General features: G+C 36.1%; 121 protein-coding genes and 1 tRNA gene (1 of these 122 running past the window's edge). 69 read left to right on the forward strand and 53 right to left on the reverse strand.

Annotated features, from left to right (window positions below; translation table 11 throughout):
• Positions 1–147 precede the first annotated feature (147 nt).
• From NAT51_RS08060 to NAT51_RS08240, 37 genes are all read left to right on the forward strand, one after another.
• The gene (locus tag NAT51_RS08060; protein ID WP_250597633.1) at positions 148–708 is read left to right on the forward strand and encodes an ASCH domain-containing protein; all 561 of its coding nucleotides are present in this window, start codon (positions 148–150) and stop codon (positions 706–708) included.
• Between the two features lie 249 nt (positions 709–957).
• Positions 958–2,343, forward strand: a complete 1,386-nt coding sequence (locus NAT51_RS08065) for a serine hydrolase (protein WP_250597635.1) — start codon at positions 958–960, stop codon at positions 2,341–2,343.
• Between the two features lie 216 nt (positions 2,344–2,559).
• Positions 2,560–2,979, forward strand: a complete 420-nt coding sequence (locus tag NAT51_RS08070; protein WP_250597642.1) for a hypothetical protein — start codon at positions 2,560–2,562, stop codon at positions 2,977–2,979.
• A 137-nt stretch (positions 2,980–3,116) separates the two neighbouring features.
• Positions 3,117–4,055 (forward strand): hypothetical protein, encoded by a 939-nt coding sequence (locus NAT51_RS08075; RefSeq protein WP_250597644.1) that lies wholly within the window; start codon positions 3,117–3,119, stop codon positions 4,053–4,055.
• Positions 4,056–4,207: 152 nt separating this feature from the next.
• Complete coding sequence (locus NAT51_RS08080) at positions 4,208–5,035, forward strand: hypothetical protein (protein ID WP_250597646.1); 828 nt, start codon at positions 4,208–4,210, stop codon at positions 5,033–5,035.
• A gap of 59 nt (positions 5,036–5,094) precedes the next feature.
• Positions 5,095–5,535 (forward strand): hypothetical protein, encoded by a 441-nt coding sequence (locus NAT51_RS08085; RefSeq protein WP_250597648.1) that lies wholly within the window; start codon positions 5,095–5,097, stop codon positions 5,533–5,535.
• A gap of 647 nt (positions 5,536–6,182) precedes the next feature.
• Positions 6,183–6,671, forward strand: coding sequence for a nuclear transport factor 2 family protein (locus tag NAT51_RS08090; RefSeq protein ID WP_250597650.1), 489 nt, complete (start codon positions 6,183–6,185; stop codon positions 6,669–6,671).
• A gap of 157 nt (positions 6,672–6,828) precedes the next feature.
• Positions 6,829–7,221: a hypothetical protein gene (locus NAT51_RS08095; RefSeq protein ID WP_250597652.1), complete on the forward strand. Its 393-nt coding sequence runs from the start codon at positions 6,829–6,831 to the stop codon at positions 7,219–7,221.
• A 172-nt stretch (positions 7,222–7,393) separates the two neighbouring features.
• Positions 7,394–7,846 carry a hypothetical protein gene (locus NAT51_RS08100; RefSeq protein ID WP_250597654.1) on the forward strand — a complete coding sequence of 151 codons (453 nt, stop codon included), beginning with the start codon at positions 7,394–7,396 and terminating at the stop codon, positions 7,844–7,846.
• 141 nt (positions 7,847–7,987) lie between these two features.
• Positions 7,988–9,016, forward strand: a complete 1,029-nt coding sequence (locus tag NAT51_RS08105; RefSeq protein WP_250597656.1) for an alpha/beta hydrolase — start codon at positions 7,988–7,990, stop codon at positions 9,014–9,016.
• 178 nt (positions 9,017–9,194) lie between these two features.
• Positions 9,195–10,025, forward strand: a complete 831-nt coding sequence (locus NAT51_RS08110; RefSeq protein ID WP_250597658.1) for a hypothetical protein — start codon at positions 9,195–9,197, stop codon at positions 10,023–10,025.
• Between the two features lie 98 nt (positions 10,026–10,123).
• Positions 10,124–10,552 (forward strand): hypothetical protein, encoded by a 429-nt coding sequence (locus NAT51_RS08115; RefSeq protein WP_250597660.1) that lies wholly within the window; start codon positions 10,124–10,126, stop codon positions 10,550–10,552.
• 17 nt (positions 10,553–10,569) lie between these two features.
• Positions 10,570–11,028, forward strand: a complete 459-nt coding sequence (locus tag NAT51_RS08120) for a hypothetical protein (RefSeq protein WP_250597667.1) — start codon at positions 10,570–10,572, stop codon at positions 11,026–11,028.
• A 93-nt stretch (positions 11,029–11,121) separates the two neighbouring features.
• Positions 11,122–11,859, forward strand: coding sequence for a hypothetical protein (locus NAT51_RS08125; protein WP_250597668.1), 738 nt, complete (start codon positions 11,122–11,124; stop codon positions 11,857–11,859).
• Between the two features lie 180 nt (positions 11,860–12,039).
• Positions 12,040–12,558, forward strand: a complete 519-nt coding sequence (locus tag NAT51_RS08130) for a hypothetical protein (protein ID WP_250597669.1) — start codon at positions 12,040–12,042, stop codon at positions 12,556–12,558.
• Positions 12,559–12,584: 26 nt separating this feature from the next.
• A complete protein-coding gene (locus tag NAT51_RS08135) occupies positions 12,585–12,947 on the forward strand; it encodes a hypothetical protein (RefSeq protein ID WP_250597671.1) in 363 nt (120 codons plus the stop codon).
• 423 nt (positions 12,948–13,370) lie between these two features.
• Positions 13,371–13,568, forward strand: a complete 198-nt coding sequence (locus NAT51_RS08140) for a hypothetical protein (protein WP_250597673.1) — start codon at positions 13,371–13,373, stop codon at positions 13,566–13,568.
• A gap of 5 nt (positions 13,569–13,573) precedes the next feature.
• Positions 13,574–14,023 (forward strand): hypothetical protein, encoded by a 450-nt coding sequence (locus NAT51_RS08145; RefSeq protein WP_250597675.1) that lies wholly within the window; start codon positions 13,574–13,576, stop codon positions 14,021–14,023.
• A 12-nt stretch (positions 14,024–14,035) separates the two neighbouring features.
• Positions 14,036–15,589, forward strand: coding sequence for a rhomboid family intramembrane serine protease (locus NAT51_RS08150; protein WP_250597677.1), 1,554 nt, complete (start codon positions 14,036–14,038; stop codon positions 15,587–15,589).
• Between the two features lie 147 nt (positions 15,590–15,736).
• Positions 15,737–16,477, forward strand: a complete 741-nt coding sequence (locus tag NAT51_RS08155; RefSeq protein ID WP_250597679.1) for a DUF6882 domain-containing protein — start codon at positions 15,737–15,739, stop codon at positions 16,475–16,477.
• Positions 16,478–16,629: 152 nt separating this feature from the next.
• Positions 16,630–17,052 carry a hypothetical protein gene (locus tag NAT51_RS08160; protein ID WP_250597681.1) on the forward strand — a complete coding sequence of 141 codons (423 nt, stop codon included), beginning with the start codon at positions 16,630–16,632 and terminating at the stop codon, positions 17,050–17,052.
• Positions 17,053–17,177: 125 nt separating this feature from the next.
• Positions 17,178–17,627, forward strand: a complete 450-nt coding sequence (locus NAT51_RS08165; protein ID WP_250597682.1) for an SRPBCC family protein — start codon at positions 17,178–17,180, stop codon at positions 17,625–17,627.
• Positions 17,628–17,632: 5 nt separating this feature from the next.
• Positions 17,633–18,232, forward strand: a complete 600-nt coding sequence (locus NAT51_RS08170) for a hypothetical protein (RefSeq protein ID WP_250597683.1) — start codon at positions 17,633–17,635, stop codon at positions 18,230–18,232.
• Positions 18,233–18,259: 27 nt separating this feature from the next.
• Complete coding sequence (locus NAT51_RS08175) at positions 18,260–18,949, forward strand: GNAT family N-acetyltransferase (protein ID WP_250597685.1); 690 nt, start codon at positions 18,260–18,262, stop codon at positions 18,947–18,949.
• 579 nt (positions 18,950–19,528) lie between these two features.
• Entirely contained in the window at positions 19,529–20,032 is a 504-nt protein-coding gene (locus tag NAT51_RS08180) for a hypothetical protein (RefSeq protein ID WP_250597687.1), read from the forward strand.
• A gap of 78 nt (positions 20,033–20,110) precedes the next feature.
• A complete protein-coding gene (locus NAT51_RS08185; protein ID WP_250597688.1) occupies positions 20,111–20,563 on the forward strand; it encodes a VOC family protein in 453 nt (150 codons plus the stop codon).
• Between the two features lie 64 nt (positions 20,564–20,627).
• Positions 20,628–21,236 carry a hypothetical protein gene (locus NAT51_RS08190; RefSeq protein ID WP_250597690.1) on the forward strand — a complete coding sequence of 203 codons (609 nt, stop codon included), beginning with the start codon at positions 20,628–20,630 and terminating at the stop codon, positions 21,234–21,236.
• Positions 21,237–21,279: 43 nt separating this feature from the next.
• A complete protein-coding gene (locus tag NAT51_RS08195) occupies positions 21,280–21,954 on the forward strand; it encodes a hypothetical protein (protein ID WP_250597692.1) in 675 nt (224 codons plus the stop codon).
• A 47-nt stretch (positions 21,955–22,001) separates the two neighbouring features.
• The gene (locus tag NAT51_RS08200) at positions 22,002–22,691 is read left to right on the forward strand and encodes a hypothetical protein (protein WP_250597694.1); all 690 of its coding nucleotides are present in this window, start codon (positions 22,002–22,004) and stop codon (positions 22,689–22,691) included.
• A gap of 34 nt (positions 22,692–22,725) precedes the next feature.
• Complete coding sequence (locus NAT51_RS08205; protein WP_250597696.1) at positions 22,726–23,133, forward strand: SIR2 family NAD-dependent protein deacylase; 408 nt, start codon at positions 22,726–22,728, stop codon at positions 23,131–23,133.
• Between the two features lie 22 nt (positions 23,134–23,155).
• A complete protein-coding gene (locus tag NAT51_RS08210) occupies positions 23,156–23,608 on the forward strand; it encodes a hypothetical protein (RefSeq protein WP_250597698.1) in 453 nt (150 codons plus the stop codon).
• A 33-nt stretch (positions 23,609–23,641) separates the two neighbouring features.
• Complete coding sequence (locus tag NAT51_RS08215; RefSeq protein ID WP_250597705.1) at positions 23,642–23,968, forward strand: hypothetical protein; 327 nt, start codon at positions 23,642–23,644, stop codon at positions 23,966–23,968.
• Between the two features lie 15 nt (positions 23,969–23,983).
• Entirely contained in the window at positions 23,984–24,295 is a 312-nt protein-coding gene (locus tag NAT51_RS08220; protein ID WP_250597707.1) for a hypothetical protein, read from the forward strand.
• Between the two features lie 24 nt (positions 24,296–24,319).
• Positions 24,320–24,700: a hypothetical protein gene (locus NAT51_RS08225; RefSeq protein WP_250597709.1), complete on the forward strand. Its 381-nt coding sequence runs from the start codon at positions 24,320–24,322 to the stop codon at positions 24,698–24,700.
• A gap of 12 nt (positions 24,701–24,712) precedes the next feature.
• Complete coding sequence (locus NAT51_RS08230; protein WP_250597711.1) at positions 24,713–25,630, forward strand: alpha/beta fold hydrolase; 918 nt, start codon at positions 24,713–24,715, stop codon at positions 25,628–25,630.
• Between the two features lie 116 nt (positions 25,631–25,746).
• A complete protein-coding gene (locus NAT51_RS08235) occupies positions 25,747–26,577 on the forward strand; it encodes a hypothetical protein (protein ID WP_250597713.1) in 831 nt (276 codons plus the stop codon).
• A gap of 287 nt (positions 26,578–26,864) precedes the next feature.
• Positions 26,865–27,842: a TolB family protein gene (locus tag NAT51_RS08240; protein WP_250597715.1), complete on the forward strand. Its 978-nt coding sequence runs from the start codon at positions 26,865–26,867 to the stop codon at positions 27,840–27,842.
• Positions 27,843–27,873: 31 nt separating this feature from the next.
• On the opposite strand, the gene NAT51_RS08245 is transcribed toward NAT51_RS08240, so the two are convergent.
• Positions 27,874–30,852 (reverse strand): PAS domain-containing hybrid sensor histidine kinase/response regulator, encoded by a 2,979-nt coding sequence (locus tag NAT51_RS08245; protein ID WP_250597717.1) that lies wholly within the window; start codon positions 30,850–30,852, stop codon positions 27,874–27,876.
• A 357-nt stretch (positions 30,853–31,209) separates the two neighbouring features.
• On the opposite strand from NAT51_RS08245, the gene NAT51_RS08250 reads away from it, so the two are divergent.
• The 5 genes from NAT51_RS08250 (at position 31,210) to NAT51_RS08270 (ending at position 34,313) form a co-directional block, all read left to right on the forward strand.
• On the forward strand, positions 31,210–31,812 hold the full coding sequence (locus NAT51_RS08250) for a GNAT family N-acetyltransferase (RefSeq protein WP_250597719.1): 603 nt from the start codon (positions 31,210–31,212) through the stop codon (positions 31,810–31,812).
• Positions 31,813–31,819: 7 nt separating this feature from the next.
• Positions 31,820–32,359 (forward strand): hypothetical protein, encoded by a 540-nt coding sequence (locus NAT51_RS08255; protein ID WP_250597721.1) that lies wholly within the window; start codon positions 31,820–31,822, stop codon positions 32,357–32,359.
• Positions 32,359–32,955, forward strand: coding sequence for a CHAP domain-containing protein (locus tag NAT51_RS08260; protein WP_250597723.1), 597 nt, complete (start codon positions 32,359–32,361; stop codon positions 32,953–32,955). The genes NAT51_RS08255 and NAT51_RS08260 overlap by 1 nt, the downstream gene beginning before the upstream one ends.
• A gap of 69 nt (positions 32,956–33,024) precedes the next feature.
• A complete protein-coding gene (locus NAT51_RS08265) occupies positions 33,025–33,678 on the forward strand; it encodes a hypothetical protein (RefSeq protein WP_250597725.1) in 654 nt (217 codons plus the stop codon).
• Positions 33,679–33,731: 53 nt separating this feature from the next.
• On the forward strand, positions 33,732–34,313 hold the full coding sequence (locus NAT51_RS08270; RefSeq protein WP_250597727.1) for an HAD family hydrolase: 582 nt from the start codon (positions 33,732–33,734) through the stop codon (positions 34,311–34,313).
• 67 nt (positions 34,314–34,380) lie between these two features.
• Here the strand turns inward: NAT51_RS08270 and NAT51_RS08275 are convergent, their stop codons facing one another.
• Positions 34,381–34,620: a hypothetical protein gene (locus tag NAT51_RS08275; RefSeq protein WP_250597729.1), complete on the reverse strand. Its 240-nt coding sequence runs from the start codon at positions 34,618–34,620 to the stop codon at positions 34,381–34,383.
• 90 nt (positions 34,621–34,710) lie between these two features.
• Between NAT51_RS08275 and NAT51_RS08280 the strand changes: the two genes are divergently transcribed.
• Genes NAT51_RS08280 through NAT51_RS08290 form a run of 3 tightly spaced genes read left to right on the forward strand, consistent with a single transcriptional unit; the run spans position 34,711 to position 36,542 of the window.
• Positions 34,711–35,349 carry a murein L,D-transpeptidase catalytic domain-containing protein gene (locus NAT51_RS08280; RefSeq protein WP_250597731.1) on the forward strand — a complete coding sequence of 213 codons (639 nt, stop codon included), beginning with the start codon at positions 34,711–34,713 and terminating at the stop codon, positions 35,347–35,349.
• A 24-nt stretch (positions 35,350–35,373) separates the two neighbouring features.
• Complete coding sequence (locus NAT51_RS08285; protein WP_250597733.1) at positions 35,374–36,060, forward strand: hypothetical protein; 687 nt, start codon at positions 35,374–35,376, stop codon at positions 36,058–36,060.
• Positions 36,061–36,095: 35 nt separating this feature from the next.
• Positions 36,096–36,542 (forward strand): DUF1569 domain-containing protein, encoded by a 447-nt coding sequence (locus NAT51_RS08290; RefSeq protein ID WP_250597734.1) that lies wholly within the window; start codon positions 36,096–36,098, stop codon positions 36,540–36,542.
• A gap of 48 nt (positions 36,543–36,590) precedes the next feature.
• On the opposite strand, the gene NAT51_RS08295 is transcribed toward NAT51_RS08290, so the two are convergent.
• On the reverse strand, positions 36,591–37,496 hold the full coding sequence (locus NAT51_RS08295) for a DUF6607 family protein (RefSeq protein WP_250597736.1): 906 nt from the start codon (positions 37,494–37,496) through the stop codon (positions 36,591–36,593).
• 109 nt (positions 37,497–37,605) lie between these two features.
• On the opposite strand from NAT51_RS08295, the gene NAT51_RS08300 reads away from it, so the two are divergent.
• The 4 genes from NAT51_RS08300 to NAT51_RS08315 all read left to right on the forward strand — a co-directional run bounded on the left by NAT51_RS08300 (position 37,606) and on the right by NAT51_RS08315 (position 42,108).
• Positions 37,606–39,723: a TonB-dependent receptor plug domain-containing protein gene (locus tag NAT51_RS08300; RefSeq protein WP_250597738.1), complete on the forward strand. Its 2,118-nt coding sequence runs from the start codon at positions 37,606–37,608 to the stop codon at positions 39,721–39,723.
• Between the two features lie 15 nt (positions 39,724–39,738).
• Positions 39,739–41,142 carry an HmuY family protein gene (locus NAT51_RS08305; protein ID WP_250597745.1) on the forward strand — a complete coding sequence of 468 codons (1,404 nt, stop codon included), beginning with the start codon at positions 39,739–39,741 and terminating at the stop codon, positions 41,140–41,142.
• Positions 41,143–41,151: 9 nt separating this feature from the next.
• Positions 41,152–41,616, forward strand: coding sequence for a DoxX family membrane protein (locus tag NAT51_RS08310; protein WP_250597747.1), 465 nt, complete (start codon positions 41,152–41,154; stop codon positions 41,614–41,616).
• A 219-nt stretch (positions 41,617–41,835) separates the two neighbouring features.
• The gene (locus tag NAT51_RS08315) at positions 41,836–42,108 is read left to right on the forward strand and encodes a DUF4242 domain-containing protein (RefSeq protein ID WP_250597750.1); all 273 of its coding nucleotides are present in this window, start codon (positions 41,836–41,838) and stop codon (positions 42,106–42,108) included.
• Positions 42,109–42,159: 51 nt separating this feature from the next.
• On the opposite strand, the gene NAT51_RS08320 is transcribed toward NAT51_RS08315, so the two are convergent.
• Positions 42,160–44,787, reverse strand: coding sequence for a valine--tRNA ligase (locus NAT51_RS08320; protein ID WP_250597752.1), 2,628 nt, complete (start codon positions 44,785–44,787; stop codon positions 42,160–42,162).
• A gap of 300 nt (positions 44,788–45,087) precedes the next feature.
• Between NAT51_RS08320 and NAT51_RS08325 the strand changes: the two genes are divergently transcribed.
• Positions 45,088–45,522 carry a DUF1573 domain-containing protein gene (locus NAT51_RS08325; protein ID WP_250597754.1) on the forward strand — a complete coding sequence of 145 codons (435 nt, stop codon included), beginning with the start codon at positions 45,088–45,090 and terminating at the stop codon, positions 45,520–45,522.
• 34 nt (positions 45,523–45,556) lie between these two features.
• Here the strand turns inward: NAT51_RS08325 and NAT51_RS08330 are convergent, their stop codons facing one another.
• From NAT51_RS08330 to NAT51_RS08345, 4 genes are all read right to left on the reverse strand, one after another.
• On the reverse strand, positions 45,557–46,894 hold the full coding sequence (locus NAT51_RS08330) for a retropepsin-like aspartic protease (RefSeq protein WP_250597756.1): 1,338 nt from the start codon (positions 46,892–46,894) through the stop codon (positions 45,557–45,559).
• A gap of 85 nt (positions 46,895–46,979) precedes the next feature.
• Complete coding sequence (locus tag NAT51_RS08335) at positions 46,980–47,675, reverse strand: LytR/AlgR family response regulator transcription factor (protein ID WP_250597758.1); 696 nt, start codon at positions 47,673–47,675, stop codon at positions 46,980–46,982.
• Entirely contained in the window at positions 47,672–48,742 is a 1,071-nt protein-coding gene (locus NAT51_RS08340; RefSeq protein WP_250597760.1) for a sensor histidine kinase, read from the reverse strand. The genes NAT51_RS08335 and NAT51_RS08340 overlap by 4 nt, the downstream gene beginning before the upstream one ends.
• A 70-nt stretch (positions 48,743–48,812) precedes the next feature.
• Complete coding sequence (locus NAT51_RS08345; RefSeq protein WP_250597762.1) at positions 48,813–49,196, reverse strand: DoxX family protein; 384 nt, start codon at positions 49,194–49,196, stop codon at positions 48,813–48,815.
• Between the two features lie 155 nt (positions 49,197–49,351).
• Between NAT51_RS08345 and NAT51_RS08350 the strand changes: the two genes are divergently transcribed.
• Positions 49,352–50,545 (forward strand): pyridoxal phosphate-dependent aminotransferase, encoded by a 1,194-nt coding sequence (locus tag NAT51_RS08350; protein ID WP_250597764.1) that lies wholly within the window; start codon positions 49,352–49,354, stop codon positions 50,543–50,545.
• Between the two features lie 138 nt (positions 50,546–50,683).
• On the opposite strand, the gene NAT51_RS08355 is transcribed toward NAT51_RS08350, so the two are convergent.
• Positions 50,684–56,440, reverse strand: a complete 5,757-nt coding sequence (locus NAT51_RS08355) for a T9SS type B sorting domain-containing protein (RefSeq protein ID WP_250597766.1) — start codon at positions 56,438–56,440, stop codon at positions 50,684–50,686.
• A gap of 300 nt (positions 56,441–56,740) precedes the next feature.
• Between NAT51_RS08355 and folE the strand changes: the two genes are divergently transcribed.
• Positions 56,741–57,412 carry a GTP cyclohydrolase I FolE gene (gene folE, locus NAT51_RS08360; protein WP_250597773.1) on the forward strand — a complete coding sequence of 224 codons (672 nt, stop codon included), beginning with the start codon at positions 56,741–56,743 and terminating at the stop codon, positions 57,410–57,412.
• A gap of 130 nt (positions 57,413–57,542) precedes the next feature.
• Positions 57,543–59,024: a cysteine--tRNA ligase gene (gene cysS, locus NAT51_RS08365; protein WP_250597775.1), complete on the forward strand. Its 1,482-nt coding sequence runs from the start codon at positions 57,543–57,545 to the stop codon at positions 59,022–59,024.
• Positions 59,025–59,432: 408 nt separating this feature from the next.
• Here the strand turns inward: cysS and NAT51_RS08370 are convergent, their stop codons facing one another.
• The 4 genes from NAT51_RS08370 to NAT51_RS08385 all read right to left on the reverse strand — a co-directional run bounded on the left by NAT51_RS08370 (position 59,433) and on the right by NAT51_RS08385 (position 64,031).
• A complete protein-coding gene (locus NAT51_RS08370; protein ID WP_250597783.1) occupies positions 59,433–60,032 on the reverse strand; it encodes a hypothetical protein in 600 nt (199 codons plus the stop codon).
• The gene (locus NAT51_RS08375; RefSeq protein ID WP_250597785.1) at positions 59,974–61,251 is read right to left on the reverse strand and encodes a hypothetical protein; all 1,278 of its coding nucleotides are present in this window, start codon (positions 61,249–61,251) and stop codon (positions 59,974–59,976) included. Before NAT51_RS08375 ends, NAT51_RS08370 begins: the two co-directional genes overlap by 59 nt.
• 89 nt (positions 61,252–61,340) lie before the next feature.
• Positions 61,341–61,646, reverse strand: a complete 306-nt coding sequence (locus NAT51_RS08380; RefSeq protein WP_250597787.1) for a hypothetical protein — start codon at positions 61,644–61,646, stop codon at positions 61,341–61,343.
• A 9-nt stretch (positions 61,647–61,655) separates the two neighbouring features.
• Positions 61,656–64,031: a hypothetical protein gene (locus NAT51_RS08385; RefSeq protein ID WP_250597788.1), complete on the reverse strand. Its 2,376-nt coding sequence runs from the start codon at positions 64,029–64,031 to the stop codon at positions 61,656–61,658.
• A 351-nt stretch (positions 64,032–64,382) separates the two neighbouring features.
• Here NAT51_RS08385 and NAT51_RS08390 point away from each other — a divergent pair, with 351 nt between their 5' ends.
• The 4 genes from NAT51_RS08390 (at position 64,383) to lgt (ending at position 67,047) form a co-directional block, all read left to right on the forward strand.
• Complete coding sequence (locus NAT51_RS08390; protein WP_250597790.1) at positions 64,383–64,916, forward strand: helix-turn-helix domain-containing protein; 534 nt, start codon at positions 64,383–64,385, stop codon at positions 64,914–64,916.
• Between the two features lie 110 nt (positions 64,917–65,026).
• Positions 65,027–65,434, forward strand: coding sequence for a hypothetical protein (locus NAT51_RS08395; protein WP_250597792.1), 408 nt, complete (start codon positions 65,027–65,029; stop codon positions 65,432–65,434).
• Between the two features lie 374 nt (positions 65,435–65,808).
• On the forward strand, positions 65,809–66,033 hold the full coding sequence (gene yidD, locus NAT51_RS08400; RefSeq protein WP_250597794.1) for a membrane protein insertion efficiency factor YidD: 225 nt from the start codon (positions 65,809–65,811) through the stop codon (positions 66,031–66,033).
• Between the two features lie 75 nt (positions 66,034–66,108).
• Entirely contained in the window at positions 66,109–67,047 is a 939-nt protein-coding gene (gene lgt / locus NAT51_RS08405) for a prolipoprotein diacylglyceryl transferase (RefSeq protein WP_250597804.1), read from the forward strand.
• A gap of 50 nt (positions 67,048–67,097) precedes the next feature.
• Here lgt and NAT51_RS08410 read toward each other — a convergent pair whose 3' ends face one another.
• The 7 genes from NAT51_RS08410 to rsfS form a co-directional block, all read right to left on the reverse strand.
• Entirely contained in the window at positions 67,098–67,976 is an 879-nt protein-coding gene (locus tag NAT51_RS08410) for a superoxide dismutase (RefSeq protein WP_250597806.1), read from the reverse strand.
• Positions 67,973–68,245, reverse strand: coding sequence for an acyl-CoA-binding protein (locus NAT51_RS08415; RefSeq protein ID WP_250597814.1), 273 nt, complete (start codon positions 68,243–68,245; stop codon positions 67,973–67,975). Before NAT51_RS08415 ends, NAT51_RS08410 begins: the two co-directional genes overlap by 4 nt.
• 3 nt (positions 68,246–68,248) lie before the next feature.
• A complete protein-coding gene (locus NAT51_RS08420; RefSeq protein ID WP_250597815.1) occupies positions 68,249–68,899 on the reverse strand; it encodes a phosphatidylserine decarboxylase family protein in 651 nt (216 codons plus the stop codon).
• Positions 68,889–69,692 carry a phosphatidate cytidylyltransferase gene (locus NAT51_RS08425; RefSeq protein ID WP_250597817.1) on the reverse strand — a complete coding sequence of 268 codons (804 nt, stop codon included), beginning with the start codon at positions 69,690–69,692 and terminating at the stop codon, positions 68,889–68,891. The genes NAT51_RS08420 and NAT51_RS08425 overlap by 11 nt, the downstream gene beginning before the upstream one ends.
• Before the next feature lies 1 nt (position 69,693).
• Positions 69,694–70,299 carry an LUD domain-containing protein gene (locus NAT51_RS08430; RefSeq protein WP_250597819.1) on the reverse strand — a complete coding sequence of 202 codons (606 nt, stop codon included), beginning with the start codon at positions 70,297–70,299 and terminating at the stop codon, positions 69,694–69,696.
• A gap of 117 nt (positions 70,300–70,416) precedes the next feature.
• On the reverse strand, positions 70,417–72,336 hold the full coding sequence (gene ftsH, locus NAT51_RS08435) for an ATP-dependent zinc metalloprotease FtsH (RefSeq protein WP_250597821.1): 1,920 nt from the start codon (positions 72,334–72,336) through the stop codon (positions 70,417–70,419).
• Between the two features lie 12 nt (positions 72,337–72,348).
• Positions 72,349–72,720 (reverse strand): ribosome silencing factor, encoded by a 372-nt coding sequence (gene rsfS / locus NAT51_RS08440; RefSeq protein WP_250597823.1) that lies wholly within the window; start codon positions 72,718–72,720, stop codon positions 72,349–72,351.
• 101 nt (positions 72,721–72,821) lie between these two features.
• On the opposite strand from rsfS, the gene NAT51_RS08445 reads away from it, so the two are divergent.
• A complete protein-coding gene (locus NAT51_RS08445) occupies positions 72,822–73,553 on the forward strand; it encodes a biotin--[acetyl-CoA-carboxylase] ligase (protein WP_250597825.1) in 732 nt (243 codons plus the stop codon).
• A 56-nt stretch (positions 73,554–73,609) separates the two neighbouring features.
• Here the strand turns inward: NAT51_RS08445 and NAT51_RS08450 are convergent, their stop codons facing one another.
• Both NAT51_RS08450 and pyrE read right to left on the reverse strand, forming a co-directional pair.
• Positions 73,610–74,002, reverse strand: coding sequence for an SRPBCC family protein (locus NAT51_RS08450; RefSeq protein ID WP_250597828.1), 393 nt, complete (start codon positions 74,000–74,002; stop codon positions 73,610–73,612).
• 82 nt (positions 74,003–74,084) lie between these two features.
• Positions 74,085–74,732: an orotate phosphoribosyltransferase gene (gene pyrE / locus NAT51_RS08455; RefSeq protein ID WP_250597830.1), complete on the reverse strand. Its 648-nt coding sequence runs from the start codon at positions 74,730–74,732 to the stop codon at positions 74,085–74,087.
• A 7-nt stretch (positions 74,733–74,739) separates the two neighbouring features.
• On the opposite strand from pyrE, the gene NAT51_RS08460 reads away from it, so the two are divergent.
• Positions 74,740–75,354 carry an NUDIX hydrolase gene (locus NAT51_RS08460; protein ID WP_250597832.1) on the forward strand — a complete coding sequence of 205 codons (615 nt, stop codon included), beginning with the start codon at positions 74,740–74,742 and terminating at the stop codon, positions 75,352–75,354.
• Here the strand turns inward: NAT51_RS08460 and NAT51_RS08465 are convergent.
• A complete protein-coding gene (locus NAT51_RS08465) occupies positions 75,351–77,069 on the reverse strand; it encodes a M14 family metallopeptidase (RefSeq protein WP_250597834.1) in 1,719 nt (572 codons plus the stop codon). The two genes, NAT51_RS08460 and NAT51_RS08465, sit on opposite strands and share 4 nt — an antisense overlap.
• A 77-nt stretch (positions 77,070–77,146) precedes the next feature.
• On the opposite strand from NAT51_RS08465, the gene NAT51_RS08470 reads away from it, so the two are divergent.
• A complete protein-coding gene (locus NAT51_RS08470; RefSeq protein ID WP_250597836.1) occupies positions 77,147–78,496 on the forward strand; it encodes a DEAD/DEAH box helicase in 1,350 nt (449 codons plus the stop codon).
• 70 nt (positions 78,497–78,566) lie between these two features.
• Here the strand turns inward: NAT51_RS08470 and coaD are convergent, their stop codons facing one another.
• The 3 genes from coaD to NAT51_RS08485 are packed head-to-tail and all read right to left on the reverse strand — an operon-like array spanning position 78,567 to position 81,207.
• Positions 78,567–79,022, reverse strand: a complete 456-nt coding sequence (gene coaD, locus NAT51_RS08475; RefSeq protein ID WP_250597838.1) for a pantetheine-phosphate adenylyltransferase — start codon at positions 79,020–79,022, stop codon at positions 78,567–78,569.
• A gap of 2 nt (positions 79,023–79,024) precedes the next feature.
• The gene (locus NAT51_RS08480; protein ID WP_250597840.1) at positions 79,025–80,221 is read right to left on the reverse strand and encodes a tetratricopeptide repeat protein; all 1,197 of its coding nucleotides are present in this window, start codon (positions 80,219–80,221) and stop codon (positions 79,025–79,027) included.
• A gap of 14 nt (positions 80,222–80,235) precedes the next feature.
• Positions 80,236–81,207: a D-alanine--D-alanine ligase gene (locus NAT51_RS08485; protein ID WP_250597842.1), complete on the reverse strand. Its 972-nt coding sequence runs from the start codon at positions 81,205–81,207 to the stop codon at positions 80,236–80,238.
• Positions 81,208–81,445: 238 nt separating this feature from the next.
• Between NAT51_RS08485 and NAT51_RS08490 the strand changes: the two genes are divergently transcribed.
• The 4 genes from NAT51_RS08490 to NAT51_RS08505 all read left to right on the forward strand — a co-directional run bounded on the left by NAT51_RS08490 (position 81,446) and on the right by NAT51_RS08505 (position 85,156).
• Complete coding sequence (locus tag NAT51_RS08490) at positions 81,446–82,057, forward strand: PASTA domain-containing protein (protein WP_250597845.1); 612 nt, start codon at positions 81,446–81,448, stop codon at positions 82,055–82,057.
• Positions 82,057–83,100 carry an RluA family pseudouridine synthase gene (locus tag NAT51_RS08495; protein WP_250597847.1) on the forward strand — a complete coding sequence of 348 codons (1,044 nt, stop codon included), beginning with the start codon at positions 82,057–82,059 and terminating at the stop codon, positions 83,098–83,100. The genes NAT51_RS08490 and NAT51_RS08495 overlap by 1 nt, the downstream gene beginning before the upstream one ends.
• 3 nt (positions 83,101–83,103) lie before the next feature.
• Positions 83,104–84,057 carry a DUF3667 domain-containing protein gene (locus tag NAT51_RS08500; protein WP_250597848.1) on the forward strand — a complete coding sequence of 318 codons (954 nt, stop codon included), beginning with the start codon at positions 83,104–83,106 and terminating at the stop codon, positions 84,055–84,057.
• Between the two features lie 61 nt (positions 84,058–84,118).
• Positions 84,119–85,156: a M28 family metallopeptidase gene (locus NAT51_RS08505; protein ID WP_394799692.1), complete on the forward strand. Its 1,038-nt coding sequence runs from the start codon at positions 84,119–84,121 to the stop codon at positions 85,154–85,156.
• Positions 85,157–85,202: 46 nt separating this feature from the next.
• Here the strand turns inward: NAT51_RS08505 and NAT51_RS08510 are convergent, their stop codons facing one another.
• From NAT51_RS08510 to NAT51_RS08585, 16 genes are all read right to left on the reverse strand, one after another.
• Entirely contained in the window at positions 85,203–85,340 is a 138-nt protein-coding gene (locus tag NAT51_RS08510; RefSeq protein ID WP_250597850.1) for a hypothetical protein, read from the reverse strand.
• Positions 85,341–85,557: 217 nt separating this feature from the next.
• A complete protein-coding gene (locus tag NAT51_RS08515) occupies positions 85,558–85,974 on the reverse strand; it encodes a hypothetical protein (protein ID WP_250597852.1) in 417 nt (138 codons plus the stop codon).
• Positions 85,975–86,055: 81 nt separating this feature from the next.
• Positions 86,056–86,817 (reverse strand): alpha/beta fold hydrolase, encoded by a 762-nt coding sequence (locus NAT51_RS08520; protein WP_250597854.1) that lies wholly within the window; start codon positions 86,815–86,817, stop codon positions 86,056–86,058.
• Between the two features lie 151 nt (positions 86,818–86,968).
• Entirely contained in the window at positions 86,969–87,817 is an 849-nt protein-coding gene (locus tag NAT51_RS08525) for a hypothetical protein (protein ID WP_250597856.1), read from the reverse strand.
• A gap of 488 nt (positions 87,818–88,305) precedes the next feature.
• The gene (locus NAT51_RS08530) at positions 88,306–89,205 is read right to left on the reverse strand and encodes a hypothetical protein (protein ID WP_250597863.1); all 900 of its coding nucleotides are present in this window, start codon (positions 89,203–89,205) and stop codon (positions 88,306–88,308) included.
• A gap of 118 nt (positions 89,206–89,323) precedes the next feature.
• Entirely contained in the window at positions 89,324–90,922 is a 1,599-nt protein-coding gene (locus NAT51_RS08535) for a hypothetical protein (protein ID WP_250597870.1), read from the reverse strand.
• Positions 90,923–90,965: 43 nt separating this feature from the next.
• Positions 90,966–91,589: a M949_RS01915 family surface polysaccharide biosynthesis protein gene (locus NAT51_RS08540; RefSeq protein ID WP_250597872.1), complete on the reverse strand. Its 624-nt coding sequence runs from the start codon at positions 91,587–91,589 to the stop codon at positions 90,966–90,968.
• Between the two features lie 56 nt (positions 91,590–91,645).
• Complete coding sequence (locus NAT51_RS08545) at positions 91,646–92,212, reverse strand: SanA/YdcF family protein (RefSeq protein WP_250597874.1); 567 nt, start codon at positions 92,210–92,212, stop codon at positions 91,646–91,648.
• A gap of 1 nt (position 92,213) precedes the next feature.
• On the reverse strand, positions 92,214–92,564 hold the full coding sequence (locus NAT51_RS08550; protein ID WP_250597876.1) for a hypothetical protein: 351 nt from the start codon (positions 92,562–92,564) through the stop codon (positions 92,214–92,216).
• 40 nt (positions 92,565–92,604) lie between these two features.
• On the reverse strand, positions 92,605–93,168 hold the full coding sequence (locus tag NAT51_RS08555) for a hypothetical protein (protein WP_250597878.1): 564 nt from the start codon (positions 93,166–93,168) through the stop codon (positions 92,605–92,607).
• A 10-nt stretch (positions 93,169–93,178) separates the two neighbouring features.
• Positions 93,179–93,640 (reverse strand): hypothetical protein, encoded by a 462-nt coding sequence (locus NAT51_RS08560; RefSeq protein ID WP_250597880.1) that lies wholly within the window; start codon positions 93,638–93,640, stop codon positions 93,179–93,181.
• 90 nt (positions 93,641–93,730) lie between these two features.
• Positions 93,731–94,279 carry a pyridoxamine 5'-phosphate oxidase family protein gene (locus NAT51_RS08565; protein ID WP_250597882.1) on the reverse strand — a complete coding sequence of 183 codons (549 nt, stop codon included), beginning with the start codon at positions 94,277–94,279 and terminating at the stop codon, positions 93,731–93,733.
• A 282-nt stretch (positions 94,280–94,561) separates the two neighbouring features.
• Positions 94,562–94,987, reverse strand: coding sequence for a VOC family protein (locus tag NAT51_RS08570; RefSeq protein ID WP_250597884.1), 426 nt, complete (start codon positions 94,985–94,987; stop codon positions 94,562–94,564).
• An 11-nt stretch (positions 94,988–94,998) separates the two neighbouring features.
• Positions 94,999–95,475, reverse strand: a complete 477-nt coding sequence (locus tag NAT51_RS08575; protein ID WP_250597886.1) for a VOC family protein — start codon at positions 95,473–95,475, stop codon at positions 94,999–95,001.
• A gap of 171 nt (positions 95,476–95,646) precedes the next feature.
• Positions 95,647–96,231 carry a hypothetical protein gene (locus tag NAT51_RS08580; protein WP_250597888.1) on the reverse strand — a complete coding sequence of 195 codons (585 nt, stop codon included), beginning with the start codon at positions 96,229–96,231 and terminating at the stop codon, positions 95,647–95,649.
• A 182-nt stretch (positions 96,232–96,413) separates the two neighbouring features.
• A complete protein-coding gene (locus NAT51_RS08585; RefSeq protein WP_250597890.1) occupies positions 96,414–96,758 on the reverse strand; it encodes a winged helix-turn-helix transcriptional regulator in 345 nt (114 codons plus the stop codon).
• A 118-nt stretch (positions 96,759–96,876) separates the two neighbouring features.
• On the opposite strand from NAT51_RS08585, the gene NAT51_RS08590 reads away from it, so the two are divergent.
• On the forward strand, positions 96,877–97,614 hold the full coding sequence (locus NAT51_RS08590) for an SDR family NAD(P)-dependent oxidoreductase (RefSeq protein WP_250597892.1): 738 nt from the start codon (positions 96,877–96,879) through the stop codon (positions 97,612–97,614).
• Between the two features lie 202 nt (positions 97,615–97,816).
• Here the strand turns inward: NAT51_RS08590 and NAT51_RS08595 are convergent.
• The 4 genes from NAT51_RS08595 to NAT51_RS08610 form a co-directional block, all read right to left on the reverse strand.
• Positions 97,817–97,892, reverse strand: a tRNA-His gene (locus tag NAT51_RS08595).
• A 107-nt stretch (positions 97,893–97,999) separates the two neighbouring features.
• The gene (gene bshB1, locus NAT51_RS08600) at positions 98,000–98,716 is read right to left on the reverse strand and encodes a bacillithiol biosynthesis deacetylase BshB1 (protein WP_250597894.1); all 717 of its coding nucleotides are present in this window, start codon (positions 98,714–98,716) and stop codon (positions 98,000–98,002) included.
• 37 nt (positions 98,717–98,753) lie between these two features.
• Positions 98,754–99,809 carry an isochorismate synthase gene (locus NAT51_RS08605; protein WP_250597896.1) on the reverse strand — a complete coding sequence of 352 codons (1,056 nt, stop codon included), beginning with the start codon at positions 99,807–99,809 and terminating at the stop codon, positions 98,754–98,756.
• Positions 99,806–100,234 (reverse strand): hotdog fold thioesterase, encoded by a 429-nt coding sequence (locus NAT51_RS08610; RefSeq protein WP_250597898.1) that lies wholly within the window; start codon positions 100,232–100,234, stop codon positions 99,806–99,808. The genes NAT51_RS08605 and NAT51_RS08610 overlap by 4 nt, the downstream gene beginning before the upstream one ends.
• A gap of 120 nt (positions 100,235–100,354) precedes the next feature.
• On the opposite strand from NAT51_RS08610, the gene NAT51_RS08615 reads away from it, so the two are divergent.
• Positions 100,355–101,917, forward strand: coding sequence for a right-handed parallel beta-helix repeat-containing protein (locus tag NAT51_RS08615; protein WP_250597900.1), 1,563 nt, complete (start codon positions 100,355–100,357; stop codon positions 101,915–101,917).
• 61 nt (positions 101,918–101,978) lie between these two features.
• Here NAT51_RS08615 and glyA read toward each other — a convergent pair whose 3' ends face one another.
• Entirely contained in the window at positions 101,979–103,253 is a 1,275-nt protein-coding gene (gene glyA, locus NAT51_RS08620; RefSeq protein WP_250597902.1) for a serine hydroxymethyltransferase, read from the reverse strand.
• A gap of 113 nt (positions 103,254–103,366) precedes the next feature.
• Here glyA and fahA point away from each other — a divergent pair, with 113 nt between their 5' ends.
• The 3 genes from fahA to NAT51_RS08635 all read left to right on the forward strand — a co-directional run bounded on the left by fahA (position 103,367) and on the right by NAT51_RS08635 (position 106,590).
• Entirely contained in the window at positions 103,367–104,650 is a 1,284-nt protein-coding gene (gene fahA / locus NAT51_RS08625; protein ID WP_250597910.1) for a fumarylacetoacetase, read from the forward strand.
• A gap of 67 nt (positions 104,651–104,717) precedes the next feature.
• Positions 104,718–105,236 (forward strand): hypothetical protein, encoded by a 519-nt coding sequence (locus NAT51_RS08630; RefSeq protein WP_250597912.1) that lies wholly within the window; start codon positions 104,718–104,720, stop codon positions 105,234–105,236.
• A gap of 166 nt (positions 105,237–105,402) precedes the next feature.
• Positions 105,403–106,590 carry a hypothetical protein gene (locus NAT51_RS08635; RefSeq protein WP_250597914.1) on the forward strand — a complete coding sequence of 396 codons (1,188 nt, stop codon included), beginning with the start codon at positions 105,403–105,405 and terminating at the stop codon, positions 106,588–106,590.
• A 56-nt stretch (positions 106,591–106,646) separates the two neighbouring features.
• Here NAT51_RS08635 and NAT51_RS08640 read toward each other — a convergent pair whose 3' ends face one another.
• The 6 genes from NAT51_RS08640 to NAT51_RS08665 all read right to left on the reverse strand — a co-directional run.
• Positions 106,647–107,348 carry a response regulator transcription factor gene (locus tag NAT51_RS08640; RefSeq protein ID WP_250597916.1) on the reverse strand — a complete coding sequence of 234 codons (702 nt, stop codon included), beginning with the start codon at positions 107,346–107,348 and terminating at the stop codon, positions 106,647–106,649.
• Positions 107,349–107,351: 3 nt separating this feature from the next.
• Positions 107,352–108,935: a sensor histidine kinase gene (locus tag NAT51_RS08645; RefSeq protein ID WP_250597918.1), complete on the reverse strand. Its 1,584-nt coding sequence runs from the start codon at positions 108,933–108,935 to the stop codon at positions 107,352–107,354.
• Positions 108,936–109,003: 68 nt separating this feature from the next.
• Positions 109,004–109,591, reverse strand: coding sequence for a dephospho-CoA kinase (gene coaE, locus NAT51_RS08650; protein WP_250597920.1), 588 nt, complete (start codon positions 109,589–109,591; stop codon positions 109,004–109,006).
• The gene (locus NAT51_RS08655; RefSeq protein ID WP_250597922.1) at positions 109,591–110,589 is read right to left on the reverse strand and encodes a glycosyltransferase; all 999 of its coding nucleotides are present in this window, start codon (positions 110,587–110,589) and stop codon (positions 109,591–109,593) included. The genes coaE and NAT51_RS08655 overlap by 1 nt, the downstream gene beginning before the upstream one ends.
• An 84-nt stretch (positions 110,590–110,673) precedes the next feature.
• Positions 110,674–112,839 (reverse strand): T9SS-dependent choice-of-anchor J family protein, encoded by a 2,166-nt coding sequence (locus tag NAT51_RS08660; RefSeq protein ID WP_250597931.1) that lies wholly within the window; start codon positions 112,837–112,839, stop codon positions 110,674–110,676.
• 131 nt (positions 112,840–112,970) lie between these two features.
• Positions 112,971–115,343: the 3' portion of a T9SS type A sorting domain-containing protein gene (locus tag NAT51_RS08665; RefSeq protein ID WP_250597939.1), read on the reverse strand. Its footprint extends 471 nt past the window's final position; only the last 2,373 of its 2,844 coding nucleotides appear in the window; its start codon lies off the right edge, out of view; the stop codon is at positions 112,971–112,973.

The following is a 115,343-nucleotide window of genomic DNA, read 5'->3' on the forward strand; positions in this document are numbered from 1 at the left end:
CATAACAGCCACTACAACGGATTTGGGCATTGGGCTTAATGGAAAATGGTTTTGTATTTGGGATGATTTGGCAAATCCGAAAAATGGTCTTAATTTAACCCCAAACCCGCTGTAGTGCCAGAACGTTAGCAGTAATCTTAAAAAAATATGCTAAAAAGTAAATTCATATTTTTACTATTATTCTCTTTTTCTTGTAATAAGCAAAAAGATAATAGTTTAGAATCAAATATTGATAATTCTAAAAACAATCAAAAAACGGATTTAATTTCTATCTATTGGAAAGAATTTCAATTAAAAAACCCCGAATATAAGAATATGAATGAACCTCAATCATTTTATTTTTGTGATAATAAAAAAGAAGCTGATGAATGTGCAGAATTAGTAATGAAAAAAATAAAACAAGCTACTTCACCTTCTGCTTGGTGGTTTGAAAAAAACAAAGAAGAGATTCCAAAAATTGGAGATATAGCAATAGTTACAAATTGGAATAAAGAACCAAAAGCAATTATTAGAACCAAAAAAGTAGAAATTGTAAAATTTAAAAATATAACACCCGAATATGCTTTTATAGAAGGTGAAGGAAATAAAACATTAGAATATTGGAAAAAGGTTCATTGGGCTTATTATACTAACGAGATGCATAAATTTAGTGAAAAACCAAATGAAGAAATGAAAATTGTATGCGAATATTTTGAAACTATTTGGTAAAAATAAAAAGGCTGCTGCTAACAGCGTTTATTTCATCCGTTCGCTACGCTCGGGTGGCGCAATAGCTTGATCTACTTAACCACTACTCAATTTTGCTTAGACAATTCGCATTTTATGCCCGGTAAGATTGAAAATCTTAAATTAGCAGAAACAAAACAATCATAAAATCCCCAACATCATAAAGCCGGCGGACGTTGGTGGCAATTATGCGGGACATCTCACCTACATTAATTAACCTAGAAATAAAAAATGAAATTAACCATTACAATCGGACTTCTTTTAATTGGACATCTTACATTTGGACAAGACCGAATTCAAAAAATTGACAGTTTACTCCATTCTCTTTATTCACAAGAGAAAATCAACGGAAATGTTCTAATTGCAGAAAAAGGGAAAGTTATTTATAGCCGTAGTTTTGGCCTTGCAAACGAAACAACAAAAGAAAAATTGAACGAAAATTCAATATTTAATTTAGCCTCGGTTTCTAAGCAATTTACCGCAATGGCTATTATGATACTTAAAGAAAAGGGGAAGTTGAATTTAGACGATGACATCAAAAAATACTTACCCGAACTTTCTTTTTATAAAGGTGTAACTATAAGAAACTTATTAAATCATACCGGTGGTCTACCAGACTATATGCAGCTTATGGATAGTTTGTTTGACAAATCTAAAATAGCCACTAACAAAGACATAATTACTATATTTAGTAAGCATCAACCAAAAATAGTATTTGAACCCAATACTAAATGGGAATATAGCAACACGGGCTATGCACTATTGGCTTCAATAATTGAGAAAGCATCCGGTTTGACATACGCTGACTATCTAAACAAAGCTATTTTCCAACCGTTGAAAATGAAAAATACTTTTGTATATACTGCCCGGCTCACACCCAGGCATATAAGCAATTTAGCTACGGGATATCTGCCTGATAGCTTGAATAAGTATGTAATTCCCGATAGTATAAATGAGACAAAATTTGTTTTCTATTACGATGGTATAGTGGGACAAGGCAGAGTTCATTCAACAACTTTAGACCTCTTAAAATGGGATCGAGCTTTGTATACTAATAAATTACTTTCAAAAGAAGGGATTAAAGAAATTTTTGAAGTTGCTACATTAGAAGATAAATCTAAAACCAAATATGGTTTTGGATGGGGAATTGAAGACAATCCTGATTTTGGAAAAATTACAAACCATAGTGGTGGTTGGCCAGGTTATGTAACTTTTATCGACAGACATATTACAAATGATAAAACAATAATAATACTTCAAAATCACAGCAACGTTTCAATTCCTTCTAAAGCAATTAGAAGTATTCTATATAATAAGCCATTGCCTGTGCAAAAAATCAGAAAAGAAATTAGTATTACAACTGAAGAACTTCAAAAGTTTGTTGGGACTTATGAAGTTGAAAAAGATTTTGAAATCAAAATTTCAGTAGATAAAGACCTACTATTTTCACAATTGACGGGACAAAATGTGTTCCCGATATTTGCAGAAAGTGACATGTTATTTTTCTACAAAGTAGTAGATGCACAAATTCAGTTTGAAAAGAACGAAAATGGAGAAATTTCACATTTGTTTTTATTACAGGATGGGAAAAAGACAGAAGCAAAACGGACGAAATAGAAATTGCGACCGACACACACTACAAGTAATTACTCCGTCAGTTCGTCCCGTTAAATGACGAGACTCGGGTGGGAAATCCGAATAATGGGCTTAAAACATTAGTTGGTTTCATTTCAACTTAATGTATTCCTTCACGAAAAACTTTATCTTTAACCAAAAATGAAACGTTCTCCGGTTCTGTTATGTGAAGCCGATGGACGTTGTGTAAATTAAATCATGATACTAAAAAATCTTATCCTGAAAATATGGCTTTGGATAATTTTCTTAATCAGTAAAGACGAATTACCGAAAAAATCTAAAATCATTAACCCAAAAATGGAATACGAAATAATGTCCGGAGCAATTTTTTGGGAAGATGAAGGGCTATCGGAACTTAGAAATCATCGTTTGTTAGATGCATTCAAATATGTGATCAATCATAGAATGAAATTAATTGTAGGCCCGGAAAATGACGTTGGATTTATGCGTTCTTACAGTTTTGACAAACAAATTTTTAAAATGGCAAAAAGATTTTATCCCGAATGGATTGGTTTAGATGAATCCAGATGTTCCTATAATCAGGAATCAGCGGATAGAATTATGAGAATTAAAAAAGTGTCCAGATGGAAGTTGGAAAAGTTTTTCAATGAAGAATAAAAAGGGTGCACAACAGTACCAACCCTATACTGAAAGCCGAATAAGTAAACTAAAATGAAACGTTTAGTGGTTTCACCACTATTGTATGGCTGCTTAACATTAAAAGCCATTTGTGCCTAACGAAAAAAAAACGATATATGAAATCAATTTTTATAGTATTAATTTCCTTAACCATTTTTTCCTGTAAAAATATCAACTCAACACCTATTGAAGAAGAAGAATATCATATGAGGTTACATAAGGAAATGGATAAAGTTGATGCAGAATATACTAAATTTCAGAAACAATTAGTGGCTTTTTATATAGAATCTGAAAAAAATCCTGATTTAACCCTATCAAAAGTCGATAGTTTATTATCGGTATACAAAAACGAAAAAGACAAATACAAATTGAAAATAAAAAGTACCATTGAAGACCAATTACATTATCTAAAAGCCGAACTTTATTATAAAAAAAGTGAATATGGGAAATCTATAAAAGAATTAGATTTTGATGATGACTTTGATTTTGTCATGGGTGACAGAGCGTGTGCTTATGCTGCAAATTATCTGAAATTAAAACAATATGACAAAGCGAAATCATTTGTTGACAGCATTAGAAAAGGTTATTACATATATGATTATGCATTAGCAAATTATAATGAAAGTGTTGGAAACAGAAACGAGGCTTTTAAAATTTACGGAGAAATTAAAAATGACAAATCAATTAAGCATTATGCTTATTACAAGCTTGCAGTAAATAGATTTCAAGAGCTTGAAAAAGATAATCCAAAACTTTTAAATGAAATATATTTCCCAACAGGAAATCCAAGTTTTGAAATTGCTGATTCTGATCACGAAACCCGATCAAAAATATTCAACCTGATGGAAAAACTTCCGGAAAGTAAAAATTGGGCTGGAACCAGTATTGTAGAATCGCCACAAGAGAATGATAAAAATTATTATTGGGTTAAAGTAAAAACCCAACAAAATAAAACATTCAATTATTACATTTATCAAGGAACTTTTGAAATAAAATTTTTAGACACAATAAATAATAAATTATTGACTTTAGAAGAATGGAGAAAAAGTAAATAAAAGGCTTCTAAAAGCGGTTTAATTTCTCTCAATCACATCTCCAGTCTGGGGTTTTAGGCATAATCGAACGATCTTTTCATATATTTGATTTTAGTCCTATTGGAATAAATCCTAAACTTCTTAATACTGGCAGGACCTTACTGGCAAACAAAATGAAACGATACATATTAATACTAACAGTACTATTTTTAACTTTCTGTGCCTGTAACAACCATAACGGACATAAAGAAAACGTTACCGTAATTCCTAATGATGTTTTTTTGAAAGAAACAAATGATGGCTCAAAAACCACTAAACAAATTCTGGACGAATTTTCGGAGAGTGTACTGGAATTAGTCCGGGTAGACACAACCGATTATTTTTATGGTGAAAATGTAATTGAAGACGATAGTGCTTTCCGACAAATTTTAGTTGGAAAATTTATTGATCAAACGAAAATAATTGCAACTGAAATAAATATTAAAGACAGTGTCATCAATTTCTATCTTTTGGACAATGAAAATTGGAAACTAATTGGCAGCGAGAAAACAAATATTCCCATTTACAGAATAGATTTTGAAGACCTTGACGGTGACAATAGAAGCGAAATTATTACTTCATCAAACAGAAATATGAATGGTAACACGTGGCAAGAAGTTTACTATTGCTCAAGCCAATCAAACACTATTCATTATGCCGGTTCCTATTCAACTGAATATGTAATTAAAAAGGATAAAAAACAGATCGAAGAGACTTATGAAGGCAGTTCGTATATGAACGCTTCAAAAACCCTTTATGAATGGAAACAAGAGAAGTTAGTTCCAATTAGACAAATCATCTTGGCACAAGACCAATCAGCTGCTGAAAGCGGGAATATCATATTTGAGTATTATGAAAATTCAACAAATGATATTGAAGGGCTTAAATTGAAATTCAAAGAACCATATGATGACAATAAAAAGCAGAAGGAGCTTTGGGACAATTTTTTCAACAAACAATAGCGTATTGTCTGCCCATAACTGTGGTTTAGGCAACCGTAAAAAAATAAGCACATCTAAAAATGAAGAAACAACTATACCTTTTTTTTATACTAATTCTATCCATTTCTTTTAGCAACTGTTCCCAAATTGCTGCCGGTTCTTATCCGTATGCAGAATTATACAAATTAGATTATCCTGAATCAAAAGTTATTAAAGCAATACAAGCTGTAAAAGCCAAAAATCTTGATTTACAAGTTACGGAAGATCTAACAGATACAGACAGCACTGATTATTGGCATAACGAATGGTTTATGGTAGAAAATCAATTGATAAAGACTTGGACACGTCCTTCAGAAAAAAATAAAACAACTTTTGCCCTTGTTTGTGTGGGAACGTTTGGAAACTGCCGTCAGGTAAACAATGAATTAAGTTCTTCCGAAGATTCAGAAATAAAAGAGCAATTTCAGGAATTGGTTTTAGACAGAGTTAAAATTGAATTGCAAAACAGTAATAGCCATTAACAACAAATTTGTATAATTGCCGGTTAGTCCGTAACGGAAACAGATTATTCAGAACGCATTTTATCTTAGCCTGAAAACCCGATTGTAAAAACCGCAACTGGGCAAATTTGCAGGATGTTATACTTAATAAGACAAACTAAACGATTAATTCATGATCAAAAAACTATTACTTTCTACATTTTATTCTGCAATTGTTTTTTGCGTAGTGTCTTATGCCTCAGTGATGGTTTCGCTGTTAAGTTCGGTCTTCAATCCTTCGAAACCTGTTGCCAATTTAGGCTTTCCATATAAGTATTATTACCAATTTTGGCTACGCGGTTCGGATTCGCCAAACTGTGGGTGGGATTTTAGTAACTTCATCCTTGACTGTTTAATTACCTGGACTTTGACGACGGCAATTTATTTGATTGTAAAAACGAAAAAAGTGAAGTGACACCTAACAGAAAGATAGTTGAAGTAATAGATGATAAAACTGTTACGATTTAACACAGTAACCAATTTAGTTTTAACTTTACATACTTCTTCACGAAAAACTTTATCTTTAGCTGACCCGAAACTGAAAGTCGAACGGATGAAATAAATTAATCTGTCCGCCTGCTTCGTCACTATCTCCAGGCCGTGGAACCTTTTGTAAAATCTAAAAAAGTATGAAAACAAATATCATAATTCTTATTTCCCTGATTTCTTTACTATCCAATAAATTAAACGCCCAGGTTTCAAAAGAATCTGAATTATTTGAGAAACTAAAAATTCAGGACAGTATATTTTTTGAAAGGTCATTTAATCAATGTGATTTTAAATACCTTGAAAATGCCATACATAAAGATCTTACTTTTTACCACGACAAAAGCGGAATTCAAAACAGAAAGCAATTTCTTGAAATAGCCAAGAAAAGTCTTTGTGGTGACAATATCAAAAAACCAATCAGAAAGGTTGACACCAAAAGTCTGGAAGTATTTCCAATGTATAAAAACAATGTCCTGTATGGAGTTGTCCAAACGGGTGTGCATAGTTTTTATATACGCGAAAAAAACAAAGAAGATCTATTTACGGGGAAAGCAAAATTCATCCATCTCTATTTATTGATTGATAGTAAATGGATATTGAAAGAGGTGATTAGTTTTGATCACCAATAAGTTAAAATATACTTCGCCTAACAGCGTGTTTTAGCGTTTTATGGAACCGTCTTTTTGTATATTTGGTTTTAGCTTTACCGTAATGGTTTGGAAATAAAAATCCCAACTTACAGTATCTTACAAAATGTTAACCACAACTTTAAAACGTACAACATCAATGCGGTTAAATGTCCAGAATAAAACCACTCTTGAAAAGTCAGGCATCGTTGTACTGGAAAATGACAACCGGTGCATGCTACTTAAGAAAACCGGCATTAACGGAAACAGACTGCCAAACTACAGGTCAATTCCAATAGCAACTTTAGACGAAAATGGTGAAATAACAGAGGGATTGACTTCTGATTGTCCGGTTATGAATCTTTGGTACAATAAAGATCATTTTTTATTAAGTTGCTGGAATTGGGTTCCAGGTCCGGGTCCCGGCGACTTTGAAAAAGAATTCACAGATCAGGACGAATTAGTGAAATTCATTATTTCATATTATTTTGGCAGCAATGAATACTTTGAAGCCAGAAAAAAATATGAAGAAGGACGAGAAAATGGAGGTTAATAGGGGGTTTGAGATGAGACAACTATAGTAAGAGATTGAAACAGCACTGATTTACTTCCCTCCTATTTTTCGGTTTCTCCTTTCAGGGTTTTAGATATATTTGTGAATCGCAAAAATTATAAGACCGGCTGACACAGAGTCTCCGGAACGACAACAGAAATTTACCAGACAAATGGCATCAGGATTTATTACTTTACCAAATGGAATTAAGTGGTCATCACGGTGGACCCACTACGATTATATCCTGGAGACAATTATGAATCAGTTAAATGACACCGGAGACGAGGGACACATGAAGAAATGGTTTAAATTCATACTTCCAAATGAAGAAGAAGGAGATATCGAATGTTGCTGGGGATTTCATAAAAAAGAATTTGATTATGAGTTAATTGTCCGTATCATAGACACCCGAAAGATGAATCCGAAATTTTATGACCTATTTTGGAGTACTATCGAAACCTTAAATCAAACCCTAAATCCAAATGATGAAGGAATTGGTTTCTTAATTAATGACTTATATACAGATTTCAAACAAAATCAGTTGGCCGAAAATGAAGAAATGAAAATTCTTGAACCAGAAGATGATGATATTTTTTCTTTTGGCGGTTTTAGAATTGGAAGATAGAAACTTCTGCCAACATTAATTTAGCTACAAATAACACTGCCATTCTTTGTAAGATTTATCTTTAATGGTTAGTTTTGGGCAAACTTCCACCAGACTTCACAAACCGGAGTTAGGTAAAACCACAACCATTAAAACATTACGATGAAAAAGCGTATACTGAAATTTACAAAATGGACAATTCTGATTTGTCTTATAGCCTTTATTGTTAAAGGATGTATCCCGACAAAGTTGGATATGCCGTCAATCAAACCACGCACTACTACCCAATACTGGAACTTACCTACAGGTTCCAAAATCGCTTATACCCACATTGCCGGAAAAGGAGAAAAGAAACCATATCCAATTATTTATTTGCACGGTGGCCCGGGAGGATATGTATATACCAAAAACATTGAAACATTGGGAAAACTCTCTTCATTGGGTTATGATGTATATTTATATGACCAGGTAGGCTGCGGACTTTCGGAAAGACTGGAAGATGTTAGCGAATACACGGCAGTACGCCATGTAAAAGATCTTGAAGCCATTATTAAATTATTAGGCTCCGAAAAAGTAATTCTTGTTGGCCAATCCTGGGGAGGATCATTAGCGACATTATATGCAGCAGACAATTCGAATAAAGTAGATCGAATCGTTTTTACCTGTCCCGGAGCGATAAAACCCGCAAATGAAGCGTTAGAAAAAATCAAAGCACCAGATAGCCTGAATTTAAAAGAACCTTACAATCCAAATGCAAAAATACTTCCGATCGTGCTCGATCCAAGGTATGTTTCAATAGGCGTCTGGTCACGTTTTTTTGGAAAAAAACTGGCTAGCGATGAAGAAGCTGATGCCTACCTGACCAAAATGGCCAATGCCTTTACAAAAGGTCTTGTTTCCAATCCTGCCAATGTATTAAAAGAAGAAGGTGGTGCAGGCAGTTACTGCAATTTAAATACCAGTGTGAGTTATGGCAGTTTAGAAGACCCGAGAACAAAGCTAAAAAACAGTAAAATCCCTGTTTTGGTCATGAAAGGGCAATACGACAATATCGACTGGGGTTACACGAAAGAGTATCTTGACTTGTTTAACAACAATCAGTTCAAGTTAATTCCAAATGCTGGACATCAGATTTTTGCCGAACAAGCCGAATTGTATACCAAAACAATTGGAGATTTTTTAACGAAATAGTCTTATCGGAAAACAACATTTTGCAGAGATTACACAGCCAGTCCCCTATGATCATGTCGCGTTTTGTGTTTATAGGGGAAGTCTTTTTGTATATTTGGTTTCAGTCTTAATGATTTGGGGACAGAAGCCTTATGAATCTCTTAGACATTTACATTATTTCAACAAAACACTGCCAAACATGGAAGATGAGGTTCTAAATTTTATTTTGAAGAATTTTACTGATAATAGAAAATTATTGATCCCTAAAATAAATGAATATTTAAGTAATCCCTCAAAAAGTATTGATTTAAAAAACGAAATAGAAAGCCTTGGTATTCCATACAGAGTCGATTCTTTCTCTTCAAATGAAAGGAGAACCCCAAAAACTGATAAGGGAAGAATTGGTGATATTTCGGATATCTATACTTTTTGTCTTAATGCTGACATCTATGCTTTTTATGATGAAACTAACTTTGACTGGGATTTTAAAAAATACCTGAACAGTGGTAAAGAATTGCATTTATGTACGATTTGGTATAATTGGTTTTTACCGGTGTATTATATGGAAACCACTTATGAATTTATTGATAAGAAAAATAAATTCAATCAATATGGAACGACTACACTTACTGATAAAAACGAAATTGATATTGTACAGAAAATTGACCATCTATTCTTAGGAAAAAATCATTCAAAGCTTGATTTGGAATTTTTAAATAAACAGTTCGGTGATGTTTCAACTGACTGTTCAGAAAAGAAAAAAGCTTCTGTTTTTGATTGCATTTTTTCGGATATAAAACTTCCTTCAAAACATATCCGAAAAAGCCTGTACAACCGAAAAAATAAAAAAACAGAATATCCTGAATTTGTGTTTACCGAATATTTAGATGATAACCGTAAAAGAATATTTCTGGAAGCTGAAGTTACAAAAAACAACAGACTCCTAAATCCGCTCAAAATAGTATTTGATACTGAAAACAATATAGTTGAAGCTGAAATCAGTGACAATTTTACTATAAAAAAGCACTGATATAAGAATGGCAGACAAGCATGTTACATCAAATAGCATATTTCAGAATAAAAAGAGCTTTATAAAGCCTGCAGTTATTAGTTAAAACTTATCACCCCATGATGAAAAAAAATCCCAGTACACAATTTAAGACAATACTATTAATCATCATTTACGGTATTATTAGTGGATTACTAATGAGTATTAATTTATATCTGGTAGACTTTTTAGGTTACCTCATTATATTCACCGGTTTATTCTTAGAGCTATTTCTTTTACTGTCTTTTCCAAAAACGTATAAATTAATTCTAAAATCAGAACTTACCGTTATTAATGGACTATTTGTAACATTCCCTGCAGCTTTAATCTGCATCATAATTTATAGGTTTTCAGAAATTTATGGTAAAAATATAGTCTACACTGATTTTGGGAAAAAAGAATTAATGGGTGAAACAATTTTATCTGCAATACTCATAACTTTAATTATGTCTTTCATTGTTATACCGATACAAAATTCTGCATTGATAAAACGTAAAAAAACAGAATAACCAAACTTTATGTATAAATGTTAATAGGCAATAAAGAAACCTTTGCGGTAGAATTTACCAAAAGTGAAGATGACCAAAGAATGGGTTATGGAAAATTATGGCTTCAGAATGCTTTTTTGGGTACAAAAGAAGACCTAATTTACCTAAACGGATATTTAGTTTCCTTACTCAATGAACTAATACAAGCACAAACAATAAGCTTTGATACCGGAAACAAAAGCAGTTTTGAGGTTTTCGAATTGATAAGATCCAAAAACTACCGATCTGATTATGCCATTGTTGGCTCAACATTTACAGATGATTTTGAGATCTATGCCTTTAAAAACGAAGAAAAAATAGTTGTTTTTTGGAGACTTTACAATCAGGAAATGATTTTTGAAGAGCTACAACAATATCCCCGCGAAATTCAGACTGCACAGATTAACCAACAAGAAATTGAAGGTGTAAAAGAAAAATTATTAAACGAAATAAAATAAGGAATCCCATGGGGGCTGGTTTATACTTCAGTATCTTTGCAGGCATCAGCAAAATACCCAATATTATAAAATTGTTATACCTGTAATCCTTTCATGAAACAATTAATTTTCATCATATCCGTTTTCTTTTCGCTTAATTTATTTGGCCAAAAGCAGGAAATTGAGAATTTAATCAATCAGATTGCTGCCGAAGAAGTTCCCGGAAATTTCAAGTATTATTTTTTGGTTTCCGAGAGTCTTGCTCCTCCAAAAGAACATGACTCCCTTCAGAATTATGAAATACGGGAGTTAAAAATGAAAGACAAAGACTTTTCCGAGAGTATCCTTTACAAAGAACAGAAAGACACAATTAACTGGAGAAATTACGATTTGAACAATGTTCATTATGTTTCTGACGGACATAACAGACCTTCAAAAGTCAAAAAAGTAAAGTTTGTAAAATACAATATTGACCCAAAAGAGTATGACAGTCTGATTAACAATAAAGCGCCTTATACCTTGATTTTGAAAAAGAAATGGTTTTGGAATAAACGCAAAATCTGGGACATTAAAGAATTTCGCAATATTCTGTATACAGCTTGGAATGAAGATGATATAAACCATCCGGAAGAAACTGTCTATTTCCAGTTTTCAAATCCCGTTTTTTCGGAAGACAAAAAGTTTGCCGTGATTTCCGTTGCCAAAGAAAAAGCCTGTACCGGAAATGGTTTTACAGCACTTTACATAAATGAAAACGGTATTTGGCGAAAATTACATGAATTTAACGGATACAAAACAGTAAGTTATTCAACGCATTTCAGTTGTGATGCTATAGGAATTGATTACGAGTAAAAAACCAGTAATACAGAAGTTTGCATATTGCATTTAAATTGCAGAAGCTTTAGTTTATTTACAGAATTCAGGAGAAAATACCTTTTAACAGATTTAGAAATTACATAAAAACCGAATGAAATTACTCAGTTAACATATATCCTAACAAATAAAAAATTAAATATACATACCCCAAATCAAATGAAGAAATTCTTATTTTTTATCTGCCTTGCCCTTACCCTATCCTGTTCCAAAGAAAGCGGAATTGATAATGAAACAACACCTAAAGATACCCCAATATATTTAACCACCTGGAAATTAGTAAGCATCAAGTATTTTTATTCCGGTATTGAAGTGTCGAATGATTGTGAACTCCAGAATAACCGGATTTTTACAAAGGATGAACCTCCTGTTCCCAAAGACACACGAATCAAAGAAAAAACTGCAACGCTGACAGAAGGAAAAATGGAAGGTCTGGAATGTCAAACAAAATCAATTAACAACATTAAGTGGTGGCAAGCCAATGATATGCTTGACTTGACTTATCCTGATAAATCAGTATACTATTATCGTTATGTGACAGCTTATGAAAACGGAAACGAATACATTAAAATACTGCTATACTGCTATAAAGATTCATCAGGAAAACCCCATTGTCTTACAGCAGATGAAGTTAAAGAGTATAAATACATACTGGAAAATAAAAGGGTTCTGGATTAAGAGTTAAAAGATTTTAAAACCAAAACATGAAAGAAACAATTCTTCTTTTTTTTCTACTCTTTGCTATTACAAAAAATTATAGTCAGAGTCTTCAAGGAAAATGGAAATCCCCTGATATTGAATGTACAGATTTTATTGAAATCCAACCAAGCGGAAAATATAAAATATACAATGATTGCTATGGTAATTCCCATAACCCAATTATCGAGAGCGGCAATTGGAAACTCAACAGCAATAAAACAAAACTTACATTACTGAATAGAAATTTCAGTAGCAATTATAACACATGGAACGGTCATAAGACGATTGTTTTAAAAATAACCATTTTCCACAATTATCTCGAAATTATATATTTAAATTCCAAAGAAAAATGGAAAAGAAATAATTAAAAATACTAATACACAATACATGAAACATATATTCATCCTACTGACTGCCGTTTTTTTTCCTGCGGACAGCATTCACAGGATACTAAAAGTGAACCGGATCAACCATTAAAAAAAGAAGCCAAACCGGAAAAAGAGGAAATCAAGACTTCGGGTTTACCGTCCATTGGAGAAAAGATACAGGGCGACTTTAACGGCGACGGTCAAATAGACATTGCAACCGTAGTCCTGATTAAAGAAGGACAGGGAAATCCTGTTGAAGACGGTACTCCTGACGAATACCAGATCCAGTTTTCAGGTAACATACTGAAACCGATAAATGCCGGTTGCTGCGAAATCCGTCTGGTTAATGAAACTGACCTCAACAATGACGGAACAGATGAAATATCCGTCTATCAGGCACCTTCAAATGGCTGTACTTATACCTTGACGACTTATTCCTTTACAAAAGGAATCTGGAAACAAACCGTTGAACCGTTCCTGATTCCAACCGGTTGTGATTTCATGACTGATGAAGATTTACAAAAACGGGTTATCAAAGAAAATGACGGCATTTACTATTATGAAACAGACCCGAATGATGAAAATGGCGGGTTATTAAAGAAAAGAGTAGCGGAAAAATAAGAACCATGAAACTGAATCATGATGAATTTACCGAAGCGGCATTTCTTTTTGAAAAAGAAAACAGGAGACTACACTCAGAATTTGAGAATGGTATTATTGAAAATTCCCGGTTAAAAACTATTCCTGCCAACGAATTAGAAGCAGATATCATCTACGGAATTAAAAAAGGCATCTACGAAACCGAAGCCGAAAGAGTCAATGCCTATTGGGCGCTTTCAAAAAGAAACAACAAAAAGCTAGTTCCGGATTTCAGAACGTGCCTACAAACAGAACTCGAAGCAGAAAATCCAATAGCAGTTTTTCAGATTCTTGTTGCATTGGATTTACTAAATGAACCTTCATTTGCACCGGAAAGAGATTCGCTTGATGTAAATGAAACCGAATTGAACATTAATGATGCTAAAAATTACCTTGGTAAACAATCACAGTCAATACCAGGCAACCCTAAAGTTTAAAATATCCAAACATTGAAAACATACATTACCAAACTCAAGCATATTGTGCCTACCTTTATGATAATTGCCCTATTAACAATTTCCGGGATTTTATTCTTGCGGTGGATTTTAGCCATTCGATTCGACATCCTGGACATTAAAGAAGAAATGTGGTGCTTTTGGTTACCAGTAACGCTGCCCTGGATACCCGTTTTAATTTGGCTACGTCCCAGATTACGAATACTGACCTTTAAAAAAGACACTGACAACAGACGGTTTTTTTTTCAGTTTTTAGCGGTTGGAACAATAGCAGTATCTCTCATGGTAGCGCAAAATTTTTTGACAACATCAACAGGAGAACTAAAAGAACTGCCATCAATCAAAGACATTGGGAAAAATGAGTTGGTACGCTATTATAAATTAAAAGATTTTCATGTAACTGATGATTTTGGAGGCACCTATACAAACTTCAGACAAAGCGGAAAATACAATCAGCACTTAAACTTTGACATCTACTTCGTTGTTCCCATTCTTGAAAATAGCTCCGTAAAAATCAATACCATACCCAGATATTGGTATGGAGTGAATTTCAAAAAAGAGATAAGCAACAATATCAGTAATGAAGAAAAGGAAAAAAAATACCATGCTTTCTATCAGGAATGTGCACAAAAAATGGACACATACGATTATTATACTTTAGATCATTTTGAAAGGACTCCTACATCCGAAGACCGGAAATATTACCTGGCTGCCGTCCAATCAAGATTTCAACAAACAGCCGGTGACAATTTCATTGTTTTAGAACCGGTTAAAGAAAAATATGAAGACAGAAACGGAAATAAATTTGCCTGGATTTTCTACACATTTGGTATAGGGTTGGGTATATTTTTGTTTTCATTAATATGGCCCGGTTATAGTGAATCCCAAAGGAAAAATTTTTTAGCGGGGAAAAAACCGAAAAGCGACGATCTTAGAGATGCGATCAATTTCCTGATTCCAAAAGGAGCCCATTTTGCGAGTTCAGTAGTTATCGATTTAAATTTACTTGTTTATATCATAATGATTTTTTCAGGTATTTCAATCTTTTCAGCTAATGGTACGGATTTACTTGAATGGGGAGCTAACAGAAGGCAGGAAACAACAAGCGGTGAATGGTGGCGCTTATTTACAAGTATGTTCTTACATGGAGGTATCATGCATTTGATTATGAATATTACCGCACTTGTATTGGCTTCCATTTTTATAGAACCAATACTTGGCAGAAAAAAATATTTCATTATTTATATAATAGCAGGACTTTGTGGCAGCTTAGCAAGTATCATGTGGTATCCCAATACAATTAGTGTTGGTGCATCAGGAGCCATATTCGGTTTATTTGGGGCTATACTCGGGCATTACTATAAAGACACTTCACCTGACAGAGAAGCCAACAAAGGTTTTATAACAATGACTTGGATTTATGTAGGCATAAATTTATTTTGGGGGCTATTTGGTTCAATTGATAATGCGGCACATATTGGAGGTCTTTTAGCCGGATTAGCAATCGGTATGTTACTAAATAATCCGGGCGAAAGCCATGAAAGCTAAATGTAAATGCTTGCTGTAAACACCAGGAGCAATTGTATCCCATAAAATTTATTATTTGGGAACTGAAACCATCAATAAATGATATATTTGAAAACAAGATCCCGAACCTCTTATAATACGGGACATTAACATAATTTAAACAAAAAAATGAGCCTATTTAAAAAACTGTTTGGAGGGGAAAAGCAAAAAACCGAACCTCAAACCGGTAATTACAATACCGTAAAAAAAACAGATTATACAAATTTTCAGGATTTACTGGAACAAAACGCCGGACTTTCATTTGAAAAGCAGCGCATTTTCAGTGACACAATTGGTCAGCATGCGTGGGATTTTGATATGGGAAAAGGAACTATTTCTTTCGGGGATAAAGATTTTCCAATACAAATCATAGGTTCTCTTGCTTTTAACAATAACTCGTGGATGTGGGGATGGGCTAATACCCAGAGCGGAATGCCTGAAAATTTACTCAAACACTCCTACGAACTCAAACAAATGGGGGAAGCAAAAAACATTCCGGAATTTGTTGACGGTCATTTCAATGTTGAGGAAGGCTTTGAACATAAAATAGGAATGATTGCTTGCGGATTATTTAAGTCAAAAAGCTATTATTGTGCAAATTACGGACAAGGCACTCTGGTTGTAACCATTGATGATGACAGAATACCGGCAATTGACAAGAACCGTCCCGAAACAATAACTACAAACTTTTCCATGTTAGTTGGCGGAATGGATCTGAACCATAAAAACACCTTTCAGAATTATTTAATCGACCGTGAGTTTGAACTGAACATCTCTGAAAACAAAATTGAAGGATTACGGAACAACAGCACTATAATGGCAGAATTTGACGAATTGGACCGGTTGGTATCAATGAGTGGAAAACTTTAGAAAAACGTTTTGAGATGAAGTACGGTTAAGCACCAAGCCAAAGTTTTCGGTTGTGCTTAGGGTTTACTCCTTTATCTTTGCAGACACCGGAAATATAAAATTACCTATTTCAGAAACTTTCCGTAGATAGTAAAACATTAACAAACATACTTATGAAAAAGATTTTATTCTTATTACTACTATTACCATTAATGTCAATGAATATTAAAGATGATAAATCAAAATTTGTCGGAAAATGGGTTGGTGAAGATAAAGGTGAAATAGGCTATTTCAGTTTTGACGGTGAGGGTTATGCTTCTTTTGAGATGCAGGGTCAAATTGTTGGAGGTAAAGAGTTTGCTTTTGAAGGCCATAGAGGACAAATGACCTATGAAGTAAATCAGCGCCCGGGTACAAAATTATATTGGGTAGATTTAATATTTACCAATTTGGAAAATGGAAAAAAAAGAAAATTTTTATGCTTGGCAAATTTTATAGATAACAACAAAATGCGATTTGCTATTAATTTTGAAGGCTCAAAAAGGCCAGCCAAATTTGATACTGAAAATTCAATTGTTCTCAAAAGGCAAAAATAAAACGGGGTTTTCCAAAGAGTAATAATTAACAGATTGTGTAACAAAAAATATACAATTGCTGTTACAGCATGAACAAAAGATTCTAAAGACAACTGAATTATTTTGTAAATTAGTCAGAAAAAATCATGGCTGATAATACTGTTTCCTTACACAGAGTATTCACGGCATCACCCGAAAAAGTGTACCGTGCCTTTTTAGATCCCGTTGCCATTGCATCCTGGCTTCCTCCGTATGGTTTTTTATGTGTGGTTCATACCATGGAACCCAAAACCGGCGGCAGTTTTAAAATGTCTTTTATTAATTTCAGTACCGGAAACAGCCATTCATTTGGCGGTAACTATATTGAATTAAAGCCCAATGAGTTCATTCAGTATACCGATACGTTTGATGATCCAAACCTTCCCGGTGAAATGACGACTTCGGTATGGTTAAAGAAAGTGTTATGCGGTACCGAGATCAAAATAGTGCAGGAAAACATCCCTTCTGTTATTCCTGCGGAAATGTGCTATCTTGGCTGGCAGGAATCGTTGGAGAAACTGAAAAAGCTGGTTGAACCTGAAATTCCGGATGCTTAAAATCAATGACCAATACACATCTCCAGGTATCTGACTTATCCGACAACGAAAATAAGCTTAGTTTTAAAAAGGTTTTCATATCCAAAAGTTCACTGTTGGATTATAGAAACAATCTTTTGTATGAAGTTTCCAAAAATGGGGAAATCATTGCAACAATTGAAATCAATTCCACATTAACGGCGACCATACATTATAATTCTGAAACCTATTATATAAAGCCATTGACAAAGTTCTTCAGGGTGAAGAAACTTGAACTGTTTTCGGCAGAAAACTTTAAGATAGGTGAAATTGATTACTGGCGATGGGCTTGGAACAAATCAAAGATTACATTATTCGGAACAGATGAAAATGAAACCTGGGAGTATGATAAAAACAGTCCTTCCTTTTTCAGCAGCAGGAAGAATATGTATTCAACCTTTTTAAGAAAGAACAACGACACCATTTCATACACTATTGAATCCGGAAAATTCTTTGGAAACAATACCAAAAATAATTGCTTACGGGAAATAAACGGAACTATAGCATTTACAGGATCCTGTAACCTGATCATGCTATTAGGAGTTTATCTTAATGAATTGCTTATTTTTGAGGAAGCAGAAAAGTAAACCGAAAGCACTGCCAATGTTAAAAAGATGGACATTGAAAAATTAGACAATCCAACCTGGTATTCTTTGAGTGAGACCCACAAAGAATATGCTATAGTTGATAACAATATGAAATTTTACTTGCCGGAGTATTGTCCGTTTGGAGGTTTTATTCATCCGGAGAATACCGAAATGCCAATTAACCGGTATTCATTATTAACGGACAATTTCTATATTGTTGGGGACAAACCTGAATTTACTGATGTTGTTGTAAACTTAAAAAAAGAATTGGTTTGCCATCAGATGGTACTGGACCAGCCCATTGCAATTCCCATTACGGAAACCATCACAAAACTTGTAACCCTGGAACACCGGTATGACTTATACCATCTCGTGAATTTAGTCCAACCCGGTTACTTCAGACGCTTTACTTCTGATCTTGGAGATTATTTCGGTATTTATCAAAATGGCATTCTGGTTGCGGTGAGCGGTGAGCGGATGAAGATGGACAGCTACACGGAAGTCAGTGCCGTTGTGACACATCCCGAACATACCGGTAAAGGTTATGCCAAACAACTTGTTGCCCACACGGCAAACAAAATTTTCGGTGAAGGTAAGATCCCTTATCTACATGTTGCCGAAACCAATACCGGTGCCATACAGCTTTATGAGAAATTAGGCTTTTGGACCAGACGTAAAATCAGTTTTTGGAATTTTGTGACTGATGACGGGAACTAAATCTGTAAAAAAACATTGTTACTTAAGATAAATCCTCCTGTACAACAAACAAAGTAGTTTCCACAAGAGACAAAGTCGTTTCCATAACAAATAAAATCGTTTCCACAAGAGACAAAATCGTTCCCACAAGAGACAAAGTCGTTTCCACAAGAGACAAAGTCGTTCACACAAGAGACAAAATCACTTACACATAAAACAAAATCACTCACCCATAAAACAAAGTCCATTACTCATAAAACTAAATCACTTACACATAAAACAAAGTCCCTTACTCATAAAACAAAATCACTTACACATAAAACAAAGTCCCTTACTCATAAAACAAAATCACCTACACATAAAACAAAGTCCCTTACTCATAAAACAAAATCCCTTACACATAAAACAAAGTCCCTTACTCATAAAACAAAATCCCTTACACATAAAACAAAGTCTTCAATTCATAGAACCAAATCTGTTACACACGGAACAAAAAGCTTGTTGGCAGGATGTTTATTGCTTTTGGATTTCAGTATATTTGTGAGTAATGACAGATAAACTATCTGCGCTATATCCAAATCCTTATAATTATCCTGTAGTATGAGAGAAGCACTGAAAAAAGAAATGCTGTATCTTTTGATTTTGATGGCAATCTCATTGCTACTTTTCCATTATATGTTTGACTTGGGTAATATTAAAACCGAAAACAAATCGGTTTTTAATGTTCACGATACTTACTTCGTCATTTTCAAGTTGGAACTGCTTATTGTATTTATTTTAATGTTCTTATATCTGATTTATTCGGTCAGAGTATTAATTCAGAAATTCAAAAACCGTGTAACCGTTGGGATATTTTCAATCATCAGTGTATTCTTAATTCTTATATTCCCTACTCTTTTAGCCTTTACAAAGTCATTATCAGTTGAACCGGGTATTACAATTTATCCTCCACTTTCGGTACCTCCACAAGAAAAAGTTGAAGTAATGGAAAATATATTCAACACTATTTACCCTGTTTTATATTGTATTTATGCTTTTATTACAGTTTTTGGTTTATTTGGAATCTACAAATTGGGAAAACATTCAAGGAAACAAGATACCTGAAATCTGACCATTCAACCAGAAAAGACTATCTTTATTTGAGACAAATCAGTCTGCACAAACAGTTTTAAAATAAGAACCATGGAAAAAAGCAAGTTATTAAGGATGGACAATATGGGGATAGCCGTTGAATCCCTTGATACTGCCATTGCCTTTTTTGAAGAACTGGGCATGACCTTACAAGGCCGTGCCATGGTTGAAGGCGAATGGGCCGGCCGCATCACCGGACTGCATGACCAATGTGTTGAAATTGCCATGATGGTTACCCCGGACGGAAACAGCCGCCTTGAGATTTGCAGATTCATCAAACCTGAAATAGTGGCCGATCACCGCAATGCACCCGTAAATGCTTTAGGGTATTTACGGACGATGTTTGCCGTTTCCGATATAGATGAAACACTTGGCAGGCTTTACAAACACGGTGCGCAGCTTGTGGGTGAAGTGGTACAGTATGAAAACGCGTACAGGCTTTGCTATCTTCGTGGTCCGGAGGGAATTTTGATTGGGCTGGCGGAACCGTTAGAAAGTAAATAAAGAGACAAAATGTAGGGAATGAAAACATATTATTTCATATCAACAAGCTGTAAAAAAGAAAACCATGACAATGCAATTCCAGGATACATTACTGTACAATGACGTTGTTTACGATACAGACGCCGAACTGCTTGAACCGTTTCTTGATGAAAAAGGAATCCGGTCAGAACACAGTGGTTCTTTTTCGGCTAATTGGCGGGGTTATGTTGCCCATTTTGAGATCAAAGATTTTGAGATTCATCTTACCAATCACAGAAACAGTGATTTCTTTGAAAAAGTCATCAGGGAATTAGGCACTACAAAACTGATCTATCTTAACCGGCTTGTTATCTTGTATAGCAATCTTATCGGCCATAACGGTTGGATTCAAAGTTATAATACCTATGAAAACTATCAGGTTTTAGAAATCAGAAATGGCAATTTAACCGATTTTAAGATTTTGGACCATACTGAATTTACCGACTTCAAAAAGAGTCAGTTTCTTAAATTCATTGAGACTGATGATTATCAAAAGACCAAACTTAAACGAATGGAACAAATAGATACCGAAAATTCTATTTTACGGGAACAAAAAGGCAAAGGCCCAGGCTGGCACAAATACAAATTCAGGGAAAATGAATTTCTTGAAGAAACGGAAGAGTATATTTTAAGCAAGACGAAAAGATTTTATTAACCAACTAATGGTATTTCCATATTATTCCGGCCAAATCCATAAAATGAAAAACCTATTTTCCCTATTAGCCACCTTACTCCTTGCTTCCTGTGAGCATAAATATGAAGATACTGCAAAGCAACAGGAATTGTTCAAAGCTTTTGAAAAAGAGCCGTTGGACACCTTAATTTGTGATTTCAAAGTTAACACCGGAAGCCAGGACTTATATATCCTGCAAGGCAAACTGACTTTATCTTCAAACGTTGAACAGCAACTTTCGGATCCTTCGACAAGTGACATTAAGATTTGCGGTAAATTCCCAAAAGATATGACAGATGTCACAAGTTTGAATTTTAATCCGGACCATGTTTTTAAAATCATAGGCAGGACAATTTCGGCAGAAACAGATGGCCCTTCCGTTAAAGTTCCTTTATTTTATGTGAGTGAATGGGACAAATTTAAATTCGACTATGACAAATGGGTAAAGAAAGGCGATTTAGGTTCTTATCCTTACCGGAAGAACATGGTTGATGACATTCTTGAGCATCTAAAATTCAAAGGAGAGTCTTTGGCAAACATCGAAAGTATTTTAGGGAAACCCGACTTTTACGATGCTTCTAAAATCAGTTACACCATTGAAACAGATTACGGTAGTGATATCGACCCAACTGAAACAACTGCCTTGGTTATTGAATTTAACAAGGATAATGTGGTAACGCGGGTTAAAAAAGAAGAATAGAAGAAAAAAGTAAATAACTGAATTAACACCAACATCAAAAAACAACCATGCGAATCTTACTCACATTACTCCTACTCACTACTTTACTTAACTGTTCCGGGAAACAAAAAGAAGATGCCGTTTCAACTCCCAAAACCATAAAGCACGATGACATCACAGCTATTGATGCTGAGTTCCCGTTGCGGTTAGACCGGGTAAACCTTCAGGATAATAAGCATACATTTCACCTGAATGATGGCATCGTTTCCAAGATTGATGAAACGATCAGGAAAAACGCTGAAGAAACCGGCCTTCATGACAATCCGGAAACTTACAGAAAAACGTATATCAACACAATACAGTTACAGGGTAAATCACACACGGTTTTTGTCGTTTTACTAAAGAGCTATCCGATAGGAGAAGAAGTCGGGGCCAAAGTTTTATTCTACGATAATCAAAAGAAAGAATTCGCAGACAAGGATTTCGAATTGAAACTGTTTGCTTTGTACAGCTATGACAATGGAAAATTAAAGCCTACGGATTTAAAAACTGGCTTGCAAATTACATATCCTGAAATTGATATTACCGACTTCAACAAAGACGGGATTCAGGATTTTAAATTTAAAAGACTTTACCATAACGGTACATTCAATGCGCTACACACAACAATCCTGGCGATTAAGAATAAAACGATTGATACTTTGTATTTTTGCGAAAAGGGATTTGGTGAACTGGCAGAAAAGAGAAACTGTTTGTGAAAGGTTTTAAACAATTCCATAATAATTTAAAAAAATGCCCATAGGTTTAGATTCTTCGATATTCTTAATTGTTTGCTGGTTTGCATTGGATTGCCTATTTCCATTACGCTATTTTTTAATACTTTGTTGCGGCGAAGATCTAAGACCACATGTTTTATGGTTTGATGAATATTACAATGAAAAATATTTCAAAAGAGATACAGTGCTGAGAATATCCAAAAACACTGGATTATTATTTGTCATGGGAACATCGGGTGCTACTAATCTTCCGCGGACAATTGCCGAAAATGTACTCGCAAAAAACGGAATGGTGGTAGAAGTAAACATCGAAGAGAGTTATTTCAGTCAGTTACTCCAAAACAAAAAGAATGGCATCATCATTAGACAGGAAACGAGTCCGTTCCTTACCGAACTCAAAAACCAATTAGAAAACTGTTGGTAACATTTAATTGTTGTTTTTAAATATGACAGAAAAAAGAAAAATCATCAAATCAATCATTTTCATTGTCTTTATGTCAATCTTCCAGCCGTTTTTTGACGTGATTTTACTGTTCGAATATGGAGGCTCTGCAAAATGCCTCGACAATTTTATTATTGAAGATACTTTTTATATTTCCTTATTATATATTGCCACACCATTACTGATGTTGTATTTGCTATTTCGGATTTTAAAATGGAATTCAATAGTGCATTACGCCTTAATCGGGCTTCTTTTTGTTGTACTCTCATTTAATTTGATAACCTTACCGTTATTCCTTGACAGAATAGTAGCCTGGACAACATATGCAGAAAATGAAATACTTGAAGGAGCTCTAGTTGCCAGTGTACCAACTTTGCTGATCCAGTTTTTTGTGATAACTAAAATGATGTATAAGATTAATCGCAAAGAAATAGCCGAGATAAAAAGCAGTAATTGAAATTAAAAAACAATGTTTAAAAAGATTAAAAGCATGAAAACCCTCGGCGAATTTGAAATACACGATACATTTCCCATTAATACAAAACCTATTATAACAGGAAGACTTATATCCGGCGGACCGATATCGAATAAAAAAGACATTCTTTTGAAAGATATCTATATTACGTTTAGCTACAATGATACAATTATAACTGCGAAAATAATCGAATTGACTAGTCCGTTCATGCGGTTACATATGGATATTATCATTGAAGTTGGAGACAATATTGCCTTGGTTCTTGAAACCAACAATGAAACTGAGGCTTTAGGTAATGTCACATTTTCACCCGTAATAGTAGGTACAATCATTCATCGGTAAAACTGAATTCAGGTTATGATTCCAAAAAAGAAAAAAGGATTCCGGAAAATTATTGTTGGAAACACCGAATACAACTGGAGATTTTCAGGTATTGTTGAAATCAGGCCAAAACAAAATGTATCCAACAAACTGGAAATAGACATGGGACATTTTGATCCTTGGTTATATGTAAATGATCTGGAAAACAAACCCGATGATTTTGAACCCAAAACTGTTACGCCCGGCTTTGTAAAAAAATGCATTGAAGCAGCGATAAGCTCAGGTTGGGATATCGGGACGAAGAATACACATCTGAAATTAAGCTATAAAAAAGGTGAATTTTTATAACCAATTGAAAAACAATTAGATTAAATGGATATCGATATTACACTTTACATTATTTTTGGTATCCCACTATTTATAGTTGGTTTTCAAATTGAAAAACTAAACCAAAAGAAAATATTTCCTATCTGGTTGTCAATTGCTGTATTGATCCTCCTTTTAGGAATTGCCATTGAAAACAATTCAAATAATGAAATGCGAAGTATCAGTTATTATGGATCACAAATGCTTTTGGTATTTCTGATTATCCAACGTATAACTAGAAACATATACTTCAAAATTTTTAAAAGGGAACCGGAATTCGGAAGGTCACCAAAACATAAAATCGACAATATTTATACTTTGCTAATTGCAATTGGAACAATGCTACTGCCTTTTCTTTTAGATGCTTATATTTTTCATAAATTCTAAATCAAAAACGAAATGAAATCCTTCTTCAAAAACAGTTTATTTCTAGTCTTGCTTCTTTTTATAAATGGCAAGACGAATGCCCAGGAAGAAAATATCAGTTATGTTACCACAGATGATAATGTGAAGCTTTACACTAAGAAATCAGGCAACGGACCACTATGCATTTTTATACACGGTGGGCCGGGAGCCTGGAGTAAATCATTTGAAGATATGTGCGGAAGGAATTTAGAACAGCACTTAACAATGGTCTATTATGATCAAAGAGGATGCGGACGTTCAGAAGGTTCCAAAGATGATAACTATTCATTGGCACGTATGCTTAAGGATATAGAAACCATCCGGATTCAAAACAATACCGAAGAAGTTTATTTACTCGCACATTCTTTCGGCGGAATATTGGCCACACAATATGCATTAACCTATCCAACACATACCAAAGGGGTTATTTTGGCCAATTGCACCCTGAATCTGAAATATTCCATAGCCAATCAGGTTCAATACATGAATGAACTCATGGGAATTAAAGACAGTACTGCCGATCCTACACTGCTATCAACCCTTATACAAACCAGAAATACATTTGAAAAGAAAGGAATGGTTCATAAGTTACTTTCCGACAACAAAGAAAATATTGATCTTTTACACGGTATTGACAGTAAAAACCCCGGTAATTATTCTTTTGCCCAAAAATCATTCGGTATTGAAGATTATCTGAAAGACCACACACTAATAACCAACACCATAAAGACTCCTGTTTTGGTTATTACGGGCAAAAAAGACCATGCCATAGGTGAAAAACATTATAGATCATTTCTTTTTCCTAACCAGACTGTCGTAAAAATCAATGGCGGACATATTGTGTATTATGAACAAAATGAAAAGTTCTGTAAATCGGTTTTTAACTTTATTTCCAAAACCAATTCCAACTGACATTTTTATACAAAGCCAAATTATTAAAACTAGTTTTTCATTTCGGTATATTTGCAAAAAAATATACCAAATTTAAACAGGAAGCTGAAAAAGCTACTTCCCTACTCAACCTTACAATGAAAAAAGCATTTTTAATTAAGTTTTTGATTTTATTCATTTCTATAACTGCTAATTCACAGGATTTCCTGGTTTTTAAAGTAAGATACAAACCACAAACAAAATATTACCAGATTCAATCGTATAATTTAAAAGCAAGCAATACCTTTTCAGGAACCGAAGATGTATTAAAAAGACTTAAAGAAAGAGAAGTACAAAATCCTACTGTCACAACTTCGTTTATGAAAAGCGAATCGAATATATTGACCGGAAAATTAAATTCAAAAAACGTTTTCCCAATAGCGTGTGAATACATCAATGGTCAAAGTTTAAAAGGGAAAGTAATTATACCAAAAGGGACAATAGTTTACGGAAAAGGAACTCTGGACAATATGCCTGTATTGGACTCAGTCGCATCTGAACAACTTGATGCTGACTTTAAAAAAAGTTTCCTTAAATCATTAAATGACTTGATTTCCCAAATCAATTTCCCGGTTAAAAAGATCAAAATAGGGGAAAGTTTCACTCAAGAAATTCCATTCTCATTTCCGGTTGCAAATAATAATCTGGAAATGATCATAAAAACAGAATACAAATTAATTGCTATCAAAAATAACCTGGGATACTTTGAAATTAAATCGGACTATACAATGAAAACCGAAATATCAGAAAAGGGTTTCAAAGGAAAAGGAACCGGAGAAGGAACTTTGGTTTATGATATCCAAAATAACTTTTTTCAAAAGTTTTATGTTAAGAGCGAAGTTGAAATGGATTTTTCAATGAATGATTTAAAACTAAATATAAAATCGGAAACTGAAAGCTCACATGAAATCAAAATCTCCAAAAACTAAGCTTTTTAAACAAGACAAAAAACAGTACAGATTTTTTTGCAAATTATGTTGATAAAAAATTTATCCGAAATCATCATAGAAGAGCACTTTTGTCAAAACGAAACAGTTGATTATAAGTTAATAAGAAAATACCTACCAAATAAGAATGAAGAATTGGCCTTCCTTTAAGAAATCAAATTGATACTATTAAAGGAAAAACAGCATCATAAATGCGGGCGATTTACTATCTTTATCGTTTATACAATTAATTATAACTGAATAAAGTCAATAAAATATCTTCATCATAAATGAAATACCTTCCAACTTTCATACTTCTGGTTTCTTTAACTGTTAGTTGCAATGTAGCCCACAAAAAAATTACGGATAAAAACAAAGGCAAAATAATGTTTACCAGTAAACGTGATGGTAATTTTGACGTTTACCTGATGAATGATGACAGCACAAATGTTGTTAACCTTACAAACGATCCTTCAACTGATTATGGATTAAACTGGTCACCTGACGGAAAACATATTCTCTTTTACAGCAACAGAAGCGGTAATGAAGAAATCTGGCGTATGAATCCGGACGGATCTAATCCCGTTAATTTGACGAATGCTCCTTCAAACGAACGCAGTGCCACCTATTCACCGGACGGAAAAAAAATTGTTTTCATATCTGACCGGGATGAGAAAACCAATGATCTATACCTGATGAATGCAGATGGCAGTGATGTCAAAAGAATTACAACAAATAAATCGTATTGCGAAAGTCCGGTATGGACCAAAGACGGCCAAAATATAGTGTTTACACTTGAAATAAAAGAAGTCTTCAAAGATGTCAAAAAAGATAATAAGGTCAAAAAAAACAAGAAGGGCAAAAAAGATAAAAAAGTAGCGAAAGAAAAAGATGAAGTGGTACTCAACGGTGAACTCTTTATGGTAAACATAAATGGAAATAACCTGAGAAGAATGACGTACAAATCAGGATTTGATTCGGGTGCGGCCATTTCACCCAACGGAAAAAAAATTGCCTTTTACAGCAAATCAGAAGCCGGCTTCATGGATATCTACATCATGACCATCAATGGTACCGAGATTCACAACCTGACTAATGATCAGGCTGAAGATTATTCTCCTTCCTGGTCGCCTGACGGTAACTGGATTTCATTTACATCAGGTAACAGTACCAACTATGACATTTGGAAAATTAATATCCATACAAAAGAAAGAATTCGTCTGACCAGCAATCCCAAACGGGACGAAACGCCTTATTTTAAGCCTTAAAGCAGTCTAAAAATAAACACTAAAACTTACTTCAATTACAAAGATCGTCCTGTTTCATCTGCTCAACAGCTTCGCGCAGTGTCTGGTCGGCCAATTTGAAAAGTCTTAAGATTTCCTCTTTTTCCTGGGTTTCTTTTGCTTTTCTTTCAAGTTCTTTAACCGTATCCATAATCGAAATAATACCCAGTATTTCAATGCTGGGTTTCATTTCATGCATCACATGGTAAACGCCCATAAAATCATTTTCCTCTATTTTTTGCGCGGCTTTGTCAAGCATTGAAGGTGTTTGTTCGATAAACATTTTCATGACTGTACTGACAAATTCATCGTCATCTTTGCTCAAATCGTAAAGAGAACTCAAATTGTATAAAGCAGCGACTGTCTTTGTTTTTTCTTTTTTTGTACTTGAAAAATAATGACTTTTCCCAACATGTCTGGCAATGGTTTCAATCATAATATCTTCTTCGAAAGGTTTGGTAATGTAATCATCCATTCCAACTTCACGGCATCTTTCAACCTCTGTTTTAAAGGCATTAGCAGTAAGTGCAATAATCGGTGTTGCCAATTTTAAATCATTACGGATTCTTTTAGTAGTTTCAATTCCGTCCATTTCCGGCATCTGAATATCCATCAATATGACATCAAACTCCTGTTTTCCCAGTATTTCAAGCGCCTTCACACCATTAACAGCTTCGGTAACACGACAATTATAATATCGTAGCGAGTTTTGGGCTACCATCCGGTTCAAATCGTTGTCTTCTACTAACAATACTGAAATATTGTCAATTGATATTTCTTTCTCCTGTATATTACTGATTTTAAGGTTTTCTTCATTTCCCTTTTGGAAACGGAGAAGAATCTGAATCGTTGTTCCTTCATTTTTATTGCTCTCAACCTCTATTTTCCCGTCCATTAACTGCACCAATTCTTTGGTTATGGCCATACCTAAACCGGTTCCTCCGAATTTACGTGTAATAGCCTTATCTTCCTGAGAAAATTTCCTGAAAATAGAATCGACAAAATCTTTCTCAATACCTATTCCAGTATCCTGGACAGTTATACATAATTCCTGATAATCTGTACTTTCTTCCAATACTTCACAATGCACACTGACTTTGCCTTCATTTGTAAATTTCAATGCATTACCAACAAGGTTAAAAAGAATTTGCTCTAATCGGAGTGCATCTCCTTTCAGGACAGGATAAACCGTTTCTGAAATCGTACTGCTGAAAGCCAATCCTTTTTCAACTGCTTTTGTTTCCAATACTTTGTGCACATTCATAATGGTATGCTCAAAAATAAAATCTTCATACTCAAGGGACATTTCCCCGGCTTCAATTTTGGAAATATCCAAAACGTTATTAATAATCGCCAACAAATGCTTTGATGCAATGGAACTGTTATGAATATAATTTTTTTGCATCTCGGTCAGTTCTTCTTTATCGAGTTCCCGTAAAAATCCAATGATTGCGTTCAAAGGCGTACGGATTTCATGACTCATATTGGCCAAAAAGGTTTCTTTAGCTTTTGATGCTTCCTGTGCCTTTATTTTTTCCTTCTGAAGATCGATTTCCATTTGTTTTTGTTCGGTCACATCCAAATGAATTCCTATAGATCCCACTAACCTGCCGGTGTCATCGAATTCGGGAGCTCCGCCTATTGTCCACCACCGAAGTTCGCCTTTCTTATTCTTTACCGGCATTTGATACACATCTGATCCTCCCTGCTTCCGCATTTCGATTTTAGATTGCATAATTTCCAGGTTTTCTTCCGATATAAAGAGCTGTGATGCTTTTTTTCCCAAAATCTCTTCCATATCATAACCCGAAATATCCAAAAAACTTTGATTCGCAAACTGAATGACTTCTTCGTTGTCAACAACCATCAATCCCAAATTCATGTTCGCAATAATATTACGGTATTTCTCTTCCTGTGATTTTAAGTTATCTTCAGCCTTTTTCCGTTCGGAAATATCCTGGATAAAAGAACAGAAAAACATTTCCCCGTTTTGTTTAATCGGGATGATGGATATTTCAATGGGAAATTCAACTCCTTGCTTATTTAAGCCCGTAATTTGGAATTGACGGTTTAAAACAGGACCTTCTCCCGTTTTCATATAATGGCTCATACCCCGCTTATGGGCCTCAACATATTGCGGCGGAATAATCGTATTGGAAAGGAATTTACCTATTACTTCATCGCTTTCCCAACCAAAAATAGTGCTTGCCGGCTTGTTCCAAAAGATTATTTTGTCTTCACAGTCAATCGTGATAATTGCATTGAGAGATGCATTCATAATCAAACGGCTTCGTTCCTCACTTTGCTCCAAAAGGGTACGGGTTTTTATCTTTTGCGTAATATTGACATACTTCCAAAGATGGCCTTTGTGCTCTTCTCCTATCACCACGGGAAGATATTCTCTTTGTAGAAATCCTTCGGTTACGGTTTCCAGTAATTCACTGGCGGTTCGTTTCTTTTCTTTAATAATCTCACGGGTTCTGTCAGTAAAAATATCCTGTTTTTTGAATATCGTTTTGCAATACTCTTCAATGGCAACACAATCTCTTCCGGTCATGTTTTCCGCGAGCTCATCAATACCGAACATTTCACAGAATTTCTGATTGGCAAACAGTACTTTCCTGTCTTCATCTTCCACTAAAATACCGGATTGGATACTGTCCAATAATATCCGTAACAATCCAACGGTACGGTCAGATTCATTTGCTGTAGTCTTATCGGCTTTATAATCTGAAATGCACTGAGCATTACTATTCCTTTTGTAGTCTTCATCAGAATTGCTAAAAGTATCTTTCCAAACTTCATGTTGCTGTTTAACAGAACTGACTTTCCCACGCTCCTGAAAAATCCTGTTCCCAGTGTGCTTATTTTTTTCAAAGGTCAGATAGGAATCATTAATCGCTTTCAAAAATGACTCGAATTCACTGTTTTCAGAAATTTCACGGGTAAGATGCACCTTAATTTGTTCCTGTAGTAGTTGATGAAAATCCATAATCAGTTTATTTTGTTAATAATTGGAATGGACAATATCCGGTTTCAGCCTGGTGCGGGGGAGTTTCAAATAACTATTCTTCAATTAATTAAGATAAGCTTTTTGAAAGTTTTTCATGCTTAAACCAAATCTATTACTAAAATAATAAAAAGAATCGGCAAAAAAAGCTTTTTATGAAAAGAAAGAAAAAACCTACTTATTTTTTTTCAATTTCTTTGGTTTAAAAATTGAAAAACTACTTATTTTGTAACAATTTTTCATCAATTTTACTAAATCAAAATCATCTGTTATTTTACTCCAATAAAAAATGAAAAATCTTTTCTTTGTACTTTTTCCTAACTACAACAAACAATAATAATGCCCCAACTAATCAAACATCCCCTAACCCTGGAAAGTAATTCCATAAAACTTCTTCCGCTTGAAAAGGAACATTTCGAATCACTTCTTGAAGCAGCATCCAACCCGGAAATCTGGGAACTGACTTCCGTGAACTATTCCATACCTGAGGTTTTTCATACTAACAGCAATACTGCTTTGGCAGACAGGGATAAAGGCTCTGCTTATCCTTTTGTGATTATTGATACAAAAACGAACGAAATTATCGGTACAACACGCTTTCTGGAGATTGTTCCGGCCGACAAAAAATTGGAAATCGGGGTTACCTGGATCAAAAAAGAATACTGGGGCTCAACCGTAAACCTCGAATGTAAATTCATTATGTTGCAGTATTGCTTTGAGGTTTTAAAAACTGTCCGCGTACAATTCCGGGCAAAATCAAATAATGCCCGCTCCAGAAAAGCCATGGAGAATATGGGAGCCCATTTTGAAGGTATTATGCGGAAAGATAAAATCGAAGCTAACGGAATTCCCAGAGATACTGCTTTTTACAGCATCATAGACTCCGAATGGGAACAGGTAAAAGAGAAAATCACCAATTTAATTGCATCAAAAAAATTATAACTTCTTCATGTCAAAATCAAGAATAAAATATTATCTGATTTGCTTCACGATAATGGGGATCTATTCAGTAATCATAAAACCGTTTATAGAAAAACCATATCTTGACAATGATATACGTTCTTTCGAAAATGGAACATGGATATATACCATTACACTTTGTGTGGTTTTATACCTCATGGCAGTCATATTCTTTTTAAAAACGAAGGAAATTACGGATCGCCTCTATGTGTTTTTAGCTCCTTTTGCGTTCTTCTTTTTTTCCTCCTTCTTTATCAAAGGAATGCTAGACAAAGGAATGCTGCTTTTCAACACAACAACCGGTAATCAATATGTAACTGAATCTTATTCTGTCGTAAAAACCAAAGAAATTGAATGTCCTTATCTACTTCATAACATAGAAACATTAATTGGCAATGAAGAAGAATTAGAAAAGATTGACGCAATCCGCAAAAGAAAAAAACAAAAATCTCTTTTTCTGTTGCAAAATCAAGATACCGTAAATGTTATTTACAAAACAGGATTCTTTAACGTGAAATACCTCGAATAATGAAACTTAAACATCTCTTTTTCCTCTCTGTTATCATTCTGTTAGTATTTGTTGCCACTTGGTCTGCCAAAAAAATCAACCTCAACCCAAATTATAATGTCGGACAAAAGCTGGACAGCCTCCACGGAGTTCATGTTTACTACAACGGCGGGGTCGATCATACCTCTGAAAGAAACCTGACTTCTGATAATTACAATCTCGGACTCAAATACCAATGTGTAGAATTCGTGAAAAGATACTACTACGAACATCTGAACCATAAAATGCCGGATGCTTACGGACACGCAAAAGATTTCTTTGATGCTGCTGTAACCGACGGACAGCTTAACAAAAAAAGAGATTTAACCCAGTACAGCAATCCAAGTCTTTCAAAACCTCTGGTAGGCGATCTGGTGATTTTCAGTCCAACAATCCTTAACCGCTTCGGTCATGTTGCAATTATCTCAAATGTAAAGGATGACCAAATCGAAATCATCCAGCAAAACCCGGGACCCTTCGGAACTTCACGGGAAACTTATACGCTGATAAGCGAAAACGGCAAGTGGAATATCAATAATGACAGAATTATGGGTTGGCTCCGGAAGGAAAATAAATAGTTCTATTAAACATTAGGATAGGGCTTCTTTATTTCCTTCATTTGTAACCGATTTAATACCAAAACTAAAATGAAACTCTTCTTATTTACTCTTTCAGCTGTCTTATTTTTCAGTTGTAGCCAAAAAGAAAACCATAACCCAACTTCTGACAATAAAGACACAATAGCCGTGGAGGCAATTACGGCAACTGAAGAAAGAGATACTTCAGTACCAACAATAGAAGAACACTATTTTGATTATACCAATACGGTATTAAAGGAAGATTTCAAACAATCCATACAACACCTCTTTTCCGATACCGGATCGAAAGATACTTTTACGCTCTCAATTCCGAAAGGAAACATCAACCGGACCGAAACTACTCTGAAAATAGTTGCGGCAAACGGTGAATTGATCCTGGAAAAGAAATTTACTACCAGAGAACTCATAAATGGTTATGACCTTCGTGAAATAACCAATGATACCCAAATGGAAGCCTACATAATCGACAAAGCAAAAAATATTCTCAATAACGATTCTTTTATCGATTTAAGCGAACCAATTGATAAAAATAGTTTTGTATTTAATACGGAAAAAGAAGATTTTGAAAACTTTGAGGCTTATACAGAATGCAAAAATGATAAACGTTCCATTTTTGTCATTGGTTTGGAAGAAGAAAACATAACTTATATGGTCTATTCCGCTAAACTTAAAAAAGTAGTGGATGTTTTATACTGCTGTTGAAAATTATCTAAAAGTAACGTTTAATTTTACACCCTCTTTAAATTAACTGTCTCTTGCCGGAAGAAAATAAAATACTGGTCATACTCGATCTGGACGAAACCTTGATTCACGCCACCCGTAATCCTCTCTATGAAAACTGGGATTTTGAGCTGTTCAATTATAAAATATTCATCCGGCCGCATCTCCACGTTTTTTTGTCTTTTCTGAAAGATAACTTTGACGTTGCCGTATGGTCTTCGGCTTCTGATGATTATGTAACCAAAGTAGTCGAAGAAATTTTTCCCGATGATTACGGATTGAAATTCGTCTGGGGAAGAACCAAATGTACCTATAAGCCGGATTATTCAAAAGCCGAAGAAATTGGCTATTTCGACTATTATTCGCACTTCGAATACATCAAAATTTTGAAAAAGGTGACCAAAAAGTTCCCTTATACCAAAGAACAAATCCTTATTATTGATGATACACCGCGTAAAGCGATGTACAACTTCGGTAATGCCATCTACCCTTCCGAATTCAACGGTGATAAAAACGATAACGAACTGGAATTACTCGTAAACTATCTTGAAACTTTCAAAGACATTTCAAATGTGAGAACAATTGAAAAACGAAACTGGAGAGATGTCTTAAAATAGCTGAAGATCATTCAAAACTAAAAGCTAAAGCAATCAAGATTATTTTCTCCTTTTCAAGATTTCTTTGTCAGTCAAGGAGACTATTACCTTCGTCGATTAGAAAACTCACACTGGCAACGAGAAAACTCCCTTTGGCAACGGGAAAACTCACTCTGGCATCGGAAAAACTCTTTTTGGCAAGGAGAAAACTCACTCTGGCAACGAGAAAACTCTCTTTGGCAACGGGAAAACTTCCTCTGTCAACAGGAAAACTCACTCTGGCAGCAAGAAAACTCCCTTTGGCAACGGGAAAACTAACTCCGGACAAATGAAAAATTATTTCGCACAAATGAAAAACATAAGCGATTTTCCGTAACTTGCATCTCGTCCCTTATAACTTTTACATTCCGCAAAATAAATGAAGAACTTAATCATTGCTGCCGCAACGGTACTGCTGCTTATTTTCAGTTCAAAACTATCCGATAAGAAAAATACAGAAGCTACAAAAGAAGATAAATCGGTAAATCCCTCCTATTCAAAAGAAGCTACCGATGAAAGAATCGCCACACATTCGGCTGAAATCAAATCATTCATCGCTAAGAATAAAGAATACAACGATCAGGTGACTTTCCTTGTCGACATGAAAATCCATTCGGGCCGAAACCGGTTTTTTATCTACGACCTGCAATCCGATAAAGTGACTGATAAAGGTCTTGTGGCGCATGGTTCCGGTTCCGAAACAAACACTGTGGGCAAACTCAAATTCAGCAACGTCAACAACTCATTGTGCACTGCTTTAGGGAAATATTCCATCGGCTACAGCTACAACGGAAAGTTCGGAAAAGCCTACAAGATGTACGGCTTGGACAAAACAAATGACAATGCCTACTTACGGAATATCGTGCTGCACAAATACAAAGATGTTCCGTATGAAGAACAAATTGATGAAATTTGCAACAGTTACGGTTGCCCAATGGTAAACGAAACTTTTTACAAACGCATCGAAAAAATAATTGACAACTCTGATAAAAAGATTCTTTTGTACATTTATTATTAGAATAAATTGTCTAATCCCAACCGAATGATTACAACTCAAACTAAACTATTCGCTGTTCTTTTATTTATATCGAATACGATCAGACTTTCTGCGCAGGAAATCCCCATACCCCAAAACTATTCTGTTGTCGAAAAGGTAAAAGGCGATCTTGATAAAGACAATATCCCCGAGCTGGTTGTTGCTTATAATACCAAACAGGAAACCGATTCCGATAATGATGTTACAAGAGAATTAATCATTTATAAACTCAAAAACAAACAATGGACGGTCTGGAAAAAATCAAAACAGGCACTCTATAGTAGCCGTGGAGGCGGCATGATGGGCGACCCTTTTGAAAACATTGAAATCAAAAACCAGGTTTTGAGTATCAGTCAAAACGGTGGCAGCAGCTGGAAATGGGGCCACACCGATAAATACCGTTTTCAGAACGGAGCATTCTTTTTAATTGGTTACACCAGTGATTCCGGTAAAGATTGTGAATATTGGACACATGTTGATTTCAATCTGTCTACCGGTAAATTGATCGTAAACAAAGAATATCACAAATGTAAAGATGATAATCTGGACAATTTAAATGTATACAAAACAGAAAACGAAACCTTTTTCAAAAAAGGATTAAAAATCACCCTTGAAAAAAGATCCGAAAAAGATGTGCTCATCATCACCCCAAAATACAAACATCAAATTTACATTGCACACACTAACGACTGACAATAGTTTTAGATTTATCAATAAAAACTTCCACCATGAAATCCATTTTTGAAACATCCACAAGGGACGAATTAAGATCCAGAATCAATTCTTTACAACAAGGAACTCCTGCTCAGTGGGGCAAAATGAATTTATACCAAATGCTGAAACACTGTACACTTTGTGAGGATATGTTTTTGGGCGAATTAAAAATCAAACGGGTTTTCATCGGCCGTATCATCGGACCAGGTTTTCTCAAAAAAGTATTAAAGGATGACGCTCCTTTCGGAAAAAATTCCCCAACCAGTCCGCTGTTAAAAGAAACAAAGGAAAATGGTGATATTCAATTACAGAAAGAAGAATGGCTCAACCGGATCGAAAAATATGCCACATTCAATAACAATACATTTGTACATCCTTTCTTCGGTCCCATGACAAAAGAACAAATGGGATTGTTTGCTTACAAACACGCAGATCATCACTTGAGACAATTTGGAGCATAATATTATTTAAATAATAAAAAAGCCGGTTCAAATGAACCGGCTTTTACTTTATGATTTCTTCACGAAATCATCTATGATCTTATCAGATTCTGCTTTGGTAGCAGTTGGTTTCAAATCAAATAAATGCATGAATAACGGTTGACCTTTAACAACTGTCTCTAAATTCAAATCTTTATTCAAATTAAACACCGACTGCCATTTATCTCTCACATTTTTCCACAATACATTATTCTTTTTCCAGTAGTTTTGGGCAGCAATACACTTTGAATTATCAACTTTACGGTAGTAATCCATTCCTTTTTCAAATGCTAAGGTTTTATCGGCACCTTTATCATCTCTTTGGATCTTTTCGTTATCCTGCTCGTGTAACCAACCGTATTTAGTTATTTCATGAATGTTTCTTCTCTTTAAAACATTGTAATCATTACGGATGGTGTGCTCTCTTCTTGGAAGTGGCGCATCTGCCGTATTTTTCCATGTCGAAGTTCCGTCAACGTGAACCCATGAAGCCGTTCCCTCATATCGCGGACTGTCATCTACCTGATATACTCTTTGTGTCCATTGCCCTTTTACCGCATTTGAAGGTAAGGTTACAAATTTCCAGGTCTTATCTTTATAAAACTCATAAAATTTTGTATTCTCGAATTCCCAATCCTGACGCCAGTGTTTTACAATTGTTGTGTCTCCAACGATCAATAAATGCTGCATTACAATTTTGTTCGGTTTGTCTTCAACCAATTCAACCCATTCCAATCCAAAATCCTTTTTTGAAGGTGATGGTTTGTAAGCTTCATCTTTGCTTACTTTAAATGTTTCTGTAAAATTGAATTCTACTTCGTAACAGCCACACATCGCTTTAATAGCATCAGTGTCTTTTTTCTTTTTATCCTGTGCCGATATAGTCAAAGAAGCCATTGACAATGCCAGAATTGTTATTGATTTGAAAGTTTTCATTTGAGATAGGGTTTAAAAATTCTGTTGCAAAAATATAAATTTTATTTAGAACAAATAAAAATAAGATATATATTTGCCAAATAAATTTTATTAAGACTTAATCTAAATAATGAAAGTTAAAACTACTTTTCTGTTTATAAGCTGCTTTGTCCCTATTTTACTGCTTGCTCAGAACAAGGTCAAAGACACCTCAAATACCAATAAGCTGAATGAAGTTGTGGTTACAGCCCAATTTGGACCGCAATCATTGAAAAAATCCGTTCACAATGTCCGTATTATATCAAAAGAAGATATTAAAAATCAGGCAGCTACTAACCTATCTGATGTTCTCAACCAATATCTGAATATAACCATTGCCCCAAGTTCAGGAACCGGACGCTCCACAGTATCCATGTTTGGTCTGGATGGACAGTACTTTAAAATTTTAGTTGACAATATACCGGTTGTAAGTGACAATAGCTTAGGAAATAATATCGATTTAACCCAAATTAATCTGGACGACATTGAGCGCATCGAGATTATTGAAGGTTCAATGGGTGTAACTCATGGTGCCAATGCAGTGAGTGGAATTTTAAATATCATCACCAAAAAAAATTCGGCAAAAAAGTGGGAAATCACTGCAATGGCACAAGAGGAAACTGTGGGAGGCGAATATGATTTCATGCAAAAAGGCAGGCATATACAGTCACTTAAGGTCTCCAATAAAATCAATAATTCCTGGTTTGCTTCATTAGGTTTTAACCGAAATGATTTTCAGGGTTTTCTGGATAACCGAAAAGGCGAAAACCACCAGGAATCTGATATGCTAAGAGGCTACACCTGGCTTCCGAAGCAGCAATATTTTTCAAATGCGGTAATCAACTATACCAAAAAAGATTTCCGTGCTTTTTACAAATTCGATTATCTGGATGAAACCATTGATTATTTCAACCCAACTATTTTAGTAATAGCTAATCCGCCTTTTGGCCAAAACAGATTTGCTAATGATACCCGTTATTTAAGCAATCGTTTCTACCATCATTTAAATGCTTCGGGAAAATTATTCACACTCAGTTACAATGTTTCGGTTTCACATCAGCAACAGGCCAGACATGCCGAAAATTTTCAGTATGATTTCCAAAATAACACCGAAATCAATCTGCAAAAAATAAAACAACAGGAAGCAAACGTCTTCTACTCTACCGGAACTTTGTCCAATTTCTTTAAAAATAATATAGCCGATTTACAATTAGGTTATGAATTAGCCAATACCAAAGGATTTGCCTTAGTTGATGGTGAAAATCAAACAAAAGTGGAAGTTGAAAAACGTTTTGAGAATTATGATTTTTTTGCTTCTGCAGAGATACATCCAACAGAAAAGTTTTCCATCCGACCGGGAATCCGTACTTCCATCCAATCAAAATTTGATTCCCAATATGCAACTTCATTAGGACTAAGATACTTATTTGACATCGGATTGGAAGCAAGAGCATCAATGGGCAAATCGTTCAGAGTACCGACTTTTGAAGAAATGTATTCGAAAATAAAGTTTTCTGGCCATCAATTTTACGGAAATGAAAATCTAGTCCCGGAAAATAGTACATCATACGAGCTAAATACCAAAAAAGATTTTATCATCAATAAAAATGTAAAATGGCAGACTAAGGCAGCTGCAGGCTTTTTGAATGTTGATGACCGGATAGAAATGGCTTTTGTTGGTTACGAAAATACTGCACCTGTTTACCAATACATCAATATTAGTTCATATAAAATGTGGAATGCATCAACAAACCATCAATTCCAATACAAAAACTTTACAGCAAATGCCGGTGCCATCATAGTGGGAATTTCTCAAAAAATTGATGATGGAGAAGCTGTTTCGGATGACCGTTTCTTGTACAACTTACAGTTGAATGCCAATTTTTCCTACGAACTGAAAAAAATCAATACACTATTTGCCCTGTACTACAAATACAACGGTAAACAGCAACAATTTCAACGCACTACCGAAAATAGCCAACCGGTATATAAATTATCTGAAATAGAAGGTTATTCCTTCATGGATGCATCCATCCGTAAAACCTTTCTCAAAAATCAACTGGAAGCCACAATTGGTGCCCGAAACCTTTTTGATGTTACCCGGATCAATCAGGGCATTTCATCAGGTGTTCATGCCACATCAAGCGCCATCTTACTTGGCTATGGCCGTTCCTATTTCCTAAAACTAGCGTATAACCTTAATTTTTAATTAATACACATATCTATGAAAAAAGCAATTTACTTTTTCTTAAGTGCTTTAGCTCTTGGAGCATTCAGTTGTTCTGAAGACTCAAATACATCAGATTCGTTAGGCGTTGCCTTCGTGAATCAGGAAGTTAATATCACACAATCCAGCAATCAGGTGAATGTGGTTTTCTCTGAAGCAACTAAAAAATCAGGAACTGTAACCCTTAGCATCGAAGCAAACGGTGTTACTTATGGAACCGATTTCAATACAAATCCGGTAGCCGTGAATAATACAATCACAGTTCCATTTGCAGCGGGTGCTACTTCTGCAACATTTACATTCAACAAATTAATTGATGCAACGGAAGGACAAACCAAAAATGCAAAATTCACCGTTACTGCCGTAACCGGTATTGATGCTGAATTCACATCTCCAACAAATACAACCCGACTTAATTTCAATGAAGTGCCGGTTTCAAGTAAAACAATTTCTCCAGCTGTTGGCGGAAATACTTTTCCAAACAATGTTTATGTTGATTTAAGCTCTGGCGTTACAACAAATGTTGCCAGAACTTCATGGGAATTAGGTTTTTACTCAGGAACTGATTACCGAGTGGTTTTGAATCCCGGTATCAACAAATTTGCCGTTAAGCAATTAGCAACTACAAACATTGATGAAGTACAAACTTCTGATGCAAATGTAACCACAGGTAACTATGATCCGGCTGGCGCACCATATATCGATCATCCATACGGAAACTTATCAGGTACTGCAATTGCAGCTATTTCAGCAACCGATGCTGATAACAAAGTTTACTTGGTAAATCTTGGACAAAATGTTTCTGCTACGCCAGCAACAGGAAGTAATGCCGCTTTAACTGGTACAGACAGAGGATGGAAAAAAATCAGAATTTTAAGAAACGGCAACGGTTATAAGTTGTTATATGCTAATATCGAAGCAACTACACACAATGAAATCAACATTACAAAAGATGAAGCTCATAATTTCAGCTTTGTAAGCCTTTTAAATGGTGCATTAGTAAATGCTGAACCATTAAAACAAAAATGGGATATCAATTTAGGTACTTTCATGAACTACACACAATACAACGGACAGGATGTATCGTACTACTATCCGGATTTTGTAACATCAAATACAATCAACGGAACACGTGTGTATGAAGTATTAACTTCTGAATTTACATATGATGCTTTTACAACAGCTAATGTGGATGCCAATAAATTTAATACAACAGCAGCTGCAGACAGAAGAGCAATTGGAGCTAACTGGAGAGCAACTTATCCTTCAGCTTCTTTAAAAACAGACCGTTTTTATGTAGTTAAAGATGCAGCTGGAAACATTTACAAATTGAAATTTACTGCAATGGTAAATGGTTCTTCAGAAAGAGGAAACATCACTTTCGAATACATTAAATTGTAAGATCAAATCATGAAAGCATTAAAAATTATCATCATCATTTTGAACCTATACATAGGTGGTTTTATGATCTACGGAAGTTTCGGAAAATTTAAAGAAACTCCAAAAGCAACTGAGATTGTTGAAAAAGTCCAAAAAGGTGAAGAAGTTGCACCGAATGTTGACGTTTTAAAAATCAAAAACTACATCTTCGGAATGAAACAATCAGGTTTTTTCTGGCAGTTTTTGGGGATTATGGAATTAGTAGCCGGATTATTACTGGTAAGCCAGGTGTCCTCAAGAATCGGAGCAATTATTGCGCTTCCTTTAACGGTAAATATCTTCTTGTTCCATTTGTTTCTGGAAGGACATGAAATAGGCGAATTAATTCAAACTTTATGTTTATTATTAGCCAACTTGTTTCTAATTGCTTCTTCCTTTAAAATCTGGAAGCCTCTCTTATTGGACAAATCAATCATTCAATTCAAAGAAGCATAATTTTCCCGACATAATATTAAAGGCCATCAAAATGATGGCCTTTTTTTTATATAACACTTTTTAAATCAATAAATTAGCAAGTTATTTCATAACTTTAACAATTATTCCTTTCCTCAAAATACCATTCCTTTCTATTTAACAAAGCATGGAGTCCAGAGACCATCAAAAAAAACGGGGCAAACCCAAAAGCCAGAATTGGGAAAGTAAAATTTTAAACCTATGCCAAAGTATGTGATCGAAAGAGAAATCCCCGGCGCGGGTGATTTAACGCAGGAACAGTTGAAATCAATTTCACAAGCGTCATGCGGGGTTTTAGACGAATTAGGCCCAAAAATACAATGGGTTCACAGTTATGTAACCGATAATAAAATTTATTGTATTTACAACGCACCGAACGAAGAAATGGTTCGTGAACACGCTAAAAAAGGCGGTTTTCCAGCCAATAGCGTGAGTAAGGTACACACTATCATTGATCCAATCACAGCAGAATAAAAAAATCCCATCAGCTCACGCGGATGGGATTCATTTTTAATCCATATTGCTTTATTTAAGGCTCATCAAACTTTGCTCAATAGTAGCAATTTTAGCCAAAGCATCAGCTTCTTTCTTACGCTCATTCGCAATTACCTGCTCAGGAGCACCGGCTACGAATTTTTCATTCGATAATTTTCCTTGAACCGATTTCAGGAAACCTTTTGTATAATTCAACTCTTCAGTCAATTTTGCAATTTCAGCTTCTATATCAATGCTTCCGGTAATAGGAATAAAATATTCATTTGATTTGATACGGTAAGACAAAGCTCCGTCTACTTTTTCAGAAACATATTCCAAAGAAGAAATATTACCTAATTTAGTAATGATAGCATCAAAGAACTTCGAAGCATTTTCATTATTCACTACTTTAAGCTCAATTAAATCCCTAAACGGAATGTTCTTGTCTTTTCTGATCGTTCTGATTCCCGAAATAACTTCTGTGGCAAACTCAAAATCAGCAATCAGTTTCTCATCATACGATTTCAATTCCGGCCATTCTGCAACGATTAATGCCTGTTCCGGAGTTCTTTCAGCAATGTGTTGCCAAATTTCCTCTGTTAAAAACGGCATGAATGGATGCAATAATTTCAGGTTGGCTTCCAACATTTCAATCGCTTTATTGAAAGTAGCACGGTCAATTGGCTGTTGGTATCCCGGCTTAATCATTTCCAGGAACCAAGAACAGAAATCATCCCAAACCAACTTATAAATAGCCATCAAAGCATCTGAAATACGGTATTTCCCAAAGTTATCTTCAATTTCAGCCAATGTTTTCTGCAATTTAGCCTCATACCATTCGATAGCTGATTTAGATGATTCCGGTTGCGCGATATCTGCTACCTCCCATCCTTTAATCAATCGGAAAGCGTTCCAGATCTTATTGGCAAATCCTTTACCTTGGTTACATAATTCTTCATCAAATAAGATATCATTTCCGGCCGAAGCACTCAATAACAATCCGCATCGAACACCATCTGCACCAAACTTTTCGATTAATCCCAGCGGATCAGGTGAATTTCCTAAAGATTTAGACATCTTACGTCCTTCCTTGTCACGTACCAAACCTGTCAGATATACATTTGAGAATGGCTTCGCATCGGCATATTCATAACCTGCAATGATCATACGGGCAACCCAGAAGAATAAAATATCCGGTCCGGTTACTAAATCGTTTGTTGGATAATAATATTTGAAATCCTCATTTTCAGGATCCATTACTCCTCCGAAAACAGCCATTGGCCATAACCATGATGAAAACCAGGTATCCAATGCATCAGCATCCTGACGTAAATCTGCCGTCTGTAAATTTGCATTACCTGTTCTCTGTTTCGCTAATTCCAAAGCATCTGCCGGTGTTTCAGCTACTACAAAATCTTCTTTCCCTTCTCCGTAATAATAAGCCGGAATTTGCTGACCCCACCATAACTGACGGGAAATATTCCAATCACGGATGTTTTCCATCCAGTGACGATAGGTATTATTAAAACGTGAAGGATATAATTTTACTTCATCTGATTCTAAAACTGCTTTAATGGCAGGTTTTACCAAATCTTCCATTTTTAGGAACCATTGATCTGATAAGCGTGGCTCAATAACAGCTTTGGTTCTTTCAGAAGTTCCAACGTTATTGATATGCGTTTCAATCTTTGCAATCAAACCAAGTGATTCCAATTCTTTTGAAATTTCCTCACGAACCACAAAACGGTCTTTCCCCTGGTAATGTAATCCGTAGGAATTCAAAGAAGCATCTTCATTGAAAATATCGATGATTTCCAGATTGTGCTTAGCACCCAATTCTTTATCGTTTACGTCATGTGCCGGTGTAACTTTCAAACATCCGGTACCGAATTCCCTATCAACATATTCGTCAAAAATGATCGGAATTACACGGTTGCAAATTGGAACAATTGCATTCTTTCCTTTCAAATGGAAATAACGCTCGTCTTCCGGATGAATACAGATCGCAGTATCTCCCAAAATAGTTTCCGGACGTGTGGTCGCAATGGTAACAAATTCATTCGAACCTTCAATCTGGTATTTTAAATGGTATAATTTCCCTTGTCTTTCTTCGTAAATAACTTCTTCGTCTGATAAAGTCGTTTTCGCTTCCGGATCCCAATTTACCATTCGGTAACCGCGGTAAATCATTCCTTTATTGTATAAATCAACAAATGAACGGATAACCGAAGCTGACATATCCGGATCCATAGTAAATTTAGTCCGGTCCCAATCACAAGAACAACCCAATTGTTTTAATTGTTCCAAAATCGTTCCACCGTATTTATCGGTCCATTCCCAGGCATGCTTTAAGAATTCTTCACGGGATAAATCATTTTTATTGATTCCTTCCGATTTTAACTTCGCAACTACTTTAGCTTCGGTAGCAATGGAAGCGTGATCAGTTCCCGGAACCCAGCAGGCATTAAACCCTTTAAGACGGGCACGGCGGATTAATACATCCTGAATTGTATTGTTCAGCATGTGTCCCATATGCAAAACTCCGGTTACATTGGGTGGAGGAATTACGATAGTATATGGTGTTCTATGATCAGGTTTTGAGTGAAAATAGTTATGCTCCATCCAGTAGTCATACCATTTTTTTTCTACTGACTTGGCTTCAAATTGTGCAGGTATCATGTTTGTTTAAAAAATTTAAATGTTAAAAGTCTGAAGTTGGGTAAACTTCATTAAAGGTTACAAAAAGCTAATTGTTTCCTCTCCGGCCCATCACCTCTCAACAATATTGTCTGGTGGCCGGTATAAGGAATTTTGAATCTAAAGACAGACTCGCTCCTGAAAAGTTATATAGAATTGACTTTGGTACACTTTTTGTAATTTACTATGCAAAAGTAAGGAAACTAAGCAAATATAAAAAGAAGTTATTTTTTTTGTAAGTTTACGGAAACAAATCTAACTTTACCTAATAAATGAATTGATATGAAAAATTTATTGTCATTAATAGCTGTTGTATTATTTGGTATTTCAGCGCAGGCACAAAGTGGTGCAAAAATTGAATTTAAAGACAAGGACAATACCATCGATTATGGTACTGTTACCAAAGAAACCGATAACGGCATCAGAGTTTTTGAATTCACCAATACAGGTGATGCTCCGTTGATTATCACCAATGTACAATCTACATGTGGCTGTACTGTACCCAGTACACCGAAAGAACCTATTTTACCGGGTAAAAAAGGAAAAATTGAAGTTAAATATAACATGAACCCAGGGCCGATAAGAAAAACCATCACCGTTGAATCTAATGCGGTGAATTATGAAGGCGGAAAAGTTCCTTTAAAGATAAAAGGAACTGTTGTAGCACCCGCAGACGTAAATGTTATGGAGAAAAAGAAAAGCATAATGAATCAATAAAAAAAAAGCCCTGAAATTTCAGGGCTTTTTTTATTTATAATATTTTCTTGAGCTGGAATTTACCTTTTACAGGCACTCCTTTCCGGTCTACTTCCAGTCTGATTATTTTACCTTCTTCCGAACGCATCATCTCAATAATATCCTGTAATTTATATTGGTAAGCCGAATTACCGTTAATATTGGTCAGAACATCTCCTTTTTTGAATCCTGCAAGATCAGCAGGTGAATTAGGTCTTACCTTAATAATTTCATATTTCGGTTTCAGTGAAAACTGGTACTTAAAACGTGTCGGCGCATTATAAGTCGACAAATCCACATTTATGACATTCGTGGTTGATACTAAATTTGCTTTCAGTTCGACTTGCTCTTTTACCCAATGTAAACCGCTGTGTCCAATTTCAATTCCACTCATGTTATAATTAAATGGTTCGTCAAAATTGACATTCTTTTTCAAATACATTTTCCCTCCGGAATAATCAAAGAGTATATGGAATCTTTTGAGGATTTCAGAACCTATGGATCCATTTCTGCCCGAAACCATATAAACGTGTCTGATCGATTCTTTATTCGGAAAGGAGATCGTCGAATTATCAATAACGTTTCCGGCCAAATCAATTTTTTCAACCCTTGCTCTTTTTCCAAAAATTTCACCACTGAAACCATTTCCAAGGTAATCTTCAAAATACACTTGCGGCGATACGATTCCTTTTTCTTCATTTTCAAATAACCAGATGGCATCACTTCCTCCGGAATCGACAAGCAGTTTCGTATTCACCTGTTTTCCGTTTAACAACACATCAGAATTGATGTACGGTTTTTTCATTTCAATTTCCATCGGTAAAACATCAAAAGATTTCAGCTTTTTTCTGGAATACGCTTCTGAACTTCTGTAAACATTTATTTTTTTCGTGCGGTAATTCAATTCTACAAAATGATTTTTAAAAAACTGATAACCAATGATACCATGAACGGGAATTCCTATTTGTGACGAAAAATTGATTTCCTGGTCAAGTATAATGAATACATCGTGATTGTCGTCGACAAAATCTTTGATTTTCAACGTATTGCTTTTAGAAAACAAAGCATCTATAGGCTCTCCGCTTCCCAATCCTCTCATCTTGATTTTTTTGGCATTATTGAATGTTATCGAATCCGTTTCTTCAAGACTGAATAAAATAGTATCATCCACGCCGGTATCCAATAAAAAACTCAAATCAATACCGTTTATGTTCACCGGAATAATCACCAGATTATTACTCAGTTTAAACGGGATACTGATTTTATCCTTATCAGAACTGAATTTGAATCCATCCTGACAGAATGACAAGTTAAACGCACACAAAAATGCGAAAATGAGATAGTAGTTTTTCATTAAAAATGATAAATTGAAATTGAACCTGCTCCTATAAAGTTACAAATTATGCAAGTAAGATTTTCTTTATGAAAAGTTAATATTTTCAATGCTCCTGCTCTTTATAGGTTCTTCCTACAGGGATTTTAACGCCATTTACGACAAGCTCATTTGCCGAATAAATTTCAACTTTATCCTGGGCAACAATATAGGATTTATGAATTCTTTTAAACTTTTTCTTATCCAGGATTTCTTCAATTTTACTAATTGGCATTTTAATCTTGACATCTTCATTTTTAGTATGGATTACAATGTATTCCCTGAAACTCTCAATGAAGTAAATATCGTCCGAGTACAATTTTATCTGACGCTTTCCAAAATGCACCAATATATAATCCCTCTCACTATGTTCAATCAACGCTTCTTCAGCTTTAAAAAAATGCTTGAATTTCAGTACTGCCTTCTCAAATCTTTGATAAGGTATTGGTTTCAGTAAATAATCAATAACATCCAGTTCAAATCCTTCCAAAGCATAATCATGATAAGCCGTTGTCACAATAACTTCAGGCGGATTTTCAAGCTTTCTTAAAAAATCGAACCCTTTCAAAACCGGTAAATGCAAATCAAGAAACATCAAATCAACAGCTTCCCTTTTCAGCACGGAATGGGCATGTATCGCATCAGAACATATTTCAACCAACTCAAGTTCCTGGTCCTTTTCTATAAATGCCGCAATGATATCAGCCGCAATAGGCTCATCTTCAACAATCAGGCATTTATATTTTTTATTTTGCTGCTTCATTTATTAAAATCTATGGTTAAAAAAACCGTATAAACATTTTCTATTTTTTCTGTGGTAAGTGTATACTTCTTTGGATACAATAATTCCAGTTGTCTGTTAATATTGTTCAAACCTATTTTTGTGGATTGAACCGTGTTATTCCGTTCATCAATTGAATTGGATATCATATAACTTAAAAGATTATCCTTGAGCATCAACTCAATTTTGATAAACGAATCGGCAATGCTTTCCGAAGCACCATACTTAAAAGCGTTTTCAACGAATTGCAACAATATCAAAGGGGAAATCTCTTTAAAAGGCCTGTCGACATCGTGAAAAAAAGTAAGATTAAGATTTTTATGCCTGATCTTCTGAATGTCAATAAAGTCTTCTATATTTTCAATTTCTTTACCGATTTGCACTGTTTCCTTAGCCGATTCAAAAATATTATACCGCATTATTTTAGACAGTTTCAGGATTATTTCGGGTGTATCATCAGATTTCCGTATGGCCAATCCGTAAATATTATTCAGTGTATTGAATAAAAAATGGGGATTAATCTGTGCCTTCAGGAATTTGAGCTCGGTTTGCAATTTTTCGGATTTAAGTTCGCTCAATTCATTTTTCATGACCAAATGCTGTCTGAATTTCTCAAACCCAAAAGCAAGTGATGTACCGAAACCAATATTCATAAGGGCATTGAATATTCCAAACAATGAAAAACTGTCAATATCTTCTTTTACTTTATACACTTCCTGATACACAAAATAATGGCAGGAAATACGGAATGTGATAACAAAAAAAGCCATGCAGAAAATAATTGAGACCACCTTGGCGGTAATTGACCTGAAAAACTTTGTTTCGGTATCAATTATAGCCAACAGAATATAAAAACAGGGGATTATCGATAGATCGAAAATAACAATTGACACAAGCGAGAACCAAATAACATCAAGCCAATTGGTTTGCAAATGCTGTGGCAGATAAGTACTTAAATAAGCATATTCAGAATTGACCTGATAGATAAAATACAATATCCAAAAAAGGATGTGTGAAGTAACTTTATTCTTCATTAAAATGAAAATCATGATTATATGCTTTAAAAGTAGAAAATTATCTACAAACAATCGTTTTTAAACTCGTCATCACCCAAAATAATCATTTTTCGCTCTTAATTAATCCGTCCGGGAACCAAAAGGAAAGAAACACGAAAATCAGAATAAAATTAAACTCAATCCCGTTACGGCCTCCCCCAACAACATACCAGCCTTCCTGACCGTGAATCATGATGATACCGGAAATTAAAATAATGATATTCAGGATTGCAATTGGCTTAAGAAACCGGTTGGCCAATAGTGCATAAATGGAAAACAAATGAATCAGCTTAATGGTAATGGCCAATGGCACACTGAAAATACCAAATCCTTTACTGGCCAGAAATTCGTTCCCAAAAGCCAAAACATCACCTGAAACAATGGATGGTACGCTATGCATAAACATCACAACTGCCAGGCCGAATCTAATTAAAAATGTGCTTTTCATCTTTTTTTTATACAAGTATAGAAAATCAATTGATTAGTTGATTCAAACGAGCTACAAACAACAACTTAGCATCTATTTTTTTAACAAATCAAACGGCTAAAATTATTTTTATTTGGATAAAATGTCGCAAATTTGCGGCACCAAACTTTTTAATTATGCCTAAAATATCAAATAAAGGACAACACATGCCCGAATCACCAATCAGAAAATTGGTTCCTTTTGCTGAAACAGCAAAGAAAAAAGGGCACAAAGTATACCATTTAAATATTGGTCAACCTGATATCAAAACTCCGGAAGTAGCACTGGAAGCTATCAAAAATAGTGACATCAAAGTTTTGGAGTACAGCCATTCAGCAGGTTTTGACAGCTACAGAACCAAACTGGCACAGAGCTATCAGAAAATAGGTTTACCTATCAATAAGGAAGATATCATTGTTACAACCGGAGGTAGTGAAGCCTTATTATTTGCTATGGGAAGTACAATGGATGCCGGTGATGAAGTAATTATCCCGGAACCTTTCTACGCTAACTATAACGGATTTGCAACTGCATCAGGCGTTAATGTTGTTCCGGTTATTTCAGGAATCGAAACCGGATTTGCCTTACCTCCTATTGCTGATTTTGAAAAACACATCACATCAAAAACAAAAGCTATCCTGATCTGTAATCCCGGAAATCCAACCGGATATTTATACTCTCAGGAAGAAATCCAACAATTGGCAGCATTAGTAAAGAAACACGATTTGTTTTTAATTGCTGACGAAGTTTACCGTGAATTCGTTTACGATGAAGGTGCAAAACATTATTCGGTTATGGATGTTCCCGGAATTGAGGAAAATGCCATCATGATCGACTCTGTATCGAAACGTTACAGTATGTGTGGTGCCCGTATAGGATGTGTTGTTTCAAAAAACAAAGAAGTAATGGCAACGGCAATGAAATTTGCCCAGGCAAGGTTGTCACCTCCAACATATGAGCAAATTGCAAGTGAAGCTGCTTTGGATACGCCGCAAAGCTATTTTGATGAAGTAATAGACGAATATAAAGACCGTAGAGACACTTTAATTTCAGAGATGAACAAAATCCAGGGCGTAAAAATTGCAACTCCTAAAGGAGCATTTTACTGTATTGCCCAATTACCCGTAAACGACGCCGATGATTTCGCGCAATGGTTATTGGAATCATTCGATTTTAACGGAGAAACCGTTATGGTAGCTCCTGCAGCAGGATTCTACTCTACTCCGGGAATGGGTAAAAACGAAGTACGTATTGCTTATGTATTGAAAAAAGAAGATTTAATCAAATCCGTACAAATTTTAGGAGAAGCTTTAAAAGCTTATAATGCATAATCCGGAATATTCTTAAATTCCTGTTCAAGTAAGAAAAGACTTTCAATTATGAAAGTCTTTTCTTTTTGCATCATTATCGCTTTTCCAATTCAAATAAAAAAAGGCTTTCATAACTGAAAGCCTTTTCTTTTTATATCATTATCGCTTCATTGCAAAATGCGATCTGAATACTTTTTGAAGTGAATTCTCTTCATAGTATACCACAAACCAGTAGTCTGTTGAAGGTAATGGTTGGCCGTTGTAAGTTCCATCCCATCCTAATCCGGCAGGTCTGATTACTTTTAACAGTTTTCCTAATCTGTCGAAAATCTCAATCTTAGACTCCACTTGTGAATTTAAGAAACCAATATTCCAGGTATCGTGAATACCATCACCGTTAGGTGTAAAATATCTTGGGAAGTCAATTACTTCTACCGACTCTGAATACGGATTACATACATTATGTATATCACGTACACTTACAGTATGGGTTCCCGGCGTCACATGAGTGAAAACATTACTCGTTTGGTATTGACCGCCGTCCAATTGATATTCATAATTTCCTGCCGGTATCGCAGTCACTTCAATTGACAATACCTCTGCAAAATAGTTAGAAGTAACGAAAGTCAAATCTGTAGGTGAAGACGATGGCAATACTGTAGCCTGTGCACTCGCAGAAGAACAGTTTGGAGCCGCAACCGTAGTTGCCACAACACTGTAAGTACCCGGTGCAGTTGCTGTATATGAACTTTGGTTACCAACAGTATTTCCTGCAGCGTCAGTCCAAACAAATGTATACAATGTTGCACTTAAGTTTGAATCCAATGTATAAGTACTCAATGGTGCATTTGTAGCCGCATCAACACAGATATAACCCGGAGTCAATGCAATCACAGGTATTGGGTGTATTGTTACCGTAACCTGCTCTATATCGCTACAAGTACCGTTTGAGCTTTTGATATAATAAACACCTCCAACTGCCACAGCGTTTGGATTCGTTAATGGTGTTGTTGCCGTAGCATTGGTCCAGTAAGTCAATGTACCACCACCAGTGCTTCCTGCTGTTACCGCAGCTGCAGTCAAATCAACTGTTGTTGGCGAACAAACAGCAGCAGGATTTGTTATCACTAATACAGGAGTTGTCAACATCGCAGCATTGCTGAATGAAGCTGAAGCCGCTGATGTACAGCTTGCGTTAGCAGTTGTTACGGTATAATTAGTTCCGATTACCATTCCGTTGATTACACCACCGGCACCGATTGTAGGTCCTGCAGGAGTAAACACGTAGTTTTGGGTATTCACATAATTTGAAATTGTACTGGTTCCGTTTGCAGTACACGTTGGCGCCACACTTGTAATAGTAGGAACTGCCGGTGTCGTCAACATAACAGGGTTTCTGAAGGTTACAGATGAAGCTGAAGTACACGTTCCGTTTCCGGCTGTTACCGTGTAATTAGTTCCGGCTGTCATTCCGCTGATTACTCCTCCTGCCCCAACTGTTGGTCCTGTCGGTGTGAATACATACGTTTGTGCCGCATTGTAATTTGTAACCGTACTTGAACCGTTTGCAGCACATGTTGCCGGTGTAGTAGTTACTGTCGGTACTGCCGGTGTTGTTAACATTGCTGCATTACTGAATGAAGCAGAAGCTGCAGAAATACAACTGCCGTTTGCAGCAGTTACCGTATAACTTGTACCGATTACCATTCCGTTAATTAAACCGGTTGCCGTAACTGTTGGTCCTCCAGGTGTAAATGCATAAGACTGGGTAGAAACATAGTTAGCGATTGTACTGGTTCCGTTTGCAGAACAGGTTGGTGCCACACTTGTAATTGTAGGTACGGTAGGCGTTACCAACATTACAGGATTATTGAATGTTGCTGAAGAAGCTGAAGTACAACTTCCGTTTCCTGCTGTTACCGTATAGCCGGTACCGGCTGTCATTCCGCTGATTGCCCCACCCGCTCCAACTGTCGGACCTGCCGGCGTGAATACATACGTTTGGGCAGCATTATAATTTGTAATCGTACTTGAACCGTTAGCCGCACAAGTTGCCGGTGTAGTCGAAACTGTCGGAACTGCAGGCGTGGTCAACATCGCTCCATTACTGAATGAAGCTGAAGCAGTTGATGAACAACTTCCATTTCCGGCAATAACTGTATAATTAGTTCCGATAACCATACCGCTGATTAACCCTCCTGCTCCTACAGTAGGACCTGCTGGAGTAAAGGTATAGGTTTGGGCTGCATTATAGTTAGCAATTGTACTGGTACCGTTTGACGTACAATTTGCCGGTACACTTGTAATAGTAGGAACCGCTGGCGTAGATAACATCACCGGATTGTTGAATGATGCTGATGAAGCCGATGTACACGTTCCGTTTCCTGCTGTAACCGTATAATTAGTTCCTGCAGTCATACCTGTAATTGCTCCTCCGGCTCCTACAACAGGACCTGCCGGCGTGAATACATACGTTTGGGCAGCATTATAATTTGTAATCGTACTTGAACCGTTAGCCGCACAAGTTGCCGGTGTAGTCGAAACTGTCGGAACTGCAGGCGTGCTCAACATCGCTCCATTACTGAATGAAGCTGAAGCAGTTGATGAACAACTTCCATTTCCGGCAATAACTGTATAATTAGTTCCGATAACCATACCGCTGATTAACCCTCCTGCTCCTACAGTAGGACCGGCCGGTGTGAAGGTATACGTTTGTGCAGCGTTATAATTTGAAACTGAACTTGATCCGTTAGCTGAACAAGTAGCAGCAACTGTAGCAATAGTTGGAACAGCTGGTGTGGTCAACATCACCGGATTGTTGAATGATGCTGAAGAAGCCGATGTACACGTTCCGTTTCCTGCTGTAACCGTATAGTTCGTTCCCGCAGTCATACCTGTAATTGCTCCTCCGGCTCCTACAACAGGACCTGCCGGGGTAAAGGTATACGTTTGGGCTGCATTATAGTTTGTAACCGTACTTGATCCGTTTGCCGCACAAGTTGCCGGTGTAGTCGAAACTGTAGGGACAGCCGGTGTAGTTAACATCGCTGCATTGCTGAATGATGCTGAAGCAGCTGAAGTACAACTTCCGTTACCTGCCGTTACCGTATAGTTAGTTCCCAATACCATTCCGCTGATTGCTCCTCCCGCTCCTACCGTTGGACCGGCCGGTGCGAAGGTATACGTTTGTGCAGCATTATAATTTGAAACCGAACTTGATCCGTTAGCAGAACAAGTAGCAGCAACAGTAGCAATAGTTGGAACAGCTGGTGTTGCCAACATTGCAGGGTTATTAAATGATACTGATGAGCCTGATGTACAAGTTCCGTCACTTGCGGTTACTGTATAACTTGTACCAACTGTCATTCCCGAAATTACTCCTCCTGCACCCACTGTTGGACCAGCTGGTGTGAAAGCATATATTTGGGCTGCATTGTAATTTGTTATAGTAGTTGATCCGTCTGCCGCACAAGTTGCAGGAGATGAAGCAACTGTCGGTACTGCCGGAGTAGTTGACATCGGTGCATTGCTGAATGAAGCTGATGCTGCCGATGTACAGGTACCACTGGTAGTTGTTACCGTATAGTTTGTTCCGATTACCATTCCGCTGATTACTCCTCCAGCTCCAACTGTAGGACCAGCCGGTGTGAAGGTATACGTTTGGGCAGCGTTATAGTTAGAAATCGTGCTTGATCCGGTTGCAACACACGTTGGTGCCGTACTTGCAATAGTTGGAATTGCAGGTGTAACTAACATCACCGGATTATTGAATGATGCAGACGAAGCAGATGTACAGGTTCCGTCACCGGCTGTAACTGTATAGTTCGTACCTGCTGTCATTCCGCTGATTACTCCTCCTGCCCCAACAGTTGGGCCTCCCGGTGTAAATGTATAGGTATAAGTTGCGTTATAATTTGTAATAGTACTTGAACCGTCAGCAGCACAAGTAGCAGCTGTGGTTGTAATAGTAGGTACTGCCGGTGTTGCAAACATAAACGGATTTGTAAATGGTGCAGATGAAGCAGATGTACATGTTGCATTACTTGCTGTTACCGTATAGCTCGTTCCTGTTGTCATTCCGCTGATTGCTCCTCCCGCTCCAACTGTTGGACCAGCCGGTGTGAAAGTATACGTCAGTGTCGCATCATAATTAGTAATAACACTTGAACCATTACCCGAACAAGTAGCTGCCGAAGTAAAAACTGCCGGTATTGCCGGTGTTGTTAACATAACCGGATTAGTGAACGAAGCAGAAGCCGGTGACATACATGTACCGTTACTTGCCGTAACTGTATAACTGGTTCCTGTTGTCATTCCGGTTATAACCCCTCCCGCACCCACAGTTGGTCCTGCCGGTGTAAAAGTATACGTATAAGTTCCGTTATAGTTTGTAATGGTAGTAGCACCGTCTGCAGCACAGGTTGCAGCAGTAGTGTTAGTCGTTGGTGCCACAGGTGATGCAATAATCGTAACGTTCACCGCTGGCGCCGTATAAGACGGACATGATCCCGCTGCCCCTACAAAATAACTTACCGAATAAACGCCCGGTGTACTTCCGTTAGGTGTAATAGCTCCTGAGTTAGCGTCTATGATTAATCCGGCCGGAGTAGCAGAAAATGTTCCTCCTGAAGTCAATCCTGTCAAAGTAGGACTTTGTGAAGCCGTAAGACTGTCACAAAATGGATCAGCATATGAGAAAGTTCCTCCCGGTGCCGATACTAAATTAATGGTAAATGATCTTAAATTAGTACACCCGGTTGTATTCTGGTCTTCAATCTCAACCCAAATAGTTTGTGGATAAACCGAAGAAGCAGGTGTATAAGCACCTAAAGTTGCATTTGGTATTAGTGCTCCGGGTACTCCGGCATTATCAACATAATACCTGAAAACGAAATCAGCTGCCGGATACGTATCTAACATATAGGCATTCTGATTGATATTAAAAGGTGGTGTACCACACTGAACAATATTTTGCGGGTTTCTGGTAGGCAATGGTCCTTCAGGGCCAACAGTAACATCTTCCTGAATAACCACCTGGGTACCGTCGCATCGCATATAAGTCGCTACAGCTGTATAGGTAGTGGAAACAGTTGGGCTTACAGTCAAAGTGTTCTGACCTACTCCAGTACTCACTCCGGGACCTAAAGAAGTAGGACCGTTAAACCATTCAATATTAACATTCGATCCTCCCGGTGCACTTGGTGTAAAACGCCAAGCTTCGTTAGTTGCACTCCAGTTTCCGGTATTTCTACCCGGTGGAACAGCAGCTAACGAACCGTTCTGGTTCATAATACCAATAACCCCGACTCCACTTCTCCAAGTGTTACATGGGGTTCTTTTATTAACTAAAACGTCAATTGTATTAGTTGTCTCGTATAAAATAATCTGGGATGTCTGTAAACCGGCAGCAGCTCCACAACCGAACTGCGGCAATTCGTTAAAGTTGGCCACAAACGCCCTGTTTGGATACGTTCCTGTAATATAATAAGTAACTCTTTGAATCGCTCCGTTTGTAACCGGAGGAGTTCTGATATCGGTATCCTGGTAAACACCGTAAATCGCATTTCTTTCAATAAATGTTGCGCTTGGTATTGGTCCTGTAAGCGCATAATCACAACCGGTTCCTCCAGGGCTTCCTCCCGTAACAGCCGTAGAAGTCGGTAATTCTGTTCCTCCGGCAGTACCTCCAACCGCTGCAGGGTTAATATTAAAACTTACAATACCGTTTGACCCAACAATTACGTGGGTATAGTTTCTTCCGTAAAAACAAAAAGGAAACGGTAACGGGACAGACACTGACCAGATATCATCCTCATTTGTGGAGTTAATCTGGGTTCCCGTAGTAAATGAATATTGCGGCGCATACGGAATGGATGTTACATCATAATTATTCGTATTGGTCGCATAAGTCTGCAAAAAATTTGCCTTAAGACCGGTCGGATCCCCCGCGTTACATATCGGCAAAGGTGCCTCTATATCTATGTAAACAGTGGGGGCATTTTGCCCGTAAGAAAAAAAGCTTATAATTGATAAAAATAATATAAGTAGGTTTCTTTTCATGTTGTAATGTTATTAATTTAGTAAAAAACGTCGAAAATTAGTAATTTTTTTGGCAAGTACTAATTTTTTTTGTATTTTTTTAAGAACACATAGCGTTAAAAAAATTCAATATTATGCGTATATTTGCCTGATAAATTAAATCTGTAATACAATATAATGGCTCATAACGAAGATTTTCAAGAAGAAATCGGAAACAATCATATCGCAACAAGTGCTGTAAACCCTTTACGTAAAGATGCATTTGACAAAACTGATGAAGAAAAAATCGCATTGATTAAAAAAGACGTTGAAAGCATACTTATTACTTTAGGTATGGATTTAACAGACGATAGTTTAAGCGGAACACCTAACCGTGTCGCTAAAATGTTTGTTAAAGAAATTTTCGGAGGACTTCACCCTCACAAAAAACCGGGATCATCAACCTTCCAAAATCATTACAAATACAATGAAATGCTGGTTGAAAAAAACATCGTGGTTTATTCTACCTGCGAACACCACCTTTTACCCATAATCGGACGTGCACACGTGGCTTACATTTCTAACGGCAGTGTTATCGGTTTATCAAAAATGAACCGTATCGTGGACTACTATGCAAAACGCCCACAGGTACAGGAGCGTTTAACCATGCAGATTGTACAGGAATTACAACGTGTATTGGGTACTGAAGATGTGGCCTGCGTAATTGACGCCAAACACTTATGTGTGAACTCAAGAGGCATCAAAGACATCGAAAGCAGCACCGTAACTTCAGAATTTGGGGGTAAATTCAAAAACGAAGCGACACGCAAAGAATTCCTGGATTACATTAAATTAGACACTAAATTTTAATTTATAGTCCTGATTACCCAAATTGTTCTAATGACAGTCCAGTCTCTGGCAACTATCATCAATAACAGGGAGGCTAAAAGGCTAATCATAACACAGCTTTAGGGTTGTGTCACTAAAAAACGAACTCAAAATGGCATTCTATCAATCTCATACATTACAGGTATACAATACAATTTCAGGAGAAAAGGAAACCTTCTCTCCCATTCATGAAGGAAATATTGGTATGTATGTATGCGGTCCTACCGTTTACAGTCATGTGCACTTAGGAAACGTACGGACTTTCATGAGTTTTGATATGATATACCGCTATTTCAACCATTTAGGGTATAATGTGCGTTATGTACGAAACATTACCGATGCCGGACACCTGACCGATGACGGAAATGTGGATAACGACCGTTTTGTAAAACAAACACGTCTGGAGAAACTGGAGCCGATGGAAGTGGTTCAAAAATATACCGTATACTTCCATAAGGTATTGGATTTATTCAATTTCCTGCCTCCAAATATCGAACCGACAGCAACCGGACACATCATCGAACAAATCGAATTGACCCAAAAGTTAATCGAAGACGGTTTTGCCTACGAAAGCAATGGCTCTGTTTACTTTGATGTTCAGGAATACAATAAAAGGGGAATGAATTACGGCGAACTGAGCAACCGCAATATTGACGAACTATTCGCCAATACCCGCGACTTGGACGGCCAGAATGAAAAGAAAAACCCGCAGGATTTTGCGCTGTGGAAAAGTGCTTCACCGGCCCATATCATGCGTTGGAACTCTCCCTGGGGAGAAGGTTTCCCGGGATGGCACCTGGAGTGTACTGCCATGAGCACTAAATATTTAGGCGAAACGTTCGATATTCACGGTGGCGGAATGGACTTGAAATTCCCGCACCATGAATGTGAAATCGCACAGGGTAAAGCCCGCAACGGTGTGGAACCGGTAAAATACTGGATGCATACCAATATGCTTACCATGAACGGTCTTCGTATGAGTAAGTCAACCGGTAATTTTATTTTACCAATGGAACTGATTAACGGTGACAATGATTTCTTCGAAAAAGCATTCAGCCCAAGCATTGTGCGTTTCTGCTTCATGCAGGCGCATTACCGCAGTGTATTGGATATTTCCAATGAAGCTATGGTAGCCAGTGAAAAAGGGTTTGCCCGTTTAATGGAAGGTATCAAATTAACTGATAGTTTACCGGTATCGGCCAATTCATCTGTGGATATTGAAAAATGGAAGCAATCGTGCTACGATGCCATGAATGATGATTTCAATACGCCTATTTTAATCGCCCAATTATTCGAAGGTATCCGCTACATCAATTTAATCAACGATAAAAAGGAAACGATTACCGAAGCGGATCTGGCCACATTAAAAGAAACGCTTTCTGTATTTGTTTTTGATATATTGGGTATCCGAAACGAAGCGGAAACCGCGAATAATTCGGATAAGTTAAGCGGTGTTGTGGAAATGCTGATTAAAATGCGTAACGAAGCCCGTGCCAATAAAAACTGGGCCTTATCTGATGAAATCAGGGATCAGCTGGCCGAACTGGACATCATCCTGAAAGATGGTAAAGAAGGTACTACTTTTACGTTTTAATATATAAACCCGCTGAATGGCGGGTTTTTTATTGGGTGTTGGTATGTGTGTCAGTAGCAACTTACTTCCCTATGATCAATATATTTGACCCAGTCAGGGTTTGGAACCCTGACTGGGTTGACGGACGTTAAAAGCTTACTTTTACCCCAACAGCGGTTGGAGACCCTGTTGGCGGTTGGTGGAATTGGGATTTTTCAGGAATACTCTTTTAGTCTGAGCATATTCCTGTTTCTAAAATTGTTAAGTCAATCTTACGATTAAATAAAAAACTACAACTTTTTAGGGCTGCAGTTTTATTTGTTTTCCTCTCTTTTTGGGTAGGGATTGCACTCAAAGCTTTAGCCGAACTGACGAAGTAAATCCACTCGATCGGTTGCTCGACAGGAACACCTTGAAAAAGTTAAGAATTTAGGGCTTACAATAAATGTAAACACCATCTACTCCTGCTTCTTTGCATCCATTAATGAATGAAGAAATAAACCACAAGATCTGTATAACTTCATTTCTTTCTGCAAAAGCTTCAGCATCTCGTAATTGCTGAAGCTTAATTTCTAAACCGCTTTTTGAGATAAAATTCAGGGCTAGATAAACTTCTCTTTGATGATTAGGTTCTAATATGGTACTCCTAAATCGGTCTGTGAAATCAATTATTGAATTACCTTTGCGTAACCTTCTAATTTGTGTTTGAAAGCCATCGTTATTGTAATTACTATCCCAGAATGCTTGTTTTGAAGCTAATTGAAAATCCTGTGGCATTAGGTTTCCTAAATTTTTTAGGGCTTGTCCAACAATATCTTGAAAAGCAGATGCTGAATAATTTACGTTTTTATATTTTGAATGAATGAACTGTATTTTATTTCCACTGATACTAATATGATCAGCCCATTCTTTTCCGAAATCATCACAAACTAAATATTCTGAGTCTTGTAAAAATATGTCTTCGACAATACTAAAAACTGATGAAGGGGGTGAAATTGGTAGAAGTCGCCGAAAATGTACCTTTTTCACTATTTGCATTTTGAAGTTGGGGATTAGGAATAAATATCTTTAGAAAGTTATCAATATTACCTAAGAGTCTATTGTCTTTAAACAACTTTCGATTTGTATAGATAAGTTCACAATTGTCAAAATTTACTATGAATTGATTTGATGAATTAATGTAATCTACTAGATTTTGAATCCTTCCATTATCTTTAAATAAAATAATATTTTTTAATTTTTGAGATCTTACTGAAATAGATTTTTCATTCATTCTTACTTCTAAATCATTTACATATGGATTCTGGATATCATAAGTTGTAAGACCAACAGTATTATGGTTTATTATCTGAAGTAAAGTTTCTACCTTAGTGACATGTTTAATCAAATTTATTTGTCTTTGGTTACCATCATCTAAAACAATTCGAGTCTCGTGAATAACATTTTGTTCCAAATCTTCGTATAATTTTGAGAAGATAAATAAGATTGCAATTGGCATTAGGTCATGTCTATGATCTTTAAAATCTATAGATTCAGAAAAAATTGAGAGAAAAGTTTCTCTCTCTGCATGAGTTCTTAATTTTTGAACCTGTAAAAATCCCCATTTAGAGATTTCTTTAATGGAACATTTTTTTCCGAATTTGTTTATTCTTGAAGTATTTAATGAAAGTGAAGTTTTTTCCTCGTCATTTTTGACTCTCATATTATTTACAACATAATTACTCGTGCCTAAAGGAGAAAGATTTTGTTGTAGATTAAGAGATTCAAGTGACTTTTGACGCATAGCACGATCTGAGACATTCATGTTTTGCATATTTAGTTTTTCAATTAGGGTATCTTCATCAACATATAGAGTTGAGAGAACCTTATAATCGATTGGATCAAATTTTTCAAGAAATTCTCTAAGTTTACCAACATTTCTTCTAATCATCATCACATAGTCTTTAAAGTCAATTATAAAGATATATGCCAATTTCATTTCTTCCCAATTATCTAAATGTTCCTCAAGAATAGATGGAATAACAGTATAACGGAAGATACAAATTGAATAGTTAAAACTCTGTTCATCAATTATAATTTCTTTATTTATAGCTCTTAGAAGATAATTTCCAATTTTTTCTCTTGAAATTTTTATGAAAAGATTTGTAATAAGAAATCTAGATAGATTTACTTGATCCGGATTTGAATAAAAATAAGCATTCTCATTCAAAACAATTTGGTTTAAAATCTCATCTTCGGTTAGTTGCATAGTAAGTATTTTTAATTCTATGTTTCTTTAAAATTCAGTTATAAGTTATTTAACTTTTTATAACATGTTCAGAATTTTTATATTTAAGTTTAAAAACCTTCATCTTCATCTTTGATGATATATATATTAAATGACTTATATATATCATCAAGAGTTTCTTTTACTAATTTAATTTTTGAATCAGTTTCAAGTAATGAAAGTGGATCTTCATAAGTAATTTCAATTTCTCTATGTAATTCAAGTAATTCTGTTAGTTTTATTACTAATGGATTTAGTTCAATATCACCAGAAGTTGATAAATAAAGTTCTGGAAAAGAGAGTCTTCCATCTTGAAAGTTAAATTTTATTGAAACCTTATCTTTCTCAATATTATTAGCTATTAGTATATTATCCATGGTTTAGTACTAATTAATTAATTTTTTAATATTATATTTTCTAGCTCTTTGCTCAAAAATATACTGACCACCATCTAAAACATTACAGATTTCTTTTTGATGTTCTTTTTCTTCTAATACAAATTGCTCATATTCTATCGTATTTTCATTGTTTGTGCACATAATTACATTTTCAGCATCTCCATATACTACAATAGATGGATTATGAGTGACTAAAAATATTTGCTTTTTGAATTTTAAATCCCTTAATAAATCGATAAGTTTCTCGGTAATAAATTTATTACCTAAATTATCTTCCGGTTGATCAATAAAAATTATTTTTGAATTTCCACTTCTTAATATTGTCTCTAAATATTTTTCTGAATTAAAACCCGGGGAATTGTTTTTTGAAGTACTTTCCTCAGAATATTTGAGGTATTCTATAGGTTTATCAAATAAATCTAAAATACTTTTGATGTTTGTTTGTGTTTTTTTTGCTAAGTTTTCAGAAGAATTTTCTGCAAAATTTTTAATTTTCAGTTCACCTAGTGCCAACTTTATTAGTACGTCATACAAACTTGAGTTATTATTTGCATTACTGATACCTTCAAAGATTTTTGTTTTTATATTTTGATTGCTTTCGACTTCTAAAACTACTGCAACTTCATCATTAATTTTGATTTCTTGAACTCCTCCATATAACAAGTTTTCAAAAAGCAAGCAATGGGTTCGAACCTGCATCGCAATTTTAAAGACATCAGAAATATTTGCTTTAAGAATTGTTAATCTTTGATTTGAGGCCTCTTTTTCTCTACCTTTGAGGTCTAAATTTGCATTTTTACTTGAAATAACTTGTTTAACAAGTTCGATAAATTTTTCTTTTTTATCGTAGTTACTTTTAATATTTTTGAATAAAGTTTTTTTGGATTCTACTAGCTCTTGGAAGGTTTTTATTATTTCAACTTCTTCAATTGTGAATGACCAATTCTCATTCAACTTAAATTTTTCAGTATTTTCTATTAATAATTCCAATACATCTTGTGAGGTTTGAAAAGAATTGGTTTTATCTTCAATGTTTAATATGGCTTTAAAAATATAACTAGAATCAAGGATAGAGGCTATATCCTTATCATGAAATGTAAAATTAGAATTTAATACTTCATATAATTCACTATATAGTTCAATGAGTTTATCAATTAGATTATTTAAATCTTGCTTTTTAGTTTTAAAGAAATCTAAAGATGTTTTATAGCTATCAATTTCTCCAGATTCTTGAATTAAGTCTTTAAGTGAGTTGTTTTCAAAATAATTTACAATATCTCCTTGATTAATATAGATAATGTCATGTGTATTATAACTTATGACTTTTTTATACTCATCATCTAAGAAACTTTTAACGTTAGCATTACTAATATCTAAGCCATATTTATCAATTTGACTCTTTTTATTATTTATTTTTTTTCCTAAAATATTAAATAGTAAACTTTTCCCACTTGATCTCCCACCGATAATTGTGTTTAAATTAGGGCTAAAATACAATGCAGTGTTTTTTATTATTGGATTATCAACAAATTCAATACTATGTAAAAAATTGTCAAACCTCCTTAACACTTCAACTTCCGAAAACTTTTTTATTCTAGACTTTGGGTCAATAAAAGCAAATCGAATCGATTCAAAAGAAGGTTTACCTTTTATGCAATAAAATTGATGGTCATCACCGTCTTTATTTGTACATGGATACTTATTACAATTATGATTATCTGAAAAATTGATATATGGGATATCATCTTTTTCTTTAAAATCTAAAGTTTTAATTTTATCAAAACCTTCATTATAAGTTTGTCTGACGCTTTCTTTTACTTTTTCAAAAGCACTAGGCATTAATAATACCATTTGCTGACAAAGTTTCAGATCATATCCCTTATATGGGTCTAAAATACTTTTTGTATTGCCAGCATGTGGAATAAAAAAATAATTAAATCCATTAAATAAGTCATATAAATCATCAATAATTATTTTCCGATCTGTTAAAACTGAACCTTTTTTAAGGTATAGACCTTCTATTTTTTGTGAAATTATTTGAGCATCACTAAAACTCTCATTTTCAAATATTATGACACTATGATAAGTAATTGACTTACCTGATTCTGGGACTTCGATATCAAACTCACAACCAATCAAAAGTTTTGGATCCCCATCAGTAAAATTATCGTAATAAGTTTTGTACGCATCAACGTTAATAATATTATGATCAGTTAATGAAAATAATTTCACTTCGCTTTCTATTAGCTTTTGCTTTAAAACATTAATATCGAAACTTCCTTGATAATCATTAGTTTTAGTTTTTTTACTAAAGTCAGTATGAATATGCAAATCAACCTTAAACCAATCAGAATATTTTTTCATTACCTATACAATATTAATTTTTAGCAACTTTTCAGAAGCAAATTTCACTATTAAATTCATAGTTTTTTTACGGAAAACCATAAGTCTTTCAAATTGAGTCCTTTCAAAATTATTAATTTAGTTATGCAAAACTGTACGTATAAATACTACTTTTTAATTAATACTATATAGGTTATGAGTGCAAAAATTATCAACCAAATTATTTTTCAAAAAACCTGTGGCAAAATTTACACACCTTACTTTTTTTGCCACACTTTCCGTGGCAAAAATTTAAAAGCAAAAAAAAATTGCCACAACACAGAGTGTGGCAAAATATTTGGTTGTTATCAATTTTGCCACAACTTTTATACTATGGAAGATAAAGACACATTCAAGAAATTACTGGGCGTAACGCAGGAAGAAATTGCTACGATATTAGGTATCACCCGCTCGCAATGGTCCATGCATGAAATCGGTAAGAGAGGTTTACCGCTTTCGGCTGCATTGGAGTATACAAAAATGCTGCAATACGTACAGGAGAATTCTTTAAGAGAAATAGATCTCAAGTACTATTCAAAAGAAGAAGATGAAAAGCAAATTTTGGATCAATTCAATAGGGAAATAAAAAAGAATGAATTCAAAATACATAAACTGAATAAAAAAATAGAAGAAACCCAACTCTGCAACGATGACGGACTGGCCGCATTACGTATTGCTGAATATCTTGATACGCAACCCGAAAATGAGAGGATAGCCACTGTAAAGAAATTAATACGGTGTAAAGCCATGGCCAACCTGCAGAAAAACAAAGAATTATTACATAAGTATAATCTTAACAAGCAAATACTTCAATCGCGTAATGAAGTTTTCAAAAAAGAAATGAAAAATATTTTAAAAAACAATTAGCTGACAATGAAGTATTTGCGAATATAATTTTATTTTTTTAAGGTTATTTCGAGATTTTGGCACGCGGTTTGTTTGTAAGAAAAGTATCATTAATTTTAAATCGAATAGATATGACTTATTCATTAGACAAGTTGACTACAACAACAGACTGCGATGCAGTATTGAATTCAGCCCAAAGAGAGAAAAGGGATTTGGAATTTAAAAAAATCGGTGACGTGAGGTTCACGGAAAATTTTAGTTTTAACTCGGTAGAGACACAAGCAGAGCTTCAGGTAGTCCTGGCAGAATTGGCCGGATGTGAAATTGCGCTCAGCATGCTGGCTCCCGGCAAAAAAAGGGACACTGAAATTTTACGGAAAGCCAACCTCGAACACCGAAAATTTGTGATAGAGCATAAAAAGAGCGGAATTGCATTAGTCGAAAGAGAGCTTGATTTAGTGCTTATCGACAAAAAACTGGAAGGAATTGACGATTTTATTGTTGCCGTTACGGCTCATAAGGCAACTTTACCCAATTAGTTTTTTAGTTTATTTTTATTTGATCGACAAAAGAAAGAGTGCTTCACGGCACTCTTTTTTTATACAATGTTATCAGTCCGGTGGCTAAGCTCTGGTTGCTGAGCCTGTCGAAGCATCGAAGCCATCATTTAAATGAGCAACTTCTCAGTTACAGACCCCGGTGGCTGAGCTTGTCGAAGCCACCATTCAAATGAACAATTCCCGAGTGATAGATCGCGTTGCCTGAGGTTCTCGAAGACAGAGCAACTAAATCACAATTTGTGGCTTCGGCTCCGCTCAGCCACCTTCTTATATTCCCTTTAAAAAAAATCCCCCATAAACTATGCCGGCATCCATATTTTTCTGAATTTAGCAATAAATCTATTTCATATCAGATGCTGAACAAAATTTTACTTTTCCCGCTTATATTCCTGGTTAGGTTTTACCAGTACATCATATCCCCGCTTATGCCTGCCGCGTGCCGGTACCAACCCACCTGCTCAAGCTATATGATTGAAGCGCTGAAAAAGCACGGTCCTTTTTATGGCTTGTTCCTGGGCCTGAAAAGAATCGGAAGATGCCACCCTTGGGGAGGCAGCGGTTACGACCCGGTTCCGTAACAGCATAAAGTCTTCCAAATTATTTTGTCCGGTCTTTTTAAAACACTACTTTTGAATCAATCGATTTTATAAACTATGACTTACTTTTTATCCATTGTTTGGAATCCTTCGGAAGGAATACAAATTGGCTCTTTTACCCTACGCTTTTACAGCTTAATGTTTGTTGTCGCTTTTGCCCTGGGCTGGTATTTAATGTCGCCTATTTTCAAAAGAGAAGAAGAACCGCAGGAAAAACTGGATTCACTTTTTGTGTATATGGTGATCTCAATACTATTGGGAGCCCGTTTAGGACACGTTCTGTTCTATCAGACCGAATTGATTACCAAAGATCCTTTAAGCGTGTTTCTGCCCTTCCAATTCACTCCTGAGTTCAAATTCACGGGATTCCAGGGATTGGCCAGTCATGGTGCTGCCATTACGGTTATCATTGCCATGTACTTATACAAAACAAGAATTTTAAAGCGTTCTTACCTTTGGATTCTGGACCGTATTGTGATCCCTGTAGCATCAGGTGCAATCTTTGTACGTCTGGGTAATTTCTTCAATTCAGAAATCTATGGTCCGGTAACTTCCGGAGATCATTTCTACGCGGTTAAATTTGTCCGTGATGATGAATTCTGGAGAGATCAGAACATTCAGGCTATTACCGGTACCAATGACCTTAATAAGGCGTATAACTTAATCGAAAGCGATCCGCGCTTTTTAGACGTATTAAACCAAATCCCTTTCAGACATCCGGCCCAATTGTATGAAGCATTCGGATATGTATTCGTATTCGCGCTATTAATTTTCATGTACTGGAAAACCGATGCCCGCAAAAAAGAAGGCTTACTTTTCGGAACCTTCCTGGTAACACTTTTCTCGATCCGTATTTTAGTGGAATCGGTAAAAGAAAGTCAGGGTGGATTTGAGAATGTTTTAGGATTCCTTTCTACCGGACAATGGCTAAGTATCCCTTTTGTTCTGGTGGGTGCCTACCTGATCTTCAAAGCCAAAGAAAAGACAACCGTATAAATAAAAAAAAGCTCCTTATAAGGAGCTTTTTTTATAGCTGTAATTTACATTTATTCTTCGCTTCCGTCAACCGGTTTCGGTTTCTCTACCGGAGCAGCCGTTTCAGTAGTTGCCGGGGTTTCTGTGCCTGTAGCAGACGGTTCCTGATAAGCAGGTGCCGCCGATTTAGAGAACGCTCCGTAACGCTGTTCTACTTTGTCCCAATTCACCACACTGAAAAAAGTATTGGCATACTCTCTCTTTTTGTTTTGGAACTTTAAATAGTAAGCATGCTCCCACATATCCAGATTAAGCAAAGGAGTACCTGTTATCCCTAATCCTTTCATTTGCGGTGCATCGTTATTAGGCGTGGTTATAATGCGCAACCTTCCGTATTTATCAGACATTAACCAAGTCCACCCCGATCCGTTCAATCGAACAGATGTTTCCGAGAACTGACGCACAAACTCTCCAAAAGACCCGAAATCACGGTTAATTGCATCAAGCAACTCTCCTTCCGGTTCTCCTCCGGCTTTTGGCGCAATTCCCTCAAAGAAAAAATTATGGTTGTAAACCGCACCGGCATTGTTCCGGACATCGGCATCTGAAAAATTCAGGTTCTTTAATATGGGTTCTAATTCGAGTACTTCGTATTTGGTCCCTACTACCACTTTATTCAACGCATTCACATAAGGCAACAAATGTTTTGAATAATGGAATTCCATTGTAGCGCCATCAAAATAAGGCTCTAAACTTCTATATTCAAAAGGTAGTTCATACAATTGAAAAGCGCCTTCAGCGGCCTTTAATTCACTCGGTTTTCCTCCTTTTTGCTCGACTGCCACTATGGGTGTTGCCGGAACATCCACAACTTCAACCAGTGTATCTTTCTTACAAGATACGACTACTGAAGCCAGGATTGGAAAAATCAACAATTGTTTTTTATTCATTTCTTTCGGGTAATTTCTTCGATCAAATCAATATACGCCTTTTTTGCTTCATCTTCCGACAAATGACTGACCTGCATCCAAGCATTAAGCTTAAAAGCATCGACTACATCATTCGCAGCATAATTGATACTTCCTATATTTCCAAACTCAGCTTGTTTATAAAAAGCATACAACCGAAGCATAATATCCTGGGGGAGCGAATCCTGCTCCATATTTGAGGCTATTTCAAAAGCCTCTTTAAATTGGCTATCTAAATCTTTTTCAGACATATATTATGCAAGCGCAATAATCGTTTTATTTCCTACAGCTTTTTCCTGTAATTTAACATTGACTTTAGTTCCAAGCGGTAAATAAACATCTACTCTTGAACCAAATTTTATAAATCCGGCATCAGTTCCCTGAACAACTTCAGTTCCTTCTTCAGCGTAATTTACAATACGTTTTGCTAAAGCTCCGGCAATTTGACGGTACATCACTTCACCAAAAACCTTATTCTCAATTACTACAGTCGTTCTTTCGTTTTCCGTACTGGCTTTAGGATGCCACGCCACTAAATATTTCCCCGGATGGTACTTACTGTATTTTACCAAACCTGAAAGTCCATAACGGGTTACGTGCACATTAATCGGTGACATAAATATAGAAACCTGAAGGCGTTTATCTTTAAAATATTCGGCTTCATAAACTTCTTCAATTACCACTACCTTACCATCAACCGGCGCTACAATCTGATTATCATCAGGCGCAATGGATCTGTTCGGATTTCTGAAAAACTGCAAAATCATCACGTAAAAGAAAAGCAATACTAAATGCAATGCTAAACGCAACCATGACAATTCAACAAATTTATCTACTAAAAACAAACCAACAATAAAGCTGATTGTGGCAATAAGGATGATTTTGTAACCTTCTTTATGAAACATATTCTAAAACTTTAAATAATAATAAAACAAACGGTGCAACAAATATAATACTATCCAGGCGATCATAAATCCCTCCATGTCCCGGCATTATATTGCCACTATCTTTTACATTAGCCAGACGTTTGAACTTAGATTCGACCAAATCACCCACAGTACCAAAAATACTTGCTATAACAGCGATTAAAACCCAGGTGGTAAACGAAAATGCCGGCACATAATATGCCGCAATCAAGATACTGGCCAATATGGCGAAAACCATTCCCCCAACAAATCCTTCAATCGTTTTTTTAGGCGAAATCCTTTCGAATAATTTATGCTTACCCATTGATTTACCAACCAGATAAGCGAAAGTATCATTCGTCCAAATCAATATAAAGATACCAATAATAATCGAAGGAACGAAGCCTTCTTTTACAATCGGTATTTTAGTAATGCAGACAAATGAAAATATGATGTATCCGGTCAAAGTGAACCATCCGGATTGCATGAACTGTTTTTGGTTCCTGTCAAAAAGCCAAACCATTAAAAGAATCAGGGTTATAACCGACAGAACCACTACTCCAAGCTCCATCCATTTAGCAATTGGAAATACTGAAAAATTAATAAAAATTACAGCTGATGCCACTACTGCCCACAATCTTGGTAATTTCACAAGGCTCGCAAACTCACTAACGGTTTGCAACATAAAAAGACCAAAGAGGAATATAAAAGATTCTCTGGAGAAATGAGTAGCAAATATTAATATTGAAATATATACTAAACCTGATAATGAACGTATTACAGTTTCATTCATTTTATAGATCCTCAAGTAGTAAAAGGTATAGGTTTTTTGGGGAACTTCCGTAATGCAGGAAATCCTCTTCTTTAGTCTGCTCGAAATATTTTATTGTTGTGATGTTAGTTGGATAATCAGTCGTATAACGTCTTTTGATTTCTCTCAAACCGTCACTTTTCCCAAGAACAAGCTGACTGGTAGAAGCCACAACAATAATATTCAAAGGTAGTTCTGCCGCTTTTTTCTGTTTAATCTGTGTCGAAGAAAACATTATTGATCCTTCCTCAGCAACCAGACTTTCGCAACTTGTCAGAAAGAATTTCGGATTTGTAATATTCTGGTAAGCGATTCTGTTTTCATTCAGCATATTGAACAAACGCGGCTCAATACATAAAGCTTCCGACTCAAACCAATCATTCTCTTCAAGAATATTTTCAAATTGCTCGTTAAGTTCAGCTATATTTTCACAGTATAAGAATTTGCCTCCGTTTTTCTTGAAGTTATGCGTGAATTGCTCATCTACCGGAAGTTGGGCGTTTACATCTTGGAATGGGTTGTACTCATTTTCGTTAGCCTCTCCGGAAGCTTCACTACTAGTGCCAAATATTTTTCTGAAAATACTCATCTAATGCTTTAAAATATGCGCAGTCATTGATTCAACAATCAAAGATAAAAAAATCTTAACCTAATTTTTCAATCAGATTAAGATTTTTACGCTTTTTATTAACGAAGTTTTTAACAATTACTGCTCAAAAACCTCTTTCTCGAAAGGTCTTCTACCGAATATCATTTCCAAATCATCTTTAAAAATAACTTCTTTTTCAATTAAGATATCAGCTAACTGAACCAGTTTATCTCTGTTTTCACGCAATAAATTAATTGCTCTTTGGTATTGTGCCTCTATTATTATTGAAATTTCCGCATCAATTGTACGGGCAGTTTCTTCCGAATATGGCTTCGAAAAGTTGTAATCAGTCTGTCCTGAAGAATCATAATAGGTTATATTCCCTAACTTTTCATTCAATCCATAAACCGTCACCATCGCACGTGCCTGCTTGGTCACTTTTTCAAGATCACTCAAAGCACCTGTTGAAATATTATCGAAAATTACTTTTTCAGCCGCACGTCCACCCATGGTTGCACACATTTCGTCCAACATTTGGTTGGGACGGACAATCTGGCGCTCTTCCGGTAAATACCAGGCTGCACCTAAACTTTGTCCACGCGGAACTATGGTTACTTTTACCAACGGAGCTGCATGTTCCAACATCCAACTTACAGTTGCATGCCCGGCCTCATGAATCGCAATTGCTCTTTTCTCCTCTGGTGTGATAATTTTATTTTTCTTTTCCAAACCTCCCACGATACGGTCAACCGCATCAAGGAAATCCTGTTTATCAACAGCAGGTTTGTTGTTTCTGGCCGCAATTAAGGCTGCCTCATTACATACATTTGCAATATCTGCTCCCGAGAACCCCGGAGTTTGTTTCGCCAGAAAATCAGTATCCAGATTCTCTACTTTTTTCAATGGAGACAAGTGCACTTCAAAAATTTCCTTACGTTCACGGATATCCGGTAAATCAACGTAAATCTGCCTGTCAAAACGTCCTGCTCTCATTAATGCTTTATCAAGGACATCGGCTCTGTTTGTAGCTGCCAAAACAATTACACTGGTATCGGTACCGAAACCATCCATTTCTGTCAGTAATTGATTCAATGTATTTTCACGCTCGTCATTTGAACCCGAAAAATTATTTTTACCGCGGGCACGCCCAACCGCATCAATCTCATCAATAAAGATAATTGCCGGAGATTTTTCTTTAGCCTGTTTGAATAAATCACGAACACGTGACGCTCCTACCCCAACAAACATCTCTACAAAATCTGAACCTGACAAAGAGAAGAAAGGTACTTGCGCTTCACCGGCAACTGCTTTTGCCAATAAAGTTTTACCTGTTCCCGGAGGACCCACCAATAAGGCTCCTTTCGGAATTTTCCCTCCTAAATCAGTATATTTTTTTGGATTCTTAAGAAACTCAACAATTTCCTGGATTTCTTCTTTAGCACCTTCAAGACCGGCAACATCCTTGAATGTTGTTTTTACATCATTCTTCTCATCAAAAAGCTTTGCTCTTGACTTTCCGATGCTGAAGATTTGGCCACCGCCTCCTCCACCGCTGCTGCTTGACATACGTCGCATCATAAAAATCCAGAAACCAACCAAAATGATAATCGGCAATAAATTGATCAACAAATCAGTAAAATCACTCGATGTTTTATAATCGTAATCAGAAATTTTCTTTGTTGCTTTTGCTTCTTTCAAATCTTTTGGGAAATTAGCATCTTCGCTACTAATCTGGAATGAATAATGCGGACCTAAATTTTTATTCCCCAACAAATCTTTTTTCTGGATTTTCTTGTGTGCCTCTTTATTTAAAGCAGATTCTTTCAGGAAAACCGTAACAAACTTATCGTTATCAACCTCCACTTTATCAACATCCCCAGCTTCTAAAAAATCATAGAATCTTGAAATACTGGTTTTTTGGGTGTCAACCCAACGTGACTGCCCTGAAATCCACATGGCTACAAAAACCGTCCCGATTGCAAGGTAAATCCACCACGGATTGAACTTAAAGTTATTTTGCTTTGTTTCTTTTGACATAGCTATTTTTGATTAATATTTATTTTCAATAGATGTGATTTTTGCATCACCCCAAAGACTTTCTATGTTGTAGTATTCCCTGATATGCTTTTGGAATACATGAACTACAATATGAATGTAATCCATTAATACCCATTCGCCGTTATCAGTTCCTTCCACATGCCAAGGTTTGTCCTTAAGTTCTTTTGAAACTACTTTCTGGATTGAGTTTACAATTGCATTCACCTGTGTATTTGAATTACCGTTACAAATCACAAAATAATCGCAAACCGTGTTATCTAATTCCCTTAAATCAAGAATATCTATATCATTTCCTTTTACGTCTTCAATTCCCTTGATGATATTTGCTAATAAAATATCATTGCTTACTTCTGTTTTCGCCATTTAATTCTTATAAATATTTTGCACAAAGTTATTGATTTTTGTCTTTATTTTGACGACAAAATACAAATGTACTTTCTTGATAAAGTTTCAAAATCTGATACATGAAATTAATCAAACTCGATGCCATAGATTCAACCAATGATTTTTTAAAGGATTTGGCACACAACCAAAGCCTGGAAAATTTCACTGTAGTCACTGCAAGATCACAAACAAAAGGCAGAGGACAGCACGGTGCAAAATGGCATACAGAAGAAGGCAAAAACCTGATAACAAGCATACTAATCAAAGAAACCTTACATAACATAGAAGGTGTTTTCCAATTAAATATTGCTGTTGCATTAGGCATTACCGAGGCTCTAAAAAAAATAAAAATACCGTCTGTCTGTATCAAATGGCCTAACGACATTATGGCAGAAAACAGAAAAATAGCAGGCATTTTGATTGAAAATTCAATAAAAGGAAATAGTCAAATCGAATCAATTGTCGGTATTGGACTAAACATAAACCAAGTCAACTTTGAAAATTTACCCAAAGCTGCCTCTTTAAAAAGCATCACAAATACGGATTATGACACTCTTGAAATTTTGGAAAGTATTGTAAATGAAATTCAAGGGAAAATAAAACTCATAACACAAAACCAAACTGACAGACTTTGGACAGAGTATGATCAAAATTTGTTCAAAAAGGGAATTCCAACCGCATTTGAAGATGAAAACGGAAACAAATTCATGGGAATTATTCAAGGGGTAACCAAAATTGGCAAACTAGCCGTTTTACTGGAAGACGATTCAGTAAAAGAATACGGTATAAAAGAAATCAGGCTATTATTTTAAAAAGAAAAATCCCGGATAATCCGGGATTTCTTTTATATCTGAAATTGACTTTTCAATTAAAGTTTATTCATGTTTTGCGCCAGAGTTTCGATGAATTTAGAGATAGGTCCTTTGATCATCATGGCCATCATGGCATTAAACTCACCGTCAAATATCAATTGGATATCGGTAGCATCAGCAGCTGTTTCGTTTAAATTGGCAGTTAAAGTAAATGGCAATTTGTCAGATGCGGCACCCAAAACAATTTTTGAATTAGGCGTTTTGTCTTTCATTTTCAATTTGATTTCAGGCATTCCTTTTAATCCGAAAATAAAAGCGTTTTCATCAAGCACTTCAAATTTTGCGATGTTATCCGGCATTAATTTTTCGAAGTTTTTTACTTGCGACAACTCGTTGAATAAGTATTCTGCCGATTTAGCAACAGATACTTTTGGACTTTCTAAATTCATTCTTTTATAAGATTATCTGATTGTAAGACATAAAGACAAACTTTACGTCCTTAATATTTTGTTTTGAATCCTTTATCAAAAACTATACCTCAACACTCCATTGGGAAGGGTTTTTACGCCAGTCCTTTAAAGTATCCTGTTCAGTTTCCGTGATGTATTCTTTGGCAACAGCCAAATCCAATAAATTATCGTAGTTGCTCAAAGTAAATAAATCTACTTTTGCATTTTCGAAATTATCGACTGCCACCTGGAAACCATATGAAAAAATAGCTGCCATTCCTTTCACGTTCGCCCCTTCATTACGCAATGCTTCAACAGCAAGAAGACTACTGTTACCGGTACTGATTAAATCTTCAACCACAACCACATTTTGTCCTTTTTGCAGAAACCCTTCCACCTGATTCATACGTCCGTGTTTTTTAGGTTCAGGGCGTACATAAACAAACGGTAAACCTAAATCTTCGGCAACCAATGCACCAATACCGATGGCTCCTGTGGCAACACCGGCAATAACATCCGGTTTCCCGAATTGTTTTTCGATGTTCTTTGCAAACTCATCCCTGATGTAATTTCTTATGGCAGGAAATGACAAAATTACCCTATTATCACAGTAGATTGGAGATTTCCATCCCGAAGCCCATGTAAAAGGATTTTTAGAATTCAATTTAATTGCATTTATTTGTAAAAGCAATTCGGCAGTTTTACTAGCTGTATCTTTATTAAAAATCATACTGCAAATGTATAAAGTTTTTGTAAACGATAAACCACTTTTCTTGACAAATCAGATTGTCAAAGAAACTGATTTCAAGTTTTTTTTACTTGAAAGTATTGACATTGAACAACTTATTGTAAGCTACTTCCAGAATAAAATTCAGAAAGCTTATTTATTCCATGCGGATGAAAAAGAGATTATCAAAAAATTAAAGGAGAAAATCCCTGTTAACAAAGCCGGAGGCGGATTAGTTTACAATAAAAAGGGCGAAGTTTTATTCATTCTGAGAAACGGAAAATGGGATTTACCCAAAGGCGGATTGAACAAATATGAAGATATTGAAGACGCTGCGATCAGGGAAGTTGAAGAAGAAACCGGTGTAAACAAACTGAAAATCGTAAACAAACTTCAGAAAACGTATCATATTTTCAAGCGTAACGGCAAATACAAACTTAAAATCACCCAATGGTATGAAATGCATACTTCTTTTGACGGAATTCCTGTTGGACAAGCCGAAGAAGGAATTGAAAAAGTAGCATGGCTTAATCCTGACCAAATCAAAGAAGCTCTTAAAAATTCTTACGAAAACATTAAATTGCTATTTGAAGAGGAAAAAAAATTACACTCCGATAAAATTTAATTTAAAATCCTGTAAACCGGATACTGAAGATGTGCTTTTTCATAGTACACCGAATGTTTATGTATCCAGTCGAGTTGATTTTGCGGATTTTTGGCAAATGCAGTATCGGTTTTCATTTTTTCATCAAACTGTTTCTTGATTTCAGGATTTTCCTGAAGAATTTTGACAGCCAGATCTTCAAACAGATAATCTGAATAGCCTTCTTTCTGTTGCAGAATAGTATCAAAGAAGTTCCAATTGAAAAATGAGTCAATCATTTCCGGTTCCAAAACCTCAACAAGATATTTAATGGCTTCCTGATTGCAAGGAAACACATAATCACCTTTTGAAAATTTAATTTTTTCAGTAGTCTTGGCTACCGAAGTGTTTCGGTGCGGGTAATGCCCTTCGTATGCCTGCGTCGCAGTTTTATAATCGGCTATCCTGTAACTTTCCACTTCGATAACCGTGTCTTTTTCCAATTGGTAAAATTTACAATGATTGTCTTTCAAAAGTCCGATAACATTCCACCACGAGCCTGGAATAATATAAGCATCCGGGATCACAATACTTTTGGATGATTTATAATGTGTGTAAAAATCAATCGTTTTATCATAGGGCTGCTTTCGGTCATAATACAAACGGTCACCTGTAGTCACTTCACTTTTTTTAATAATACCTTCATACCCGAGAAAATTCCTTTTTTCAACTTTGGACGAATCTATTTCCCATGCAAATGCGTAATTCTTTTTTGGTTGATATACTAAAGCATTCTTTTTCCTTATATCTTTTAAAGCTTTTACATTTTTATCTGCATAATTAATGGAGCTCAACATGAACTCGTACGTAACTTTCACCCTTTTATCATAATCTTTCCACATATGGGTTTCGACCACATACCCTATTGAATTGAACAGCGAAGCATATCCGGTCGTATATCTCGGAGAGTCGTTAAACTGTACAAATCCTTTATCGGGAGTTCCGTACCATACATTCACGTAAGGTATGCTTTCAATGCCTTTTGATTTTAAATCGGATACAATGGCCGGTGTGATTTCCTTATTCATAAAATCGCCCAGATCCTTCCCTATTTTAGCCGGTTCCGTTTGAATGTAAGTCAGTGTATATTGATAATCGGCGCCATTACTGACATGGTTATCAATGAATATATCCGGATTGAGTTTGTGGAAAATTGAAACCAATTCCTTAGTGTTTTTGGTATCCGACTTAATCATATCCCTATTCAGGTCATAGTTTCTGGCATTTCCCCTAAAACCGTATTCTTCGGGGCCGTTTTGATTCGTACGCCAGGTTGAATTACGGTTAAGATAACCTCCGATGTTATACACCGGTATCGCCACAATAATCACGTTTTGTGGAATTTTAATTTTGGTAGTTGCCAAATCGCGGAAGAGCATCATAGAAGCATCTACCCCGTCAGGTTCGCCCGAGTGGATTGAATTAACAACCATTATCACACTCTTTGACTGGTTCTTATAATCAAACTTCCCATCGGCACTGTAAGCAATAATATGCAAAGGATTCCCGCTGTCTTCCATTCCCATCGTTTCCATTTTGATGGTTTTGAAATCCTTGTCCAATAATTGGTAAAACGAAATCACCTCGCTATAGGGAGCCGATTGGTTTCCGTTTCCTTTTTCGAAGAAAGTCTGGTATTTATTTTGGCCATAGCCGAAAGAAAAAAAGAATAGTATACTTAGTATTATAAATCGCATGGTTCAATTTTTGCAAACCAAATATACAATTTCCCATTCAAAATCGTAATTCGAAAATCAAAGACTATCTTTGCCGGATGAATCAGAATTACCATTCCAATAATATCTTGCTTAATTTAGGCATTGAAAGCTTAAATAAAATGCAGGAAGTTGCACAAAACAGCATCTTAAACGACACTAATATTTTATTGCTTTCGCCAACCGGCTCAGGAAAAACGTTGGCTTTCCTCCTCCCTATTTTCGAGATGCTGGAGGAAGAAATCAATGCTGTACAATGTTTGATTTTAGTTCCTTCCAGAGAATTAGGCTTGCAGATTGAGCAAGTCTGGAAAAAAATGGGGACTTCTTACAAGGTAAATGTTTGCTATGGCGGCCATTCCATTGACACAGAAATAAAAAACTTAAGCAATCCACCAGCTATATTAATTGGAACTCCGGGCAGAATTGCTGATCATATGGATCGGGGAACATTCAAAACAGATCACATTCTAACCTTAGTTCTTGATGAATTTGATAAATCTTTACAATTAGGCTTTCACGAACAAATGTCATACATCATCGGAAGATTGCCTAAATTGAATAAACGTATTTTGGTATCTGCAACATCAGATATTGAAATTCCTAAATACACCAAAGTTATTCAACCGACTGTCTTGGATTTTATTCCTACTGAAGAACAAAAAGCTAATCTTTCGATGAAAATGGTGGTTTCGAAAGAAAAAGACAAAATACAGAGTTTATTTCAGTTATTGTGTTCGTTACCATCAGAATCAGCCATTGTTTTCTGCAACCATCGTGATGCTGCAGAAAGAATTAGCGATATACTAAATGAAAAAGGTATTTATTCAACCTATTATCATGGCGGAATGGATCAGGACGAGCGCGAACGAGCTTTGATTCAGTTTAGAAATGGCAGTATACGTTATTTAGTCACTACAGATTTAGCTGCCCGCGGATTGGATATTCCTGAAATGAACCATGTCATTCACTACCATCTACCTTTCAAAGAAGATGAATTTACACACCGAAATGGCCGTACAGCAAGAATGCTGGCATCGGGAACAGCATATATGATTATTCATGAAAGTGAAAAAAAACTGGACTACATCGACTATGGAATGACTGTCCTGGATGTAGAAAATGCTAAAACTTTACCAGCACTGCCTGAATTTAAAACCGTTTACATTAGCGGCGGAAAGAAAAACAAATTAAATAAAATAGATATCGTTGGTTTCTTTTCACAGAAAGGAAAGTTGGAAAAAGCCGATTTGGGCTTAATTGAAGTCAAAGATTTTATTTCGTTTGCAGCTGTAAAATCCAATAAAGTGAAAGACTTGCTTCACAATATCAAAGATGAGAAGATGAAAGGCAAAAAATTCAAAATTGAAGTAGCCCGAAAAGTCATTAAGAAAGAAGAGGAAAAATAGAATAGTGTAAAAACCCGGTCTGAACAGTTGCTATTAGAATAACACCAACTATTCAGCCTGATTAAAGCTTTTATTTTACTTCAACTGCCGGTGGCACCAATACTTTGTAATTTCCGCCGTTACGGATAACATCGCGTACAATGCTCGAACTGATATAGGAAGTATCGGCAGCCGTCAGGAGGAAAATCGTTTCAATTTTTGACAAGCGGCGATTCGTATGTGCAATCGCCTTTTCGAATTCGAAGTCGGCAGGATTACGCAAACCGCGGAGAATGAAATCAGCTTCGTATTTTTTGCACAAATCGATGGTTAAACCTTCATAAGTAATTACCGAAATTGAATCTTCCCTTTTGAACGTTTCTTCTATGAACCGTTTGCGTTCTTCCAGAGGAAACATGTATTTTTTATCTGCATTGACACCAATTGCAATGATAATTTCATCAAATAAAGGAATACTTCTGTTGATGATATCCAAATGTCCTAAAGTAATAGGATCAAAAGATCCCGGGAATATAGCTCTTCTCATAATTATTGTTCAGATTTACTGATTAGCTGATCGATCAGACTAAAAATTTCATGATCTTTTTCAAATACTTTATCAAAATACCCTTTGGCTTTCAATGCGTTTTCCTTAATCACCTTTTTGTTACCATTATAGAGTGAGAATTTCGCAATATGGAAGTAAATGGCTCCAAGTGTATTGTCATCATAACCCTTTTCATTTTTCTTCTCATTCAGAAAATCAACCAATCTTTCTCCCTGTTCGCTTTTATAGAAAATCTCCTCCAGATCATTATAGATTGCAGGATTTGCAGGAGCCAGGTTAAAAAACGCATTTAGTTTTTCATAAAAAGCAAGGTGTTTTTTCTCTAGCAGTAGCTTTACCATAAGCTTTAGGTTATAGTAATTATCCGGTAAAATCTGATCGGCTATTTCGATGTAATTAAGGGCTCTTTCCATATCCTTAGTTTCATAATACAATTGACTTACCAATCGTGCCGCATCACATTTATATTCCTTCTCCTGATACAATTCATAAGCCTTTAAAGCATACTTCAAGGCATTAGTTGGATCTTCACTGTAAAGATAAGCCAGCGAAAGGTTATAATTAGAAGTGGGATATTCGTTATTCAATTCGATTGATTTTGAAAAATACCCGATAGCATCTTTGAACTTTTCATCCAGAATTGCCAGATACCCTAATGAATAATGTGACATATAATCACCGGCATTGTTTTCGATGGCGATTTTATAGTTCTTTTCAATCAGAACCTTCAATTCCCCTTCCGCTTTAGTCCAATTACCATACTTCAGCATGGCATCGTAATAAAAGTCGGCCAATGATTTATACAGCTTGTAATTTTTCGGATGCTTTTTGATTAATTCATTCAGGTTTTCCTCGATATCAAACATTTTGGCACTGGAACTTCCTTCCTTTCCCCTGTAATCCATAATATCCTCATCCGGCTTAATATCCTTTAGCGAAAACATCTTATGGGATAAGCTTGTCACAAAATATTTAAGTACGATATCCTGTTTCAGCAAAAAAACTTCAGGGTTTTTATTTTTAGGGTCGAATTTCTCCAGAACATCAAATGCAGATTCATATTTTTTCTCCTTCACAAGACCATTAGCCTTATTGATTACTTCCGTTTCTTTTTGTGCAAAAAGCATGGAAGATCCTAAAAAGAGAAAAACAACCAGAATGTTTTTAATTATTTTCATAAAACCGTGTTGTATTAAGCCAATGCGAGTTCGATGGCGTTTGTGAATAAATCCTGTAATGAAATACCGGCTTCTTTTGCCTGCTGTGGAATCAAGCTCTCATTTGTTAATCCCGGAATCGTATTCATTTCCAGCATGTGTGGTTCACCGTTAACTAATATATATTCACTACGTGAGAATCCGCTCATTTTTAATACTTCGTAAGCTTTTTTAGCCACTTCACGTACTCTCGCTTCAGTTTCTGGAGTGAGTCGTGCCGGAGTGATTTCCTGGGATTTACCTAAATATTTCGCTTCGTAATCGAAGAAATCATTTTCCGAAACGATTTCCGTAATCGGTAACACAATCACCTCACCTTTATAATTGATTACACCAACCGATACTTCCGTACCGTCAAGGAAACTTTCGATGATAATTTCGTTATCCTCTTTGTATGCATTTTCAACAGCCGTAAGGAAATCTTCCTTCTGGTGCACTTTTGAAATACCGAAACTCGAGCCCGATTTATTTGGTTTTACGAAACAAGGCAAACCTACCCTTTCAATGATAGCATCTACATCAATGGCATCTCCTTGGTTTAAATAAAAAGAAGTAGCTGTTTTGATTCCGTATGGTTTTAAAACCGATAACAAATCACGCTTATTGAATGTCAATGCAGCCTGGTAATAATCGCAAGACGTTTGTTTGATGTTCAGCAATTCGAAGTATGCCTGCATTAAACCGTCTTCACCCGGAGTTCCGTGGATAGCGTTGAACACACAGTCGAACGTAACCTTCTGTCCGTTTACGGTAACTGAAAAATCATTTTTATCGATTGGAAATTCCTGGTCGTTATCGTCGACATACACCCATTTTTCCTTGAAGATGTGGATTCGGTATCCTTTGTATTTTGACTGGTCAAGATTTTGATAAACTACGTTTCCGCTTTTAAGTGAAATTTGGTACTCGCTTGAGTAGCCTCCCATAATGATGGCGATGTTCTTCATATGTTTTAATTAGGATTGTAAGTTAGCCCTGACAGTCTCGTCCTTATAAAGTCCGAGATGCATCCTTTTTTTGCTTTCACCCCATCGACAAGCTCAGGGTACAGGCAAAAAAAGATATAGCGGATAGCAGGATTGGCTCCTGATAAACAAAATTATCATTTTTTTGAATGAATTGGCTTTAGCATTTTATATTTTTTACATAAAAATTTGTGTAAGTTTGCAGTAAATCACTTAATCTATGAGTTGGAAGAACTTTCTACTTAGTTTTACTTTTTTCAAACAAGTAGCCATTGCCCTGTTAATCGTTGCTACATCATTATTTTTGTTCATGTACTGGATTAGTTTCACGACTAACCACGGTCAGGAAATTACCGTTCCCGATTTGAGTAAACTGACTTTAGAGCAAGCCGAGGACAAGCTTGACGATTTGGATTTGGATTATGAATTATTGGATACGGTTGATTACAATTCGGAGTTTCCTAAGTTGAGTATTGTGAATCAGGATCCGCGTCCTGGAGCCAAAGTAAAAGAAAACCGTGTGATTTATGTTAAGATCAATGCATCCGGGTATTCTAAAGTACGTTTGCCGGATTTAGTTCAGAAAACATACCGTCAGGCAGTTCCGACACTTACTGCTTTAGGTTTAGAGGTGGGTGATACGACTTATGTTCCGAATTTAGCCAAAGACATGGTATTGGAAATGAAGATGAACGGTACTCCAGTACGCCCGGGACAACAGGTAATGAAAATGACTAAAATTGATTTGGTTTTAGGAGACGGGAAAGTTGGTTTCGAGGAAGAAGAACTGGAAGACACCCCTCAGACTGATTCCATAGTTGAAGATAAATAATGAATCAGGAAGTTTTTGAAAATGAAGACCTTGATGACGAATTATATGAACACCATAAGTTCATTTCGCCAAAAGGTCAATCCATATTACGTGTCGATAAGTTTTTAATGCAGCTTATCGAGAATGCCACGCGCAACAAAATACAGCAGGCAGCAGAACGCGGCAACATTTTTGCCAATGGTGTTCCTGTAAAATCCAATTATAAAGTAAAGCCTTTTGATGAGATCAAGGTAATGCTCTCGCATCCGCCGTTTGAGAATCATATCATTCCTGAGGATATCCCGTTGGATATTGTTTATGAAGACGATGCTTTGTTAGTCATTAACAAGCCCGTTGGATTAGTGGTACATCCCGGTCATGGAAATTACACCGGAACTCTTGTAAACGCACTTGCCTTCCATTTTGACAATTTACCGATGAACAGCAGTGAGAGACCCGGTCTGGTTCACCGAATTGACAAAAACACATCGGGGTTGCTTGTGATTGCCAAGACTGAAATGGCGATGACCCATTTAGCCAAGCAATTTGAAGACAAGACCACCGAAAGAGAATATGTCGCCTTAGTTTGGGGTAACCTGAAAGAAGACGAAGGCACCATTGAAGGAAACTTAGCCCGTCATGCCACCGACCGTATGCAGATGGCTGTTTATGCCGATCCCGAAATCGGTAAGCCGGCCATTACCCATTACAAAGTAATTGAGCGTTTCGGTTATGTGACTGTTGTTTCCTGTATTCTGGAAACCGGCCGTACACATCAGATCAGAGCCCATATGAAGTACATTGGGCATCCGTTGTTCAGTGATGAGCGATACGGAGGCCATTTGATCTTAAAAGGAACCACCTTCAGTAAGTACAAACAGTTTGTTGAGAACTGTTTCAAGATATTACCGAGACAGGCACTGCATGCCAAAACATTGGGATTTGAGCATCCGGTGACCAAAGAATACATGCGTTTTGATACTGAGGTTCCTCAGGATATGACCGACTGTATTGAGAAATGGCGTACCTATTCAAAGTCACACATATTTAACCAAGAAGAATAAATTATGGGGAAACATTCACTTCGTACCGATAAAACCTGCTTAAACTGTCATCATGTAGTCGAAAACAGATTCTGCCCCAATTGCGGACAGGAAAACAAAGAAACGAAGGAATCATTCCATTATTTATTTTTTCACACTGTTGAAGATTTAGTTCACTATGACAGTGGTTTCTGGAAAACCATCAAGTATTTGCTGTTTTATCCGGCGAAGCTGACCAATGAATATATTAAGGGAAGACGCAAGATGTTTGTTCCGCCGGTGAAGCTGTATATTTTCATCAGTTTTATTACCTTTTTCATTCTTTCGATATTAAGTTCGGTGAACAGTCACCAGGAAGTTCCGATTACGGCAAACAAAACGCAACAGCAGATAACCAAAGACGGCAAAATCAGAGTTGCGGAAGCTCCAAAAAATACAATCAACATTGACACGACCAATTTCTCCTCGGGATTGGAAGAAAACAACGGTGAAGCAGGCAAATGGCTGAACGATAAATTCAGGAATGTTGCCAAGCATGCCAAAGACAAAGACTTCGTCAAAAAGTTTTATAAAACCTTATTTTCGACCATTCCGAAAGCATTGTTTATTTTCATGCCGCTTTTTGCGTTTGTGCTTTGGTTGTTCCACAACAAGAAGAAATGGTATTACTTTGACAGCGGTATATTCACGATTCATTATTTCTCGATGATTTTATTGTCGTTTACCATTAATGCATTGTTATCAGCTTTATTTTCCAAGGTATTTGACAGCGAAACCGCAGATACCCTTAACGGATTTATGATGATGTTATTGATTTTATGGTGGGTGTTTTATTTTTTCCGTTCGCACAGCCGTTTTTACAAAGAGAAGAAATGGATTTCCAGGCTGAAAGGAATTTGCATTATGACCATCAATATTTTATTTCTGTTAACCACTACATTAATACTGATTGCCTACAGTGCTTTAAATGTTAATTAATCCTAATTTTTTTGATATTCAACCCCAATTTGGCTAAATTCGTTTACCAATTAACTATTTTATGAAAAACAGAATTTTACTTTTGGCTGCGGCAACTTTCAGTTTTACGAGTTGTGTAAGTCAAAAAGCAACCACCACCACTACCAAGCTCGAGGCCTCTGATTTAACCAAGTACATGAATACTATCACTGCCGAAGACTTGAAAACACATCTTTATATTGTTGCTTCTGACGAAATGCAGGGACGTAATACAGGCGAGGAAGGTCAGAAAAAAGCAGGAAAATATTTAGTAGAACAATATTCAAAAAACGGTATATCCTACCCTACCGGAACCAATACATTTTACCAGGCCATTCCGTCGACTTATTTCCAGAAATCATTCAGTCCGAAGCTAAATGATTCAGAAAACATCTGGGCTTTCATCAAAGGATCAGAAAAACCGGAGGAAATTTTGGTTATCTCAGCACATTATGACCACGTTGGGATGAAAAACGGTGAGATCTACAACGGTGCCGACGATGACGGATCAGGAACAGTAGCCTTATTGGAAATTGCACAAGCGTTCCAACAGGCGAAACTCGAAGGAAACGGACCGAAACGTTCCATTTTATTCTTACACGTAACCGGTGAAGAACATGGATTACACGGTTCCCGTTTTTATACTGAGAACCCGTTATTCCCATTAGCGAATACCATTACTGATATTAACATTGACATGATTGGCCGTCGCGATGATTTCCATAAAGCAAGCAACAATTATGTATATGTGATCGGTTCCGATTATTTATCAAGTGATTTGCACAACATCACTGAAGAATCGAACAAAAAGTATGTGAATTTGAATTTAGATTACAAATACAACGACCGCAATGATCCGAACCGTTTTTACTACCGTTCTGACCACTATAACTTTGCGAAACATAATATTCCATCTGTATTCTTTTTTAACGGAACACACGCAGATTACCACCAACCGGGTGATGAAGCCGACAAAATTGAGTATGATGCTTTAGCCAAAAGAACCCAACTGGCGTTTGCCGTTGCCTGGGAGCTGGCGAACAGAAAAGACAGACCTGTTGTTGACAAATCAGGTAATTAATAAAAAACTCCGGCCTGAGCCGGAGTTTTTTTATGCTTTAATTATACTACATTTTTTTCTCAAGAGAATCCAAATACTTCTTTCCTAATTTCATGATGATGAAAATCAGGATTACCGACACAACCATGAATATCACTTGCCATAAAAGCAAACCTTCGTTAACATTGTGATAGACCTTTTCCATTTTATTTCCATTTAAAATCTGACTTATTTACATATAACTAAATGTTTGCCAATAAATTATACCACACTTACATTTATTTTCAGGAAGTTTATCCGGTTTCTTGTTGTGTGGCCAGTAAAATAAGGAACATACAGGTTTTCATCTGTTTGCAATAAAAATCATTTAGTTATTATGAAGTTTACCATTTATGGTATCAGGAAGTATGCAAAGTGATTGATTATTTTACCATTGGGTAAATTGACTTTCTGCGTTTAATCCAAAAGGTCAGTAACACAATTCCGATGCAATTAGCAAAAAGGAAGAACGGTAAATCTTCTAAAAATGAAGAAGAATGCGATTTACAATACGTGTCATCATATTCCCGGAACGGCATCAAAACCAATCCGATTACAACAGGAACCACTACCAGTACCAAAATTGAAAACAAAAAGGCATACATAAGCTTTTCTGCGAAGATTAATTTATCTGTTGGCAGCAGGTAAGTGAACAGATTTAATAATGTGATCAAGAACCAGGTACCGTATGGTGTCTCATCCCAATAACTGTCATAATAAGGTGGTAATACATAAAATATACAATATAAAGCCACTGACAATGGCAGAAGCATTCTGAATTTTATAAGGAATTGTTTCAATTTCAAGATTGTAAAGGTGTTAATTATAGTATTTGTGCTGAATGCCCTCCGATAAATAATTCATTTTAGCAGGTGCAGTACTTATATCAGGCATTCTTCAATGAAAGCTGCCGTTTTTTCAAGGATTAATTCCGGAGCTTCTTTATGGGGTGTATGCTTTACGTTCGGGATGATGAAATAGTAGGCTTTTTGCGCCTGTACGACAATTTGTTCCACCTGTTTTAATGAGCCATATTCATCTTCTTCCCCTTGGATGATGAATGCCGGGCATTTTACAGCCGGTAAAAAGTGTTCGATGTTCCAGCTTTTGAATTCATCTGTTGTCCAGGTATCAGCCCAAGCCATGAACATGTCCTCGGTTTTATCCCCGTGGTATTTTTCCAGTTTACTCTTCAAATCGGTTTCCTGATAGAGTTGGATCGCCTCTTTGATACCGTTAACCGTGATATCTTCCACGAAGATGTGTGCCCCTTCGGTGATAATACCGGCAATTTTTTCAGGGTATTTAGCAGCCGTAATCAAAGCGATGGATCCTCCGTCACTGTGACCGAAGAGAATAGCCTTATCAATGTTCCAATACTCCAGCAACGCATTCAATATATCCGCCTCCCACTCCATGTAGTCGTTGTTCCGTTTAGCATAGGTGAACGGATGCGACAATCCGTAGCCCTGACGGTCGTAAACCAGTACATTACAGTTTGCTATTTCCCCCAGTTTTTCCGGAAAATCACGCCACAATTGGATACAACCCAATGAATCATGTAAGAAGATAATGGTAGGTTTATCCGGATTGTTTATTATCCTTGTTATGGCAATTTCTTCCGGGTTTATTGTGCTGTGCATATTCATTACTTTTTCAAAAGTGGGTATTATTTATTTTCTGAGGCTTACTTTTCTTGGTCAGTGTCCTACTTAACCCGGTCAATGCCTTACTTATCTTCTTCCGGAGCTTATTTTTTCTTAAACCATTATTCTTTCGGAGATTCAGATACTATTAATACCCGGTTTTGGTTTTATTATAATCGTCAATAGCCCTTTCAATAGCTTCGGTTTTCTTTTTGGGGTATTTCGCGAGCGCGGATCTGTAAAATCCGGTATCATTATGCTTGATATACTTTAAAAACATATCCAGAAACTGATCGTCGGGAAATTCGGCAATAGCCTTAAAAGCATCTTCTCCAAAACTTTTAATAAGTTCGATATCCTCTTTTCTTTTAAAACGGGAAAGAGGCAATAACAAATGCTTCGATTTACTTTCGGTCATTGCTTCTTTTATTTTGTCGTAATACTCCTCATTTTCAGTAGGAAAAAGAAACGTCAATTCTTCAATTTTTTTCTCATTTAAAGGTGTTTGCTGAAAAACGATTTCAAGAAACTTTTTCAAATTGATTTCCGCCTGTTTTTCCGTCAGTCGATTTTCAGGATAGGAATAACCATGCGATATGGCAATTAATTGCGAAAGTGACATTTTATCTCTCAGGCAATCTGATCCAGTCACAAATTGGTCTTTACAATTCAACGTTTTTTGGAAGACTTCAAAAATAGATTTTTTGTCTTTTCTAAACAAAGCATCAATGGCAACAGCTTTAACATAGGTATTTTTCTGGTCGTAGATTAAACACCGGAGTTGGTCTTCCGTTGCCACTTCATTCAATTTTTCCGAAATCAGATCCGGTATCGAATCAAAACTATATTTAATCGTATAATCCTTAAGCGGTTCGACGATCTTTTTTATGGTATCGGTTACTACATTTTTTTTATAAGGCACAGTATAATCAGGAATGACTTCCTTTTTACAAGAGGCCAATCCTAAGAAAATCAGAAAAAAAAGAATATTTTTCATTGCATATAATTTACAAAACCATTCAGAAAAACTTTAGAATGGCATACTTACTTTATTAATTACCCCGTCACCAAAAGAACTAAAGGCATGATTATTTATTGCTATTATTATTCCTGTATTTCTTGGTATATAACATTTTTCGCTTGACCTAAGCCTTATTTCACTTCACCCAAGCCATTCTGCACATCTTCCAAGCCATTCTGCACATCTTCCAAGCCTTACCTCACACCTTCCAAGCCATTCTGCACATCTTCCAAGCCTTACCTCACATCTTCCAAGCCATTCTTCGCTTCTTCCAAGTCATTCTGCACATCTTCCGAGGCATTCTGCACTCGACCCAAGCCATTCTGCACTCGACCTAAGCCTTACTTCACTTGACCTAAGCCATTTTGCACTTGACCTAAGCCTTACCTCAGTTTTTCAATGGTTAAAATCCGGCGTTTTTTGATTCTATATAAAAAGGGGATAGTTTACCTATCCCCTTTTTCTTAATCCTTTTTCTGTACTTTAAAAATACTTTCAAGCACTTCTTTATGTTCGGTGTATTTATACAGGTTACTTTCTTTTAAGATAGAACCAAGCAAGAGATTGTTTATTTCCTTTTCGGTTCCTCCTTCCTTATTCAGGCAAATCAAATGGTACAGCAAGGTTTCATAATATTTGTTCAGGTAATAGCTTTTATAACTCTGCATCCCTTTGTCCTTCTCGATAATCATTTCAAAATCGGGAAACTGGAAATCAGCATACTGGTAGTATGGAAGTCCGTTGAATTTCGGGTATTTTTTGATATAACTCAATGCTAAATTAGTATTTGCCGGTTTTACGACATTCATAAAGCCCCAGATATTGGTTCCGCATAAATCCATACAATTCAAAAAGAAAATACCTTTTTCCGTATCATTTTTGAGTCCGTACTCATTGATTTTAAAATCGGCCTTTGAAAAATTAAACGGTTGGTTTTTATTACCGATGGCTGTAAACAGAATTCCATAATAATTATCCACCAATTCATTTACCGGGATATCCTTTTTTGTCAGGCTGTCGATTAGCACCGTGTTATCCATTTGATTTTCTTCCCTTAAATTCAGGTCAATCTGTCTGATGATATAAATCTGTTTCAGCGTAGTATCATCAGGCCTTGCAATAAAAGGCTGCGTTGTTAATTTATTTTTAGATGTAATTGTTTCAATGATAAAACTATTAGCCGTTATCAGGTTATCCGGAACATTTGTTTTCAGATCCTTGATAATATCCTTTGTAGGTTCATTCTGGAACATGAAATTCTTGTAGGACTTCCCCAGTTTTACGAGTTGGTCATTGTAATTTGACTGGGCAAAAGATATTCCTGTCAGTAAGACACCAAGGAGCGTTAAGACGTTTTTTTTCATTTTAAGGTTAATTATTTTAATCAGACAGTTAATGGGACATAGCATTTACAAAGCGAAATGCGTTTAGCGAAGATAGTATTTCCTTTGAGACAATTTACAATTGCGTCACACTAATACCTTACCTTTTTTCATAGAAACTGAAAATACCTTTTTCCCTGCAATATTTATACTGAGTTGGAGTCAGATAAATAATGTTTTCCCCTACGATCCCGTTCACGTAATAAAACTGTCCCGGTAATTTACTTTTAACAGCCATATTTTTGATGAATACAAAAAAGGCATTATCAATAGCGTTTCCTTCTGCTTTCAGTTTAGCGGTATATGGCAAACCCTTCACCTTAAAACCAAGCAAAGTACTTTTTTTAGGTCCGTCAAGCTTATTAGTAATAGCAATTGGATTAAATTGTTTATGCGAAATTTGAGCATACATTTTTACTAATTCCCCGTAAACAGAGCCTACATCTTCCTGTTCATAGGCAAGCGAAAGGATAACATCAGGGAAGTTATACAACAGATCATAAAAACTATTCACTTCTGTTTCTTCAATAATTTTAAGCGATTCATTTATTTGAGATTCGGTCAGGTGACTGAAAAATCCCAGTTTTTTGAATTCCTGTATTTCTGTATTAATTCTGTCTGATGTAACTTCATTATTATAATTTTCTTTAGTTGCTCCCAAAATTTGATTATTCGGTTCAAACAACTCTTGTTGATTTTCCTTCAGCGCAATGATACCGAAAAACTGATACGGATTTTTTCCCCGCAACATTTCATAATTAGACCCAACTAAATGAATCCTGTAGGGAGACTGCTGATCCTTAAGAATTTTATTGAAGATTTTATAGTATTGTTGAATATCTATTCTTACGATACGGTCCAAATTATTTCCGATCCCTTCGAATTCGACAAAGCTTTTCATTTTATAAACCTTACCATTTGCTTTTAGCGAGACTGTAACAAAATGCGGAACTGAAGGATCAGAAAGTTCCCCCATATCTGTAGTGATTTCGAAATTAAAATCGGTGAACGCCAGTTCAGGCAGGACTGCCGAAGTTACTTTATGGATTTCTTCCAAAAACGGTTTAGGATTTCTGTCTGTTTTTGACAAATCTACCATTCCTGTATTGTTGCAATAAGTTAGTATTTGGTAAGGCGATTTCAATTTATTACTGGTGATGTCAGCTTTGAGTTTCCCGTACTTTTCATTCTCAATTACACCGTTTTTATACAATGCCTCGAACAAGTTGGCAGATACATCCATGCTTAACCAATCGTCAAACATAATCTGGCTAAACAAATTTGAGAAGAACGACCACAAATCAGGGTATGCATTCTTATTAATTTCAACCAATTGCACTTCAACCTGTCTTTCGTTGACAATTCCGGCAACTTTTAATTTTTCCAGATAGTTTGTAAAAGAACCGTTCAACTGCTTGTATTCTTCATCGGTAAGCTTTTTATCCCCAGTGATCGATATGAAATCCAATGAAAAATCGGTACCGGTTGCTTTTTTGAATTCTGAGAAAAAAACCGACATGATATACCCTCCATTTGTGTCTGTACCGGTTTGTGAAATCTTCGAATCTATCAATTCAAGTTGTCTATCATCGATGAGTCCGAATTCGATCAGTTTTTGGAGTTTTGCATCCCGGTTTTGCGCGTTAACCAGATTAGCGATTAAGCAGATTACGGTTAGTGCATATTTTTTTAGATTCATGGTTTATTTTAATTATGCTTTTATTAGTTAGTTTCAGATTTATTTACATGATGTTTTTATTCCAGACTTTTTTAGCGAAATCCCTGAATGCTGCCGGTCCGGCAATGAAGGCTTTATCAAATTCATATTGCCCGCCTATGAATTCGGTTTCAGAGACACGCACCTTTGCTTCTCCCCTCATGGCAAATTTTTGCTGTCCCTGATACATAATAATTTTCATTTCGGCCGGACTTATATCACCGTGGCATACTTTGCGGTACATGAGCCAGATTTCTGCAATTCCATCGTTATTAAGATCCGTTACCTGAAACGTATTCTCAATAAATGCCGCTTCAATATCGACAGGACAGTCACTGATAAAGTCATACACTTTCCATATTTGTTTTACTTTATCTTTTGATATAACGAAATGATAGGCGAAGAGTTCGGCGTCTGAGCCCTCGCTTTCATGCTTAAACTTTTTGCTTTGGTAAATTCCGGTTTCAGTTGTGATTACGATATTATCCCCTAATTTGTCAGTCCAGCGGAGCGCTTCTTTTATTTTGCCTTCGAATGCAATTCCTTTGGGAAATTTTGTTTTGTCCAGTTTTTGAACAGCAATCCGTTTTTGTCCGAATGTATTGATGGAAAAAAGAATTGTTACGATAATAAATAACCGTTTAAGCATTTGTTGTTGGTATTGATGGTACTGTAAATGTAGAGGAAGTCATAAAAATAGTGGTTTCACAAAGCCTCTTTATAATAAGCTGCAAACTCGCGTGGCAATGAATAAAGATCCCACCATTCAAAGAAGTTGGGGCTTGCGCTTTCGATGTTTTCGAAACCTTTATTCCGGAACAGTTTTTTGGTTCGGGTTTGATGGAAATACTGCGAAACCGATATGGCACTTTTAAGGTTCAGGCTATCCAGGATGTGGATGGAATTGATTACCGTTTTCTCGGTATCATTTCCGAAATTATCTACGAAAATTTTATTGGCCGGCACCTTATTCATCACTAAGTATTCCTTCATTTTATCTCCTTCCCAGTGGCCTTCTTTACCGAATCCTCCGCTTACGATGATTACCTTTACCCTATCCGCATTGTAAAGCTCCAATCCTTTATCGACACGTGCTTTAAGTCTTTCCGAAAGTGTACCGTCAGGATTTACCTTGCTGCCGAGAATGATTGCTGCGTCGGCCGATTGGTTTTTATCGGTCAGTCCGTCAATTGTAATGTAGAGCGAATGGATTATGCCCCAAAGGATGCAGAATATGAGGAATATTTTGAGGTATTTAAGTGTTTTTTTCAATTTAATTAAGTTTAGGAGCTACAAACTTTATTTCTTCCAGATCTTTCAGACAGAACCATCCTTTCAATTTTTTATTTGAAGAAACATCGAATTCGCCGTAAACAAATCCCCTTGATTTTTTCGTTGCAACCAGAAGGTTTTGACCCAGTGCCACTTTCGTTTTTGAACCAGCCTCCGGTTTCTTATACATATTGGCCATTCCCCCTTCAACCGAAACATAATTACCTATGAAAGAATCCTGTTGCGGGTTATACCTGTTGTTTTCTTTTGAGAAGTTTGACTCAAATGCAATTGCAGTGATGGTTGCAAAAACTGTTATAAAAGCGATGATGTATTTTTGTGTGTTTTTCATGAGGTGTTTGTTGAGAGTTGTCAATTCTATCAACGTTTTTTTAGTCAGTATAATATTGTTTAGACCAGTTGGCAAAAGCATCTTTGTATTTCAGCTGTGCCGATTCAATAATTGCATCCGGGTTATTGATTTGCTCCAAATTATAATCTGTTTTCAGCCATTCCAGAAATTCATTTAAGTCTTCACTTTCTTCGTAGTCTTCTTCATCCTTATAGAAGTAAACCTCATCAAAATCTACCGAAATTTCGGTATCAAAAGTCAGCAAGTGAAGCAGCTGCAATAAGTTTTCAGCCACGATATGTACACCCCCTTCATCACCGAAAACGGCTATTGGCATTTGATCCAGTTCCTTACCGGATCCGTCATCCCAAATCGTGTAAAATGAGCCTGATCCGTTAGCCTGTGCAATTGGATATAATTTATCCAGAAAAGCTTCTTCATTGCTCCAGGTTTCGAGTCCGTACCAGCTGTCGATATACACACCAAACCCTTGCGAGTAGCATTCGAAAGAAGAAGTATTATTTTGAAAATGGATCAGTTTTTCCAGTGTTACGGGTAGCGCTTCCAATTGGAAGTTTTCTTTGAAGTTGTTGATATCTATCATATATATTATCTTATTCGTTTTTATAAGCCGGGTTTTTGATTACTTTCATTTCGGTATATCGGAACACTTTTGCTTTAGGCAGTTTTTCTTCCATTTCCACTGTGCCCTGTGGATAATCTTTTCTTTCATAAAACTGACCTTTAATTTTAAGAAAGTGTTTATACGGAAGAAAGTAATCAGGCAATTCTAATTTATCATTAGCCGGTTCGAGATAAAAATGCGATTCGATACCCGGATTTGAATTTAAATCTTTGGTCAGGATCCATTGCGGACAGGCGCAACCCCATACGGTGTAGGACACTTCAAGACTTTCAATTTTTCCAGTCAACTTGTTTGTTGGATCAGAAATGATTTTTGTGTATTTATTCTCCTCTTCTTTTTGAATAATCGCCTTATCATTTTTTATTTCCCTGCAGGAAGATAATGTCAGACCAAGAGAAAAAAATATTACTATGTTTTTTAGTAAATTCATTTTTATGTGTGAATTACCCAAAAGTAGTAATTATATCGTATGCAGATAAGATAAAAACAAATCTATCACTTCGGCTAAGTTATATTTTATTTAAATCAACGGTTTGATATCCGAATAAAAGCTTGACAATGCCTTTTCCGGTACCAAATGTTGTTTACCGAACCATTTATCGATTTTCACTTTTACGACATGAACGGGATTTGCTTCCGTGGCGGATGATTCCTTGTACGTTGTAGTTGGAATATGGCTGAAAAACTTATTGAAGAAGCTTTTCATGGCGTTCATTTTCTCTTCCTGTTCGTCTACAATTCTTATTTTACCGTAAATGATCACGCTTTGGTATTCCCCACCGAAGTTTACTGTCCTGTCAGACGTATACAGTTTACCGTATTTGTAGATTGAAATGGAAATCGGTTTACCGTCAGTCATTTCGCTGCCTCCGTATCCGTATTTTGAAAAATGGAACATGATTTCGTTGTTTTCTTTATCGAAATCAAAAAATGTCGAATGAATTAAGGGAGCTTCTTCTGTGTTAACGGCAACGGTACATGAGGCAGTATTTTCCAGAAGCGAATACATGAAATCTATTTCTTCTTTTTGTCGGTCGGTTCTTCTTACTTTGTCTATTTTTTTTTCCATTTTGGGGTTTATTGGGTTTGCATTTTCGTTTTGGACTACCCTATTGTATTTAAGTATTATTGCTGAACGACGTCAAACAACTCCGTTTACAAGCCAAGCGAATTTACTAAAAAAGGGGTTTGTCTTGTAAGAAAAAGATTAAAATGAATTGATTCCTGTTGCTATTCTCCTAATGCTTTTATCTATAGTGATGTTATGGTATTGAAAAGGAGATCGGTACAAAAAAGCCCTGAAAGAGTACAGGGCTTTTGATTGTTTTATTTTGGATTAGTTTAGTCTTTCTTACTGCTTTGAAGCAAAATCCACCATCCATTCGATGCCGTATTTATCCCTGAACATTCCGAAATAAGATCCCCAGGGACTGTCACCGATAGGCATTTCTACACTACCTCCGGCTGAAAGTCCGTTAAATAACTTATCTGCTTCCTCACGGCTTTCTGCAGTGATGCATATTTTGGATCGGTTTTCATTTTCACTTACCCGGCCCAACATTTCCGGAACATCATTAGCCATCAGTGTATTTTGACCAATTGGTAATGCAATGTGCATTATTTTATTGGCTTCCTTTTCCGGTATTTCAAATTCCGGGTTCGATAAATCTTTGAACCGGACAATTGTTGTAAAATCTCCCCCAAATACTGATTTATAAAAATTAAATGCTTCTTCGGCGTTCCCGTTGAAGTTGATGTGCGGATTGATAATTGCCATAGATTTTAGTTTTATTTAAGTTCAGACAGTATTAATTTCTTTTGTTTAAAGGTGTTCGTTATCACTTTTTCCCTTACTGCAGGATCGTTACTGTGCAGTAGTTCAAAATATTCAACCGGTACAACCTGCCATGACAAACCATATTTGTCTTTGCACCATCCGCAAGGTCCTTCTTCCCCACCATTGGCTGTCAGTGCTTCCCAATAGTAGTCGACTTCGTCCTGGTCTTTGCAATTTACAACGAGTGATATGGCTTCATTGAATTTAAACATGTCACCAGCTGCGAGGATGGAAAATTCGATACCGGCTAGTTCCATTACAGCTGTTTCAAAGCTGCCGTCATTGCCACTGCCATCTGCATTTGGCATATTTTCAAATAAGCGGTAGTCTTTCAGTTTGCCGTCTTTAAATATAGACAGGTAGTATTCGGCAACTGCTTTGGCATCTTTTTCAACCCAAAGACAGGGTGTTATTTTTTGATTGTCCATTGTATTTAGTTTGTTTGTTGTTTCTATATCAATTTGACGAAGTATGATCAAAATTGCTTATCAAAATTACATTTTGCTTTTTATCATTGTCCAAATTGTCCATAAAGCAAACATGAGAATGTTTACACTATACTAATCTACAAAAAAACAACCATTTACCATCATAAAAGTTTATATCACACCTGTTGCAATAAATGAAAGTAAAACCGAAATTACGGTTGCGATGAATGTTACCACATAAACAACAGCATTATTTCTAGATTGTTTTGTAATAAATTTAATTGAAGAATAGCAGATAAACATGACAAAGAAAAATAAGTACGATACAATTCCTCCAAAAATAAACGTACTCAAAAACAAGAATAAAAACCCTAAAAGACTTCCTGCCAGAATTCCTAATAAGCTTCCAAAGACAGTTTTCGAATTAATTTTTTTATCAGCGGTCATTTTCTGATGTTCCTCAAATTTTCTTTCGATCAGATCATTTAAATCATCATGTCTTAAAACATCTGATTTTATAAATTGCTTTATGAATTCCAAATCTTTAAAATCGCTGCTTAATTCAAAAACTTCTTTAATAATTCGGTCAACTTCAACGCGATGCTTTTTATTATTATCAATTGCTCTGAGAAATTTATCCAGACCTCCCCGATTTTCAATTTCCTGTATTATTTCAGGTTCAACTTTTCCGGAATAAGCTATCATGTTTGCATAAGACTCAATCAAATCGTCGTACGAAAATTTACTATAGTGCATTTTAGAATTTTGTTGATTAACGTTAAACTAACTTAGCTCATAAATATAGGTCATAGATCGAAATACAACATTATTTACAGTAGGCTAAATGTATAAAAAACACTTGATGTAAGATTTTATCTGAAACTATTAAATACAAAAGTTCTATCTAATATACTCAACCCTACTTTTGGCAATACTTATTAGCTTATATTTTCAATTAAGTTTGATTTACTCCACTTCATAATTCCTTCTAAAAGCTCCGATAATGTAACCCCTTTTTCAGTTAAGCTGTATTCTACTTTTGGCGGAATAACAGGATAAGAAACCCGTTTAATGATGTTTTCTTCTTCTAAACTTTTTAGCTGTTGGGAAAGCATTTTTTGCGTAATTCCGTTCATTGATTTGTCTAATTCACTGAAACGCATTGTTCCATTTTTTAGTAAAAGCCATACAATTACAGGTTTCCATTTACCTCCGATTTTGTCCATAAAAACAGTTATGGGACATTCGGTGGCATTTTTATATTTTTTTTCAATAATTTCCATTAATCAAGGTGTTGATTTTCAACAATTCCGTCTTTTTTGTAAGTACATTACTTCTAAGTGCGTTCTTGCCATAAATGTAGTTATGTTTTTTCTTTGTGAGAAAATTAAACGGAAAATAATGGATAAAAAAGTAATTGTCATTACAGGCGGTACAACAGGAATTGGTTTTGCCTGTGCAGAGCATCTTATAGATAAAGGTTATGAAGTTGTTATTACGGGGCGGTCTGAAGAAAACTTAAATGAGGCTTTGAAAAAACTGAAATATAAAGCAACAGGATTTATATCGGATACTTCAAATTTATCTGCGATAGATGAGCTTGTGGATTTGGTCAAAGCGAAATACACCAAAATAGATGGCTTATTTGTCAATGCCGGAATTTTCAAATCGTCGGGTTTTGAAGCCACTACAGAAGAGATTTTTGATGAAACGATGAATATTAATTTCAAAGGAGCTTTTTTTACAACGCAAAAATTTGTTCCCATTTTAAAAAATCCATCGAGTGTGGTTTTAAACACGTCGGTAGTAGTTTTTAAAGCGTTTGCAGATACAAGTGTTTATACGGCAAGTAAAGCGGCTATCGAAAGTATCGCTAAAGTTTTGAATTTGGAACTTGCATCAAAAGGAATTCGTGTAAATATTATCAGTCCCGGTGTTACAGAAAGTCCAATTCAACAAAAATCGGGCATGAGTAATGAAGCGATTAAAAATCTGTTAGATCATTTTTCAACTATTTCTCCAATTGGCAGAATTGTTAATCCGAAAGATATTGCACCTGTTTTAGAATTTTTGGTTTCTGAAAATTCGTTGGTTTTACGCAATGAGAAAATTATTGTCGATGGTGGGACAACGATGTAGCCACAGTATTTTTTAAATCCGAATTGCATTTTGCAGCAAAGTAGTTGTAGCATTTTTTTATCAGGAAACTTTATTGCTACAAACCGGTTGTAGCATTTTTTTGATCATCCAAAAAAATGGCTACAGATAAAGTTTTAAAGGACTACTGTTAAACACGAGAGTAAAGGACACAAAAAAAGCCCTGAATTACTTCAGGGCTTTTGGGTGAAAGACGGGTCTCGAACCCGCGACCTTTGGAACCACAATCCAACGCTCTAACCAACTGAGCTACAATCACCATTTGGTATTTGCTTGAGGGCTTTTACTTCTTAAAGAGGCTCATTTCCCTTTTGCGAGTGCAAATATATTGCAAAAGTTGGGTTTTGCAAAAGTTTTTTACAAAAATTTACTTCAAATCCCCTAAGCTATTGACTGCCAAATATCTTTCTACCGTAAATCCTTCGGCAAAATCTGTTCCGATAAGCCTTCCGAGGTCTTGTGCACGGTATTTTACGCTGTCCAGAAAGTTTTTTGAAGTAATTGGCGTTTCCGGTTCATTAGTTCCCGGATTATAAAACTGAGACGAATAAGCCAAAATGGATTTCATTTTGATGTCCATAAAGCCCGTCACATCAACAACAAAATCAGGTTCAATTGGCAACCATTGGATATAATGATAAACTAATTTAGGACGCCAGGCTTCCTGTATACTATTATTATAACTTGTTTCTATTTTGGGTAATCCTGATAAAAAGCACGCATCGGATACCAGTTTATTCCCTTTACCGTGATCGATATGGCGGTCGTTAATAGCGTTACAAATCACGATTTCGGGTTTATATTTACGGATCATGCGGATCACTTCCAGCTGGTGTTTTTCATTATTACGGAAGAAACCGTCACGGAAGTTCAGGTTTTCTCGAACTGATACTTTTAAGATTTCAGCTGCCTTTGCCGCTTCCTGATCTCGGATTTCGGCCGTACCGCGCGTCCCGAGTTCACCCCGTGTCAAATCGACAATTCCGACTTTCTTTCCTAACGAAATTTCTTTGGCCAAGGTTGCGGCACAACCCAATTCAACGTCATCCGGATGCGCTCCGAAGGCTAATATATCTAACTTCATAAATTAATTTTGTATTTCATGAAACGGACAATAAGTGTTATAAAACACGTCTCATTGTTTTTGATTTATTTCTGGTTTCTTCCCATTCGGCTTCGGGGTTGCTGTCTTTGGTAATTCCGCAACCTATAAATAATTGGGCCTGATTCATTATTATTTTCATACAACGCAGATTGACAAAAATATCAGTTGCATTGTCATCATTTCCGAAATTATGATTCAATTCCCCTAAAAAACCGGTATAAAACTCACGATCGTAGCCTTCAAATTTCAAAATAAAATCTTTTGCGGTGAATTTTGGCAAACCACATACGGCGGGTGTCGGATGCAGGATATCAATGACTTTCTTCAAATTCGAATCATCGTTGATAATTCCTTCAACATCAGTACGCAAATGCAGTAAATTCCCGGCTCTTGAAGTATACGGATTCGATGCCGATATATTGAACGCGTGTGATTTCAGATTTTCGAGAATGAATTCGGTAACAAATTCCTGTTCTTCTTTTTCCTTTTCTTTCCAGAAAACGACTTCTGTTCCTTCATAGGTTTGTGTCCCTGCCAATGACATTGTATTGAAAACATCGCCTTCGGCCTGAATCAGTTTTTCCGGTGTTGCTCCCATCCACGTTCCCACTTTCGGATGAAACCAGCAATAACAAAAAGCCGAAGGATACAATTGCAGCATCCGTTCAAAAGTCAGTTGCATGTCAAAACTATCCAGGTTTACAATTTCTTTCCTTGACAGCACAACTTTACTGAATTCACCTCTTCTGATAGCAAAAACTCCTTTTTTGACCAATGTAACAAACGCTTCTTTCTCAAATAAGTTTTCAGTTTCATCACTGATATGCGATTCGAATTCATGCTCGAAATAAATACTGTTGTAGATTACTTCGGTTTTATCAAGCGGAAAAATCACGGGTGTACCATCGAAAGGTGCGAATACGAATCCTTTTTCGGTAAAGTTTTCGGAAAAATAAAGATGGTCATTATTCTGGAATACCCCAATCAAAGTCTTTGAATTAGGCTTTCTGTAAACCACGTAAGGCAGGTTTAGTCTTTGATGGAGGTGAACTTTTTCGAATAAACTTTTCATCCTTGTCTTTTGGGCAAAATCATATTAGTCAGTTTACAAAGTGAAATGATGCTTCCCTGCTCGTCAACTATTTTAATTTCCCACAGGTGAATCGATCTTCCTTTGTGAATAATTTTTGCGGTAGCAGTTACGACACCTTCTCTTTTGCTTTTTAAATGATTGGCAGAAATTTCAATTCCCCTTACCTCCTGTTTTTCATGATTGATAAACATGATAGAGGCTGCACTTCCAACACTTTCAGCCAATGCAACTGATGCTCCTCCGTGCAATAATCCCATAGGTTGGTGCACTCTCGTATTTACGGGCATGGTTGCAACTAAAAAGTCCTCACCGGCATCAACATATTCAATTTCAAGAGTTTGCATCAGGGTATTTTGGCACCATTCATTGCATTTTTTAAGAACTTCTTCTTTATTAAAAGACATATTTTTTATTTAGTGTATCAAATTTACGAAATTTACGATTAAATTTAATCGGGCAGAATAAAAAACAATTTCGCCCGTTTATAATAATTGACTATTTTTATCAAAATTTAATCTGAAAAAATGCGCTATATACTCCTGTTTTTCGCTGTTTTAAGTTTATCACTTACTTCCTGCAGAAAGGATTTTGAAACCGTTGCGAGTAACGGAAAACTGAAATTTTCAAAAGACACCGTTTACCTGGATACTGTTTTCACCAACACCAGTACCAGCACTTATACTTTAAAGGTTTATAACAAAAGTAGTGATGACATCCATATCCCCTCGATAGCCTTCCAAAGAGGCGATAATTCCAAATACCGTATGATGGTTGACGGAATGAGAGGCAGGGACAATAAAGGAAAGTATTTTGAAAATGTGGAGATATTGGCCAAAGACAGTTTGTACATTTTTATTGAAGCAACAGCCGGAATTGAAGAGGCCGATCCAACCGATTTCCTCTATACCGATAAGATTTTATTTGATTCCGGAAGTAACCAACAGGATGTTGACCTCGTTACTTTAATACAGGATGCCTATTTTATTTATCCGCAGCGGACACAAAATCCTGACGGAACATTTACCTATGAAGGATTACCGTTATCTGAAACCAATCCTAAATTAACTTCTTTTCCTTTAGATGAAAGTGATCCGGTCAACGGAAACGAATTACATTTCAACAATACAAAGCCGTATGTCATTTATGGTTTCCCAACCGTCCCGAATAACAAAGTACTGGAAATCGATGCGGGTGCAAGAGTTCATTTTCATGATCAATCAGGTATAATTGTAGCTAATGATGCCAGTATTCATGTTAATGGAACACCGTCGACAACAGCAGCATTGGAGAATGAGGTTATTTTTGAAGGCGACCGTTTAGAACCCGGATTTGCCGAAGTACCCGGACAATGGTTTTCGATTATTTTAACCGACGGAAGTACGGACAACCGTTTCAAAAACCTAACCATCAAGAATTCAACTGTTGGTTTGTTTATCCAGAATAATGACGGAACGACTGTTGAAATAGAGAATACACAGATTTACAATTCATCGGTAGCCGGGATTTTAGCCCGCACCGGAAAAATAAACGGAAAAAACATTGTAATCAACAAAGCCGGACAATATGCTTTAGCCTGTACACTTGGAGGAAATTACAACTTCAACCACTGTACATTTGCCAATTACTGGTCAGGTGGATCACGGTCGACACCGGCCGTCATAATAAGCAACACTCTTAATGACGGACAAACAGCACCAGTTAACTTAGACAATGCGACTTTCACTAATTCGATTATTTACGGAACTAACAGTATTGAGGTTGGCTTAGTAAAAGACAGCAATACTAGCATAACATTTAACTTTGATATCAACTACTGTTTAATCCGCTTTAGTGATTTGAACAATCAATTTACCGGACCGATGTATGATTTCGTCAAAAACCCGGCTTCGAAAAATAATATCGTGAGTAATTTCCAGACATTGAACGATCCGAAGTTCAAAGATGCACAAAAGAACAATTTGAGGGTTTTATTAGCTTCATCGGTTATTGGAAAAGGAAACAATGCACTTATCATACCTAAAGATGCTGATGACAGAGACAGAACTTCACCACCCGATTTAGGAGCATACCAACATTTGAATGAATAAAAATTATAAATAAAAATCCCGCCTTTAAGCGGGATTTTTTTATATTTAAGAATATTTGTTTTTAGAAAACAAACATTGCTCTTTCGCTCATCATGTCGTTTACTTCATCAGCAACCTGCTCCAATACTTCTTCGTTTGTATGGTTCATCAATACACGGTCGATTAAATCCACAACTGTTTCCATATCTGCTTCCACTAAACCACGGGTTGTGATTGCCGGAGTTCCCACACGGATACCAGACGTTACAAATGGTGATTTATCATCAAAAGGAACCATATTTTTATTTACAGTGATTTCAGCTTTGACCAAAGCATTCTCAGCTTCTTTTCCTGAAATATTTTTGTTGCGTAAGTCAATCAACATCATGTGGTTGTCTGTACCACCTGAAATGATGTTATATCCTCTTTTTACAAATGCTGCAGCCATAGCTTTTGCATTTTTCTGTACCTGTACTGCATAAGTAAAGAACTCATCTGATAAACACTCACCGAAAGCTACCGCTTTAGCTGCAATTATATGCATCAAAGGCCCACCTTGGTTTCCGGGGAAAACAGACATATCCAATACGTGGGACATCATTCTGATTTCACCTTTTGGCGTTGTTAATCCCCACGGGTTTTCAAAATCTTTACCCATCATGATCATACCGCCACGCGGTCCGCGCAATGTTTTATGTGTAGTAGTTGTTACAATATGACAATGTGGAATTGGGTCATTCATTAAACCTTTAGCGATTAAACCGGCAGGATGTGAAATATCAGCGATAAGAATTGCTCCTACTGAATCAGCGATTTCTCGGAAACGTTTGAAATCCATATCACGTGAATAGGCCGAAGCACCGGCAATAATCATTTTAGGCTGCTCTTTAGTCGCAATTTCCTGAATTTTATCGTAGTTTAAAACTCCAGTTTCTGCATCTACACCGTAGAAAACAGGGCTATATAATTTACCTGAAAAATTAACCGGTGAACCGTGTGTCAAGTGGCCTCCGTGCGACAAATCAAAACCTAAAATTTTATCCCCTGGTTTTAAACAAGCAGCAAAAACAGCTGTATTAGCCTGTGAACCTGAATGCGGCTGCACATTTACATACTCGGCACCAAAAAGCGCTTTTGCTCTGTCAATGGCGATTTGCTCTATAATATCAACCACTTCACAACCACCGTAATATCTCTTACCCGGATAGCCTTCAGCATACTTATTGGTTAAACATGAACCGGCTGCTTCCATAACCTGGTCACTTACAAAATTCTCAGAGGCAATAAGCTCAATACCGTGAATCTGTCTGTCTTGCTCATCAAGAATTAAATCAAAAATTTGTTCGTCGCGTTGCATTTTAATTAATTTTTGTTAAATACCCGTCAAAAGTACAAAAAGTGTTTGGTATAATCCCAATAGAAACTATATTTGAACTATCAAAACAACATATTATCACAAAAAAATAAATTATGCCTATAACTGCTAACAACCCAAACAGAAAATCATGGTTAGAAATTACTTCCGACAGTGATTTCCCCATACAAAACATTCCTTTTGGAGTATTTTTAACCAAAGAGAATATCGTAACTGTAGGGACGCGTTTGGGAGATTTTGCCATTGATTTAGGTGCGTTGCAACAATTAGGATACTTCGAAGGAATTGAATTGACTGATGATGTTTTCTTACAGGACACACTGAATGATTTCATTTCTGACGGAAAAAAAACGTGGCGATTAGTCCGTAACCGCATTGCAGACATTTTTGATGCCGAAAACCCGGCTTTGAGAGATAACAAAAAACACCGTGACGTCGTTATTTTCAGAATGGAAGATGTGGAAATGCAGCTTCCGGTTTTCATTGGAGATTACACCGACTTTTATTCAAGTAAGGAACACGCTACCAATGTTGGAAAAATGTTCCGCGATCCGGAAAATGCTTTATTACCGAACTGGTTACACATTCCGGTAGGTTACCACGGAAGAAGTTCGACGATTGTTCCTTCAGGAATTCCGGTTCACAGACCAATGGGACAAACCATGCCGGCTGATGCTACAGCACCTGTTTTCGGGCCATCAAGATTGGTAGATTTTGAATTGGAAACTGCCTTCATCACAACCGATGCCAACATTATGGGCGAAAACATTCCGGTAGGTGAAGCTGAAGATTATATCTTTGGTATGGTATTATTGAATGACTGGAGTGCACGTGATATCCAAAAATGGGAATATGTGCCACTTGGACCATTCCTGGCTAAAAACTTTGCTTCATCGATTTCACCTTGGATTGTAACGATGGATGCTTTGGAGCCATTCCGTTGTGCACAGCCAAAACAGGAGCCTACTCCACTTCCTTATTTACAACAGACAGGTGATCATGCCTTCGATATTAATTTACAGGTAGCCATTACTCCTGAAAACGGAGACGAAACTGTCGTTTGTGATTCAAACATGAAATATATGTATTGGACCATGAGCCAGCAGTTGGCACACCACACCATTAACGGATGCAGAATCAACTCCGGTGATATGATGGGTTCAGGAACGATTTCCGGGCCAACAGAAAATTCATTCGGGTCGATGCTGGAACTGACTTGGGGCGGAAAAAACCCAATACAGATGAAAGACGGTTCAGAACGCAAATTCATCAATGACGGCGATACGGTAATTATGCGTGGATACTGTCAGAATGATAAAGTAAGAATCGGTTTTGGAGAAGTTTCAAGCAAATTGCTTCCTCCTATTCCAACGAAATAAGAAAAATATACCCTATTTAAAATAAGAGCAATTCCATAAAGTTGCTCTTATTTTTTTATCTTTAAGTATGAAAAAACTAATAGCTTTAGGTTTCATCTTAATTGCAAACCTTATTTTCGCCCAAAAACCTTGTGAATCTGACCCAAAATACAATGAATTCGATTTCTGGATCGGAACATGGGACGTCTACGGATTAAACGGTAAGCTAACCGGAAATTCACGGATATCAAAAATATTGGACAATTGTGTCATACTTGAAGAATGGACTTCTGCCGGAGCACAAAGAGGACTCATCTTTAGCGGTAAAAGCTACAATTCCTATAATGCAGCGACAAAACAATGGCAACAAAACTGGGTTGATAATACAGGCGGAAGCACTGAATACTTAACCGGTCATTATGAAAATGGAGTTATGCATTTTTTAAGTCGGCCATTCCCGAATAAAAACGACTCTACAAGTATTCGAAAACTGACTTTTTTCAAACTCAAAGACGGAAAAGTAAGACAGCTTGGTGAAATCTCGGCAGATGAAGGTAAAAGTTGGTCGACAGAGATTGATTTAGAGTACCGCCCGTCCGGGAAATAGTGGCTTTAATTCATTAAAAAAATGTAATTTCGTGAAGTTTTTTCATAGCCCCGATGGAAGCGGCATCCTTTTTGTTATACGTAACGCAAGTGAAGTATAACAAAAAGATACAGCGTACAGCCGGAAATAGCTCCTAAAAACATATCTTTGCCAAAATCTCAATTCTATGAAAAAAATTACGATTTTAATCTTATCGGTTTCATTTTTAATCAGTTGCAGCGGTGTTAAGAAAACACAATCACTTTTGAGTGATGGAAATTACGATGCAGCCATTAGCAGATCTGTCGAATCATTAAAAACAAACAAGGCCTCCAAAGGCAAACAGGAATACGTTTATTTATTGGAAGAAGCCTTTGCAAAAGCCAAAGAGCGTGATTTACGCAATGTGGAAATGATGCAGAAAGAAGGCAATCCTGCTAATTTTGAGAAAATTTACAACACTTATATTCAAATAAATAACCGTCAGGAACGCATCAGACCGTTGCTTCCGCTACCACTTTTACAGGAAGGACGTAATGCTATTTTCCCTTTTGACGATTATTCGGTACAGACTATCAAAGCAAAAGATGCCTTATCGAAATATTTGTACGATAACTCAAAAGCGTTAATGAAGCAAAACGATAAAATGAGTTTCCGTAAGGCTTTTGATGATTTAGGGTATTTAAACGAAATCAATCCGGGTTATAAAGACATTAAAAACCTGATGGACGAAGCACACTTCAAAGGAACTGATTATGTCCATGTGTACACAAAAAACGAAACGAACATGATCATACCAACCCGTTTACAAAGCGATTTGTTGGATTTCAGTACTTTTGGACTGAATGACAAATGGACGGTATACCACAGCAACCGCGTAAAAGATGTTAAATATGACTTTGCGATGATTGTGAATTTCAGAAACATCGATATTTCACCGGAACAAATTAAAGAGCGTGAATTTGTAAAAGAAAAGCAAATTGCCGACGGTAAAAAACCTGTATTGGACGCACAGGGAAATCCGGTTAAAGATGCACAAGGCAACACTGTGATGGTTGACAATATGAAAACCGTTCGTGCCAAAATCTACGAATTCAAACAATTCAAAGCGTGTCAGATCACCGCTAAAATTGACTATATCGATTTTAGAACCAATCAGTTGATCGATACTTTCCCATTGTCAAGCGAATATGTTTTTGAATATATCTATGCTAATTACAATGGTGACCGCAATGCGTGTGACAGTGATTATTTACAGTATTTCGGAAGAAGATCTGTCGCTTTCCCAACCAGCGAACAGATGGTTTACGATTCAGGAGAGGATTTGAAAGCCAAACTGAAAAACATCATTACACGAAATAAATTCAGAAGATAACAGACATAAAAAAAGCGCTCTTTAAAAGAGCGCTTTTTTTATTTATGCTGTATTTTTTATTTCTTCACAACCAATCTGAAACCTTCTCCGTGAATGTTTAAGATTTCGACATTTCCGTCAGATTTCAAATACTTACGTAATTTAGCGATGTACACGTCCATACTTCTTGAGGTAAAGTAGTTATCGTCTCTCCAGATTTTTGTCAGTGCTAATTCCCTTGGCATTAAGTCATTTTCGTGTAATGCGAGCATTTTAAGCAATTCATTTTCTTTAGGAGACAATTTGATAGGCTCGTCACCAGGGAAAGTCAGGAAGCGCAATTTGGAATTCAAATGGAATTTACCAATTTCAAATTCAAATTTAGCCACATCAGCTTTCACTTCAGAAGCTTTGCGTTGTATAATTGCCTTAATTTTCATCAATAAAACTTCCGAATCAAAAGGTTTGTTCAGATAATCATCTGCTCCAACTTTATATCCTTTCAATACATCTTCTTTCATTGTCTTTGCAGTCAGGAAAATCAATGGCACTTCCTTATTTTTCTCACGAATCTCTTTAGCCAAAGTAAAACCGTCTTTGTATGGCATCATGACATCCAGGATGCACAAATCGTAATTGTCTTTCTTAAACTTCTCGAATCCTTCCATACCGTTTTTGGCTAAGACAACTTCGAAATCATTCATAGACAAATAGTCACGAAGAATTGAACCAAAATTTGGATCATCTTCAACTAATAATATTTTTTTGCTTGTTTCCATAATTTAATAAATTAATGGGAGTTTGATTATAAATGTACTTCCTTTTCCTTTTTCACTTTCCACCATCACTTCTCCGTGATGGTCATCTACTATTCTTTTCACGTAGGCTAAACCTAATCCGTGGCCTTTTACATTATGGATATCTCCTGTATGTTCACGGTAAAATTTGTCAAAAATTTTCTTTTGGGCCACTTTACTGATTCCTGATCCCTGATCCTTTATTTTGACAACAATGAAGTTTTTGATATTCTCTGAAGTCACATGAATAATTGGTTTATCAGGTGAATATTTGACCGCATTTTCCAGAATATTGACCAGAACATTTGTAAAATGAACATCGTTTAGTAAAACGGTTGTCTTGGTTGCTTTCAGATTGACATCAATTTGTCCTTCCCTGTCTTCAATAATCAGGCTTACGTGTTCAACCGCTTCTTCGATGATATCATGCATATTGCACGATTCCTTTCTGATATCCAATTCTTTTTTCTCCAGTTTTGAAATACGCAACACATTTTCTACTTGGGCGTGCATACGCTTATTTTCATCTTTGATCATTTGAAGGTAACGATGTACTTTTTCCTTATCATCAATTACTTTCGGGTTTTTGATTGCATCAAGAGCCAGATTGATGGTCGCAATCGGTGTCTTGAATTCATGTGTCATATTATTGATAAAATCTGTTTTGATTTCAGAAATATGACGCTGAGTATTCAATTGCTTCAACGCACTGTAATAAGCCACAATAATAATTGCAGTGAACAAAAATGATAATACTGCAATTCCAATTAAATCAGAAGCCAAAAAAGCTTTTTTCTTTGGAAAACTAACTAGTAACTGAAACTTGCTTACACCGTCGTTATCAGTAAATATTGGTGTATCAAAAGTATTCTTCTTATCAAATTTAAAATCCTCTGTCCTAACTTTTGTCGCTAAGCCATTACTATAGACCCCGAATTCAAATGGTGTTTTGATACCGTATTCATTCAATTCACTACGCAATAATGCTTCCAGTTGCTGATTTGACACACGCTGTGTAATGGAGCGCGTAGCGGCAATATCTTTAAAATTAAGTTGAAACTGTGCTTTATCCAAAACTTCAACGACTCCTGTTTTTTGTATTTTTTCAGCAGGCAAAACATCAGTTCCGGCATCTTCATTCTGAATTGTATTTTCGTTATAAACCTCAGTTACACGCTTTGCTACATAATTTTTGATCCGTGTTGAATCATTTGCTTTATCAAAGAACGAAGCCGAAATCGAATAATCTTCCGGTATGATACTACTTGAATATATGATCGTTTCATTTGTCAATTCATTTTTTTCGACATAAAAAAATTTCATCAACTCACTTCGTTGCGGCGCTTTACCTATACTATCCTTTAACTGGTTAAACCTGCTTAAGAAAGAAAATGCTTCCTGCTCTTCGACTTTCTTGGCAACATTTGAAATTACCTGCTTAACCTGATAGGTAAATTGCTCATCTTTATTCTTAAAAGAAGCGTGAATAAGATATCCCTGAACAGCGATGATACCCAAAAGGGCAACTGTCATTAAAACGATCACTAAACGAAACAGGGCTTTATTCATTGATACAAATTTAATATTTTAACATTTGACTCCTAAATGGATTAACCAAATATTAACAATTAATAAATTTACTGAAGATTTTTCAAAATTTTAAGAATTTCGGAGGTTTTTGACTTTGTTTCTGCATAATTTTCATTTTCTATAACAAAATCGCTTTTAGAAATTCTTTCGGCATCGGACCATTGATTCCGGATTCTCTCCAAAACATCTTTTTCCGAAGCGTTATCACGTGCCATTACCCTTTTAATGCGGGTCTCAAGTGAAGCATAAACAGTGATTATTTTATCACAATATTTATAACTCCCACTTTCAAATAAAATAGCAGCTTCTTTAATTACAAATGGAAATTTTTCATGGCTTTTAACCCAATCATCAAAATGTTTTTTGACCAAAGGATGCACAATAGAGTTGAGCTGTTTCAGCTTTTCAGGATGATTGAAAACTATAGCTGAAAGTTTTTTACGGTCAATCTGTCCGTCATTAAGAACTTCTGATCCAAAAACCACTTCGACCTTTGACACAGTTTCGGGGAAAAGCATAATTTTTTTGGCTTCCTCATCGGCTATGTAAACAGGAATACCTTCGGCTTCAAAAAGTCTTGCTACAGTTGTTTTACCACTGCCAATGCCTCCGGTTAGTCCTATTATTTTAGTCATTATACTTTAAAAAAGAGTTCTGGAAATGCTTCTTGTGGTTTTTTCTTCAAAATATTAATCTTAAAATAAGATTCTATAAAACCTAATCCATATCCGAAAAATTGTCTCCACAAAGCTATTATGGTATAAAATCCGACTATTAAATTTCTGTTTTTGTATGTTGATGCAAGGAAAATCAAAACCGTATAAGCGAAATAAAGCTTCAAAATCCAATCAAAAGTAAAAACCAAACCAATTAATCCAACTATAAAAAACAATACAAATAAAGCCGGCAAAAAGAATGTTGGTTTTGCATATTCAGGATACCATTGATTAAGAATAGGACGAACCTTTCCGAATTTATTCACCTGAATGTAAAATTTTTCCCAATCAATTCTTCTTTTATGGTATACAAATGCTTTTGAAATCAATTTTGTTTCATATCCTAATTTCCATAAACGGATTGATAAATCAGGATCTTCTCCCGGGTGAATATTTGAAAATCCTTTAGAAGCCTCAAAAGCTTTTTTTGAAATCCCCATATTAAAACTTCTGGGCTGGAATTTTTCCAATTTTTCGCTCGCTCCCCTTACTCCTCCTGTTGTCAAAACTGAAGTCATTGTGAAGTTAATCGCTTTTTGTATAGATGTAAAGCTAGGTAGCATATTATCCGGTCCTCCAAAACATTCAACGTATTTTTCAGTCAGACTTAAATCAACCTCTTTTAAATAATCCGGCGGTATGATGCAATCAGAATCAAGGATGATAAAATAATCTCCCTTTGCATACTGCATCCCGAAATTACGCGAATCACCAGGGCCTGAATTATACTTCAGATAATAAGTTATTTGCAGTTTACTCCGGTATTTATCAACAATACTTTCACATGGTACAGTAGAACCATCTTCAATAATAACCACTTCAAATGGCTTCTGATAAGTTTGCTTAGTTAAACTCTCCAAAAGCTCATCAATCTCTTCAGGACGATTATAAACGGGGATGATAAAAGAAAAATTCATTTGTAAAATTTTGGCAAAGGTACATTTTAACAAAAAATGCCACAATAAATTGTGGCATTTTTTAACATTTACATAACTGAAAATCTATTCTTTAATAACTTTAATTGTATTTACCAATCCGTCAACAGTAACTTTAACCAAATAAGTACCTCTTGACAGACCTGACATATTGATTTCAGAAGACAATGCATTAACTTTTACATTCATTATTTCCTGACCTAACAAATTGTGAACCGAAACAGATGATATTTCTTTCACATAAGATAGTCTGAATATATCTTTAACAGGATTTGGATACGCTTTAAATCCGTTTAAGTCAAAAGAATCGTTTCCTAATGATGCATCATAAGCTGAAACCCTGAATGTTCCGAAATTATTATTTCCATACTCCCAAACCCTGAAATACAATATTTCTCCAGGTGTTCTGCCTGTTACAGAAATTAACGGCTGGTCTTGCGGATCACTACTTGAATAATCATCACAATCTTCCAATACTAAAGCACCACAAGCACCACTGTAAACAGCTCCTGCACCATCAGTAATACCTCCTGAATCTGTATTTACTTCAAAAGTCAATGAGCCAGAAGCAGGAACAATAGCACTATACCAAACGTCTCCACCAAGATAGCTGGCACAACCCGGAGCAGGAATTGAAGGGTTTCCATTTTCAGAAGCAGTAGCCCCAACATTTGTACCTACAACTTCACCAGCTCCAAAACTTCCGCCAGGGGTTAAAACTGTTGCTCCGGCACAATCATTATTTGCAGGCGGTGTAGCCAAAGTAGTGAAAGGAACTGTCGACCATGCACTGTAAACTCCAGCACCACAATTTGTTCTTACATGAAAATAATACTGTGTAAGCGGTGTTAATGGAGTTGCATTATAAGTATTTGAACTCGTTGGCGTACCAGCTCCAACCGGATTAGAAGCCAAATTATCCAAAACATACTCAAAATTTCCTGAAGCCGGCGCCCATGTAATTGTTGCTGAATTATGCAACAATGGATTCACAATAAGGTTAGTCGGTTCCACACAAGCCGGTGATAATCTGATTTCAAAATTATCAACAGAAAAATCAATATCAGCATTACCGTTAGCACCACCTTCAATAGCCCTGAAAGCAAATCTAACATTTTGACCTGCAAAAGCATCAAGATCAATTACATTTACCGAACCTGTATTTGACGGAACATTAGTATCATTATATGTATAAAGCACTGTCCAGTTCGTGGTTCCAGTAGATACTAAAACTTCAACAGAATCATCAGCTTCCCAAGGAGTTGTTGGAGGAGTTGTTGCGGCATATTGAGCAGCAGCGGCTTCAAATTTAAGTTCATATCCTGTTGCCGGTATTGTATACAAAGGAGAAATAATCCAATCATTTGCACCTGATGTATAAACATTATACCTGATTGCTCCCGTTGTACCATTATTCCCAAAACCATCAGCCAACCAACCACTTGCACCAAAAGTACTTGGACCAGTTGTCAAATCACCATTATCTCCTTCCTGCCAGCATCCCGGTAAGAAAGCCGTAAAATCTTCTAAAGCAGGAACAGCAATTGCACCACATGTTGTAAATGAAGATTCTGTACAAGCAGTAGCATCACCAATTCCATTATACGGAACAACCGTTACATAATAAGTAGTTCCAGGTAATAATGTACCTAAATCATAAGAAGTCACATTTCCTGCATCGAACATATTCAATACATTAGTACCACCAGGTGTAGTTCCGACTTTCAATTTATATCCGGTTGCTCCACCAGTAGCCACTGGCCAGGCAATAGAACTACCCAAAACATTAATCTCACCATTAGCAGGTGCAGATAAAGCCACACAGGCTGGAGCGGCTGTAGCAGTAAAAGTAACTTCTACATCGATTATAATATCCACACCATCCGAATAGGCATCCAAATCACTTGACGTAATTGTAAGTGTTGTAAAACCAGTAATATCAACATCATTAAAGTCGGCCGCACATCCAGTGATCGGAGTACCGCCATCTATTGACAAGTCAAATGAATACCAGTCTCCACAAAAAAAAGAATCAAGACTTCCATCAGCACCGGTTAACTTCATGCTTGTAACCGGACCAGCACCGTTACAATTAATATCAGCTGCGTTGATCGTCAATACCGTAGGACCATCATCTGATCCTGTAGCATTAAATGTTTGCCGACAGGTAGATTGCGCATTTACATGCAATCCAGTAATTAGCAACATTAACAATAAAGTAATTTTTTTCATATTAATTTTTTATAGTTTTTGCTAAAATTAAAAAAAAACTGACAAAAAAAAACATTTAAAGTTAATTCTATATAATATTAACAAAAAAAGCCCGTGATTACTCACGGGCTTGTCTAAAATATTTTGATCAATTATTCTTTAATCACTTTAATTGTATTTGTTAATCCGTCAACATTAACCTTAACTAAATAAGTACCTCTTGACAAACTAGCCAAATTAATTTCAGAAGCCAAAGCATTTACTTTTTGACTCAATACTTCCTGACCTAACAAGTTATGAACAGAAATTGAAGAAATTTCTTTCACATAAGATACTCTGAATATATCTTTTACAGGGTTAGGATATGCTTTAAATCCATTTAAATCAAAAGAATCATTTCCTAATGAAGCGTCATAAGCAGACAATGCAAATGTACCATTTGTAGCCGAAGACCATCTCCAAACTCCTATATAAAGGGTTTCTCCTGGTGTTAGACCTAACAAATTCAAAATAGAAAAATTACCAGTACCTTCATCATCACTACAGCCCACTTCTGTTAATGCACCACAAGTACCAGAGAAAACACTAAGAACTGTATCAGTCAAAGGCGAAGCACCATCTACTTGAGTTTCAATCGTAATACTTCCTGATGCCGGCACAACAACTGAATACCAAACATCATTAGCTCTGTTAGCCTGGCAACCATAAGTCAAACCAGTAACAGTATTTGCTCCTACAGTTGTTCCAACAACATCATACTCACCAAAAGAACCTCCAGCCGTTAAAGCAATCGCACCTGAACAGTTGTCATTTGAAGGAGGAGTTGCCGGAGTAGTGAAAGAAATTGTAGACCAAACACTATATAATGGTCCCGCACATACTGTTCTTACATGAAAATAGTATGTTGTTGAAGGCGATAGTAAAGTTGCATTATAAAGTTCACCAGACAAAGTTGTACCAGCACCTGCAGGATCAGTAGCAACGTTATCCAGAATATATTGATAATTTCCTGTTGTAGCTGCCCATGATATATCAGCTGCTGAAAATGTTAAATTATTAACTACCAAACTTACTGGGTTTGAACATGAAGGTGTTAATCTAATTTCAAAATTATCTACGATGAATTCAATATCTGCACCTCCATCTGTAGCTCCCTCAACGCCTCTAAAAGCAAATCTTACTGTTTGTCCGGCATAAGCATCTAAATCTAAAATATTTGTTGAACCGGTACTAGAAGGTACATTACCATTATTATAAGTATACAAAACCGTCCAGTTATTTGTACCAGTAGAAACCAAAACTTCTACAAAATCATCAGCTTCCCATGCTGTTGTAGGTGCTGAAGTTGAATTCCATTGATTTGCCGACGCATCAAATTTCAATTCATAACCCGAAGCAGGAATTGTATATAAAGGAGACAAAAGCCAATCGTTATCCCCAGTTGCATCCAAGTTAATTCTTGTAGCTCCAGTTGTACCTACATTTCCAAAACCATCAGCAACCCAAGCACTTGTACCAAACGTAGCCGGACCAGCAGTCAAATCACCATTATCTGCTTCAATCCAACAACCCGGAACATATGTCGCAAAATTTTCCAATGCCGGAACAGACAAAGCTGAACAAGTTGTAAAGTTACCTATATTCGTTCCGGTAGATGTATTAAAGTAAAAATCATATGGACCTGAACCACATCTAACATATTCATATGCTTTAATATAATATTGTGTCCCTCCAGAAAGCCCTGTTACATTAACTGTCGCAGCTGTACCATCATAAATTAGCTGTTGTCCTGAACCTCCATAAACAGCATTAGCAGTTAATGCCGGTGCATTACCGTTTACAGGATCTGTAAATGTTGGAGAATTACTAATAAAAACTGCTCTTCTGTTTCCGTTTCCATTTGTCCAGTTAACTGTCGCTTGTGAATAACCAATTGAAGCAGCCGGAATAGTTACTGCAGTAATCTGATTAGTTGGAGCTACAGGAATGGTAATTAGCACTGAAGCTGTTTGTGCAGATAAAACTGAGTTAGAACATGTCACATTTAATCTGTAATAAATAGGTGTTCCTGAAAACACTGGTGGAGTATATGAAGCTGTAGTTGCGCCAGAACCTCCTACTGCATTTGCCCAAGCATCTGCTACACCATTGTCATTTGATTCTTCCCATTGGAATGTAATACCAGTTACACCTGTAGAAAAACCACTAGCTACCAAATTAGCTGGTGTTACTCCTGAACATATATTTTGTGAAGCCGGAGTCACACTTCCTGCAACTGGCGTTCCAGAACACGCTACAGGCGGAGTAAAAATCAGTTTTTTACCAGCTAAATTTGCCATAACAGTAGCATTGATACTATTATTCGCCGTAACTGATGAAGCCGTAGAGCTAGCCGCCGGTGTTACACTTAAGAAAGATGTCATGTCATTTAGACCAACAGATGCAGAAACTGTATTTGTAGTTGTAAATGGAGAACTATAAACCATTTCAATAACGTTTGTAGTTTCATACAGTCTGAGTATTGT

Origin of the sequence: Flavobacterium amniphilum (genome assembly GCF_023634845.1) — a bacterium.
GTDB classification, from domain to species: Bacteria; Bacteroidota; Bacteroidia; order Flavobacteriales; family Flavobacteriaceae; genus Flavobacterium; species Flavobacterium amniphilum.

What these genes read in the sequence shown, in the direction of transcription:
- NAT51_RS08060 (WP_250597633.1), top strand. Translation starts at nt 148, where the DNA reads ATGCTAAAAAGTAAATTCATATTTTTACTATTATTCTCTTTTTCTTGT.
- NAT51_RS08065 (WP_250597635.1), top strand. Translation starts at nt 958, where the DNA reads ATGAAATTAACCATTACAATCGGACTTCTTTTAATTGGACATCTTACA.
- NAT51_RS08070 (WP_250597642.1), top strand. Translation starts at nt 2,560, where the DNA reads ATGATACTAAAAAATCTTATCCTGAAAATATGGCTTTGGATAATTTTC.
- NAT51_RS08075 (WP_250597644.1), top strand. Translation starts at nt 3,117, where the DNA reads ATGAAATCAATTTTTATAGTATTAATTTCCTTAACCATTTTTTCCTGT.
- NAT51_RS08080 (WP_250597646.1), top strand. Translation starts at nt 4,208, where the DNA reads ATGAAACGATACATATTAATACTAACAGTACTATTTTTAACTTTCTGT.
- NAT51_RS08085 (WP_250597648.1), top strand. Translation starts at nt 5,095, where the DNA reads ATGAAGAAACAACTATACCTTTTTTTTATACTAATTCTATCCATTTCT.
- NAT51_RS08090 (WP_250597650.1), top strand. Translation starts at nt 6,183, where the DNA reads ATGAAAACAAATATCATAATTCTTATTTCCCTGATTTCTTTACTATCC.
- NAT51_RS08095 (WP_250597652.1), top strand. Translation starts at nt 6,829, where the DNA reads ATGCGGTTAAATGTCCAGAATAAAACCACTCTTGAAAAGTCAGGCATC.
- NAT51_RS08100 (WP_250597654.1), top strand. Translation starts at nt 7,394, where the DNA reads ATGGCATCAGGATTTATTACTTTACCAAATGGAATTAAGTGGTCATCA.
- NAT51_RS08105 (WP_250597656.1), top strand. Translation starts at nt 7,988, where the DNA reads ATGAAAAAGCGTATACTGAAATTTACAAAATGGACAATTCTGATTTGT.
- NAT51_RS08110 (WP_250597658.1), top strand. Translation starts at nt 9,195, where the DNA reads ATGGAAGATGAGGTTCTAAATTTTATTTTGAAGAATTTTACTGATAAT.
- NAT51_RS08115 (WP_250597660.1), top strand. Translation starts at nt 10,124, where the DNA reads ATGATGAAAAAAAATCCCAGTACACAATTTAAGACAATACTATTAATC.
- NAT51_RS08120 (WP_250597667.1), top strand. Translation starts at nt 10,570, where the DNA reads ATGTTAATAGGCAATAAAGAAACCTTTGCGGTAGAATTTACCAAAAGT.
- NAT51_RS08125 (WP_250597668.1), top strand. Translation starts at nt 11,122, where the DNA reads ATGAAACAATTAATTTTCATCATATCCGTTTTCTTTTCGCTTAATTTA.
- NAT51_RS08130 (WP_250597669.1), top strand. Translation starts at nt 12,040, where the DNA reads ATGAAGAAATTCTTATTTTTTATCTGCCTTGCCCTTACCCTATCCTGT.
- NAT51_RS08135 (WP_250597671.1), top strand. Translation starts at nt 12,585, where the DNA reads ATGAAAGAAACAATTCTTCTTTTTTTTCTACTCTTTGCTATTACAAAA.
- NAT51_RS08145 (WP_250597675.1), top strand. Translation starts at nt 13,574, where the DNA reads ATGAAACTGAATCATGATGAATTTACCGAAGCGGCATTTCTTTTTGAA.
- NAT51_RS08155 (WP_250597679.1), top strand. Translation starts at nt 15,737, where the DNA reads ATGAGCCTATTTAAAAAACTGTTTGGAGGGGAAAAGCAAAAAACCGAA.
- NAT51_RS08160 (WP_250597681.1), top strand. Translation starts at nt 16,630, where the DNA reads ATGAAAAAGATTTTATTCTTATTACTACTATTACCATTAATGTCAATG.
- NAT51_RS08165 (WP_250597682.1), top strand. Translation starts at nt 17,178, where the DNA reads ATGGCTGATAATACTGTTTCCTTACACAGAGTATTCACGGCATCACCC.
- NAT51_RS08170 (WP_250597683.1), top strand. Translation starts at nt 17,633, where the DNA reads ATGACCAATACACATCTCCAGGTATCTGACTTATCCGACAACGAAAAT.
- NAT51_RS08175 (WP_250597685.1), top strand. Translation starts at nt 18,260, where the DNA reads ATGGACATTGAAAAATTAGACAATCCAACCTGGTATTCTTTGAGTGAG.
- NAT51_RS08180 (WP_250597687.1), top strand. Translation starts at nt 19,529, where the DNA reads ATGAGAGAAGCACTGAAAAAAGAAATGCTGTATCTTTTGATTTTGATG.
- NAT51_RS08185 (WP_250597688.1), top strand. Translation starts at nt 20,111, where the DNA reads ATGGAAAAAAGCAAGTTATTAAGGATGGACAATATGGGGATAGCCGTT.
- NAT51_RS08190 (WP_250597690.1), top strand. Translation starts at nt 20,628, where the DNA reads ATGACAATGCAATTCCAGGATACATTACTGTACAATGACGTTGTTTAC.
- NAT51_RS08195 (WP_250597692.1), top strand. Translation starts at nt 21,280, where the DNA reads ATGAAAAACCTATTTTCCCTATTAGCCACCTTACTCCTTGCTTCCTGT.
- NAT51_RS08200 (WP_250597694.1), top strand. Translation starts at nt 22,002, where the DNA reads ATGCGAATCTTACTCACATTACTCCTACTCACTACTTTACTTAACTGT.
- NAT51_RS08205 (WP_250597696.1), top strand. Translation starts at nt 22,726, where the DNA reads ATGCCCATAGGTTTAGATTCTTCGATATTCTTAATTGTTTGCTGGTTT.
- NAT51_RS08210 (WP_250597698.1), top strand. Translation starts at nt 23,156, where the DNA reads ATGACAGAAAAAAGAAAAATCATCAAATCAATCATTTTCATTGTCTTT.
- NAT51_RS08215 (WP_250597705.1), top strand. Translation starts at nt 23,642, where the DNA reads ATGAAAACCCTCGGCGAATTTGAAATACACGATACATTTCCCATTAAT.
- NAT51_RS08220 (WP_250597707.1), top strand. Translation starts at nt 23,984, where the DNA reads ATGATTCCAAAAAAGAAAAAAGGATTCCGGAAAATTATTGTTGGAAAC.
- NAT51_RS08225 (WP_250597709.1), top strand. Translation starts at nt 24,320, where the DNA reads ATGGATATCGATATTACACTTTACATTATTTTTGGTATCCCACTATTT.
- NAT51_RS08230 (WP_250597711.1), top strand. Translation starts at nt 24,713, where the DNA reads ATGAAATCCTTCTTCAAAAACAGTTTATTTCTAGTCTTGCTTCTTTTT.
- NAT51_RS08235 (WP_250597713.1), top strand. Translation starts at nt 25,747, where the DNA reads ATGAAAAAAGCATTTTTAATTAAGTTTTTGATTTTATTCATTTCTATA.
- NAT51_RS08240 (WP_250597715.1), top strand. Translation starts at nt 26,865, where the DNA reads ATGAAATACCTTCCAACTTTCATACTTCTGGTTTCTTTAACTGTTAGT.
- NAT51_RS08245 (WP_250597717.1), bottom strand. Translation starts at nt 30,852, where the DNA reads ATGGATTTTCATCAACTACTACAGGAACAAATTAAGGTGCATCTTACC.
- NAT51_RS08250 (WP_250597719.1), top strand. Translation starts at nt 31,210, where the DNA reads ATGCCCCAACTAATCAAACATCCCCTAACCCTGGAAAGTAATTCCATA.
- NAT51_RS08255 (WP_250597721.1), top strand. Translation starts at nt 31,820, where the DNA reads ATGTCAAAATCAAGAATAAAATATTATCTGATTTGCTTCACGATAATG.
- NAT51_RS08260 (WP_250597723.1), top strand. Translation starts at nt 32,359, where the DNA reads ATGAAACTTAAACATCTCTTTTTCCTCTCTGTTATCATTCTGTTAGTA.
- NAT51_RS08265 (WP_250597725.1), top strand. Translation starts at nt 33,025, where the DNA reads ATGAAACTCTTCTTATTTACTCTTTCAGCTGTCTTATTTTTCAGTTGT.
- NAT51_RS08280 (WP_250597731.1), top strand. Translation starts at nt 34,711, where the DNA reads ATGAAGAACTTAATCATTGCTGCCGCAACGGTACTGCTGCTTATTTTC.
- NAT51_RS08285 (WP_250597733.1), top strand. Translation starts at nt 35,374, where the DNA reads ATGATTACAACTCAAACTAAACTATTCGCTGTTCTTTTATTTATATCG.
- NAT51_RS08290 (WP_250597734.1), top strand. Translation starts at nt 36,096, where the DNA reads ATGAAATCCATTTTTGAAACATCCACAAGGGACGAATTAAGATCCAGA.
- NAT51_RS08295 (WP_250597736.1), bottom strand. Translation starts at nt 37,496, where the DNA reads ATGAAAACTTTCAAATCAATAACAATTCTGGCATTGTCAATGGCTTCT.
- NAT51_RS08300 (WP_250597738.1), top strand. Translation starts at nt 37,606, where the DNA reads ATGAAAGTTAAAACTACTTTTCTGTTTATAAGCTGCTTTGTCCCTATT.
- NAT51_RS08305 (WP_250597745.1), top strand. Translation starts at nt 39,739, where the DNA reads ATGAAAAAAGCAATTTACTTTTTCTTAAGTGCTTTAGCTCTTGGAGCA.
- NAT51_RS08310 (WP_250597747.1), top strand. Translation starts at nt 41,152, where the DNA reads ATGAAAGCATTAAAAATTATCATCATCATTTTGAACCTATACATAGGT.
- NAT51_RS08315 (WP_250597750.1), top strand. Translation starts at nt 41,836, where the DNA reads ATGCCAAAGTATGTGATCGAAAGAGAAATCCCCGGCGCGGGTGATTTA.
- NAT51_RS08320 (WP_250597752.1), bottom strand. Translation starts at nt 44,787, where the DNA reads ATGATACCTGCACAATTTGAAGCCAAGTCAGTAGAAAAAAAATGGTAT.
- NAT51_RS08325 (WP_250597754.1), top strand. Translation starts at nt 45,088, where the DNA reads ATGAAAAATTTATTGTCATTAATAGCTGTTGTATTATTTGGTATTTCA.
- NAT51_RS08330 (WP_250597756.1), bottom strand. Translation starts at nt 46,894, where the DNA reads ATGAAAAACTACTATCTCATTTTCGCATTTTTGTGTGCGTTTAACTTG.
- NAT51_RS08335 (WP_250597758.1), bottom strand. Translation starts at nt 47,675, where the DNA reads ATGAAGCAGCAAAATAAAAAATATAAATGCCTGATTGTTGAAGATGAG.
- NAT51_RS08340 (WP_250597760.1), bottom strand. Translation starts at nt 48,742, where the DNA reads ATGATTTTCATTTTAATGAAGAATAAAGTTACTTCACACATCCTTTTT.
- NAT51_RS08345 (WP_250597762.1), bottom strand. Translation starts at nt 49,196, where the DNA reads ATGAAAAGCACATTTTTAATTAGATTCGGCCTGGCAGTTGTGATGTTT.
- NAT51_RS08350 (WP_250597764.1), top strand. Translation starts at nt 49,352, where the DNA reads ATGCCTAAAATATCAAATAAAGGACAACACATGCCCGAATCACCAATC.
- folE (WP_250597773.1), top strand. Translation starts at nt 56,741, where the DNA reads ATGGCTCATAACGAAGATTTTCAAGAAGAAATCGGAAACAATCATATC.
- cysS (WP_250597775.1), top strand. Translation starts at nt 57,543, where the DNA reads ATGGCATTCTATCAATCTCATACATTACAGGTATACAATACAATTTCA.
- NAT51_RS08375 (WP_250597785.1), bottom strand. Translation starts at nt 61,251, where the DNA reads ATGCAACTAACCGAAGATGAGATTTTAAACCAAATTGTTTTGAATGAG.
- NAT51_RS08380 (WP_250597787.1), bottom strand. Translation starts at nt 61,646, where the DNA reads ATGGATAATATACTAATAGCTAATAATATTGAGAAAGATAAGGTTTCA.
- NAT51_RS08385 (WP_250597788.1), bottom strand. Translation starts at nt 64,031, where the DNA reads ATGAAAAAATATTCTGATTGGTTTAAGGTTGATTTGCATATTCATACT.
- NAT51_RS08390 (WP_250597790.1), top strand. Translation starts at nt 64,383, where the DNA reads ATGGAAGATAAAGACACATTCAAGAAATTACTGGGCGTAACGCAGGAA.
- NAT51_RS08395 (WP_250597792.1), top strand. Translation starts at nt 65,027, where the DNA reads ATGACTTATTCATTAGACAAGTTGACTACAACAACAGACTGCGATGCA.
- yidD (WP_250597794.1), top strand. Translation starts at nt 65,809, where the DNA reads ATGCTGAACAAAATTTTACTTTTCCCGCTTATATTCCTGGTTAGGTTT.
- lgt (WP_250597804.1), top strand. Translation starts at nt 66,109, where the DNA reads ATGACTTACTTTTTATCCATTGTTTGGAATCCTTCGGAAGGAATACAA.
- NAT51_RS08410 (WP_250597806.1), bottom strand. Translation starts at nt 67,976, where the DNA reads ATGAATAAAAAACAATTGTTGATTTTTCCAATCCTGGCTTCAGTAGTC.
- NAT51_RS08415 (WP_250597814.1), bottom strand. Translation starts at nt 68,245, where the DNA reads ATGTCTGAAAAAGATTTAGATAGCCAATTTAAAGAGGCTTTTGAAATA.
- NAT51_RS08420 (WP_250597815.1), bottom strand. Translation starts at nt 68,899, where the DNA reads ATGTTTCATAAAGAAGGTTACAAAATCATCCTTATTGCCACAATCAGC.
- NAT51_RS08425 (WP_250597817.1), bottom strand. Translation starts at nt 69,692, where the DNA reads ATGAATGAAACTGTAATACGTTCATTATCAGGTTTAGTATATATTTCA.
- NAT51_RS08430 (WP_250597819.1), bottom strand. Translation starts at nt 70,299, where the DNA reads ATGAGTATTTTCAGAAAAATATTTGGCACTAGTAGTGAAGCTTCCGGA.
- ftsH (WP_250597821.1), bottom strand. Translation starts at nt 72,336, where the DNA reads ATGTCAAAAGAAACAAAGCAAAATAACTTTAAGTTCAATCCGTGGTGG.
- rsfS (WP_250597823.1), bottom strand. Translation starts at nt 72,720, where the DNA reads ATGGCGAAAACAGAAGTAAGCAATGATATTTTATTAGCAAATATCATC.
- NAT51_RS08445 (WP_250597825.1), top strand. Translation starts at nt 72,822, where the DNA reads ATGAAATTAATCAAACTCGATGCCATAGATTCAACCAATGATTTTTTA.
- NAT51_RS08450 (WP_250597828.1), bottom strand. Translation starts at nt 74,002, where the DNA reads ATGAATTTAGAAAGTCCAAAAGTATCTGTTGCTAAATCGGCAGAATAC.
- pyrE (WP_250597830.1), bottom strand. Translation starts at nt 74,732, where the DNA reads ATGATTTTTAATAAAGATACAGCTAGTAAAACTGCCGAATTGCTTTTA.
- NAT51_RS08460 (WP_250597832.1), top strand. Translation starts at nt 74,740, where the DNA reads ATGTATAAAGTTTTTGTAAACGATAAACCACTTTTCTTGACAAATCAG.
- NAT51_RS08465 (WP_250597834.1), bottom strand. Translation starts at nt 77,069, where the DNA reads ATGCGATTTATAATACTAAGTATACTATTCTTTTTTTCTTTCGGCTAT.
- NAT51_RS08470 (WP_250597836.1), top strand. Translation starts at nt 77,147, where the DNA reads ATGAATCAGAATTACCATTCCAATAATATCTTGCTTAATTTAGGCATT.
- coaD (WP_250597838.1), bottom strand. Translation starts at nt 79,022, where the DNA reads ATGAGAAGAGCTATATTCCCGGGATCTTTTGATCCTATTACTTTAGGA.
- NAT51_RS08480 (WP_250597840.1), bottom strand. Translation starts at nt 80,221, where the DNA reads ATGAAAATAATTAAAAACATTCTGGTTGTTTTTCTCTTTTTAGGATCT.
- NAT51_RS08485 (WP_250597842.1), bottom strand. Translation starts at nt 81,207, where the DNA reads ATGAAGAACATCGCCATCATTATGGGAGGCTACTCAAGCGAGTACCAA.
- NAT51_RS08490 (WP_250597845.1), top strand. Translation starts at nt 81,446, where the DNA reads ATGAGTTGGAAGAACTTTCTACTTAGTTTTACTTTTTTCAAACAAGTA.
- NAT51_RS08495 (WP_250597847.1), top strand. Translation starts at nt 82,057, where the DNA reads ATGAATCAGGAAGTTTTTGAAAATGAAGACCTTGATGACGAATTATAT.
- NAT51_RS08500 (WP_250597848.1), top strand. Translation starts at nt 83,104, where the DNA reads ATGGGGAAACATTCACTTCGTACCGATAAAACCTGCTTAAACTGTCAT.
- NAT51_RS08505 (WP_394799692.1), top strand. Translation starts at nt 84,119, where the DNA reads ATGAAAAACAGAATTTTACTTTTGGCTGCGGCAACTTTCAGTTTTACG.
- NAT51_RS08510 (WP_250597850.1), bottom strand. Translation starts at nt 85,340, where the DNA reads ATGGAAAAGGTCTATCACAATGTTAACGAAGGTTTGCTTTTATGGCAA.
- NAT51_RS08520 (WP_250597854.1), bottom strand. Translation starts at nt 86,817, where the DNA reads ATGCACAGCACAATAAACCCGGAAGAAATTGCCATAACAAGGATAATA.
- NAT51_RS08525 (WP_250597856.1), bottom strand. Translation starts at nt 87,817, where the DNA reads ATGAAAAATATTCTTTTTTTTCTGATTTTCTTAGGATTGGCCTCTTGT.
- NAT51_RS08530 (WP_250597863.1), bottom strand. Translation starts at nt 89,205, where the DNA reads ATGAAAAAAAACGTCTTAACGCTCCTTGGTGTCTTACTGACAGGAATA.
- NAT51_RS08535 (WP_250597870.1), bottom strand. Translation starts at nt 90,922, where the DNA reads ATGAATCTAAAAAAATATGCACTAACCGTAATCTGCTTAATCGCTAAT.
- NAT51_RS08540 (WP_250597872.1), bottom strand. Translation starts at nt 91,589, where the DNA reads ATGCTTAAACGGTTATTTATTATCGTAACAATTCTTTTTTCCATCAAT.
- NAT51_RS08550 (WP_250597876.1), bottom strand. Translation starts at nt 92,564, where the DNA reads ATGAAAAACACACAAAAATACATCATCGCTTTTATAACAGTTTTTGCA.
- NAT51_RS08555 (WP_250597878.1), bottom strand. Translation starts at nt 93,168, where the DNA reads ATGATAGATATCAACAACTTCAAAGAAAACTTCCAATTGGAAGCGCTA.
- NAT51_RS08560 (WP_250597880.1), bottom strand. Translation starts at nt 93,640, where the DNA reads ATGAATTTACTAAAAAACATAGTAATATTTTTTTCTCTTGGTCTGACA.
- NAT51_RS08565 (WP_250597882.1), bottom strand. Translation starts at nt 94,279, where the DNA reads ATGGAAAAAAAAATAGACAAAGTAAGAAGAACCGACCGACAAAAAGAA.
- NAT51_RS08570 (WP_250597884.1), bottom strand. Translation starts at nt 94,987, where the DNA reads ATGGCAATTATCAATCCGCACATCAACTTCAACGGGAACGCCGAAGAA.
- NAT51_RS08575 (WP_250597886.1), bottom strand. Translation starts at nt 95,475, where the DNA reads ATGGACAATCAAAAAATAACACCCTGTCTTTGGGTTGAAAAAGATGCC.
- NAT51_RS08580 (WP_250597888.1), bottom strand. Translation starts at nt 96,231, where the DNA reads ATGCACTATAGTAAATTTTCGTACGACGATTTGATTGAGTCTTATGCA.
- NAT51_RS08585 (WP_250597890.1), bottom strand. Translation starts at nt 96,758, where the DNA reads ATGGAAATTATTGAAAAAAAATATAAAAATGCCACCGAATGTCCCATA.
- NAT51_RS08590 (WP_250597892.1), top strand. Translation starts at nt 96,877, where the DNA reads ATGGATAAAAAAGTAATTGTCATTACAGGCGGTACAACAGGAATTGGT.
- bshB1 (WP_250597894.1), bottom strand. Translation starts at nt 98,716, where the DNA reads ATGAAGTTAGATATATTAGCCTTCGGAGCGCATCCGGATGACGTTGAA.
- NAT51_RS08605 (WP_250597896.1), bottom strand. Translation starts at nt 99,809, where the DNA reads ATGAAAAGTTTATTCGAAAAAGTTCACCTCCATCAAAGACTAAACCTG.
- NAT51_RS08610 (WP_250597898.1), bottom strand. Translation starts at nt 100,234, where the DNA reads ATGTCTTTTAATAAAGAAGAAGTTCTTAAAAAATGCAATGAATGGTGC.
- NAT51_RS08615 (WP_250597900.1), top strand. Translation starts at nt 100,355, where the DNA reads ATGCGCTATATACTCCTGTTTTTCGCTGTTTTAAGTTTATCACTTACT.
- glyA (WP_250597902.1), bottom strand. Translation starts at nt 103,253, where the DNA reads ATGCAACGCGACGAACAAATTTTTGATTTAATTCTTGATGAGCAAGAC.
- fahA (WP_250597910.1), top strand. Translation starts at nt 103,367, where the DNA reads ATGCCTATAACTGCTAACAACCCAAACAGAAAATCATGGTTAGAAATT.
- NAT51_RS08630 (WP_250597912.1), top strand. Translation starts at nt 104,718, where the DNA reads ATGAAAAAACTAATAGCTTTAGGTTTCATCTTAATTGCAAACCTTATT.
- NAT51_RS08635 (WP_250597914.1), top strand. Translation starts at nt 105,403, where the DNA reads ATGAAAAAAATTACGATTTTAATCTTATCGGTTTCATTTTTAATCAGT.
- NAT51_RS08640 (WP_250597916.1), bottom strand. Translation starts at nt 107,348, where the DNA reads ATGGAAACAAGCAAAAAAATATTATTAGTTGAAGATGATCCAAATTTT.
- NAT51_RS08645 (WP_250597918.1), bottom strand. Translation starts at nt 108,935, where the DNA reads ATGAATAAAGCCCTGTTTCGTTTAGTGATCGTTTTAATGACAGTTGCC.
- coaE (WP_250597920.1), bottom strand. Translation starts at nt 109,591, where the DNA reads ATGACTAAAATAATAGGACTAACCGGAGGCATTGGCAGTGGTAAAACA.
- NAT51_RS08655 (WP_250597922.1), bottom strand. Translation starts at nt 110,589, where the DNA reads ATGAATTTTTCTTTTATCATCCCCGTTTATAATCGTCCTGAAGAGATT.
- NAT51_RS08660 (WP_250597931.1), bottom strand. Translation starts at nt 112,839, where the DNA reads ATGAAAAAAATTACTTTATTGTTAATGTTGCTAATTACTGGATTGCAT.